This is a genomic window from Peptoniphilus rhinitidis 1-13, assembly GCF_000246925.1.
In the GTDB taxonomy this organism is placed as follows: domain Bacteria; phylum Bacillota; class Clostridia; order Tissierellales; family Peptoniphilaceae; genus Peptoniphilus_A; species Peptoniphilus_A lacydonensis.
In genome coordinates this window covers 1-115,343 of sequence record NZ_BAEW01000001.1, presented here as the reverse complement: position 1 = coordinate 115,343, position 115,343 = coordinate 1, and the positions used below count along the sequence as shown (strand labels likewise).

The 115,343-nt window shown below is 29.2% G+C and carries 106 protein-coding genes, 3 tRNA genes and 3 pseudogenes (1 of these 112 running past the window's edge); 21 read left to right on the top strand and 91 right to left on the bottom strand.

Annotation, left to right across the window (positions count from 1 at the left end; translation table 11 throughout):
* Both RH95_RS00555 and RH95_RS00550 read right to left on the bottom strand, forming a co-directional pair.
* On the bottom strand, nt 1-742 hold the 5' portion of the coding sequence (locus RH95_RS00555) for a YkvI family membrane protein (RefSeq protein ID WP_010242225.1). It extends 488 nt beyond the left edge of the window; 742 of the gene's 1,230 nt are visible here — the first part of the coding sequence; its start codon is at nt 740-742; its stop codon lies off the left edge, out of view.
* A gap of 120 nt (nt 743-862) precedes the next feature.
* Nucleotides 863-2,140, bottom strand: coding sequence for a bifunctional folylpolyglutamate synthase/dihydrofolate synthase (locus RH95_RS00550; RefSeq protein WP_010242223.1), 1,278 nt, complete (start codon nt 2,138-2,140; stop codon nt 863-865).
* A 121-nt stretch (nt 2,141-2,261) separates the two neighbouring features.
* On the opposite strand from RH95_RS00550, the gene brnQ reads away from it, so the two are divergent.
* The gene (gene brnQ / locus RH95_RS00545; RefSeq protein WP_010242222.1) at nt 2,262-3,560 is read left to right on the top strand and encodes a branched-chain amino acid transport system II carrier protein; all 1,299 of its coding nucleotides are present in this window, start codon (nt 2,262-2,264) and stop codon (nt 3,558-3,560) included.
* Nucleotides 3,561-3,618: 58 nt separating this feature from the next.
* Here the strand turns inward: brnQ and radA are convergent, their stop codons facing one another.
* The 6 genes from radA to fusA form a co-directional block, all read right to left on the bottom strand.
* Complete coding sequence (gene radA / locus RH95_RS00540; RefSeq protein ID WP_010242220.1) at nt 3,619-4,980, bottom strand: DNA repair protein RadA; 1,362 nt, start codon at nt 4,978-4,980, stop codon at nt 3,619-3,621.
* Nucleotides 4,949-7,417, bottom strand: a complete 2,469-nt coding sequence (locus RH95_RS00535) for an ATP-dependent Clp protease ATP-binding subunit (RefSeq protein WP_010242218.1) — start codon at nt 7,415-7,417, stop codon at nt 4,949-4,951. The genes radA and RH95_RS00535 overlap by 32 nt, the downstream gene beginning before the upstream one ends.
* Nucleotides 7,414-8,394, bottom strand: a complete 981-nt coding sequence (locus tag RH95_RS00530; protein ID WP_010242217.1) for an ATP--guanido phosphotransferase — start codon at nt 8,392-8,394, stop codon at nt 7,414-7,416. Before RH95_RS00530 ends, RH95_RS00535 begins: the two co-directional genes overlap by 4 nt.
* Complete coding sequence (locus tag RH95_RS00525; protein ID WP_010242216.1) at nt 8,387-8,893, bottom strand: UvrB/UvrC motif-containing protein; 507 nt, start codon at nt 8,891-8,893, stop codon at nt 8,387-8,389. Before RH95_RS00525 ends, RH95_RS00530 begins: the two co-directional genes overlap by 8 nt.
* 11 nt (nt 8,894-8,904) lie before the next feature.
* Nucleotides 8,905-9,357, bottom strand: coding sequence for a CtsR family transcriptional regulator (locus RH95_RS00520; protein ID WP_010242215.1), 453 nt, complete (start codon nt 9,355-9,357; stop codon nt 8,905-8,907).
* 281 nt (nt 9,358-9,638) lie between these two features.
* The gene (gene fusA, locus RH95_RS00515; RefSeq protein WP_010242214.1) at nt 9,639-11,699 is read right to left on the bottom strand and encodes an elongation factor G; all 2,061 of its coding nucleotides are present in this window, start codon (nt 11,697-11,699) and stop codon (nt 9,639-9,641) included.
* A gap of 148 nt (nt 11,700-11,847) precedes the next feature.
* On the opposite strand from fusA, the gene RH95_RS00510 reads away from it, so the two are divergent.
* Nucleotides 11,848-12,492, top strand: a complete 645-nt coding sequence (locus RH95_RS00510; protein ID WP_010242212.1) for a DUF655 domain-containing protein — start codon at nt 11,848-11,850, stop codon at nt 12,490-12,492.
* A 79-nt stretch (nt 12,493-12,571) separates the two neighbouring features.
* Here RH95_RS00510 and RH95_RS00505 read toward each other — a convergent pair whose 3' ends face one another.
* From RH95_RS00505 to RH95_RS09270, 40 genes and pseudogenes are all read right to left on the bottom strand, one after another.
* Complete coding sequence (locus RH95_RS00505; RefSeq protein WP_010242211.1) at nt 12,572-12,907, bottom strand: hypothetical protein; 336 nt, start codon at nt 12,905-12,907, stop codon at nt 12,572-12,574.
* Between the two features lie 12 nt (nt 12,908-12,919).
* Entirely contained in the window at nt 12,920-14,353 is a 1,434-nt protein-coding gene (locus RH95_RS00500; protein ID WP_391527700.1) for a hypothetical protein, read from the bottom strand.
* Nucleotides 14,337-15,758 carry a sensor histidine kinase gene (locus tag RH95_RS00495; protein WP_010242204.1) on the bottom strand — a complete coding sequence of 474 codons (1,422 nt, stop codon included), beginning with the start codon at nt 15,756-15,758 and terminating at the stop codon, nt 14,337-14,339. Before RH95_RS00495 ends, RH95_RS00500 begins: the two co-directional genes overlap by 17 nt.
* Before the next feature lie 13 nt (nt 15,759-15,771).
* Complete coding sequence (locus RH95_RS00490) at nt 15,772-16,455, bottom strand: response regulator transcription factor (RefSeq protein ID WP_010242202.1); 684 nt, start codon at nt 16,453-16,455, stop codon at nt 15,772-15,774.
* A 66-nt stretch (nt 16,456-16,521) separates the two neighbouring features.
* Nucleotides 16,522-17,967 (bottom strand): IMP dehydrogenase, encoded by a 1,446-nt coding sequence (gene guaB, locus RH95_RS00485; protein WP_010242200.1) that lies wholly within the window; start codon nt 17,965-17,967, stop codon nt 16,522-16,524.
* A 27-nt stretch (nt 17,968-17,994) separates the two neighbouring features.
* Complete coding sequence (locus RH95_RS00480) at nt 17,995-18,936, bottom strand: CdaR family protein (RefSeq protein ID WP_010242197.1); 942 nt, start codon at nt 18,934-18,936, stop codon at nt 17,995-17,997.
* Nucleotides 18,917-19,747 (bottom strand): diadenylate cyclase CdaA, encoded by an 831-nt coding sequence (cdaA, locus tag RH95_RS00475; RefSeq protein ID WP_010242195.1) that lies wholly within the window; start codon nt 19,745-19,747, stop codon nt 18,917-18,919. Before cdaA ends, RH95_RS00480 begins: the two co-directional genes overlap by 20 nt.
* A gap of 1 nt (nt 19,748) precedes the next feature.
* Complete coding sequence (locus RH95_RS00470) at nt 19,749-20,309, bottom strand: DUF5317 domain-containing protein (RefSeq protein ID WP_010242193.1); 561 nt, start codon at nt 20,307-20,309, stop codon at nt 19,749-19,751.
* A 114-nt stretch (nt 20,310-20,423) separates the two neighbouring features.
* A pseudogene (locus tag RH95_RS00465) lies at nt 20,424-22,540 on the bottom strand (bifunctional 4-hydroxy-3-methylbut-2-enyl diphosphate reductase/30S ribosomal protein S1).
* Nucleotides 22,525-23,112 (bottom strand): lysophospholipid acyltransferase family protein, encoded by a 588-nt coding sequence (locus tag RH95_RS00460; RefSeq protein WP_010242186.1) that lies wholly within the window; start codon nt 23,110-23,112, stop codon nt 22,525-22,527. Before RH95_RS00460 ends, RH95_RS00465 begins: the two are co-directional and overlap by 16 nt.
* A 6-nt stretch (nt 23,113-23,118) precedes the next feature.
* On the bottom strand, nt 23,119-23,739 hold the full coding sequence (cmk, locus tag RH95_RS00455; protein ID WP_010242184.1) for a (d)CMP kinase: 621 nt from the start codon (nt 23,737-23,739) through the stop codon (nt 23,119-23,121).
* An 84-nt stretch (nt 23,740-23,823) separates the two neighbouring features.
* On the bottom strand, nt 23,824-25,014 hold the full coding sequence (locus tag RH95_RS00450) for a BaiN/RdsA family NAD(P)/FAD-dependent oxidoreductase (protein WP_010242181.1): 1,191 nt from the start codon (nt 25,012-25,014) through the stop codon (nt 23,824-23,826).
* Nucleotides 25,015-25,018: 4 nt separating this feature from the next.
* Nucleotides 25,019-25,564, bottom strand: coding sequence for a tRNA 5-(aminomethyl)-2-thiouridylate-methyltransferase MnmM (mnmM, locus tag RH95_RS00445; RefSeq protein ID WP_010242178.1), 546 nt, complete (start codon nt 25,562-25,564; stop codon nt 25,019-25,021).
* Nucleotides 25,561-26,268: a pseudouridine synthase gene (locus tag RH95_RS00440; RefSeq protein WP_010242176.1), complete on the bottom strand. Its 708-nt coding sequence runs from the start codon at nt 26,266-26,268 to the stop codon at nt 25,561-25,563. Before RH95_RS00440 ends, mnmM begins: the two co-directional genes overlap by 4 nt.
* On the bottom strand, nt 26,265-26,810 hold the full coding sequence (gene scpB, locus RH95_RS00435; RefSeq protein ID WP_010242174.1) for an SMC-Scp complex subunit ScpB: 546 nt from the start codon (nt 26,808-26,810) through the stop codon (nt 26,265-26,267). The genes RH95_RS00440 and scpB overlap by 4 nt, the downstream gene beginning before the upstream one ends.
* Complete coding sequence (locus tag RH95_RS00430) at nt 26,761-27,507, bottom strand: segregation and condensation protein A (protein WP_010242172.1); 747 nt, start codon at nt 27,505-27,507, stop codon at nt 26,761-26,763. The genes scpB and RH95_RS00430 overlap by 50 nt, the downstream gene beginning before the upstream one ends.
* On the bottom strand, nt 27,486-28,118 hold the full coding sequence (locus RH95_RS00425; protein ID WP_010242170.1) for a site-2 protease family protein: 633 nt from the start codon (nt 28,116-28,118) through the stop codon (nt 27,486-27,488). Before RH95_RS00425 ends, RH95_RS00430 begins: the two co-directional genes overlap by 22 nt.
* A 1-nt stretch (nt 28,119) precedes the next feature.
* Nucleotides 28,120-29,421, bottom strand: a complete 1,302-nt coding sequence (locus tag RH95_RS00420) for a pyrimidine-nucleoside phosphorylase (protein ID WP_010242169.1) — start codon at nt 29,419-29,421, stop codon at nt 28,120-28,122.
* Entirely contained in the window at nt 29,418-30,221 is an 804-nt protein-coding gene (locus tag RH95_RS00415) for a purine-nucleoside phosphorylase (RefSeq protein WP_010242168.1), read from the bottom strand. Before RH95_RS00415 ends, RH95_RS00420 begins: the two co-directional genes overlap by 4 nt.
* The gene (locus tag RH95_RS00410) at nt 30,214-30,759 is read right to left on the bottom strand and encodes an NUDIX hydrolase (protein ID WP_010242167.1); all 546 of its coding nucleotides are present in this window, start codon (nt 30,757-30,759) and stop codon (nt 30,214-30,216) included. The genes RH95_RS00415 and RH95_RS00410 overlap by 8 nt, the downstream gene beginning before the upstream one ends.
* The gene (gene recN / locus RH95_RS00405; RefSeq protein ID WP_010242166.1) at nt 30,760-32,421 is read right to left on the bottom strand and encodes a DNA repair protein RecN; all 1,662 of its coding nucleotides are present in this window, start codon (nt 32,419-32,421) and stop codon (nt 30,760-30,762) included.
* A gap of 7 nt (nt 32,422-32,428) precedes the next feature.
* Nucleotides 32,429-33,229 carry a TlyA family RNA methyltransferase gene (locus tag RH95_RS00400; RefSeq protein WP_010242165.1) on the bottom strand — a complete coding sequence of 267 codons (801 nt, stop codon included), beginning with the start codon at nt 33,227-33,229 and terminating at the stop codon, nt 32,429-32,431.
* Nucleotides 33,229-34,086 carry a polyprenyl synthetase family protein gene (locus RH95_RS00395; RefSeq protein ID WP_010242164.1) on the bottom strand — a complete coding sequence of 286 codons (858 nt, stop codon included), beginning with the start codon at nt 34,084-34,086 and terminating at the stop codon, nt 33,229-33,231. Before RH95_RS00395 ends, RH95_RS00400 begins: the two co-directional genes overlap by 1 nt.
* A complete protein-coding gene (xseB, locus tag RH95_RS00390) occupies nt 34,070-34,294 on the bottom strand; it encodes an exodeoxyribonuclease VII small subunit (RefSeq protein ID WP_010242163.1) in 225 nt (74 codons plus the stop codon). Before xseB ends, RH95_RS00395 begins: the two co-directional genes overlap by 17 nt.
* On the bottom strand, nt 34,295-35,746 hold the full coding sequence (gene xseA / locus RH95_RS00385) for an exodeoxyribonuclease VII large subunit (RefSeq protein WP_010242161.1): 1,452 nt from the start codon (nt 35,744-35,746) through the stop codon (nt 34,295-34,297).
* Between the two features lies 1 nt (nt 35,747).
* Nucleotides 35,748-36,146 carry a transcription antitermination factor NusB gene (gene nusB / locus RH95_RS00380; RefSeq protein ID WP_010242159.1) on the bottom strand — a complete coding sequence of 133 codons (399 nt, stop codon included), beginning with the start codon at nt 36,144-36,146 and terminating at the stop codon, nt 35,748-35,750.
* Entirely contained in the window at nt 36,143-36,529 is a 387-nt protein-coding gene (locus tag RH95_RS00375) for an Asp23/Gls24 family envelope stress response protein (RefSeq protein ID WP_010242157.1), read from the bottom strand. The genes nusB and RH95_RS00375 overlap by 4 nt, the downstream gene beginning before the upstream one ends.
* Nucleotides 36,530-36,803: 274 nt before the next feature.
* Complete coding sequence (locus RH95_RS09730) at nt 36,804-37,172, bottom strand: transposase (RefSeq protein WP_010242155.1); 369 nt, start codon at nt 37,170-37,172, stop codon at nt 36,804-36,806.
* A gap of 775 nt (nt 37,173-37,947) precedes the next feature.
* A complete protein-coding gene (locus RH95_RS00360) occupies nt 37,948-38,664 on the bottom strand; it encodes a hypothetical protein (protein ID WP_010242151.1) in 717 nt (238 codons plus the stop codon).
* A gap of 530 nt (nt 38,665-39,194) precedes the next feature.
* A complete protein-coding gene (truA, locus tag RH95_RS00355; RefSeq protein ID WP_010242149.1) occupies nt 39,195-39,926 on the bottom strand; it encodes a tRNA pseudouridine(38-40) synthase TruA in 732 nt (243 codons plus the stop codon).
* Nucleotides 39,923-40,720, bottom strand: a complete 798-nt coding sequence (locus tag RH95_RS00350; RefSeq protein ID WP_010242146.1) for an energy-coupling factor transporter transmembrane component T family protein — start codon at nt 40,718-40,720, stop codon at nt 39,923-39,925. Before RH95_RS00350 ends, truA begins: the two co-directional genes overlap by 4 nt.
* Nucleotides 40,713-41,579, bottom strand: coding sequence for an energy-coupling factor transporter ATPase (locus RH95_RS00345; RefSeq protein ID WP_010242143.1), 867 nt, complete (start codon nt 41,577-41,579; stop codon nt 40,713-40,715). Before RH95_RS00345 ends, RH95_RS00350 begins: the two co-directional genes overlap by 8 nt.
* Nucleotides 41,570-42,394, bottom strand: a complete 825-nt coding sequence (locus RH95_RS00340; protein ID WP_010242141.1) for an energy-coupling factor transporter ATPase — start codon at nt 42,392-42,394, stop codon at nt 41,570-41,572. Before RH95_RS00340 ends, RH95_RS00345 begins: the two co-directional genes overlap by 10 nt.
* A gap of 55 nt (nt 42,395-42,449) precedes the next feature.
* A complete protein-coding gene (locus tag RH95_RS00335; protein WP_026038543.1) occupies nt 42,450-43,052 on the bottom strand; it encodes a DNA-3-methyladenine glycosylase in 603 nt (200 codons plus the stop codon).
* Nucleotides 43,039-43,422, bottom strand: coding sequence for a YkvA family protein (locus RH95_RS00330; protein ID WP_010242136.1), 384 nt, complete (start codon nt 43,420-43,422; stop codon nt 43,039-43,041). Before RH95_RS00330 ends, RH95_RS00335 begins: the two co-directional genes overlap by 14 nt.
* Nucleotides 43,423-43,472: 50 nt before the next feature.
* Nucleotides 43,473-44,102, bottom strand: a complete 630-nt coding sequence (gene pyrE / locus RH95_RS00325; protein ID WP_010242135.1) for an orotate phosphoribosyltransferase — start codon at nt 44,100-44,102, stop codon at nt 43,473-43,475.
* Nucleotides 44,102-44,806 carry an orotidine-5'-phosphate decarboxylase gene (gene pyrF / locus RH95_RS00320; RefSeq protein WP_010242133.1) on the bottom strand — a complete coding sequence of 235 codons (705 nt, stop codon included), beginning with the start codon at nt 44,804-44,806 and terminating at the stop codon, nt 44,102-44,104. The genes pyrE and pyrF overlap by 1 nt, the downstream gene beginning before the upstream one ends.
* A gap of 7 nt (nt 44,807-44,813) precedes the next feature.
* Nucleotides 44,814-45,929, bottom strand: a complete 1,116-nt coding sequence (gene prfB, locus RH95_RS00315; RefSeq protein WP_010242132.1) for a peptide chain release factor 2 — start codon at nt 45,927-45,929, stop codon at nt 44,814-44,816.
* Between the two features lie 198 nt (nt 45,930-46,127).
* Entirely contained in the window at nt 46,128-47,369 is a 1,242-nt protein-coding gene (locus RH95_RS00310) for an FprA family A-type flavoprotein (protein WP_010242131.1), read from the bottom strand.
* Between the two features lie 11 nt (nt 47,370-47,380).
* Nucleotides 47,381-49,318: an acyl-CoA dehydrogenase family protein gene (locus RH95_RS09270; protein WP_010242129.1), complete on the bottom strand. Its 1,938-nt coding sequence runs from the start codon at nt 49,316-49,318 to the stop codon at nt 47,381-47,383.
* A gap of 310 nt (nt 49,319-49,628) precedes the next feature.
* Between RH95_RS09270 and RH95_RS00300 the strand changes: the two genes are divergently transcribed.
* Nucleotides 49,629-50,210, top strand: coding sequence for a nitroreductase family protein (locus tag RH95_RS00300; protein WP_010242128.1), 582 nt, complete (start codon nt 49,629-49,631; stop codon nt 50,208-50,210).
* The gene (locus RH95_RS00295) at nt 50,210-51,229 is read left to right on the top strand and encodes a PTS sugar transporter subunit IIC (protein ID WP_010242127.1); all 1,020 of its coding nucleotides are present in this window, start codon (nt 50,210-50,212) and stop codon (nt 51,227-51,229) included. Before RH95_RS00300 ends, RH95_RS00295 begins: the two co-directional genes overlap by 1 nt.
* A 412-nt stretch (nt 51,230-51,641) precedes the next feature.
* Here RH95_RS00295 and RH95_RS00290 read toward each other — a convergent pair whose 3' ends face one another.
* The 4 genes from RH95_RS00290 to RH95_RS00275 form a co-directional block, all read right to left on the bottom strand.
* Complete coding sequence (locus RH95_RS00290) at nt 51,642-51,908, bottom strand: GNAT family N-acetyltransferase (protein ID WP_010242125.1); 267 nt, start codon at nt 51,906-51,908, stop codon at nt 51,642-51,644.
* A gap of 76 nt (nt 51,909-51,984) precedes the next feature.
* Nucleotides 51,985-54,411: a phage tail tape measure protein gene (locus tag RH95_RS00285; protein ID WP_010242123.1), complete on the bottom strand. Its 2,427-nt coding sequence runs from the start codon at nt 54,409-54,411 to the stop codon at nt 51,985-51,987.
* A 14-nt stretch (nt 54,412-54,425) separates the two neighbouring features.
* A complete protein-coding gene (locus RH95_RS00280; RefSeq protein ID WP_010242122.1) occupies nt 54,426-56,480 on the bottom strand; it encodes an efflux RND transporter permease subunit in 2,055 nt (684 codons plus the stop codon).
* Nucleotides 56,477-57,076 (bottom strand): TetR/AcrR family transcriptional regulator, encoded by a 600-nt coding sequence (locus RH95_RS00275; protein ID WP_010242120.1) that lies wholly within the window; start codon nt 57,074-57,076, stop codon nt 56,477-56,479. Before RH95_RS00275 ends, RH95_RS00280 begins: the two co-directional genes overlap by 4 nt.
* Nucleotides 57,077-57,384: 308 nt before the next feature.
* Here RH95_RS00275 and RH95_RS00270 point away from each other — a divergent pair, with 308 nt between their 5' ends.
* Nucleotides 57,385-58,251, top strand: coding sequence for a DUF4300 family protein (locus tag RH95_RS00270; RefSeq protein ID WP_010242117.1), 867 nt, complete (start codon nt 57,385-57,387; stop codon nt 58,249-58,251).
* A gap of 120 nt (nt 58,252-58,371) precedes the next feature.
* On the opposite strand, the gene RH95_RS00265 is transcribed toward RH95_RS00270, so the two are convergent.
* From RH95_RS00265 to RH95_RS00210, 12 genes are all read right to left on the bottom strand, one after another.
* Nucleotides 58,372-59,118 (bottom strand): gamma-glutamyl-gamma-aminobutyrate hydrolase family protein, encoded by a 747-nt coding sequence (locus RH95_RS00265; RefSeq protein ID WP_010242115.1) that lies wholly within the window; start codon nt 59,116-59,118, stop codon nt 58,372-58,374.
* Between the two features lie 88 nt (nt 59,119-59,206).
* Nucleotides 59,207-59,869, bottom strand: a complete 663-nt coding sequence (locus RH95_RS00260) for a YoaK family protein (RefSeq protein WP_036742934.1) — start codon at nt 59,867-59,869, stop codon at nt 59,207-59,209.
* 92 nt (nt 59,870-59,961) lie between these two features.
* On the bottom strand, nt 59,962-61,206 hold the full coding sequence (gene purD / locus RH95_RS00255) for a phosphoribosylamine--glycine ligase (RefSeq protein ID WP_010242110.1): 1,245 nt from the start codon (nt 61,204-61,206) through the stop codon (nt 59,962-59,964).
* Nucleotides 61,207-61,214: 8 nt separating this feature from the next.
* Nucleotides 61,215-62,726, bottom strand: coding sequence for a bifunctional phosphoribosylaminoimidazolecarboxamide formyltransferase/IMP cyclohydrolase (purH, locus tag RH95_RS00250; protein ID WP_010242107.1), 1,512 nt, complete (start codon nt 62,724-62,726; stop codon nt 61,215-61,217).
* Between the two features lies 1 nt (nt 62,727).
* A complete protein-coding gene (purN, locus tag RH95_RS00245) occupies nt 62,728-63,330 on the bottom strand; it encodes a phosphoribosylglycinamide formyltransferase (protein ID WP_010242106.1) in 603 nt (200 codons plus the stop codon).
* Complete coding sequence (gene purM, locus RH95_RS00240) at nt 63,314-64,345, bottom strand: phosphoribosylformylglycinamidine cyclo-ligase (RefSeq protein ID WP_010242105.1); 1,032 nt, start codon at nt 64,343-64,345, stop codon at nt 63,314-63,316. The genes purN and purM overlap by 17 nt, the downstream gene beginning before the upstream one ends.
* 11 nt (nt 64,346-64,356) lie before the next feature.
* Entirely contained in the window at nt 64,357-64,833 is a 477-nt protein-coding gene (gene purE, locus RH95_RS00235) for a 5-(carboxyamino)imidazole ribonucleotide mutase (RefSeq protein WP_010242103.1), read from the bottom strand.
* Nucleotides 64,834-64,842: 9 nt separating this feature from the next.
* A complete protein-coding gene (locus tag RH95_RS00230; RefSeq protein ID WP_010242101.1) occupies nt 64,843-65,523 on the bottom strand; it encodes a phosphoribosylaminoimidazolesuccinocarboxamide synthase in 681 nt (226 codons plus the stop codon).
* A gap of 461 nt (nt 65,524-65,984) precedes the next feature.
* Entirely contained in the window at nt 65,985-67,217 is a 1,233-nt protein-coding gene (locus RH95_RS00225) for a CAMP factor family pore-forming toxin (RefSeq protein WP_010242100.1), read from the bottom strand.
* A gap of 182 nt (nt 67,218-67,399) precedes the next feature.
* Complete coding sequence (ppk1, locus tag RH95_RS00220) at nt 67,400-69,541, bottom strand: polyphosphate kinase 1 (RefSeq protein WP_010242099.1); 2,142 nt, start codon at nt 69,539-69,541, stop codon at nt 67,400-67,402.
* A complete protein-coding gene (locus tag RH95_RS00215; protein WP_010242097.1) occupies nt 69,519-70,436 on the bottom strand; it encodes a Ppx/GppA phosphatase family protein in 918 nt (305 codons plus the stop codon). Before RH95_RS00215 ends, ppk1 begins: the two co-directional genes overlap by 23 nt.
* Before the next feature lie 173 nt (nt 70,437-70,609).
* The gene (locus RH95_RS00210; protein WP_010242094.1) at nt 70,610-73,501 is read right to left on the bottom strand and encodes an insulinase family protein; all 2,892 of its coding nucleotides are present in this window, start codon (nt 73,499-73,501) and stop codon (nt 70,610-70,612) included.
* Between the two features lie 115 nt (nt 73,502-73,616).
* On the opposite strand from RH95_RS00210, the gene RH95_RS00205 reads away from it, so the two are divergent.
* A complete protein-coding gene (locus tag RH95_RS00205; RefSeq protein WP_010242092.1) occupies nt 73,617-75,155 on the top strand; it encodes an oleate hydratase in 1,539 nt (512 codons plus the stop codon).
* Between the two features lie 43 nt (nt 75,156-75,198).
* Here RH95_RS00205 and tsaD read toward each other — a convergent pair whose 3' ends face one another.
* The 7 genes from tsaD to RH95_RS00170 form a co-directional block, all read right to left on the bottom strand.
* Nucleotides 75,199-76,197 carry a tRNA (adenosine(37)-N6)-threonylcarbamoyltransferase complex transferase subunit TsaD gene (gene tsaD, locus RH95_RS00200; RefSeq protein WP_010242090.1) on the bottom strand — a complete coding sequence of 333 codons (999 nt, stop codon included), beginning with the start codon at nt 76,195-76,197 and terminating at the stop codon, nt 75,199-75,201.
* A gap of 4 nt (nt 76,198-76,201) precedes the next feature.
* Entirely contained in the window at nt 76,202-76,636 is a 435-nt protein-coding gene (gene rimI, locus RH95_RS00195) for a ribosomal protein S18-alanine N-acetyltransferase (protein WP_010242088.1), read from the bottom strand.
* Nucleotides 76,608-77,282 (bottom strand): tRNA (adenosine(37)-N6)-threonylcarbamoyltransferase complex dimerization subunit type 1 TsaB, encoded by a 675-nt coding sequence (tsaB, locus tag RH95_RS00190; protein ID WP_010242086.1) that lies wholly within the window; start codon nt 77,280-77,282, stop codon nt 76,608-76,610. The genes rimI and tsaB overlap by 29 nt, the downstream gene beginning before the upstream one ends.
* Entirely contained in the window at nt 77,263-77,721 is a 459-nt protein-coding gene (gene tsaE, locus RH95_RS00185; protein WP_010242084.1) for a tRNA (adenosine(37)-N6)-threonylcarbamoyltransferase complex ATPase subunit type 1 TsaE, read from the bottom strand. The genes tsaB and tsaE overlap by 20 nt, the downstream gene beginning before the upstream one ends.
* Nucleotides 77,705-78,238, bottom strand: coding sequence for a nitroreductase family protein (locus RH95_RS00180; RefSeq protein WP_010242082.1), 534 nt, complete (start codon nt 78,236-78,238; stop codon nt 77,705-77,707). The genes tsaE and RH95_RS00180 overlap by 17 nt, the downstream gene beginning before the upstream one ends.
* 81 nt (nt 78,239-78,319) lie before the next feature.
* Nucleotides 78,320-80,563 carry a DUF3160 domain-containing protein gene (locus tag RH95_RS00175; RefSeq protein WP_010242078.1) on the bottom strand — a complete coding sequence of 748 codons (2,244 nt, stop codon included), beginning with the start codon at nt 80,561-80,563 and terminating at the stop codon, nt 78,320-78,322.
* Entirely contained in the window at nt 80,554-81,096 is a 543-nt protein-coding gene (locus RH95_RS00170) for a hypothetical protein (protein WP_010242074.1), read from the bottom strand. Before RH95_RS00170 ends, RH95_RS00175 begins: the two co-directional genes overlap by 10 nt.
* A gap of 154 nt (nt 81,097-81,250) precedes the next feature.
* Between RH95_RS00170 and RH95_RS00165 the strand changes: the two genes are divergently transcribed.
* Complete coding sequence (locus tag RH95_RS00165) at nt 81,251-81,823, top strand: xanthine phosphoribosyltransferase (RefSeq protein ID WP_010242070.1); 573 nt, start codon at nt 81,251-81,253, stop codon at nt 81,821-81,823.
* 51 nt (nt 81,824-81,874) lie between these two features.
* On the opposite strand, the gene RH95_RS00160 is transcribed toward RH95_RS00165, so the two are convergent.
* Genes RH95_RS00160 through RH95_RS00140 form a run of 5 tightly spaced genes read right to left on the bottom strand, consistent with a single transcriptional unit; the run spans nt 81,875 to nt 87,652 of the window.
* Nucleotides 81,875-82,996 (bottom strand): toxic anion resistance protein, encoded by a 1,122-nt coding sequence (locus RH95_RS00160; protein WP_010242068.1) that lies wholly within the window; start codon nt 82,994-82,996, stop codon nt 81,875-81,877.
* A gap of 2 nt (nt 82,997-82,998) precedes the next feature.
* The gene (locus tag RH95_RS00155; protein ID WP_010242067.1) at nt 82,999-84,132 is read right to left on the bottom strand and encodes a 5-bromo-4-chloroindolyl phosphate hydrolysis family protein; all 1,134 of its coding nucleotides are present in this window, start codon (nt 84,130-84,132) and stop codon (nt 82,999-83,001) included.
* An 8-nt stretch (nt 84,133-84,140) separates the two neighbouring features.
* Complete coding sequence (locus RH95_RS00150; RefSeq protein WP_010242064.1) at nt 84,141-84,974, bottom strand: DegV family protein; 834 nt, start codon at nt 84,972-84,974, stop codon at nt 84,141-84,143.
* Between the two features lie 4 nt (nt 84,975-84,978).
* Complete coding sequence (gene glmM / locus RH95_RS00145) at nt 84,979-86,325, bottom strand: phosphoglucosamine mutase (protein ID WP_010242061.1); 1,347 nt, start codon at nt 86,323-86,325, stop codon at nt 84,979-84,981.
* 4 nt (nt 86,326-86,329) lie between these two features.
* Complete coding sequence (locus RH95_RS00140) at nt 86,330-87,652, bottom strand: CCA tRNA nucleotidyltransferase (RefSeq protein ID WP_010242059.1); 1,323 nt, start codon at nt 87,650-87,652, stop codon at nt 86,330-86,332.
* A gap of 100 nt (nt 87,653-87,752) precedes the next feature.
* Between RH95_RS00140 and RH95_RS00135 the strand changes: the two genes are divergently transcribed.
* Together RH95_RS00135 and RH95_RS00130 are read left to right on the top strand one after the other, a co-directional pair.
* Nucleotides 87,753-88,259: a hypothetical protein gene (locus RH95_RS00135; RefSeq protein WP_010242057.1), complete on the top strand. Its 507-nt coding sequence runs from the start codon at nt 87,753-87,755 to the stop codon at nt 88,257-88,259.
* An 11-nt stretch (nt 88,260-88,270) separates the two neighbouring features.
* The gene (locus tag RH95_RS00130; RefSeq protein WP_010242054.1) at nt 88,271-89,209 is read left to right on the top strand and encodes a copper amine oxidase N-terminal domain-containing protein; all 939 of its coding nucleotides are present in this window, start codon (nt 88,271-88,273) and stop codon (nt 89,207-89,209) included.
* Between the two features lie 50 nt (nt 89,210-89,259).
* On the opposite strand, the gene RH95_RS00125 is transcribed toward RH95_RS00130, so the two are convergent.
* The 3 genes from RH95_RS00125 to RH95_RS00115 all read right to left on the bottom strand — a co-directional run bounded on the left by RH95_RS00125 (nt 89,260) and on the right by RH95_RS00115 (nt 96,359).
* Nucleotides 89,260-93,537 (bottom strand): 2-hydroxyacyl-CoA dehydratase, encoded by a 4,278-nt coding sequence (locus tag RH95_RS00125; protein ID WP_010242052.1) that lies wholly within the window; start codon nt 93,535-93,537, stop codon nt 89,260-89,262.
* A 318-nt stretch (nt 93,538-93,855) separates the two neighbouring features.
* Nucleotides 93,856-94,026: a 4Fe-4S ferredoxin gene (gene fdxA, locus RH95_RS00120; RefSeq protein ID WP_010242051.1), complete on the bottom strand. Its 171-nt coding sequence runs from the start codon at nt 94,024-94,026 to the stop codon at nt 93,856-93,858.
* 266 nt (nt 94,027-94,292) lie between these two features.
* Nucleotides 94,293-96,359 carry a heavy metal translocating P-type ATPase gene (locus tag RH95_RS00115; RefSeq protein WP_010242048.1) on the bottom strand — a complete coding sequence of 689 codons (2,067 nt, stop codon included), beginning with the start codon at nt 96,357-96,359 and terminating at the stop codon, nt 94,293-94,295.
* 235 nt (nt 96,360-96,594) lie between these two features.
* Between RH95_RS00115 and RH95_RS00110 the strand changes: the two genes are divergently transcribed.
* The 3 genes from RH95_RS00110 (at nt 96,595) to RH95_RS00100 (ending at nt 96,853) form a co-directional block, all read left to right on the top strand.
* A tRNA-Ser gene (locus RH95_RS00110) sits at nt 96,595-96,686 on the top strand.
* A 7-nt stretch (nt 96,687-96,693) separates the two neighbouring features.
* A tRNA-Ile gene (locus RH95_RS00105) sits at nt 96,694-96,770 on the top strand.
* Nucleotides 96,771-96,777: 7 nt separating this feature from the next.
* Nucleotides 96,778-96,853, top strand: a tRNA-Phe gene (locus RH95_RS00100).
* A gap of 70 nt (nt 96,854-96,923) precedes the next feature.
* Here RH95_RS00100 and RH95_RS00095 read toward each other — a convergent pair.
* Nucleotides 96,924-97,448 (bottom strand): cysteine hydrolase family protein, encoded by a 525-nt coding sequence (locus tag RH95_RS00095; RefSeq protein ID WP_010242046.1) that lies wholly within the window; start codon nt 97,446-97,448, stop codon nt 96,924-96,926.
* Between the two features lie 80 nt (nt 97,449-97,528).
* Between RH95_RS00095 and RH95_RS09725 the strand changes: the two genes are divergently transcribed.
* From RH95_RS09725 to RH95_RS00085, 3 genes and pseudogenes are all read left to right on the top strand, one after another.
* Nucleotides 97,529-97,768, top strand: coding sequence for a PDDEXK family nuclease (locus tag RH95_RS09725; RefSeq protein ID WP_010242044.1), 240 nt, complete (start codon nt 97,529-97,531; stop codon nt 97,766-97,768).
* 15 nt (nt 97,769-97,783) lie between these two features.
* Nucleotides 97,784-98,245 (top strand): annotated as a pseudogene (locus RH95_RS09720) (DNA/RNA nuclease SfsA); the annotation flags it as partial.
* On the top strand, nt 98,218-98,721 hold the full coding sequence (locus RH95_RS00085; RefSeq protein WP_010242042.1) for a GNAT family N-acetyltransferase: 504 nt from the start codon (nt 98,218-98,220) through the stop codon (nt 98,719-98,721). The pseudogene RH95_RS09720 and the gene RH95_RS00085, both read left to right, overlap by 28 nt.
* A gap of 119 nt (nt 98,722-98,840) precedes the next feature.
* On the opposite strand, the gene mgtE is transcribed toward RH95_RS00085, so the two are convergent.
* Nucleotides 98,841-100,178 carry a magnesium transporter gene (mgtE, locus tag RH95_RS00080; RefSeq protein ID WP_010242041.1) on the bottom strand — a complete coding sequence of 446 codons (1,338 nt, stop codon included), beginning with the start codon at nt 100,176-100,178 and terminating at the stop codon, nt 98,841-98,843.
* The gene (locus RH95_RS00075) at nt 100,165-102,021 is read right to left on the bottom strand and encodes an ATP-dependent helicase (RefSeq protein ID WP_010242040.1); all 1,857 of its coding nucleotides are present in this window, start codon (nt 102,019-102,021) and stop codon (nt 100,165-100,167) included. The genes mgtE and RH95_RS00075 overlap by 14 nt, the downstream gene beginning before the upstream one ends.
* Nucleotides 102,022-102,131: 110 nt before the next feature.
* Between RH95_RS00075 and RH95_RS00070 the strand changes: the two genes are divergently transcribed.
* Entirely contained in the window at nt 102,132-102,926 is a 795-nt protein-coding gene (locus RH95_RS00070) for a nitroreductase family protein (RefSeq protein ID WP_010242039.1), read from the top strand.
* A 398-nt stretch (nt 102,927-103,324) separates the two neighbouring features.
* Here RH95_RS00070 and RH95_RS09940 read toward each other — a convergent pair.
* From RH95_RS09940 to RH95_RS00060, 3 genes and pseudogenes are all read right to left on the bottom strand, one after another.
* Nucleotides 103,325-103,464: pseudogene (locus RH95_RS09940) on the bottom strand (IS256 family transposase); the annotation flags it as partial.
* 5 nt (nt 103,465-103,469) lie between these two features.
* Nucleotides 103,470-104,510 (bottom strand): s-methyl-5-thioribose-1-phosphate isomerase, encoded by a 1,041-nt coding sequence (locus tag RH95_RS00065; protein WP_010242038.1) that lies wholly within the window; start codon nt 104,508-104,510, stop codon nt 103,470-103,472.
* A 1-nt stretch (nt 104,511) separates the two neighbouring features.
* Nucleotides 104,512-105,342 (bottom strand): purine-nucleoside phosphorylase, encoded by an 831-nt coding sequence (locus tag RH95_RS00060; protein WP_010242036.1) that lies wholly within the window; start codon nt 105,340-105,342, stop codon nt 104,512-104,514.
* Between the two features lie 102 nt (nt 105,343-105,444).
* Here RH95_RS00060 and RH95_RS00055 point away from each other — a divergent pair, with 102 nt between their 5' ends.
* A complete protein-coding gene (locus RH95_RS00055; RefSeq protein WP_010242034.1) occupies nt 105,445-106,032 on the top strand; it encodes a class II aldolase/adducin family protein in 588 nt (195 codons plus the stop codon).
* A 99-nt stretch (nt 106,033-106,131) separates the two neighbouring features.
* Here RH95_RS00055 and phaC read toward each other — a convergent pair whose 3' ends face one another.
* The 5 genes from phaC to RH95_RS00030 form a co-directional block, all read right to left on the bottom strand.
* A complete protein-coding gene (gene phaC, locus RH95_RS00050; protein WP_010242031.1) occupies nt 106,132-107,202 on the bottom strand; it encodes a class III poly(R)-hydroxyalkanoic acid synthase subunit PhaC in 1,071 nt (356 codons plus the stop codon).
* Between the two features lie 15 nt (nt 107,203-107,217).
* Nucleotides 107,218-108,279 (bottom strand): poly(R)-hydroxyalkanoic acid synthase subunit PhaE, encoded by a 1,062-nt coding sequence (locus tag RH95_RS00045; protein WP_010242029.1) that lies wholly within the window; start codon nt 108,277-108,279, stop codon nt 107,218-107,220.
* 119 nt (nt 108,280-108,398) lie between these two features.
* Nucleotides 108,399-109,064 (bottom strand): hypothetical protein, encoded by a 666-nt coding sequence (locus RH95_RS00040; protein WP_010242025.1) that lies wholly within the window; start codon nt 109,062-109,064, stop codon nt 108,399-108,401.
* Nucleotides 109,065-109,322: 258 nt separating this feature from the next.
* Complete coding sequence (locus RH95_RS00035; RefSeq protein ID WP_010242022.1) at nt 109,323-109,910, bottom strand: DUF3793 family protein; 588 nt, start codon at nt 109,908-109,910, stop codon at nt 109,323-109,325.
* An 8-nt stretch (nt 109,911-109,918) separates the two neighbouring features.
* A complete protein-coding gene (locus tag RH95_RS00030) occupies nt 109,919-110,347 on the bottom strand; it encodes a flavodoxin (RefSeq protein WP_010242020.1) in 429 nt (142 codons plus the stop codon).
* Between the two features lie 243 nt (nt 110,348-110,590).
* Here RH95_RS00030 and gltS point away from each other — a divergent pair, with 243 nt between their 5' ends.
* A complete protein-coding gene (gltS, locus tag RH95_RS00025; RefSeq protein WP_010242018.1) occupies nt 110,591-111,820 on the top strand; it encodes a sodium/glutamate symporter in 1,230 nt (409 codons plus the stop codon).
* Nucleotides 111,821-111,927: 107 nt separating this feature from the next.
* On the opposite strand, the gene RH95_RS00020 is transcribed toward gltS, so the two are convergent.
* Nucleotides 111,928-113,133 (bottom strand): dicarboxylate/amino acid:cation symporter, encoded by a 1,206-nt coding sequence (locus tag RH95_RS00020; RefSeq protein WP_010242016.1) that lies wholly within the window; start codon nt 113,131-113,133, stop codon nt 111,928-111,930.
* Between the two features lie 376 nt (nt 113,134-113,509).
* Between RH95_RS00020 and amaP the strand changes: the two genes are divergently transcribed.
* From amaP to RH95_RS00005, 3 genes are read left to right on the top strand one after another with little or no spacing between them, the layout of a single operon-like run.
* The gene (gene amaP, locus RH95_RS00015; RefSeq protein WP_010242013.1) at nt 113,510-114,058 is read left to right on the top strand and encodes an alkaline shock response membrane anchor protein AmaP; all 549 of its coding nucleotides are present in this window, start codon (nt 113,510-113,512) and stop codon (nt 114,056-114,058) included.
* 9 nt (nt 114,059-114,067) lie between these two features.
* Nucleotides 114,068-114,403, top strand: a complete 336-nt coding sequence (locus tag RH95_RS00010; RefSeq protein WP_010242011.1) for a DUF2273 domain-containing protein — start codon at nt 114,068-114,070, stop codon at nt 114,401-114,403.
* A gap of 28 nt (nt 114,404-114,431) precedes the next feature.
* Nucleotides 114,432-115,013, top strand: a complete 582-nt coding sequence (locus RH95_RS00005) for an Asp23/Gls24 family envelope stress response protein (RefSeq protein ID WP_010242008.1) — start codon at nt 114,432-114,434, stop codon at nt 115,011-115,013.
* Nucleotides 115,014-115,343 lie beyond the last annotated feature (330 nt).

Here is a 115,343-nt window from a genome sequence, read left to right as displayed (position 1 = left end):
CATCTTTTACGTCGTTAATTGAAAGAAAAAGTGTAATTCCAACAAGTCCAGTTAGGATTGATACTAAAGCACCGCCTAACATTCCTCCAACTCTTGCTTGAGAGGAATCTGTTTTGCTACCGCCTAATACAAATGCCATAGAAACGCTGCTTATCATGCAAAGTCCAAAGTAATTTATAGTAGATAATACTACATTTGGAAGTGGTGAACTTACACTTTTACATATAGCATCTAAATTTTCAAAATTTGGATTCGAATTTACAATTGTAAAAATCGCACCAATTAATGTGAATACTAATACTAATGGAGTGAAAGATCCAATGACTTTAGTCACTTTATCGAAATCAAGCATACCAACTACAATAATTAAAATTGTACATATTAATGAACCTACCCATGGCTCTAATCCAAATTGTTGATTAAGATTTGAACCTGCTCCTGCAAGCATTACAAATCCCATTAAAAAGCAATTTAGAATTAGTGAAAAATCCATAAACTTTGTAAATGATTTTCTAGAAACTTCTTCTAGTACATCAATATGACTTTTTGCTATAAAATGACTTCCAAGTTGCAAAATAATTCCACCAACAAATATGTGAAGTATGGCAATGCCAACTAATCCAAAAAATCCTGACTTTCCAAAAGATGTAAAATACTGCATAATTTCTTGGCCACTGGCTAGTCCTGCTCCTGTTAGAACTCCTACATAGGCAAATATTATGCTAATTGTTTTTTTATTCATGAATTCTCCTTAATTTTTCATTTGCATTTAACTTAACTTTTACATATTATCACAAATTTAATATTTTACAAACTTTTGTCAATTTTAAAGCAATATAATAAACATACTTATATTTTTAAGCTAATTTATTTCATCCAAAATTATTTTTCTTATGTCTTTTATCAAATAAAGTGAACCACACCAAAGAATTAAATCTCCTTTTTCTGCAATTTCAAAAGTTTTTTTCACTGCCTCTCCTCTATTTTTAATAGCAAATACTTCTTTATCTGAAATCTTTTCAAATTCACTATAAAGAGATTCTACATCTGTAAATCTTTCATTATCTATCTCTGTCAGAACTATTTTATCTGCAATATTCTCAACTTTCTTTAATATATTCAAATGGTCCTTATCTTTTAAAAGACTAAATCCTAAAATTAACTTATTGTACTTAAACTTTTTTATATTTTCTACCAATTTTTCAATTGAATCTAAATTATGCGAGCCATCAATAACAATTAGTGGGTTTTTTGAAAGACATTCGATTCTACCTAAATTTTTTGCTTTTTTTATACCCAATTTTATTTTTTCATCATTTAAATTATATTTTTCTTTTAATGAATCTAGAACCATTAAAGCAAGAGATGCATTGTAAACTTGATGCTCTCCAACTAAACTTATTTCTACATTTTTATAATCTCTAAAGTTAAATTTACTTCCAAACTCATCAGAACTTAAAATTTCAATTTCATTTTCTTTGAATTCATTAAAAATAGAATTTTTTTCTCTACATATTTTTTGAAGTTCTTCCTTTGCTTTCTGATCTTGGGGGTAACTAAACACATTTGAATTTTCTTTTATTATTCCCCCCTTCTCGCGGGCAATTTTTCCAACTGTATCTCCTAATATGTTTGCATGATCAAGAGAAATATGAGCAAAAACTGGAATTGATTTTTTCATTACATTAGTGGCATCAACTCTACCGCCCATTCCAACTTCCATTATAGCAAAATCAACGTCTTTTCTTACAAAATAAATATATGCAATTGTAGTTAGTATTTCAAATCCACTTACAAAAATTTTTTTCTTATCTAATAATTCAACTTTTTCTTTTACTTCCTCTGCTATTTTTGCAAAATCCTTCTCTGAAATTTCTTCACCATTTATTTCTATTTCTTCACAAATATTTGTAATATAAGGAGATGTAAATTTACCAACTTTATAATCATTTTCTTTTAAAGAAGATGATATAAAACTTGCAACTGAACCCTTCCCATTAGTTCCTGTTATGTGAATAATATTTAATTTATCTTGAGGTTTTTGAAAAAATTTCAAAAGTGTCCTAATATTATCAGTAGTAAATTCACCAAGAGGTATATTTCTGTTTTCTAACCAATCAACTAATTTCTTGTAATCCATTAATACCTTCCTTTCATTATAAAAATATTATCAAAATTTTTAATAGTAATCAATATTTTAGTGTGTCAAATTCTCTTTAAATGTGGTAGAATGTTAAAAATAACTAAATGGAGGTAAAAAGATGAACAAAGAAATTCGTGCGAAAGATTTATTTGTAATTGGCTTTGCACTTTTTGCAATGTTTTTTGGAGCCGGCAATTTAATCTTTCCACCTTACTTAGGTTTAATATCAGGTCACCAATGGTGGGTTGGATTTTTGGGATTTACAATAACAGATGCAGGTCTTGGACTTCTAGCAATTATTGCTCTTTCTAAATATGATGGTAATTTAAATGCCTTGGCATCAAGAATCAATAAAACTTTTGCAATTATTATTTCAACTGCTATTATTTTATGTATTGGACCTTTTTTGGCAACACCAAGAACTGCTGCTACTACTTATGAAGTTGGAATCCTTCCAATTTTTGGAGAATCTGTTAATAGATATTTATTTTCTGTAATATTTTTTATCGTAGTTTTTCTTTTAAGTATTAGGTCAAGTAAAGTAGTTGACATCATTGGCACATTTTTGACTCCATCTTTACTTATTTGCATGATAATACTTATCATAAAAGGAATTATAAGTCCAATAGGAAAAATTTCTGAAACTTCAATGATAGATAATGTTTTGCAAAGAGGTATCACTGATGGATATCAAACTATGGATGCTTTAGCTGGATGCATGTTTGCACTTGTAGTTATAAATGCTGTAAAAACAAGAAATTATTCTTCACAAAAAACGGAAATAAAAGCAACTATACTATCTGGTATAATTGCTGCTGTGTTTTTAGCACTTATTTACGGAGGACTTCTATACTTAGGTGCACAAACTTCTACACTTGGAATTTATGATGTGAGTACTGATAAAACTAGTCTTCTTGTAGACATCACGAATACAACTTTAGGTGGCGTTGGTGTTTATATTTTAGGAATTATAACTGCTCTTGCATGCCTTACAACTGCAATTGGATTAATATCTGCTACCGGAAATTTCTTCCACGATTTAAGTAAAGGAAAAATTTCCTATGAGGCTGTTGTAATTATCTGTTCAATTGTATCTTGTATAATTTCTATGCTTGGAGTTAACCAAATTATAAATATATCCGCTCCAATACTTGAAGTTCTCTATCCTTGTACTATGACAATTGTGCTTTTAGGATTATTCAATGAAAAAATAAAAGATGATATAGTTTTTAAAATCCCTTCATTAGTTTCACTAATTTTTGGTTTTTTATTTGTACTTCAAGAAAAGGAACTTCTTGGAAAATTTGGTCAAACTTTAGAATCTTTTCCACTTCAACAATTTGGATTAGGATGGGTTTTCCCAATGCTAATTGGGCTCTTAGTTTCAATAATTATAGCCAAATCTAAAGAACTTTAATAATTTTAATAAAAAAGATCTGTTATAGTTTTTTTTCTACAACAGATCTTTTTTTAGCTTAAAAAATCTTTTGAATTAATTCAGAAATATTTGATACTTGTATAATTTGTAAATTTTTATAATTTTCTTTTTTTACATTTGCATATTTAGAAATATAAGCTTTTCTAAAACCCATTCTCTCAGCTTCTCTAAGTCTAATATCTAGAGCTGGAATATTTTTAAGTTCTCCTGTAAGGCCAACGTCTGCAACAAAAACTGTGTTAGACTCAACTGGCTTATTAAAAGTTGATGATACAATAGATACCATTACAGATAAATTTGATGCTTGTTCTTTTAATTTTATTCCACCTGTGGATTTAACTACAATATTCTTATCTAAGAATTTAATTCCTGCTCTTTCTTCTAAAATCGAAACTAAAGTATTCAAATGTTCTCGTCTTATACATTCAGAAATTCTAGATGGATATGGCAAAAAAGTTTTTGATGCCAAAGCCTCAGTTTCAAGTATAATTGGTCTTGTTCCCTCTCTTATCACTGAAAGTGATGACCCTGCAACTTGTTCATTTGTTGCTCTTTTTGTCATAAAATATTCAGAAGGATTGTCAATTGAAATCATTCCTTTTTCTGTCATAGAAAAAAATCCAATTTCTCCAGTAGAACCATATCTATTCTTTGTAGCCATAAGAGATCTCAAATCTTCTGAAGAATCCCCTTCAATTAATAAGACTGTATCCACTAAATGTTCTAGACTTCTAACTCCAGCAAGTTCATCTTGTTTTGTCATTTGTCCCACTAAAAAAACCATCCTAGGTTTATCTATATTTTTTGCAACTTCAGTCATCTTATAAGCACATTCCATAGTTTGAGTTGGTGTACCAGGCCTTTGGGAAAACTCATCGAGAGTAAATGTTTGTATTGAATCAATAATTATAAACTGAGGGTCAATCTTTTCAACTTGATCTAACACTGAATTTAGAGAATTTACAGAATAAACCCAAATATTATCTGAAAGTTTATTCAAAATTCTTTCAGCTCGCATTTTTATTTGAGTTTCAGACTCTTCTCCAGAGGCATAAAGCACTCTTATTCCCTTCTCTGCAAGATCATTTGCAACTTGCATAAGTAAAGTTGATTTACCTGATCCAGGCTTTGCAGTCAAAATACTAACAGAATCATGGACAATTCCACCGCCCATGACTCTATTAAACTCCTCAATACTTGTTACAACTCTTTCATCTGAAGAAGACTTAACAGACTTTAATTTAAGAGCATCTTTTTTTATTTTTTTATTTCTAACTGAATCTTTCTCATCTTCTTTTTCTTCTAGGGTATTCCAAGAATTACAGTTTGGGCATTTGCCAAAAAATCCTTGTGAAATATATCCGCATTTACTGCACTGATACACTATTTTCTTTTTCATTTTTAGATTTTTTATTCCTCTTTACTTTATTTATCTGAATTTTTTTGTACTTGACATCTACTGATATTTCATCGCCTGATTTTATATTTCCCTCTAAATATTCATCAGCAACCTTATCTTCAATTAATTTTGTAATAGTCCTTTTAAGTGGTCTTGCTCCAAATACTTTATCATAACCTTCTTCAACTAAGAAATTAATTAATTTATTTGTATAACTTGATTTAATTCCCATTTCAGATAATCTTACATTTAAATCTATAAGCATATTATTAACAATTTCTTTTATTTCAGTCTTTTCTAAAGTTTTAAATATTACTACATCGTCAACTCTATTTAAAAATTCTGGTCTAAACTTTTCCTTTAAAGACTCATTTATAATATTTTTCATATTCTCAAATTCACTTTTCTTTTCAGATGAATCAGAAGTAGAAAAACCGAGCACTGAATTTTTAGCAAGTAAATTTGCACCAGCATTAGAAGTCATAATTATAACCGTATCTTTAAAACTAACTGTCCTGCCCTTTGAATCAGTAAGTCTTCCTTCGTCTAAAATTTGCAAAAGTATGTTGAAAATATCTGGATGAGCTTTTTCAATCTCATCAAGTAATATTACTGAATAAGGATTAGTTCTCACTGCTTCAGTTAATTCTCCACCCTCATCATATCCAACATATCCAGGAGGAGATCCAACAAGTCTTGATACCGTAAACTTTTCCATATATTCAGACATATCAAATCTGATCATATTTTCTTCCCTTCCAAATAAATTTTTAGCAAGACTTTTTGCCAAGAAAGTTTTACCCACACCTGTTGGCCCAACAAAAATAAAAGAGCCAATTGGTTTATTTGGATCTTTAAGTCCAATTCTTGAACGTTTAATTGCTTTAGCAAGAGTTTTTACAGCATCATCTTGTCCCTTTACATCTTCTAAAAGTTTTTTGTCCAAATCTCTTAACTTTTCTGTTTCTTCTTCAGTCATATCTGTAACTGGAACTTTTGACCACTCTGAAACAATATTTGCAATGAGATCAGGTGTAACTTCCTTTTTAGATTCTTTTTCTTTAAACTTTTCTATTTCTTCTTTATATTTTTCTTCAACTTTTCTTTGCTCATCTCTTAAATTAGCAGCAAGTTCATAATCTTGATTTTTTACAGCTTCTGATTTTTTATTTTCAATTTCTTGAAGTTCTTCTCTAAACTCATCTTCAAATTCTGGAACTTTAAAAGATTCAATTTTTAATTTAGAACTTGCTTCATCAATTAAATCAATAGCTTTATCAGGTAAAAATCTATCATTTAAATATCTATCAGAATATTTTACAGCAGCTTCTATAGTTTCCTTTGGTATAATAACATGATGATGCTCTTCATATATATCCTTTAGCCCTTCTAAAATTTTTATAGAATCAGATACACTTGGCTCATCTACCATAATTGGCATAAGTCTTCTTTCAAAGGCAGTATCCTTTTCAATTTTTTGTCTATATTCAGAAATTGTTGTGGCACCAATGACTTGTAAAATTGACTTAGTTAGCATTGGCTTTAAAATATTTGAAGCATCCAAAGAACCTTCTGCTGAACCTGCCCCAATAATAACGTGCATTTCATCAATAAATAAAATTATATTTTTATTTTTGCTGGCTTCATTTGTTACATTCTTAAGTCTTTCTTCAAAATCTCCTCTATATTTTGAACCTGCAATAAGAGCAGAAATATCTAAAGTTAAAATAACTTTATTTTTCATAACTTCTGGAACATTTCCTGCCACAATTTCTGCAGCAAGTCCTTCTGCTATGGCAGTCTTACCAACACCAGGTTCTCCAATTAAAACAGGATTATTTTTAGTTCTCCTAGATAAAACTTGAATAATTCTTTTTATCTCTTTATCTCTACCTATGACTGGATCAATTTTTCCTTCTTCAGCTTTTTTGTTTAGATTCGTAGTATATTTTTCAAGTTCTTCAGAAGAAAATCCTAAATCCTCTTCATAATCATCATAATCTTCCATATTATTTAAAATATCATTTTCAAGACTCATTATATCTATACCAAGTCTTTTTAAAACTAATATAGCAACACCTTGTCCTTCACGCAAAATTCCAAGCAAAAGATGTTCTGTTGAAACTGTAACTTCTCCCAAATCCTTTGAAATGTCAAATGCTAATTCAAATATTCTCTTAGTTCTAGGCGTATATGCTATACTTGAAACAACAGGACCTTGACCACTACTAACTATATCAAGAGTCGCTTCCTTTGCCTTTTTATAATCAATTCCCAACTTTGAAAGTATATGAGCTCCATTGTCAGTCCCTTCTCTGATAATTCCAAGAAGGATGTGCTCAGACCCTATATATGAATGTTTTTGCTCTCTTGCCTCCTGTTGTGCAAATAAAATAGCTTTTTGGGACTTCTCACTAAATCTACCAAACATACTCATTTGAAAACCTCCTTCATGAGAGCTCTCGATTTATTTGCCCTTAAAATATCTCTAGACTTCAGGTCTAAAATCGAGCCTCTCTCAATTTGCAAATGTCCATTTCTAAGTTTCATAATCTCATCATAAAAATCAAAATCTTTCTTTGATTTTAATATTGAAAGCTCAATTCCAAGATTAATCATACTCATGGACTGCATCATCTCTTCTTCCGATAAAACTCTTGCATTTGCAAGAACTCCAAAGGATCTATTTACCATATCCTCAAGAGTAATAATATGATCTAAATAAAGTTTTTTCCTATTTTCCATTTCAACATCTGAAATTTCTTTTGTTATAACTTTTAATTTTTCTATATAAGACTTTTCTTCTTCTCCAAAAGTGGATTCAAAAGACAAAGTATAGATACTTGCCAAGGCTCTATTAGAACTATCTCTATAAGAACCTAAAACATATCCAAGTCTTGAAAGTCCTCTTGCCATTTCATTTATTCCAAAATAATTTATTGCCGGCAAATACATTATAGTAATTGGTTTAAATCCAGTGCCAGAATTTAAGACGTTTGAACTTAAATACCCAAAATTTGAATCAAAAGAAAAATCAATATCATCTTCTAGTTCAGATTCCAAATCATCAATTTCTTTATACAAATCATCAATAGAATCAGTCCTCGAAAATTTAGAAATTTCAATATGTTCCTCAGAATTAACTAAAATATCAGGAAAATCTTCTTTTTCATAGAATCCAATATTCTTACCATCAACAAAATTTTTACTAAATCTTCCTTCTTCAATATATTCTAATTTTTTTAGCGAAGATGCACTTTCTATTTCAGTTTTTTTATATCCTTGTTTTTGAATAATAGGATCTAAAAAATCCAAGTTTCCTTTTAATTCATCCTCATTCATCTTATTAACAAACTTCTTGCCATGTATATTTCTGTATAACTTTATCTTGTTTCCTAAAATAATTTTAGACACTTACATCTTCCTTTAATTTTTTTATTTCATCTCTTAACTCTGCAGCTTTTTCATACTCTTCCAAATTAATTGCAAGTTCTAGTTTAGATTTTAAATCATCTAACTTTCTGTTGTAAATTATATAAGATTCTGCATTCTTAGGTATCTTTCCTCTATATCTAAAATCTATATTAATTGTTTTTAAATATTTCTTTATTTCTTCGCCAAAAGATTCATAGCACTTTGGGCATCCTAAAGTTCCAGTATTTTTCAATTCTGAAAATTTAGTTCCACAAAATTCACAAGCTATATCTTCTTCATCATAATAATTGGCAGTAAACTTAAATATATTTTTAAGAGCATTTTCTAGTTGTGGAATAATATTCTTATACCCTTGAAACTCCTTTTTTAATTTCTCTTCAGCGCAAACCTCGCATAGATGCACCTCTTCAATTTCATTATCATTTATCTTTGTATAAGAAATAACTGATTCTCTCTCTTTACAATTGTCACATAACATAAAAATTCCTCCTAACTGAAAATAACAAGCAGCATATTTTTTAACAAATCTGCTCTAATCTTATTTTTATTTTCACATTGACTAAGTGCTCTATCTGAAAGTGCAACTTTCATAAGCTCAAATTCTTTCTCAGTCACTTTCTTAAGTCTTAAAAGCTCTTTCAAAAGGTCATCAGAATTATTTTTTGTAATTGAATCGCCTATAAAATTTAAAAAAGTATCTAAAGTGTCATCATCATCTTCAAATTTTACTTTTACTATTCTAATATATCCACCCCCACCTCGCCTGGACTCAACATAATATCCCTTTAAAGGTGTAAATCTAGTAGTTAAAACATAATTTATCTGTGAGGGAGCACAATTAAAATGATCTGAAATTTTCGATCTCTGTATCTCAACTACTCCACCAGATTCAAAAATAAGTTCATTTAAAAAATCTTCAATGGAGTTAGAAAGTTTTGCCATAGTACCATTCCTTTGACTATCTTTGTCTTTTACTTTATAAAAGTTTGACTATCTTTTACTAATTACAGTTTAATATAAATCACCCTTTTTGTAAAGTATTTAGTTTCTAAGTTTGCGCAAGTGAATCTTTCAATCAAAAAACAAAATATTAATAATAAGTTAATCCTATTTATATAATAAATGATACAATAATTTTAAAACTCAAAATTAAAAATATTTAAAAATTTAAAAGTAATTATAAAAAAGACTGAGCTATGCCCAGTCGAAAAATTTATTTAAATTTATTTTTCTGATTTTCTTTCTTCAACAATCTTTTCTGCAATATTTTGTGGAACATCTTCATACCTTACAAATTCCATACTAAATGTTCCTCTACCTTGAGTAAGAGATCTAAGGTCAATGGAATAAGTGAAAAGTTCTGCTTGTGGTGCTTCGGCAATTAAAACTTGTGTGCCATCATTTTGTTGATCCATTCCAAGAATTCTGCCACGTCTTTTGTTCATATCACCCATTACATCTCCGAGATATGCTTCAGGAATAGTTACTTCAACTTTCATTATTGGTTCAAGTAAAACAGGATTTGCTTCTTGCATTCCCTTTTTGAAAGCTAAATTTGCAGCAAGTTTAAAACTCATCTCATTGGAATCTACATCGTGATAAGATCCATCGTATAAAACTGCCTTAAAATTAGTCACAGGATATCCTGCGAGCACTCCTTTTTCTTTAGATTCTATAATTCCCTTCTCTACTGCAGGAAAATAATTTTTAGGAACTGCTCCACCAAATACTTCTTCGTCAAATTCGAAATCTTTTTCAGATGGTTCAAATCTAATCCAAACATCTCCATATTGACCTGCACCGCCTGATTGTTTCTTATGTTTTCCCTGTACACTTGCTGTCTTTCTAATTGTTTCTCTATAAGGAATTATAAATGGAACAATTTCTACTTCAACTCCATAAGTGTTCTTTAATTTTTCAAGAATTACATCAAGTTGAACTTTTCCTTGTCCACCAATTGTCATTTGTTTAGTTTCTGAATTTCTTTCTATTGAAAATGTTGGATCTTCTTCAGCAATTTTTTTAAGTGATTGAGATAATTTTTCTTCATCACCCTTAGTCTTAGGTTCAATTGCGTAATATAAAACTGGAGTAGAATATTTTAATTTTTTATACTCAACTATATGATTTTTGTCGCATAAAGTATCTCCTGTAATTGTCCTTACAAGTTTAGTTGTAGCACCAATATCTCCAGCGTGAATCTCATCTATTTCAATTTGTTCTTTACCTCTCATTCCATAAAGACCGCCAAGTTTTTCACTTTCTTCTGAATTTACATTATATATAGGTGTATCTTTCTTTAAAATGCCAGATATAACTTTAAATATTGAAATTTTTCCAAGGAATGGATCAGAAATAGTTTTAAATACTACTGCTGCAAGAGGATCTTTTTCAGAAACTTTTCTTTCTTCTCCATCTTTATATCTAAATCCTAAATGCGCACGAGTATCATCTGGTGATGGCATATAGTTTACAATTGTATTTAATAAAATATCAATGCCAATTCCCTTTTCACCACTTCCAACAAGTAGAGGAACTGCATCACCTTCAAGAAGAGCAGTTGTAACTCCTCTCAAAAGATCTTCTCTTGTAAATTTTTCTCCAGAAAAATATTTTTCCATTAAAACTTCATCAGATCCTGCAACAACTTCTGCAATTTCCTCATACATCCTTTCAGTTGCCTTTACTTGATCATGATTTAATTCTGTTTCTTGCGGAGCTGAATCGACATATTTATAACCTTTTTGAAAAATAACATCAGTTACGCCTACAAAATTTTCTCCTTCACCAATTGGAACAGAAAAAGGAATTACTTTTTTACCAAAAGCAGCTTCAAGTTCATCCATTAACTTTCTAAAGTTGACATTTTCACCATCAATTTTATTTATAAAAATAATTCTTGGAAGTCCAATTTTTTCTGTATACTTCCAAGTTCTTTCAGTACCGACTTCAATTCCCTTTGTTGCATCTATAACCATTATTGCTGCTTCACTTGCTCTTAATGCACCATGAGCTTCTCCAACAAAATCTAGAAATCCTGGAGTATCTATTACATTAACTTTGTAATTTCTCCATTCAATAGGAATTATTGATGTTCCAATTGATGTTCCTCTTTCCTTTTCTTCTTTTGAAAAGTCTGAAACTGTATTCTTATTAGAAACATTTCCAAGTTTTTTAGTTGCTCCACTCTGGAATAACATAGCCTCAGTTAGGTTAGTCTTTCCAGAGCCAGAATGCCCCACAAGAGCAAGATTTCTTACCTTATCTGTTGTATAAACTTTCATTGTTCTCCTCCTAATATGTAAATTTTTTGAAATCGTTTCTATAAATAAATTATAACACAGATTTTACTATTTGAAAACTGTGTAAAAATATCAATTTAGGGTATTAAACTTTTGAAATTATTATTTATTAAATAGAAGTGTGATATAAATGAATTTTAAATTTTTTAAAAAAGATAATATTGTTTACATAATTATTATTGTTTTATTTTTAATAATTGGATATCAATATTACGAAAATAAAAACTATGAGAAATCAGAATTTCTAGATATTAATACTGCTGAATTGTCTTCTAATAAAATTAAAAGTAAAAATTCTAATGAAGTTCTAATTGGAAAAGAAGAAGAAGAAAATAAGGAAATAATAATTCATATTTCTGGTGCAGTAAAAAATCCTGGCATATTAAAAATGGACTCTTCTAAAAGAATAGTAGATGCAGTCGAACTTGCTGGAGGAGCAACTAACGATGCAGACCTAGATAGAGTTAATCTTGCTGCTAAACTTCACGACGAAGAAAAAGTTTATATACCAAAAGTTGGAGAAGAAAATAGTAATAATTTAGTACCAACAACGTCAAGTGTGAATTCAAATCATAATGGCACAGAAAAAATAAACATTAACAGTGCCGATTCATCAGAACTTCAAAAGATTCCTGGAATTGGCGAAAAAACTGCCCAAAAAATTATAGATTATAGATCTAACAATCCTTTTTCATCAATAGAGGATATTAAAAATATTGATGGCATTGGAGATAAAAAATTTGAATCTATGAAAGAATATATCTCTATATACTAAATTTATCTTACTTTTAAACTCAAGATATTAAATAAAAAAGAAGCACAAAGTGCCTCTTAAAAATTAAATAATCTTGAGTTTATTTTTTTCTATTATTTTTTGGATATCTATTTTTGTCTGAACTTGCAACTCCAATAATAAGAGCAAAAATAAGTGATACAAGACCAGATGAAACCCCAACTACAAAAACTATAATATTATCAAGACTACCTGGATCGAAAAGTTTATTTATCACCATAAATAGAGAAATTATCCCTACAAATACTAGAGCAAGTCCTGGTAAATACTTAATAAACTTTAAATCTTTTGCTGCAAAATTTACTATAAATGTTAGAAAAATTCCTATTAAAATTGCACCAACAGTTAGGAGCAAATAAGTTGAATTTTCCATCACTATTTCCATAATTTTATTCATTCTACACCTCGTTTATTTAGATGACAATTCTTTTTGCCAAATATTTGAATAGCGACCTGTCGCCCATTCTGTCATAATAGTTGAAGCTTCATTTCCAATTTCTCTTTCAAAAATTGGTTTAGGTAAAATTTTGTTGTCCTCTATATTATATATTCTAATGAAATTATTTTCCAATGTTATTAAAAAATTACTGTCAGGAGATACAAATCCATCTTTGATATTTGATTTAAAATTTTTAATATCTGACATGGGAATATTTATCTCATTGTATTTATTAACTTCATATGGTAGAACTAAATTTAAATCAAAATCGTTAAATTTATTATTTTCTAAATTTACTCTACCTTTTAATTTCCAAAATCCATTGTTTCTATAAATACCAACATTATAGGGATCTTTCTTTAAAGCTTCAATTTTTTTGCCTTCATGTTCTAGAGTTTCTTCATTTAAAAAGTCCATATAACTTAATGGCTTGTTATCTTCTAAATTATCTACCCTATAAATTCTAAGATTTCTTTCATTTGTATCCCTATTTAAGCTTTCTATATTGATAAAATTATTAGTAATAAAATTTATTGTCTTTAAAGTATTATCTTCTTTTAATTCTTCAGTATCTTCTTTTACAATATCTAAATCCTTATTTTTTACTTTGGAATTATTAAAATCTTTTACTATAACTCTATCGGAAGTTTCATCACCTTTAGATTCTCTTTGAACGCTTATCTCCGAAAATCTATCTTTTCTTGGCAAAATTATATTGTTCATTTCATACACATTTTCCAATTTTAAATCAGAAAATTTTATATATAGAGTTTTGTAATTCCAATTTGGTACAGTTAAATCATTTCTAATTTTAAAGCCAATTAAAAATCCTTTATCGCCAGTGTAATCAAATAAATTTCCCCTAGATAATACATCGTCTTTTTTTGAAAGAATATAATTATTAATTTCATCATTTTTTATCTTATTATCAACAAGTTTAATCTCAAGCATTATTCCATTGTCAAATAAAAGAGCTGTATTATCACTTGTCTTTATAACTTCATAATACACATCGCCATTTAAATTTGAATCATATATATATGTCGTATATACATTTCCATCTTCTATACCCAAATTTTTGTAATCTATATTAAATTTTTTGTATAAATATTCTGAGAGCTTTACATATTTAGTCTTATAACTTACATCTTCAATATAATCATTCGCAAGAAGAACCTTATCATTACTAAAATACAAGTCTTCTCCTATTATATCTTTAAATAAAAAATTGTCTTGATTGATTTTTTTATTGTAAATAAATTTTGTAATTGTCCACTTTCCATAAAGAGAAGGTTGCCCTACCTCTGGTCTTTCAATATTAGTCCCTTGAGGGGTTAAAAAAGAGCAGCCTGTCAAAAAAATAATTAAAATTAAAACTATAATTTTTTTATTCAACTTTTTCACCCTCTCCCTTAGGAATTTCTATTGGTATTGAAACTTTTACAGTAGTCCCTATTTTTTCCTCAGAAAATATTTCTAGACTTCCATTGTGAAGTTTAGTTATTTCATCGCTAATAGAAAGACCAATACCACTGTGGCTCTTGGAATGCTTTCCCTTATAAAATTTTTCTTTTACATGAGCAATTTCTTCTTTTGTCATTCCCATTCCATTGTCAGAAACTAACATGATGACATTTTGATCTTCGCAATACATTTGAAATTTAACCCATCCCTTATCTGATGTGAACTTTATAGCATTATCCAATAAATTTATTAAAAGTTGTTTTATTCTGTTTTCATCAGCATACAAAAGTACAACCTCTTCTGGAAATTCAGTTATAAATTCAATATTATTTGACTTTGCCCGAGGTTTCATCTGTTTTGAAATATCTATACATGTTTGTGAAATGTCAAAAACATCTTTGTCTAAAGTTATTCTTCCAGAAATATATCTAGAGAAATCCAACAATTCTTCAACCATTTTTGCAAGTCTATCTACTTCATTTTCAATTATATTTAGTCCATCTTCGATTAAATCCTTTTCATCATCTTTTGCATCTTTTAAAACAACGGCCCAACCTTTTATTGATGTCAAAGGAGTTCTAAGTTCATGTGAGATAGATGAAATAAAATCATTTTTTATCCTATCTTTATTAATTATTTCATCACTCATAGCATTTAAAGTTTCTGCCAACTCTCCAATTTCGTCATCTCTATAAATTTTTGCCTTTTCTTCATAATTTCCTTTTAACATCTTTTTAGCTACCTCAGTAAGTTCCAAAATTGGTTTTACTATTGATTTAGAAATTAAAAGAGATACCATTGCAGTTATAAATGCAACAAATAAAGTAAAAATAAGAAGAGTTATAACAGTTTTTAAAATAGCTTTATTTGCTTTTTCCATTGAAGAAATAAATCTAAGGTACCCAACATTTTCTCCTTTATTATTTTTTATAGGACCAGTAACTGCCATTATAGACTCTCCAGTTTGAGAATCTTCACCACGCCAAGTCTTTATCTCACCCTTCTCTGCTGCTAAAATATCTGACGTATTGATTTCATTTGGTGATACTCTTCCAATAGAATCTAAAAGAATTACTCCATCATTATCTAAAATTTGGACTTCTGCATTTGTGTTGGAAAAAAATATATCACTGTCTTCGTAGATTAAATCTTCAATTGATTTATCAGAATAATCTCTTCTATAAATTTCTAGAGATAATTCCATTCGAGAAATAAGTTCCTTAGAAATATTATTGTAATAATAATAACTAAAAACAAAGAGCAAAAATATATCTATAATTGAAATTGTAATTAAAATAACTATTAAAAAGCTTTTAACTAGCCTTTTCCCAATTTTATTTTTCAATTATAGACACCTCTTATTTCCATCTATATCCTGTTCCCCAAACTGTTTCAATATAATCTGGCTTTGCTGTATTACCTTCTATTTTTGATCTGAGTCTTCTAATATTTACATCAACTATTTTCGAATCCCCCAAGAACTCATCGCCCCAAACAAGTTTTAAAATTTCATCTCTTGTCATTGCTTTGCCTGGATTAGTCATAAAAATTTTTATTATTTGATACTCTGTTGGTGTTAGTTCAAGTTCTTCATTATCTTTATAAAATTTCCTTGAATAAGAATCAATTTTAAAAGGTGGATCTATTATTAGATTTCCTTCTTTTTCTTCTTCCGGTTCAAGTCTTCTCTCGATTGATTTTATTCTAAGCGTAAGCTCTGTTGGATTAAAAGGTTTTGTAAGATAATCATCTGTTCCATATTGTAAACCCATTATCTTGTCATAATCTTCTGCTTTAGCAGTAAGCATTATAATTCCAAGAGATGGAAACTCTCCTCTTAAAGCTTTGCAAACTTCAAAACCATCAATTCCAGGAAGCATTATGTCTAAAACTACAATATCAGGTTTTTCACTTCTTGCAATATCTATTCCTTCTTCTCCACTTCCAGCTTCAAAAATTATGTATCCTTCTCTTTCTAAATTTATTTTTACAAATTTTCTTATCGATTCTTCATCTTCAACTAGTAACACTTTAGTTTTCAAAATATCACCTCTCAATGTTAATTATAAATAAAATCCACTTCAAATTCAATTGAAGTGGATTTATCATTAATAATAATTTGGAGCTTCTCTTGTAATTGTTATATTGTGAGGATGTGACTCTGTAAGTGAGGCTTGAGTAATCTTAACATATTTTGCAGTAGCTCTTAATGTTTCTAAATCCTTGGACCCAAGATAACCCATAGCGGATTTTACTCCTCCAACAAGTTGGAATACAATGTCCCCAACAAAACCTTTATATGGCACCCTACCTTCTACTCCTTCAGGTACATATTTAGTAGTTCCACTTTGGAAATATCTATCAGATGAACCTGCACTCATAGCACCAAGAGAACCCATTCCTCTATACGCCTTAAATCTTCTTCCTTCAACAAAAATTTCTTCTCCAGGAGATTCATCAGTTCCTGCAAAAAGTGAGCCCATCATAACAACATTTCCTCCAGCTGCAAGTGCCTTTGCAACATCACCAGAGAATTTAATGCCCCCGTCTGCAATAATTGGCACTCCATATTTTTGAGCAGCTCTATAAGCTTCCATAATTGCAGTAATTTGTGGAACACCAATACCTGTTACAACTCTTGTAGTACAAATTGAACCAGGTCCAATACCAATTTTTACACAATCAGCACCAGCCTTAATTAAATCTTCTGTGCCTTCATAAGTTGCAACATTTCCTGCAATCAATTGAATATCAGGAAAAGCATCTTTAATATTTTTTATTGTATTTAGAACATTTTTTGATTGACCATGTGCTGTATCAATTACAAAAACATCAGCCTTTGCCTTTACAAGAGCTTCGATCCTATCAAGTACATCCTTTGTTGCACCAACTGCTGCTCCAGCAAGAAGTCTTCCAGAATTATCTCTAGCAGAATTAGGATACTGTTCATGTTTTTCAATATCTTTAATTGTAATAAGACCTTTTAATACATTATCTCTATCTACTAATGGCAGTTTTTCTATTTTATATCTTTTCAAAATTTTAAGAGCTTCATCGAGGGAAATATCAGGAGAACCTGTTATTAATTTTTCAGAAGTCATTACTTCACTTATTCTCTTAGAAAGATCAGTTTCAAACCTAATATCTCTATTAGTTATAATACCTTCTAAAACTCCCTTTTCAGTTACCACAGGAACACCGCTAATTCTATATCTTTCCATGAGTTCTGAAGCATCCTTAATTGAGTGATCTTTAGTTAAGGAAAATGGATCAGTGATAACTCCATGTTCTGATCTTTTAACTCTATCAACCTCAAGAGCCTGATCTTCTATGGACATATTCTTGTGAATAATACCAATACCACCTTCCCTAGCCATAGCTATTGACATTCTGTGCTCTGTAACTGTATCCATGCCTGCAGACATTAAAGGTATGTTTAACTTAATCTTTTCTGTTAAATTTGTAGACAAATCAACTTCGTTAGGCAAAATTTCTGATTTTGCTGGCACAAGTAAAATATCATCAAATGTTAATCCTTCTCCAAAAAATTCCATATTACCTCCTGATTTTTAAATACACTATTATTCATTAGTTCTTTCTTTTTCTTTTAACTTAAAAATTGTATTTTCATCGACTAATGTAACCCTATCTGGCAAATTTAATTTAACTTCATATACACCACTTTTTATATTGTTGAAATTAATAGGCTTAGTTTCAATAAAGTCTATAGATTCAATCACATCAGAATTTCCTCTAATTGTAACAGAAGATGGCTCAATTGAAAAGTCATTTGGCACAATATTTTCTATTGTTTTTTCATTATATACTACCTTAATAGGAACAGTCTTGCTTTTTAAAATTGGAATATTTACTTTTATATTGCTAGGATCTATTTTAACGCCCTGAACAACCTTCCCATCATCATCATATGCTAAAACTTCAACATCTAAAGTAGAAGACTCTGTAATATCGGAAATATCAATATGAGATTCAACATTACTTATCTTGTTCAAAATTGTACTTGGTCCTGAAACACTAACATTAAAATCTCTATCAATATCCCCCACAGATAACCCTTTTAAAGGTTTATTTTTTATAATTACATTTGCTTTCATATCCTCTTTAATTAATTTATCAATTCTAAAGGGAATTCTTCTAGGTGAAGTATTAGTAACAGTTATACCTAAATCCACATAAGAAACATTTACAGGTACAGAATGCTCTCCTTCTTTAAGTCTACTTAAATCAACTTTTGCCACAATACCATCTTTAGTCACATTTCTCATATAAGAATTATATCCTTGAAGCTTTACATCAACTGTTGCTTCCTTTGGCGATATAACCACTAAATTATTTTCTTTTAAATCAGAAAGACCTTCATAAGTAACTTCAACATTTTTAAAATTAGTTGAAGTAATAAAATTTGCTTCTTCTTTTACATATGACCACAATATAATTGCAAAAATAAGAGATGTAATTTTCATAATGATATTTTTATCATCTTTAAAATTTATCTTTTTCATTTTTACCTCCAAATTTTTTCAAAATTTGTTTCTCTTTATATTCTGGACTATATATTTCAAGGAGTTTTGCTTCAAGAGTTTCTATATCTAAATATCTAGAAAGCACTCCATTTTCAGCAGTCGATATTGTTCCATTTTCTTCTGAAACCATTATACTTAAAGAATCTGCTCTTTCAGAAATTCCAATACCTGCTCTATGTCTAGTTCCAAGTTCCTTAGATATTTTTTGATTATCTGATAAAGGTAAGAAACAAGCCGCTGCTTTTATTTTAGATCCTTTAATTACAACGGCACCATCGTGAAGTGGGGTGTTTGGTATAAAAATATTTATAAGAAGTCCACTGCTTACATTTCCATTTATTTCTGTTCCAGTTTCAATTATTTCATTTAATCCAACTTCATTTTCAATAATGATAAGTGCACCTATTTTTTGTCTAGCAAGAGATGCCACAGCAGAAATAATTTCCTCAACTGTTTCAGGAACATTTTCTTTATTTTGATTAAAACTATTTTTAATATTTGATGTGAGTCCTAAATATTGAAGTCCTCTTCTAATTTCAGGTTGAAACAAAACAATTATAGCTACAATGCCGTCATTTATAAAACGGGCAAAAATCCAATTAACCGTATAAAGTTGAAAGAATTGAGAAATTTTTATAAATAATAAAATTAAAAGTATTCCCTTAAAAACTTGTTCTGCTCTAGTATTTCTTATTAACTTTAAAATGTAATAAATTAAAACTGTAACTATTAGTATGTCAACAACATCTCTAAAATTTATAACATTAAGTAAATTCCCAAAATTTTCCAATCTATGCACCTCTCTTCTTTGCTATAATTATAACTCCCCAAATTAATCCCAACGATATAATAATATCACCAATACTTACAACTGTTGAACTTCCTATTAACTTATAGAAAGGAATAATATCTGATAAAAAATAAAATTTAGGATTTTCAAAAATTCCATGACTTAAACTTTTATTATTTAATAAAATATAAATTACTCTTTTATTTTGTGTCTTAATAAGAGCATTTAAACTCACAGGCATTTTTCCATTTGCTATAACAGGAATTATGTTTAAAAATGTTCCAACACCACTTAATAAAAGACCCTTATTATAGAAATTAGATAAAAAAGAAACCCCAATAAGAGAAATAGAAACAATATGGAAAATCATAAAATTTTTTATAAAAAAATCTGTAATCTTTCCAAAATCTTTTTCTGTTATAAAATTTATAAATAACATTAAAAAAATTCCAAGAAAAGCCCAAAATATATTATTAAACTTAAAATTTATTAAATTATTTAAATTTTTATCTTTTATAAAAAATAAAATAATTGCAGCAATAATGCCTGTTTCCAAAATCATTTTACCACCATAATTTATAATATCACAAATAATTTACATTGACATTAAAATTATAAAATTGTAATAAAAAAAGATCCAAACCTAAGTCTGAATCTTTTCCTATTTAATTTTTAATTATTCTTCTGTATCTTCTTCAGATTCTTCTTTTTCTTCGCTATATGAAATTTCTTTTTCATCTGCGATAATTTCAGAATCTAAATTTGCATCAGAAAAATTAAGTCCTAGCATTTCTCCAATAGTCATGTTAAAGTCATCTTGTTTAGGTTCTTCGATTCTCTTTTCTCTTTTTGGAGCTTTTCTTTCTCTTCTAGGTTTTCTTTCTTTTGGTTTAGATTCTTCTTTTTCTTTTTCTTCAGGTTCAATAAGAGCCTTTATAGAAAGAGAAATCTTTTGGTTTTCTTCATCAATATCAGTTACTTTAACTGTAACTTCTTCGCCAATAGAAAGTTTATCTTGTGGTTTTTCAACATGTTCTCTTGAAATTTGAGAAACGTGAAGAAGACCATCTACACCTTGTTCAAGTCTTACAAAAGCACCAAAGTCAAGAAGATTTACAACTTTACCTTTAACAACATCTCCAACTTTAACTTCTTTAGTAAATACATCCCATGGTTTTTCCATAGTTTGTTTTAGTCCAAGTGCAATTCTGTTTTTTCTTTATCAACATTAAGAACTTGTACATTAACTACATCTCCAGGTGATACTACATCTTGTGGATGTTTTACTCTATTCCAAGAAAGTTCAGAAATGTGGATAAGGCCATCTACGCCTCCAACATCTACAAACGCACCAAAATTAGTAAGTCTTTGTACAGTTCCTTCAATTACATCTCCTTCGTGAAGATTTTCATATACTTCATCACGTACTCTATCTAACTCTTCTTGAAGTACATTTTTTCTTGAAAGAACAATTCTTTTCTTTCTTTTATCAAAATCAATTATTTCAGTTTCAAATTCTTCACCAATGAATTTGCTCAAATCTTTTTGGAATCTAACAGAAACATGAGAAGCTGGAATAAAAGCATTTAACCCATTGTAATCTGCAGTAAGCCCACCTTTAACTTGATTTTTAACAGTTACAGTTACAGTTATATTTTCTTTGTTGTTATAAAGTTCTTCAACTTCATCCCAAACTTTCATATCTGCAACTCTCTTTGTTGAAAGGACTACATTGCCATCTCCATCATCCATCTTTAGAACATAAACTTCAATTTCTTGTCCTTGTTCATAAAGATCTTGAGGATTTACATCAGGTCCTCCTGCAAGTTCATCTTTTGAAATGATACCATCTGATCTATATCCAAGATTCACCATTACCTCTGAATCAGTTATATATAAAACTTCTCCAGTTACTACTTCGCCCTTTCTAATTCTTTTAAAAGAATTATCAATGGCTTCCATCATCTCACCTTTGTCAAAATTTTCCATCCTACTAACAGCCTCCTTGATTACCGAATCCGGTGTGGATGCTCCGGCGGTAATACCTATTTTATTAAATTTTTTAAATATATTTAAATCAATATCATTGATTGACTCAATTAAAAATACATTTTTACAATTTAATTTTGCAATTTCTGCAAGCTTTTTTGTATTAGAACTTTTTTTTCCACCAAGTACAATTATGGCGTCAACTTTTTTTGATAAATTTCTAACACTTTCTTGTCTTTTGAAAGTTGCATTACATATAGTATTATAAACTAAAACTTCATCTTTGGAAATATCTTTTATAACATTTATTGCATTTTCAAAAAAATCTACATTGCTTGTAGTTTGTGAAACCACTACAATTTTTCCATCTGGAATCTTAATATCTTTTAAGCTAGATATTATTGTCGCAGAATCATTGCATCTGGAATTAATTCCTATTACTTCAGGGTGTCTATTATTCCCAATAATTACTATATTATAACCTTTTTCGTAAAAATTATCTACTATATTATAAATATTTTCAACTTTCGGACATACACAATTTATAATTTCATTATTTCTTTTTTTTAAATCATCTAAAATATTTTTGTGAACTCCATGGCTCCTTATTATAACTTTAGAATTTTCAATATTTGTGTCATCAATTTCTTCTACACCTTTTCTTTGTAATTCATCTACAACAAATTCATTGTGTACCAAATCTCCATAAGAGTAAACGCCTTTATCTGCATTATCAAAAGCCATCTTTACGGCTCTTTTCACTCCACCACAAAATCCATATACATCAGCTACAATAATTTCCATTTTACTTCTTCACCATATACTATTCTCATAACATCTTGAGAGATGTTTTCTAGATCTTCATTTGAATATTTTATTTCTTTATTTATCTTTACAGGTTCTCTAAAATAGATTTTATTCTTTCTAAATAATTTATAGTTACCTTCAATAAAAACAGGTAAAATCTCTGAATCAGTTTTTTGTGCAATAAGTGCCACTCCTGATTTTACTCTATTATAATCAATTTCTTTAACTCTTGCTGCCTCTGGAAATATTCCAAGAACTTTTTCACTTTTTAAAATTCTAAGAGCTTTTTTCACTGCCTTCAAGTCATTATTTCCTCTGTCAACTGGAAATGTTCCAAGTTTTGTGAAAAATGCGGCAGATAACTTATTGTTAAAAAGTTCTTTTTTTGCCATCCAACAAATTTGTCTTTCAAAAACAGCGGATATTGCAACGGGATCTAAATTGCTTTTATGATTTGCACATATTATAAGTCTTTTCTTTTCAGCAGGTATATTTTCTTCTCCAATAACTTCAATTCTATAAAAAATTTTCACAAAGACGCTAACAATAACTTTTACAAAATTATACAATATAAATCACCTTTTTATATAACTTAAAATTTTATCAATTGTTTCTTCAGCATCCATATTAGTGCTGTCAATTAATATAGCATCGTCCATCTTTATAAGTGGAGAGTTTTCTCTGTGACTATCGTTATAATCTCTTTTTTTGAGATCTTCTAATATTTCATCAAAATTATCTTTTCCACTATCAATCTGTTTAAATCTTCTCATGGCACGAGTCTTAACATCAGCTGTCAAAAAAAATTTATATTCTGCATCAGGAAGAACTACTGAACCTATATCTCTTCCTTCCATAACCACATCTTCTTCCTTTGCAATTTCTCTTTGCATCTTAACTAAATAATCTCTTATAATCTTTTTCTTTGAAAACTCTGACGTCTTGTTGGATATTTCATTTTCTCTAATCTTTTCCGAAACATCCTCTCCATCTAAATAAACTTTATCATCTTTAAAACTTACCTCTGTTTTTTTTAAAACATCTTCAAAATCTTTTTCATTAATATTTAAGAGTTTAAGAGTAATTGCACGATACATTGCACCAGTATCTACATATAGAATCTCAAGTCTATTTGCAACTTCTCTTGCCAAAGAACTCTTGCCTGATCCTGCTGGACCATCTATTGCAATTTTCATTTTTTACCTCCAAAAAAAATCACTACCATCGTAGTGATTAGTATAATTATATTTTAATTTCTCTAATAAGTAAAGCTAAAGGAATTACAAATTAATCCCACAATTATATCCTGTAGAGTTTGCAATTTGAATATTAAAGCCACCTGTAAGTGCATCAACATCTAATACTTCGCCAATAAAATACAATCCAGAAACTTTTTTGGATTCCATTGTCTTTGGATCAATTTCATCTATACTAACTCCACCACTAGTTATTATTGCCCTATTTATATCATCCAAAGAATCAAATAAAAGTTTAAAATTTTTAATACTCTTAATTAAAATATCTCTTTCCTCTTTTGTAATTTGATTTACTTTTTTATCTCCCCTAATATTAGCATAATTTAAAATATAAAAGATTAAATCTTGTGGAAGAAGTAATTTCAAAACATTTTCTATATTTTTATTTTGATTATTATTAAAATCTCTAAGAATCCTGTTGTCAAGTTTTTCATAAGTCAAAGCTGGCTTTAAATCAAGATACATTTGAAAATCGCTTAATCTATTAATTTTACTAGACGTAGTTAAAACAATTGGTCCGCTAATTCCTTTATGAGTAAAAATCATTTCACCAAATTCACTTGAAATTATTTTTTTATTTTTCATAATCTTTAATTCTACATTTTTTAAGCTTAATCCTGCTAACTCAAAATTATTTAAAAGATTTATCCCTATAAGTCCAGGCTTTAAATCAATAACTTTGTGCCCAAAATTTCTAGCAAATTTATATCCATCTCCTGTTGAACCTGTTAACTTATAAGAAATACCACCAGTTGCAATTACTACTTTATCAAACTTATCTTTATCATTTAAAATAAAAAAGTTTCCTTCCTTTTTTATACTTTTTATTTCTGTATTGAGTTTTATATTTACATTATTTTCCCTAAGCTTTTTTTCATAAATTTTTATAACATCAGAAGATTTGTCGCTCTTGGGAAAAACTCTGTTTCCCCTTTCTACCTTTAGTCTAAGACCCTCTTCTTCAAAATAATAATAAGTCATAAAAGGTGAAAAAGTGTAAATTGATGAATACATAAAACTTTTATTTCCTACTACATTTTTTAAGACTTCGTTTTCATCAGTATAATTTGTGAGATTACATCTACCCTTACCTGTTATAAAAAGTTTTTTCCCTAGTTTTTCATTTTTTTCAAATAAAAATACTTCATGATTCTCTGCTGCCTTTATAGCACACATCATGCCAGCAGGTCCTGCTCCAATTATTGCAATTCTCATTTTTTCACCTTTTTTCGATTAAATAAACTATTGGCGGGTTGTGCTTTTGATTGTAAAATTCTCTTTTTTCAACTCTAAAAATTCTTTGATCAAGCTCTTTTAAAAATTCATCCACAGCAACTCTTTCTTCAAAAGAATTTTCATGGCCCAAATAGGACACCACAATAATAATTCCGCCTTTATTTAAAATTTTTGTAGATTTTTCTAGCGAAATAATCGTAGATTCTTTTAAAGTAGTAATTTTTTTATCAGAACCTGGAAGAAAACCCAAGTTGTAAATAATTAAATCTGCTGCACCAATTTTATCTATATGTTCGTGACTTTCTAAAAAAAGTTTATAATTATTAAAATCCTTTAATAAAACCCTCGTCTTTTCTATTGCATCTTCTTGAACATCAAATCCATAGACAAAACCATTCTCACCTACAACTTTTAAAAGTTTTAAAGTATCGTTTCCTTTTCCAATTGTAGCATCTACTGCAACTTTACCTAAAAAATTATGAGATAGCACTTCATCTACTATCTCAAAATATTTTTCTTTAACAATCATTTTAATCCCTTTAAATATTTTATCTCTTTCTCACTCAGATATCTATAATTTCCAACATCAAGATTTAAAAGTTCAATCTCTCCCATAGAAATCCTCTTTAGTTTCTTTACTTTGTGACCTATATAGTCAAACATTCTCTTGATTTGATGATTTTGACCTTCAAAAATTTCAATTTCTATAATAGAATCTTGTTTAAAACTTTTTAGGATTTTTACATTTGCAGGAGAAGTTTTTAAATCTCTAATATCAAGACCTTCTCTTAAAATTGAAAGTTCTCTTGCATTAGGAGTTCCCTCTACTGTGGCGATATACTTTTTACCAATTTTATATTTTGGATGCATCAAAATATTGGCAAGTTCTCCATCATTAGTTAAAAATACTAAACCAGTAGTATCAATATCAAGTCTTCCAACTGGATAAACTCTATAATCATCAGGAACAAGATCTGTAACAGTTTTTCTATCTTTTTCATCACTAGCACTTGTTACAACTCCTATTGGCTTATTTAAAATAATATAAATTTTTTTATTTTCAAGAGTTAGCCTTTTTCCATTTAAATAAACTCTATCTACATTGGGATCAATTTTTGTACCAAGCTCTGTAACAATTTTATCATTTACCTTTACTAAACCAGATTTTATAAACTCTTCACACTTTCTTCTAGATGCAGCTCCACAGTGAGCCATATATTTCTGTAATCTCAATTAGATTCCTCCTCTAATCCTTTTAAATCAGGCAACTCCTCTAAACTTTTCATTCCAAATTTTTGCAAAAATTTATCTGTGGTACTGTACAAATTTGGATGGCCGATTCTATCTAATTTCCCAGAAACTTCAATTAAATTAAAATCAAGAAGTCCCTTTATTGTACTATCACAATTTACCCCTCTTAATTCCTCAACTTCTATTTTCGTTACAGGCTGTTTGTATGCAATTATAGAAAGAGTTTCAAGAGCCGGTTTAGATAAATTTTTTTCATTTTTTTCTTTAATTAAATTTTTTAGATAGGGTTCATTTTCCTGTTTAGTTCCTATTTGAAATTTTCCATCAATTTCTCTAAGTCGAAGACCTGATGTATCACATTTATAATTTTCTTTCATTTCTAAAAGAATTTCTCTAGTATAGTCTTTTTTAAGTTCAAGAGTATTTGCAATATCTTCTAAGCTTATAGGATCTCCCCAAATAAAAAGTATGGATTCAATTATTGATTTTAACCTGTTCTTGTCCATTGTATTTTCGTTTTTCAATTAATATATCACCAAAATTATCCCTTTGATTTGCAATTACAAATTCATTTTTAATAAGTTCAAGCATTCCCAAAAAATAAGTTATAACATCTACCTTATATACAATATCTATCAATAATTCACTAAATTTTAGCTTTTCATTTTTAATAATTTCTTGCTTTATTTTTCTAGAGGCATCTTCAACTTTAAAGTATTCTCTATCAATATCTACTATTTCCTTATCTTTATACTTTTTTAAAATATTAAAAAAGGCTAGAGAAAGTTTATCCACACTAGATTCCTTCAAAAAATCCATTTCATTCATAGAAAATATTTCTGTTTTTAACTTGTAAAAAGATTTTGACTCATAATCCTCTTGAATTTTTAAAATTTCAGAGGCTTCTTTATATTTTTTATACTCCAACAAACTTTCTACTAAATCTTTTCTAGGATCCTCTTCGTCTTTATCTTCATTACTTAATTTTTTTGTTTTAGGTAGAAGCATCTTTGATTTTATCTCAAGAAGAGTTGACGCCATCAATATAAAATCTGAAGTTAAAGTTAAATTTAACTTTTTCATATTTTCGATATATCTTAAAAATTCTTCAGTAATAGTAAAAATTGGAATATCATATATATCTATCTCGTTTTCTTTAATTAAATCTAAAAGAAGATCCATAGGACCTTCATAAGTTTTTAAAACAATATTGTATTCCATAATTTAATTCCCAAAGAAAAAATCCAATTTATAATATTTACAATTATTGGTTCTATAAATTTATTTACTGCACCAGAAAAAATCATAATGACAAGTACAAAATAAAAGTATTTCTCGTATTTATAAAATTTCATTTCTAAGCTTTCTGGCAAAAGTGTAGCCAAAACTTTTGAACCATCAAGAGGAGGTAATGGCACGAGATTAAACACTCCAAGCATCACATTATACCAGAAAATTGAAGAAAATAATGATATTAGATTTGAAGATTTATATTCTAAATAAACTAAAATAATTCCTGAGATAATTCCCAGTATAAAATTTGTAAAAACTCCTGCAAGAGATACTAAAAGAGAATCTACTTTTCTATTTCCTTTAAATCTATTAGGATTAATTGGGACAGCTTTAGCCCACCCAAATTTAAAAATAATCATAGAAATTAAACCCACAGGGTCAATATGATTTAGTGGGTTTAAACTAAGTCTTCCATCGTCTTTTGCAGTTGTATCTCCACACAAATAGGCAACATAACCATGAGCAATTTCATGTGGTATAATCGCTATTAAAAGTGCAACTATATTAATTGCAATTGATGCAATATCTAAATTATTCATCTCAATCAATCTCTTCTATAATTAATTTATAATCTTGCCTTTTATCGGAAAAAGAATAAGCTTTTGTAATCTTTTCTATTACACCTTCTACTTCATTTTCTTTTTCAGTGTAGATTGTGGCAATTTTTTCTCCCTTTTCTACAAAATCTCCAACTTTTTTGTGCAGATAAACTCCTGCATTTAAATCCAAGACATCATCTTTTTTATGTCTGCCTGCACCTAAATCTCTTGAAGCTATTCCTATTTCAATTGCCTCAATTGATTTCACATAACCAGATTCTTTTGAATAAATATCTTTTATTATGCTCGACCTTTTAAACTTATTTGTATCATCTATATAGGTCGCATCTCCACCTTGTAGAGTTACCATTTCTTTAAATTTTTCTATTGCAGAACCATCTCTAATTTTTTCTTCTAAAATAGACATGGCTTCTTTTTCACTGCTTACCATATTTTCCATTATCATAAATTTTGATGCAATTTTAAATGAAATTTCTTTTAAATGCCTTGAACCATTTCCCTTTAAAACATTTATAGCTTCTATCACTTCAAGACTATTACCCACAGCATCTCCAAGAGGTTCGTTCATACTCGTTATCATAGCTTTGGTTTTTCTTCCAAATTTTTTCCCAAGGCTTACCATTAACTTTGAAAGATTAACTGCAGACTCTACATCTTTCATAAAAGCACCGTTTCCAACTTTTACATCAAGAACTAAGGCATCTGTTCCAAGTGCTATTTTTTTTGAAAGAATGGAAGATGCAATTAAGCTAACATTATCTACTGTTGCAGTTGCATCTCTAAGTGAATACAAAAGTTTATCAGCTGGAACAATATTTTCACTTTGACCTATAACCGCAATATTGGATTTGTTTAGAATTTTAATAAAATTTTCGCTATCTATATTTATATTAAATCCTGGAATGGATTCAAGTTTGTCAAGGGTTCCTCCTGTGTGACCAAGTCCTCGTCCACTCATTTTGGCAAATATAAATCCAACAGATGCGAGAAGAGGTCCCAATATAAGTGTAACTGTATCACCAACTCCACCAGTTGAATGTTTATCAACTTTTATACCTGAAACCTCTGATAAATCAATTACATTTCCTGATTTAATCATAGCCCTTGTAAGATAATAAGTTTCATCTAAATTTAATTTATTAAAATAAATGGCCATCAAAAACGCAGAAACTTGATAGTCTGGAATCTTTCCATTTACATAATTTTTTATAAAATAATTTATTTCTTCTTCTGTTAAGATTCTATTTTCTTTTTTCTTTTGTATGATATCTAAAAATTTCATACAATCTCCTCAATTATTTTATCTAATAGTTCCTTAAATTTTTCAGAAACTTCTTTCCCAACTTCCATAACTTCTTTATGGTCAAGTGGCTTGTCCAAAATTCCTGTTGCCATATTTGTCATTGTAGAAATGCCTAGAATCTTAAGACCTCTGTGCCTTGCAGCAATTACTTCTGGAACTGTACTCATACCAACAGCATCAGCACCAAGCACGCCTGCCATTCTAACTTCTGCTGCAGTTTCATAACTTGGTCCTGTAAAATACATATAGACACCTTCTCTAATATTAATATTTAATTTTTTTGCACTTTTCTTTGCAACTTCAATTAAATCTCTGTCATATAAATTTGTCATGTCTAAAAATCTTGGACCAAGATTGTCATCATTTGGACCTATAAGTGGATTTTTACCCATTAAATTTATATGATCAGTTATTACCATAAGATCTGCTGGGTTAAAATCTTTATTAACAGCACCAGCTGCATTTGTTACAATTAAAGTTTTTATTCCAAGAGAAGCCATTACATTTATTGGGTAAACGACATCAGAAATATCATATCCTTCGTAATAATGAATTCTACCTTTCATTATACAAATATTTTTAGAATGAATTTTCCCAAAAACTAATTTCCCATCATGACCTTTTACAGTTGAAACTGGAAAGCCTGGAATATCTTTGTAATAAATTTCAATTTGGTCTTCTACTGAATCCGCAAAATCTCCTAAGCCCGACCCTAGAATAATTCCAATCTCAGGCGTATCTTTTATTTTTTCCTTAATATAATTTATTGATTTATCCATTTTTTCTCCTAAAACTATTGTAATATAAAATCCCAGCAACTGATTTTGAATCAATAATTTCTCCAAGACTAATTAACTTTATAGCTTCATCAAATTTTATTTTTTCAACTGAAAGATTTTCAAATTCATCTAAATCTTGTTCACCCAAAATTAAATCTTCAGCATAAAAAATAAATATTTTTTCATTTGTAAAACCTGGAGAAGAATAAGTTTCCAATAAATATTCTGATTTCTTTGCGTCAAAACCAGTTTCTTCTTTCAATTCACGAAGAGCTGCTTTTTGAGGTTCCTCTCCAAAATCAATCATACCTGCTGGAATTTCGTAAATTTCTTTGTCTATAGCTTTTCTATATTGCTTAATCAAAATAATTTCATCATCTTGAGTTATTGCAACAATCCCAACAGAAGAAGTCCTTTCTACAATTTCTCTTTTTGTGTACTTCTGACCTTCCATCTCAACTGTATCAACTCTAAGTTTTAGAACTTTTCCATCAAAAATTTTTGTCGACTTCATAGTTCTCTCTTCATAATTTTGCATTTAATCACCAATCATTTCTTTTGCTGTTTCTATTGCAACTTCGCTTAAATTCATTCCACCAATTAATCTTGCCACTTCTTCTACTCTCTTATCATAGCTTAATTTATCTATTGTAGATATTGTACTATTGTTTACAAAATCTTTTTTTATTGCAAAGTGAGTATCCGCAAGTGCCACAATTTGTGGCAAGTGAGAAATTACTATTACTTGCCTATCTTTTGCCAGTTCTTTTATCTTGTTACCAACAATTTGTGCCGTCTTTCCACTTATACCTGTATCAATTTCATCAAAAACAAGAGTTGGAATATTATCTTTTTCTGCAATAATACTCTTAAAACCAAGCATTATTCTGCTCATTTCACCACCAGATGCAACCTTTGCTAAGGGCATTAAATCTTGGCCGAGGTTTGGAGCAATTAAAAATTCTATACTGTCTACTCCATTTGCACTAAGACTTTTTTCATTTATTTCTATTTTAAATTTTGCATCTCTTATATTTAAATTATTTATTTCATCTTCTACTCTTTTTTCCAAAATTTTCGCAGTGGCTTTTCTATTTTTACTAATTTTTCTAGCAATTGTCAAAGCTTCTTCTTCTAGCGATTTAATCTTTCCAGAAAGTTTATTTAAATTATCCTCATAATTCTTTAAAAAAGAAAGTCTATTACTTATATCTTCGTAAAAAGAATTAATTTTAGAAACATTATTTCCATATTTTAACTTTAAGTTATTTACTAAATCAATTCTCTCTTTTAAATAAACGAGTTTCTCCTCGTCTACTTCAGAAGAGTTAATATATCTATCTAAATCAGAGGCAATATCAGAAAGTCTGAATCTTATATCTTCTAAATCTTCTTCTTTTTCTTTTAAATCCTTATTGTATTTTGTAACATCTACAATATTTGCTATAATTTTATCTAAAATATCTTCCACAGAGTTATTTTCATATCCCTCATTGATAAGAGATTTAGATTCAGATAATTTTATTATTGTGTCTGTCATATTATTTAAAATATTAAAATCATCATAAAGTTCTTCATTGTCATAATCACTTAAACCAGCATCTTCAATTTCATTAATTTGATATTCTAAAAGATCTATTTCTCTATCTTTATTTTTTTCAAGCATAGATTTTTCTTCATATTCTTTTTTTAAGTCATTAATATTGGAAACAATCTCTTTTAATTTTAAAATAAGAATTTTGTGATCCCTTCCAGAAAAATCATCAATTAAGTTCATCTGATTTTTATTGTTCATAAGTGCAGTTGACTCGTGTTGTGCAAAAATATCTATCAAATGAGTGGAAATTTTTGATAAAATTTGAGATGTAACAGTCCTATTGTTTATCCTAGTTATGGAAGGCCCCTTTTCTTTAATTTCTTTGGATATTATAATTAAATCTCCCGTTTCAATTCCATATTCTTTGAGAAATTCTTTAGTTTCTTCATCGTATGAACTAAATACTGCCTCTATAAAGGCTCTGTCCTTTCCTTTTTTTATTACATCTTTGTTAACTCTTTGACCGAGAACAAGTCCAAGAGAATCTATGATAATTGACTTACCAGAACCAGTTTCACCTGTCAGAACATTTAAACCACTTTCAAACTCAATCTTCATATTTTCAATTATTGCAAAATTTTCTATATTTAACTCCAAAAGCATATTTCACCTATTCACTTAAATTTTTATAAGTATTTTCTACAATTTTCTTAGAATCAAAATTACTTGAAACTCTACTTTCCTTTGATAAATAAATTAAAAACTCAATATTTCCACTTGTTCCCTTTATAGGAGAATTTGTTATTGCGATAATATTAAAATTTAAATCTCTTGCAAGATTTATTATTTTATCTATAACTTCAATATGTACTTTTTCATCTCTAACAATACCGCCCTTTCCAACTTTTCCCTTGCCAGCTTCAAATTGTGGTTTTATTAGTGCAACAATTTTTCCTTCCCTACTTAAAATCTCTTTGGCAACAGGAAGAACAAGTTCAAGAGAAATAAAAGAAACGTCAATAGAAATAAAATCCACATCTTCTAAAATTAAATCGGTATCAAAATACCTAATATTCGTTCTTTCAAGAGATACAACTCTATCATCAGTCCTCAATTTATAATCAAGTTGATTATATCCAACATCAATGGCATAAACTTTTTTTGCTCCATATTTTAGCATACACTCAGTAAATCCACCAGTAGAAGCACCAATGTCGACACAAACAGAATCTCTCAAATCAATATCATAATCTTTTATCATTTTTTCAAGCTTGTGCCCGCCTCTTGAAACAAAAGTATTTTCAATTCCCTTTATATAAATTTTTACATCTTCTTTTAATTGTTCCCCTGGCTTTGCAACTCGATTAGTTCCAATAAAAACTTTTCCTTCCATTATAAGTCTTTTGGCTTTTTCTCTAGAATCTATTAAACCTTTTTCAACTAACAATACATCTGCTCTTTTTTTTGCCATTAATTGCTCCTATTTATTAATTTTGCAACAAAATTTTTTAGTAAATTTTCTTTTAATAAAAGACTATCAATTGTTTCATACCCCGAATTTGTAAGTTCAATAATTTCTTCTCTAAGTTCATCTTTATTTTTAAACATCAACATATTGACTTCACCACTATCTGGGTCTTTATCTTCATCTAAAAGATCATCCTCAAGTTGATATGCAACACCAATAGATTCAGCAAACTTGGAAAGTTTTGTTATAACATCGGCTGGTGCTTTGGCAATTATCGCACCAGAAACAACAGACGCTTTTATTAAATCTGCTGTCTTTAACTTATACATTGATTCGCAGATTTCCTCGCTATAACAAGACACATCAAAATCTATATCAATAGCTTGTCCACCAATCATTCCTCCAACTCCAGTTGCATTATAAATATATTTCATTGCCTTAACTGCAAATTTTAAATCTTCAGGATCTTCAATAGTTTCAATATGTCTTAGTAAAACTTCCATGGACATATTCAAAAGACCATCTCCTGCTAAAATTGCAATTCCTTCAGAATAAACCTTGTGATTAGTTGGCTTTCCTCTTCTAAAATTATCATCGTCCATAGCTGGAAGGTCATCATGGATGAGTGAATAAGTGTGTATCATCTCAATTGCAGCAGCAAAGGGAAGAACTTTTTTTATATCCTCATCAGAAAATTCACAAAACGTTATTAGGCATAAAAGAGGTCTAATTCTCTTTCCCCCAGAAAATAATGAATACTTCATAGAATCAATAACCTTTCTTTGTGCACTATCTGTATACTCAAGAAGGGAACTCAAATAGGCATTGAATTTTTCTAATAAACTATCTATATTTTCCATCTTTATCGTCCTCTAAAAAATCAGAATTTTCTTCTGCAATAGTTTTTATCTTGCCTTCATAAGCCTTCAAAGTTTTATTTAAATATTTATAAAGCTCAATTCCCTCTTCATATTTTTTTATGGAATCTTCCAGACTAATGTCCTTAGACTCAAGTTCCCTTATAATTTTTTCAAGCTCTCTAAAAGAACTTTCATAATCTTTATCCATCTAATCCCTCATTTTCACATCAAAAATCTTAGATTTTATATTTCCATCTTTTAATCTTAAGGAAATAATATCCCCAATATTTACATCTTTAATGGATTCTAATTTCTTTCCATCATGTGTAATTATCTCAATCTTATTTATTTTATCAAAAGCAGAGCCTAATCTTATATTTAAATATTCTAATTTTCTTTTTTCCAACAAAATTTTATTTTTCAAATCATAAGACTCTAAAAATTTACCAAATTTATTAAGATTTGAAACTTTTTCATCAATAAATAAATTAAAATAATAGTTTAAAAATTTATTTTGAAGGTCTAAATTATTAAAATATCTATCTAATTTTCTATTTGAATTTAATTCAATATTTTTAAGTCTATATCCAAAACTATCCAATTCTCTAGATTTATTTAATTTAAAATTTGTCAGATAAAACTTACTTTTGCTTAAATAACTTCTATTATCTTCCAAAATTTTTTTCATAGAATTGTTTAACAAATTTTCATAATAAATAAGTTCACGAGTCATAGAATTAATTTTATAAACTTGATTTTTAATGGAAATACTTTTGTAGAGATTAAATAATTTTAGTTTTTCCAAATCAACTTTTCTCTCGATTAAATTATTTAATGAGTTTTTCTTATTTAAAAGCTCCCCAAAAATCTCATCTTCACTTGTTGTAGCAAGTTCAGCTGCATTAGTCGGTGTCGCCGCTCTAAGATCACTTACAAAATCACAAATAGTGTAATCAATTTCATGCCCAACAGCAGAAATAATTGGAATATTAGAATTAAAAATTTCTCTTGCAAGACTTTCGTCATTAAAAACAAAGAGATCCTCAAAACTACCTCCACCTCTTGCAATAATAATGGTGTCAACATTTTGGGACTCATTAAAATATTTTATACCCTTAATTAAATTTTCACTTGCCATATTACCTTGCACAAAGCTTGGAAATACATAAATATCACAAATTCTATTTCTCTTTCTAAAAAGATTAATGACATCCTTTATAGCAGCACCACTTGTCGATGTAATAAGTCCAATTGAACCAGGAAACTTTTTGATTTTCTTTTTATGGGAAAGATCAAAAAGGCCTTCCCTTTCAAGTTCATCTTTTAGATCTAAAAACTTTTGATACAAATTTCCCTTTCCATCAAGTTCAATTTCACTGACATATAGAAAAATTCTGCCACTTCTATCATAATAAGTAACAGTTCCCTTTGCCATGATACTTGCCCCATCAAATAGTTTTACATTGACATCTTTAGCACTTATCATGGCATCAATTCTTGAAAAATTATCCTTTAACGAAAAATAAATATTTCCATTAGAATGAATATTTAAATTAGTAACTTCACCAGTTATACTAATATCTCTTAAAATATAATCCATGGAAACTAGCTTTTTGATGTAATTATTTAATTCACTTACATTAAAAGCATTGCTCTTCAAATCAAAAACTCCTGTAAATACTTCCTAAAATCCCATTTATAAACTTGGGAGAATCATCAGATCCATAAATTCTCGCAATCTCAACAGCTTCATTAATAGAAACTTCAGGAGGTATATCATCTTTATATAAAAACTCATAGACGGCAATGCGCAGAATCTGTCTATCAACTTTAGCAAGCCTTTGAATAGTCCATCCCTTTAAATTCTTTTCAATAGTACTATCAACTACATCCATTTTGTCCAAAATATCAGGGACAACTCTATTTATATAATCGACTTCATCTCCTAGAAATAAATTATTTTCCATAAATAAATTTAGACTTTCAATAGAAAAGTCATCATTTATATCCATAGAGAATAAAGCTTGCATAGCGCCTATTCTTGCTTTCTTTCTGCTCATTTCACAATCGTCTTTTCAGAATCTTTTACAGCAATTCCACTTATATGAACATTTACTTCTACAACATCAAAATCAGTCATATTTTCAATAGCTTCCTTGACTTGTTCTTGAACTTTTTCAGAAACTTCTACAATTTTAATTCCATACTCAATAGTAATATAAACATCTACAATAGTTTCTTTTTCGCCAATATTAACCTTCACACCTCTAGCAAAATTTTTTGTATTTAAAATATCACTCATTTGAGATTTAAAATTAGTAGAAACTTTTACAACACCGTCAACACTTTCAGCTGCAACAGAAGCAACTGTAGCGATAACATCTTCAGAAATTTTTACCTTTCCTTCAGCTTCATTACCATTAACAAGATATTTATTATCCACTGTTCCACCTCCAAATTAACTAAAATAATTATACCAAAAACCATTTATATTATCAATTTATTGGATTTTCGCAAAATCCTAAAGTCTTTGAAATAAAAAATAATTTAAAGATTGCAAAATAAATTTTTAAAATAATTTTTACTGCAAAACCTGCCAATAAAAGTCAAGCTTAACCTGAAATTAATTTTAGGTTATTTGATTCTTTGAGTAATTAAATTAGTGCATGGCAAACAAACCGAACGTAATCAACTTATCTTTAATGCTTTTCTAAATGTTATGCTACTTTTAATTCTCTATTCTTAATTTTTAACTTCATGACTCTTGTATAGTATACTCTTAGGAATTTGTTTAATCCTGCAAATGTGCAAACTTTTTTCGTTTTTCCTTCTCTTTCTTTTTTTATCATGTACTTATATATTTCGTTTTCTTCGTCCTTCGCACTCATCATACATTTCATTGCCTGGTAGCCTACATTTCTTAGCATTGAGTTTCCTCTTTTGGTTATTTTTATCTGATCTGCTTTAAAGTTTCCTGATTCATAGGGTGTGGAGTCTATTCCTACAAAGGATATTAGAATTTTTTTGTTTTTAAATTTTGATAGGTTTCCAAATTCTGCTACTATTGGTACTGCTAGTTTGCTCAATATGCCTAAGAATTTTTTTACTTTTTTGATATTCTTCTAAGGTCTCGGATATTTCTATCATTCGTGTTAAAATTCTATTTAGAATCCGATTTATTTGTTTTATCAGTTCTATTCCTTCTCTGATATTCGTTTGTCATTTTTACTTCTTCTTTTAATTTTTCTAGTTTCTCTAAAAATTCCTTTACTTTGGTTTTATTTAGATATATATCAAAGGGCCTCCAAATTATTTTACTTTCTTATTCTAATGCACAGGCTGTAAACTTTTCTTTTGATATGTCTATACATATTGATATTATATTTTTCCTTCTTTCTTTTTATTTTGTAGTTTCTACCTGAACCATTACACTCTTTTTTAGCTCGTGACACGGACATTTTGTCCAACCTACTTAACCGAATATGAATAACGAAGACATAGTCGACAGCTTTTATCATGGATATTTTAACCTTAAAACAGACTTATCTTACTACTACTTCTTCATTATACAAAAATAGTGTAAGATAGGAATCATTTCCTATCTTACACTATTTTGGGTACTAAAAAGCACCTACCATTTTGTAATATAGTTGTCGAAATTCATTATTTAACTTTTTAATTTTTTAATAACCAATAATCCAATTAGAACAGTTAACCAATAACAAACCTCAGCTAAAAATATCATTAATAACATTTCTTTTGTATGAGTCTTATTTATATCATATTTCAAAAAATAAAAAACACCCATAATAAAAAGTCCAATGATATTATACATTAAGGCTCTTAAGAGCGCATTTTTCATTAATGATATCCCCTTTTACTCCAATGTAAACTCGTAATATATTCTCCGTCAGTGGTATAAAAATCTCCATAGAATCTTGTGTAATGTTTTCCTGTTCTATAAGGACTTGAATATACATCTACACTTGCTCGAACATTCAATGGCATAATACTACCTGCCCCTAGTAATCCAGCAGAAGTAGCTGCCGCTACAAATTCCCCCCCAAGCGAAATCCCGACCTCAGGGGCTATTGCAAAGACTCCAGCTAATATAGATCCTACTACAAGAGCTGTAGCTTTTTTCCCAGTTAGATTTATCGTATATTCTTCGTGTCTTAAAAATTTCCCACGATCATTGGAATAAGTAACAAATACATCATGTGTCTCTTCATCAGATTCTGTTAGTTCTAAAATTTGATCAAACCTATAGCTTTCTGAGTTTATAAGCTCTTGATCTGAATTCCTATTTTCAAAGTAAACAATACCAACTGATCTATCGACAGTTGTAATCTGAGTTTCTATTAATACTCCTTCATCAGTAAAAAAATTAGAAGTAGTTTTGATTTTATCTCCTCTAGATATCAAATCTTCTTCAACTTTATATTTTTTTCCATTTTCTACAAAAGTTGCCTCACTATGTTTAACATAATCTGAATACTCAGAGGCTTGAGCATAGCATGGAGACAAAATTGTAGCTACCATTACAAATGACATCAATAAACTTACTATTTTTTTCATTCAACTCTCCTTTCTTTTTTGTTGGTATTGGTTATCAATTTCATTCTAATGCTTCAAGCATTTATTTGTCAATATCTCTCTAAAATTTATCAAAGTCTTCTTGTGTTGCTACTTCCTTGTATTTATATTCATCATTATTTTTTTCTGTAAACATATCATTTACAATGCCAATCGTTAGAAGTTATAAATCAAAAACAAAAAGACCAAGTTCTACTGCCCTTAAAAGGAATAAGGGCGTAGTCATTGGTCTTTCTTTTTTTTAGGAACTTCTTCCGACTTTATGCTAAGCCCCCATAATTCAATTAGCTGAGATAAAATTTGGTAAATTGAAAAAGTAGAGAAATTATCTAACCATTCTTCTGGACTATAAGGGCGATTTCTAAATCTCTGTCATATCCCAATTGCTTGAAATAGTATAGTATTCAATTCCATCTGCGTAAAAGCTTTCTGGCTCTCCGTTTGTATCTAATTGAAATTGAAACAGCACCCCCAATATTTGAGGCATAGAGCCATAAAAAAAGCTCGAAGACTTAATATTTTACATCTACTAGATATAAACCACAAGCTGGGGCTGTTGGTCCTGCTGCTTTTCTATTTTTTTCCTCCAAGGCCTTTCTCATGTATTCAATTTCTCTTTGGCCTCGTCCTATTTCCAATGTTGTTCCTGCAACTATACGAATCATATTTTTTAGAAAACTTTTACCAACGAAATCAATGTATAAAAATTTTCCATCTTCTATTACATCAATACTATTTATCGTTCTTATTGAATCCTTTACTATTGCTCCCTTTCCCATAAATGAATTAAAATCGTGTTCACCTATTAAATAGTTTAGGGCTTCTTGCATTCTTTTTGGGTCAACTTCATATGGATATTCGTAGGCTCTATTGTATAAAAGGGAATTTCTATATCTTGATCTATAAATTACATAGCGATATTTTTTTGATTTTGCATCATATCTTGCGTGGAAGTCATCTGTTACATATTTTGCATCAACCACTGATACATCTTCTGGCAAATTAAAATTAATAACCTTTGGGAGATTTCCTATGTCAATTGTTGTATCAGAATAAAAATTTGCATACTGACCTAGTGCGTGAACTCCTTTGTCTGTTCTTCCTGCATAAAAAACTTTTACCTCTTCTTTTAACGTTTTTTTTAATGCTTTATTTAGTTCTCCTTCAACTGTTCTTTCATCTGGTTGAATTTGAAATCCATGAAATTTTGTACCATCGTAAGTTATTTTTATAAGTATATTCATATTTTTGAAATTATTATTACTATAGCAAAGAAAATTAAATTTCCAACAAAAATTACTACATCTTTTTTTACAATTTTTGTTGTGTTCATTTTCGTCCTTCCATCTCCACCTCTGTAACATCTTGCTTCCATTGCTGTTGCAAGTTCTTCTGCTCTTCTAAAAGAGTTTATAAAAAGTGGAACTAAAAGAGGTACTAAGTTTCTAGCACGCTTTGCTATATTTCCAGATTCAAAATCTGCTCCTCTCGCCATTTGTGCCTTCATTATCTTATCTGTTTCTTCAATAAGTGTTGGAATAAACCTAAGTGCAATTGTCATCATCATAGCTATTTCATGACTAGGCACTCCAATTTTTCTAAATGGCTTTAAAAGTGATTCTATTCCATCTGTAAGTTCAATTGGTGATGTTGTGTAAGTTAAAAGGCTTGTGCCTAAAACTAAAAGAACTAATCTTATTCCCATAAATACTGCTAAATCTATTCCTGCCTGAGAAATTTTTAAAAAACCTATAGTATATTTCACTTCTCCCGGTGTAAAAAATAAGTTTATTATAAATGTGACAAGAATTATCCATCTAAGAGGCTTTAATCCTCTAAGGACAAGTCCAACTGGTAGTTTTGCTACTTTTATTATTAAAAGTAAATAAATAACAATGGGAACATACATAAAAACTGAATGTACAAAAAACAATGATGCTATAAATAGAATCATTGTAAGCATTTTTAACTTTGGATCATATTTATGTACAAGTGTATCTCCTGGAAAATACTGTCCTATTGTAATATCTTTAAACATGAGAAACACCTCTCAAATACTTTTCCAAAGATTCTTTTGCTTCTTCTACTGTTATTGCATCTTCATTTATGTCAAGTCCCTTTTTCTTTAATGTCCTCATAAGTGAAGTTATTTGTGGGATACCAAGTCCTACTGAAAGAAGTTTATCCTCATTTCTAAAAATTTCTCTCGGATTTGAATCTAAAAATAATTTTCCTTTATCCATAACTATAATTCTTTCTGCAATCTTTGCCACATCTTCCATAGAATGGGAAACTAAAATTACAGTTATTTTTCTCTTCTCGTGAATACTTTTTATTTCACTTAATATTTCGTCACGACCTCTTGGATCAAGTCCTGCAGTTGGCTCATCAAGTATTAAAACTTTAGGTTCCATTGCTAGCACTCCTGCAATGGCAACTCTTCTCTTTAGCCCTCCTGATAAGTCAAAGGGAGATTTGTCTTTATATATTTCATAATCTAGACCAACTGAATCCATAGAATTTTTTACTCTTTTTAAGACTTCCTCTTCACTTAATTCTAAATTATTTGGTCCAAAGGCAATATCTTTTTCAATTGTTTCTTCAAACAATTGATATTCTGGATATTGAAATACAAGGCCAATTTTTTTTCTGAGTTCTGTCAAATTTGTTCCAGATTTGTCAATTTTCTTACCATCTATTATTATTTCTCCAGAACTTGGTTTTAATAGACCATTTAAATGCTGTATAAAAGTAGATTTGCCTGAACCTGTGTGACCTATAAGACCAATAAATTCGTTTTCTTCTATTTTTAAATTTAAATTATCAATTGCTCTTTTTTCAAAAGGCATACCTTCACTATAAATATGCGTCAAATTGTTAATCTCTATTAGCGACATATTTCTTTCACCATTTCTTCAATATTTAAAACTTCTGTTGAAATTTCAAAACCATCTTTTTTAAGTTCATTTGCAAGTTCCGTTACCTGTGGAACGTCAAGACCTAATTTTTTTATTTCATCCACATGAGAAAAAACTTCTCTAGGTTTTCCTGATAGTACAATATCTCCATCTTCCATTACAACTACCCTATCACTTATTGCAGCTTCTTCCATATAATGAGTTATCAAAATTATTGTCTTATGCTCTTCTCTATTTAATTTTATAAGAGTATCAATTACTTCACGTCTTCCACTTGGATCTAACATTGCAGTTGGCTCATCAAGTATTATATATTTTGGACTCATCGCAAGAATTCCTGCTATGGCAACTCTTTGTTTTTGTCCCCCAGAAAGAAGATGTGGTGCATTTCTTTTATAATCACTCATTCCAACATCTAAAAGAGCTTTGTCCACCCTCTTTCTAATTTCTGAGGGATCTATACCTAAATTTTCTGGTCCAAAAGCAACTTCATCTTCAACAACTGTTGCAACTAGTTGATTGTCAGGATTTTGAAAAACCATTCCTGCAGTTCTTCTTATATCCCAAATGCTCTCTTCATTTTTTGTGTTCATTCCATCTACTAAAATGTCACCTTCGCCTGGCTCTAAAAGTCCATTTATAAGTTTTGCAAGAGTGGACTTACCAGATCCATTGTGTCCAAGAAGAGCAATAAACTCACCTTCATAAATTTCTAAATCTATATTTTTTAAAATTTGCTTTGCATTTTCATCTTCATAATCATATTTAAAAGACAAATTTCTTATGCTAATCATCTTATCACCTGTTACATTAACCTATTATAAATCATAAGTTAACTAAAATCTATACTTATTTTTTAGATACAAATTTATTATCTCCTATATAAAATCTAAGAGGAAGTTCTGCATCTTCTCCTGCATAATCTATTCCTACTCTTTTATCCACAACAATTTTCTTTGGAACTTCAAAATCTTCAATATACAAATAATCTTTAGATAGAACTTTTCCATTTAAGTTTCTGTCAATTGCCATTCCCATTGTAAGTTTCCCAGGACCATTTGTAAGATTTTTCTTTTGATAATTTGAAAGATCTTCGTAATTTCTGTTAAACCTATTATTTGCAAATTTATCTAAATTATCAATAGGTTCAACTGCTCTTATAAGTACTGCTTCAGGTTCTTTTTCAGTCCTTGTCACTATATTTAAAAGATTATACATTCCATAAATTAAATATACATAGATGTAACCGCCGTCTTTATACAAAATTTCATTTCTTTTTGTAATATTGCCACCATAACTATGACAAGCCTTATCATCTAAGCCTAAATAAGCCTCAGTTTCAACTATTTTTGCACAGAAAAAATTACCAGAAATATTTCTGATAATTTTTTTCCCTAGCAAATTTTTTGCAACATCTGATGTATCTTTTTTAAAAAAATCACTTTTCAGCATTTCTTCTCCACTCATCATATTTTCCCAATTGTTTATCCAACTTCTTCACAATAAATTTAAGGACACTTAAATCATCAATAAATCCAAAAAATAAAATATAATCTGGTATTATATCTGCTGGGTTAAGAAGATAAAGTAAACCTGCAATTATCATTATAATGTCGGCTTTTTTTACATCTCTATAATTTCCTCTCATATAGTCTGTTAAAAGTCCAAACATAAGCTTCAGTTCACGAGAAATCTTTTTAAATAATTCTATTTTATCAGTCTTCTCAATTGATTGTTGAACAACTCTGTTAAATCTGTTTTTGTCTTTATAAACCTCATTAGCGTAAGGAATCATCCTTTTTAGAATTTTATAATAATTCAAAAACTCTCCCCCTAATTTAAATTACAATTCTTCTTTACCCAAAATTGTATTTAAACATTCATCCAACTTGCGTCCTTTGGATTTTCTCTAAATAACTTTAATTTTTCTATTTCATTTTTTTTAATATATTCCATTTCATGGGCAACTTCAATAAGCTCGTCAAAGTTTGTAAGAGATTCGTTAGAAAACCCTGCTTCTTTAAAACTATCATAAGCTTTTTTCATGTTATATGTGAAAATACTTATTATTCCAAGAACTTCATACCCTTCATCTTGCAATGCTTTTGCTGCTTCAATTGATGATCCCCCAGTTGAAAATAAATCTTCAATTACAACAACTTTTGCCCCAGATATTTTTGCTCCTTCAATTTTATTTTGTTTACCATGATCCTTATTAGAACTTCTAACAAACCCCATTGGAAGAGATAATTTGTCTGCAATTATTGCTGCATGAGGAATACCAGCCGTTGCTGTTCCCATAATATATTCTGCCTCAGAAAATTTTTTCTTAATTAAATTGACAAGACTATCTTCTACAAAATTTCTTTCTTTTGGGTAAGATAAAATAAGTCTGTTATCACAATATATTGGAGATTTTATCCCTGAAGCCCAAGTATATGGATCTTCTGGTGAAAGAGTTACAGCCTTTAATTCTAATAAAATTTTTGCAATTTCTTTCATTATTTACCTCCTAAAAATTCTCTTTTTATTTCCTTGTATTCTTTTAAAGGGTCTTCTGCCTTAGTAATAGGTCTTCCCACAACAATATAATCCGAACCTAAATCTCTCGCTTCGCTTGGCGTTACAACTCTCTTTTGATCGTCATTATTTTTAACTTTTCTAATTCCAGGAGTTACAGTAATAAAATCTTCACCAAGCTTTTCTTTTATCTTTGGCACTTCAAGTGCAGAACATACAATTCCTGATAAATTTGCATCTTGTGCAAGTTTTGCATAAGAAAAAACAACATCTTCCAATGATTTATCTTTATTTATTTGAAGTTCATCATACATGGTTTCTTCATCTGTTGAAGTTAACATTGTAACTCCAAGAGTTATCATCTCAGGCTTTTCTCTACTAACTATTTCACTTGCTTCACTTAACATTTTCTTGCCACCAGCACTATGAAAATTAATCATATCAACATCAAGTGAAATCAACGAATTTGTTGCTCCCTTACAAGTATTTGGAATATCGTGAATTTTAAGATCTAAAAATATCTTGTGCCCAAGTTTTTTTATCTCTCTTACAATACTGGGACCTTCTTTATAAAAAAGTTCCATTCCAATTTTTACATAAACACTTTCGCCTTCAAACTTTTTCAAGAAATCTAGTGCTATCTTTCCGCTTGGAAAATCAAGTGCAATTATTACATCCTTTGCCATTTTTACCTCAACTTTCTCCAGTTGCCTTATCTTGTAAATAGGCATTTATAAACACATCTAAATCTCCATCCATTACCTTTTCCACATCTCCAACATCTATATTTGTCCTATGATCTTTTACCATTGTGTAAGGTTGGAATACATAAGATCTAATTTGCGAACCCCATGCAATTTGTGAATAATTTCCTTGAAGATCTTCGATTTTTTCTTTTTTTTCCTCTTCAGCAAGGGCAATTAATTTTGCCTTTAACATATTCATTGCTTTTTCTCTATTTTGAATCTGGCTTCTTTCATTTTGACATTGAACTACAATCCCCGTTGGTATATGTGTAATTCTAACAGCCGAATCTGTTGTATTTACGTGTTGCCCACCTGCTCCAGAAGATCTATAAGTATCTATCTTTAGTTCTTCTTCTTTTATTTCAACATCTGTGTCATCGTCAAGCTCTGGAAAAACATCAACTGATGAAAAAGATGTGTGCCTTCTCTTATTTGAATCGAACGGAGAAATTCTTACAAGTCTGTGTACACCCTTTTCGCCCTTTAAATAACCATAGGCATTATCTCCAGAAATCTTAAGCGTAACAGACTTTATTCCTGCTTCATCTTCCTTTAGAATATCTAGAGTCTCGATTTTAAATCCCTTATTTTCTGCATACCTAGAATACATTCTTAAAAGCATGCTTGCCCAGTCTTGCGCTTCAGTTCCACCTGCACCTGCATGAATAGATAAAATTGCATTATGAGAATCATATTCTCCATTTAAAAGTGTATTTAATTTAAACTCAGTAGTTTTCTTTTCGATCTCTTCTACTAAATTTCTAAAATCATCATATGAAGAATAATCTTCTTCTATTTCCATAAGTTCTATTAAATCTTCTGCATCAGTAATTAGTTTATTAAGTTCATCATATTGATCTATCTTTTTTTGATATGAATTTGTTTCATTTATAATTTTTTGGGCACTGTCGTTATCATCCCAAAAACCTGGTTCCATTTGTTTTTTATTCAACTCTACAACTTTATCCTTAAGAGAACTTATCTCCAGTGAATCTCCCAAAGCTAATGTAGTATTTTTGGAATTTTCCAGACGCTCTTTATCTAAATAGATATTTTGCTCCATAAAAATCCTCCTTTGTTTTGCTTATTTTAGTATAACACAGTTGTTATTCATGTTCTAATATAATTTTTTGTAAAGAAAATTTATTTTGAAATTAAATAAATTCTTCTAAATTGCAACAATAAATCTAAAAATTTTTATAAAAAAATTCGGTCATATCAAAAGATACAACCGAATTTAACATCCACAATAAATTTTTTATTATTTGTCCTCAGATTTTTCTTTAACTTCTCTAATTTTTTCCATAGACTCAATAATTGAATCAGCAAGAGCTTCCATATCATTTTCATTAGCCTTGTTAAGTGAAGAATTAAGAGTTACTCTTTCTCCTAAAACGTCAAACATTTTAAGATTTTCGTCAATATATTCTTCAATCTTATCTCCAACTGTACAAGCCCAAGTTCCATTTTCAATAATACCAACAGTTCTATTTTGAACATTTAAAGCTTCAAGATCCATCAAAAAATTCTTCATTACTGGATAAATACCTAAATTATAAGTTACTGATGCAATTACAATGTGAGAATACTTAAATGTATCGGAAATTAGGTAAGACATGTGAGTATTACTTACATCGTGAACTACTACATTAGTCATTCCCTTGTCACAAAGTCTTGATGCAAGAGCTTGTGCAGCACGTTCAGTATTTCCATACATTGATGCATAAACAATCATTACGCCTTCTTCTTCTGGTTCATATCTTGACCATTTATCATATTTATCAATAAACCATCCAAGATTTTCTCTCCATACTGGTCCGTGAAGTGGACATATATATTTAATATCAACAGTTGAAGCTTTTCTTAAAATATCTTGTACGAATGGACCATATTTTCCTACAATATTAGTCAAATATCTTCTTGCACTATCTAGCCAATCTCTTTCAAAATCAACTTCGTCAGCAAAAAGTTTGCCATCTAGAGTTCCGAAAGTGCCAAATGCATCAGCAGCAAATAAAACTCCATCAGTTGTATCAAAACTTACAAGAACTTCTGGCCAGTGAACCATAGGTGCTTCTAAAAATACAAATTCGTGTTTCCCAAAGGATATAGTATCTCCTTCTGCAACTATAATTTGTTGTTCTTCGCTTACATGGAATCCATATTGATTCATGAATTCAAAGCCCTGTTCACTTGCAATTATTTTAACATCAGGGTATCTCAATGTTATCTCATCAATGGCAGCAGCATGGTCTGGTTCCAAGTGGTGAATTACTAAATAATCAAGGTCTTCACCATCAAGAACTTCAGAAACATTTTCTAAATAGTCTTTTACGATTGACCAGTCAACTGTATCAAATAAAACATTCTTTTCGTCTTTCAATAAATATGAATTATAAGTTACTCCCTCAGGAATAGGAAATATATTTTCAAATAATTCTAGTCTATGATCATTGCCACCAACATAGTAAAGATCATCTGTAACTTTTCTAACAGTATACATTATATCCTCCTTTATTTTCTATCAGCAGGGAAATCAGCTTCAATAAAGTTTTGTTTTTCTTCTTGACATTCTGGGCAAGTCCAATCATCTGGTAATTTTTCAAAATCAGTGCCAGGATCAATTTCGCCTTCTGGATCTCCATAGTTTGGATCATATTCGTATCCGCATCCTGGACATACCATAACTTTATAGTTTGGGGCTAATTTTCTAGGTTTAGATCTTCTTACTTTTTTCATTGGAGGTGCTGGTTCTTTTTCTCCAGTTCCAAATGCTTCTGCAAGTAGTGGCATAATTTCAAACATATCTCCAACTATTCCGTAATCGCAATTTTTAAATATAGGTGCACCAGCATTTTTATTTATTGCAACAATAGTTGATGCGTTCTTAATACCTTTCAAATGTTGATTTGCGCCTGAAATACCACAAGCAATATACAAGTTTCCGTTGAACTTTTGTCCAGACATACCAACATATCTTTCAAGAGGTACTAATTTCATTGTTTCAGCAACAGGTCTTGAACTACCTAATGCAGCACCAGCAGCATGAGCAAGATCTCTTGCAATATCCATGTTTTCTTCTCCGCCGATTCCTTTACCAACTGAAACTACTCTTTCTGCATCATAAATAGGAGTATCTATATCAATTCCTACTGAAAAGTCGTATCCGTCTTTTTTTAAATTTTTAACTAAAATATCAACAGCTTCTTCTGCTGTGTCAGCTTTAATTATTTCTCTTTTTCTATCTCCAGTTATGGGTCCTGACTTTTTATCTATTACAGCAGCTTTACCTTTTTTCTTAGGAGCTTTTCCAATAAGATTACTTGCAACAACAACTCTTTGAATTTCAGAAGTACCTTCATATATAGTTGTAATCTTAGCATCTCTGAAAAATCTTTCTACATCCATACCCTTTAGATATCCATTACCGCCATGGATTTGAAGAGCTTCGTTAACAACCCACATTGCAACTTCAGATGCAACAGTTTTTGCCATTGCAGCTTCCATTGAGTAATTTTCATGATTTTGTTTCATTTCAGCAGCAGAATAAACCATAAGTCTTGCGGCTCTAATTTTTGTAGCCATATCTGCAATCTTAAATGCAACAGCTTGTTGTTGAGCAATAGGTCTTCCAAATTGAATTCTTTCTTTTGCATAAGCAAGAGCAGCTTCATAAGCACCTTGTGCAATACCTAATGCTTGAGATGCTATACCAATTCTACCGCCATCAAGTGTTTGCATTGCAATTCTAAAACCTTGACCTTCTTTCCCAAGTAAATTTTCTTTAGGAACTTTTACATTGTTAAATTGAAGTTCAGCAGTAGTTGAAGATCTAATACCTAATTTGTCATAGTGATCTCCAAATGTAAATCCATCCCAACCTTTTTCTACAATGAAAGCAGAAATTCCATGAGTACCGATTCCTGGTGTAGTAACTGCATATACAACATAAGTATCTGCAGCAGGAGCATTTGTAATAAATATTTTATTACCATTTAAAATATAATAGTCACCATCAAGAACAGCAGTTGTTTCAGTTCCTCCAGCATCAGAACCTGCATTAGGTTCAGTAAGTCCAAAAGCACCAAGTTTCTTTCCTTGAGCAAGAGGTCTTAGATATTTTTCTTTTTGTTCTTTTGTACCAAAAGCTTGAATTGGATAAGATCCTAATGATGTATGTGCTGATAAAACAACGCCAACACCTGCATCTACTCTTGATAATTCTTCAACAGCAATTGCATAAGAAATAACGTCTTTACCTGCTCCACCTTCTTCTTCAGGATAAGGAAGCCCCATCCAACCATTTTCGCCAATTTTCTTAATGATTTCTTCTGGAAATTCATTGTTTTGATCAAGACCAAAAGATAATGGCTTAATCTCTGCTTCTGCAAATTCTCTCACAGCCTTACGAAGAGCTTCATGTTCAGCAGTAGTCTTATACATATTTGACATATTTTCCTCCTTTTTAATTAAAAATAATTACAAATATTTTCCATCGCAATAATGAAATATTAAATATACACCAAGGTGGTATACAATATCTAAAGTATACAACAACTTCTCTAAAGTGTCAAAACATTTTCATTAAAACAAAATAATTTTTTAAATTTTTTGCTCTTTAAATTATTATTTTCTTAACTAAGTTACTTATACCCATTTTTAAAAAAAATAATATATCTTATTAAATATTGTAAAATATTATTTTTATTATACAATATTAACAAATGAAAAATTGTACTTTGTATTTATGAATGGAGGTATTATGGAAGTTAAGAATTTATTAAATTGGCGAAGAAGTTACAGAAAATTTGACGAGTCTAAAAAAATTTCCAAAAAAGATAAAGACGAAATTTTAGATTCAATCAAATTTGCATCTTGTGCAAACAATAGACAGACCCTAAGATTTATTTCTGTGGAAAGTGAAGAAAAAGTTTTAGAAATTTTTGAAAATACAAAATGGGCTGCTTCCCTTTCCAATGAAATTGGCCGCCCTAAGATTGGTGAAAGACCAGTTTATTTTATTGCAGTTTTAACAAATGAAGATAAAAAATTGAAATTTAACGGAATTGATGAAGGTCTTGTTATATCAAATTTAACTTTAATAGCTGCAGAGAAAGGCATTGGTTCGTGCATAATTGGAAGTGTTAATGATAATAAAATGCGTAAAATCTTAAATTATGAAAATAACTTTTCTTGCGAAGTAGTCATCGCTTTTGGATATCCAAAAATTAAATCTACAATAAAAGAAATAAATACTAAAGAAGATCAATCTTATTATTTAGATGAAGACAAAAATTATATAGTTCCAAAATATAAAGTCGAAGACATAGTAAGGAGAATGTAGTGACAAAAGAAAGCTTTAACGAAAAATTAAAAAAGAAATCAAAGTTATATTTTATTGATGCTCTAGGTGCAATGGCTTTTGGTCTTTTTGCAACCTTATTAGTTGGAACAATTTTAAATACAATTGGAAAAACTTTTAATATTTCCTTTTTATCTGAGGTATTGTGGCCTCTTGCTCAAAAAGCTACGGGGCCAGCCATAGCTGTTGCAATAGCAAGCTCAATGTCTGCTCCAAGTCTTGTAGTTTATGCATCAACAGTAGTTGGGATCGCTGGTAATGAACTTGGTGGACCTATGGGAGTTTATATAGCTACAATTTTTGCAGTTGAATTTGGAAAACTCGTTAGTAAAAAGACAAAAATAGATATAATTGTAACTCCTGTAGTCACAGTTTTAGTTGGCGTTTTTATTGCAAATTTTGTTGGTCCTTATATAAGTGCCTTTATGAATTTCCTCGGCTTAATTATTATGAATGCAACAGAAAAAGCACCTTTCTTTATGGGAATAATTGTATCTGTAATCGTTGGAATAGTTTTGACACTACCAATATCATCTGCAGCACTGTGTATGATGCTATCACTTTCATCACTTGCAGGTGGAGCTGCAACTATTGGCTGTTGTTGTCAAATGATTGGATTTGCAGTTATGTCATATAGAGATAACAAAATGGAAGGTTTAGTTGCACAAGGTTTAGGAACAAGTATGCTTCAAATGCCAAATATTGTTAGAAAACCAATAATTATTTTGCCACCTATTATTTCTTCTGCGATATTAGGACCTGTTTCAACTATTATTTTTAAACTTGAAAATACTCCTTTAGGCTCTGGTATGGGAACAAGTGGACTTGTTGGTCAAATTTCTACTTTTACAGCAATGCCTCAAGTTCCTTTCACAAAACTTTTAGGAATAGTAATTTTAATGCATATTATTTTGCCAGCTATCTTAACTTTTTCAATCTATGAAATTTTTTATAGAAAAGGTCTTATTCAAGATGGTGACATGAAACTTTACTTTAATTAATTTTATTTATTGATTTTAAAAAAGACGAGGATTTTTATTTTCCTCGCCTTTTTTACTTTGATATTTTGAAATGTCCCTATTTCATTAATTTTATAGTTTTCAGCCTGCTCTAAAACCATGTTAAGCACTTCTTCGCTCCATTAAGGAAGATATCCCTCTTTTTCAACCAAGGTTTTGACTTTATCATATTCCTTGAATCTCATTAAGTTCTGCTATTTCTAATAGTTTTATAAGAAATTAATTTAAAATCTAACTCTTAAAATTTACATTAACTATTTTTAAAGCTAAGGGACAAAGCGAAAAGCCACTTACAAATAATCCGCCTTGTTTATAGGGGAAATTGACATTTAAAAATCGGCACAAAGGATAATACCCTTCATGTCGATTAAATTTTAAGGAAATAAATTCCTAATTATGCTCTAAGATCGTCAAACTTACTTGACGCAATTTTCTTTTCTACATAGGAGCAAGTTGCCTTAATTTTTTTATTGTTATCTCTTGCATCAGAAACAAGTTTATCTACAAGTTCTCCTGCAAGACCTTGTCCACCATACTCAGGTTTTACAATTGTGTGAAGTGCATCGATAATATCACCTTTATTTTCATATTGTAATATCCCTTTATAGTCTTCTTCGCTCTCTCCTATATAATAACAATTCTTTCCTTTTTTTACTTCCATTAATTGTAACCTCCTATCTTAATCTTTTTTATATTTTACCCAATTAAGATAGAATATTACATTTTTCATAGCTTAATTATTTTATTTTTTCAATAATTCTATACTTAGTGTCAAAACCTTCACTTGTACCTGTGAAAGAAGATTCTTCTTTAGCTAAATCAGACATAGTGTCCACAATTTCTTTGAATTCTGGAAGTTCTTCTGTCTTTTCATCAAGTTCATCTATACCTTTTTGTTTAAATTCTGCTAATTTTTCAGCAAAAGTCTTCATGTTAGAATCTATTAAATCCCCACCATCTTTTAATTCTACTGTTCCAGAATTTAATTCTTCAATTCCATCATTCAGCTTTCTAATTCCATCTCTCATAGGAGCAACACCTTCAGTTTTTAATCTTGGAAAATCTTTAAAAAGTTGTGACTTATCTCTAAATTCTAAAAGACCTTCAGATAAATCTGATGCTCCAGAATTTAATTTTGATGAATTTGAATCAAGTTCTTCTATTGCATCTGTAAACTTATTTACACCTTCTTCACTTTTTTCAGTTCCTTCTCTTAGTTTTGATGATCCGTCTTTTAATTTTCCAGTTGCATCATCAAGTTTAACTAAAGAATCTGAAAGTTTCATTAATTGTGAAGTATCCATTTTTGATGCTGCTTCTGACATTGCCTTTTCAAGAGAATTATAGATTTGATTTGAACCATTGTATAATTGTTCTGATCCTTGTTGTAATTGTTCAAGTCCACCAGGAAGTTGTGACATACCAGCGTTTATCTTTTCTGAATTTGTAGCTAATTTATTCATTCCTGCTTTTAACTCATCAAGTTGTCCTAATTGTTCAGAAATTCCACTTAATCCCTTTAATACTTGAAGTTGTGCTCCTACTTTTTGAGTTTTTGCTCCAATATTTTGTGCATCAGCTCCTAAATCTCCAGCAGAATCTTGTAAAACAGCTATGGCTTGTCTAACTAATTCATTGTCTGCTACTCCAGATTCTTGAAGCATTTTAATTGCTTGTCCAATATCTCTAGTTGATGCTGCAACTGATTGTGCACTTTGACCAATACTTTGAAGATCTCCTTCTACGTTAATATTTTCAAGTCCAGATAAATCTGGTTTTTTAATTTGTTGAACTTGTGCATTCATTTTTTGCATTCCGTCATTAAACTGATCTTCTCCTGCTGCAAGTTTACTTGCACTTTCATAAGCTTTTGTAGCACCATCATTTAATTTACTTGCTCCAGCAGATAGCTTGCCTATTCCTTCTTTTAATTCAAGCATTTTTGCCAAAGCTTGTTCCTTTAATTCGTCAATCTTACTTAATTTACTAGAACCTTCTCTAAGTTGAGCTGTTGCATCTTTTAATTTCCCTAGACCATCGTCAAGTTCAGCTGAACCATCTTTTAGTTTTTTTGCTCCATCTCTCATTTCGCCAGTTTTTTCGTTCATTTTTCCAACAGCTTCGGTGTAATCACTGATTCCAGAAGTTAACTTACTTCCACCTTCATACATTTCTTGTGCCGCTCCTGGAACTGGTTCAACCTTGTCTATTACTTCATCTAATTTATCTTCAAATTCGCCAGATTTGTCATAAAGTTCTTCTGAACCATCTTGTAACTTTTCTGTTCCATCACTAAGTTCTATAATCCCATCGTTTAATTCGTGTTGAGCATCAGAAAGTTTTACAGAAGCATCTACTAATTTTTCTGAATTGTCTTCCAATTCTCTAATTCCATCACGCATAGTATCAATTTTTTCTAAATCAGCTTCATTTTGGAAAAGTTCATTTGAAACTACTGAATAAGCTTCAATTGGTTCATAATCTTTTATATCCATTTCAATTATTACTTCATTTCTGAAATCTTCCATTTGTCTATCTTCTAGAATACTTTCAAAGTTTTCTTTAAGACCTGGAGTTAGCACTGAAGTTACAACTTCATTCTTACCATCTTTTGCAATTTTTGCATCATCTGATTCAATGTTTGATACATTTTCTTGTGGGAAAGACATTGCTGTTACAACAGTATAAGGTGCGTAAACTTTTGTATTTTTTCCGCTAATCTTTTTTATCACATATTTATTATTTTGTGCTGATAGTACAACTTTTAAATGCCCTGATTTCCCTTTAAGCTTACTGTTTTCTGTCTTTTTACCATCAAGATAATATTCAATTTTTACATCTACAGGTATATCTGCGTCACTTTTACCTTGATAATAAATATCTTTGACATTTTCATCCCAATAAATATATCCATTATTATTCTTTAATTTCTCATCTGTCTTTAAATTTTTAATATGTTTTAGATTTGTCTTGTCCTTACCCTTTATATTCTCTTCAGAATTTAGCCAAACAGAAACAGTCTTATCTTTAATATTTTCATCTTCTTTTAAAACATAAACTGTTTCACTTTTGTTTACTACATTTCCCGCAGCAAAAGCTGTATTAGTTAAAATCATTGAAGATAAAACAATCGATATTACTTTTTTCTCCATTTTTTTATTCATTTCTTATTCTCCTTTTAATCTAAACCTTTAGTAGTTTTCCTTACAAATGGAAAACTTATTGATATTATGGCTGGAAGCAAAAATATAATTACAGACATACTTATAATCGCTCCTCTAGCCAAGAAAATACAAATAGTAGATACAATTTCCATTTTTGAATATATACCTACACCAATAGTCGCTGCCATAAATGATAAGGCAGAAGTTACAATAGACTTTGAAGTTTCTTTTACAGAAACTCTTATTGATTGATCTACATCTTTTGTTTCTTTATATTCTAATAAAAATCTATCAGTCATTAATATTGAGTAGTCAATAGTTGACCCTAGCTGGATAACTCCAATTATTATAGATGTAATAAAAGGAATTGTGTGATTTAAATAGAATGGTATTCCCATATTAATTTGTATTGCAAGCTCAATTGCTGCTATCAACACAACTGGTATCCCAAAAGATTTAAATACAATTGCAATTATTAAAAATACAACTGAAATTGAAATTATATTTACAACTTTAAAGTCTCTATCTGAAATAACTGTAAGGTCATCAGTCAATACAGCTTCACCAGTTAAATATCCATTTTTGTCATATTTATTTACAACTTTTTTCAAAGTGTTTACTTGTTTTTTTACTTCAGGCGATGCAGTTTGGTATTTTGAATTCGCCATTATCATTTGATAACCGCCCTTTGAAAAATTATCTTGAACTTTATCCGGCAAGAATTCTGATGGAAAAGTAAATCCAGTCAACGAACTTACACTAAGAACTGAATTAATTCCATCAGTTCCCTTTACATCGTTAATCAACCCATCTAAATCAGAATTAGATAAATCATCTTTTACAACAATAAAATGAGTACTTGCCATGTCATAATCTTTTTTCATTTTATTTAAAGCTACAATTGAATCTAAGTCTTGTGGAAGAGATCTATCCAAATTGTAATAAAGTTTAGTATTTATTGAACCATACATAGATGGTAAAAATAACACAAGAAAAATTGTAAATAGTTTCTTTTTATTTTTTACAGTAAATTCAGCAACTTTATCAAATTCAGGAAGCAACACTCTGTGATTATATTTATTTACTAGCTTTTCAACAACCAAAAGCATTGCTGGAAGTACAGTTATAGTTGCAATAAGTCCTATTAAAACTCCCTTACTCATTACAAGACCAATATCCTTACCAAGTCCAAGTCTCATTGCTATAAGAACAATAAAACCTGCAAAAGTTGTAAGTGATGATGCAAACAAAGAAGATATTGTCTTTTGAACTGCAACATCCATAGCATCATACTTATTATCAAAATTTTTCTTTTCATCAACATATTTATGATACAAAAATATTGAGTAGTCCATGGTTACAGCAAGCTGTAATACAGCCGCTATTGCTTTTGTAATGTAAGAGATTTCTCCCAGAAATACATTCGTCCCAAAATTATATAAAACTGCATAACCAATTGTCAAAAGAAAAACAAATGGAACTATTGTAGATTCATTCGTAATAGATAAAACAATAAGACCAAGTACAACAGCAAGGACAACATAAATTGGAGTTTCCTCGTCTATTAAATCTTTTGTGTCTTTTACAAGTGAAGAAATACCACTTAAATATTTTGGTTTTGAACCAATATCTCTTATTTTATCAATAGCATTCATAGTAGTTAGTGAAGAAGAAGATTCACTAAATTTTACTATCATAAGGGTAGAACCATCTGCATAAAAAATATCTTTTATTTCATCTGGTAAAAATTCACTTGGAATCATATCTCCAACAGTAGATGATTTTGAAATTACATCTTCAACACCATCAATCTCTAGAATTTTTTCTCTCAGAACTTCTGCATCATGATCCGACCCCTCTAAAATAAGCATCCCTGTCGCTGCATTCTTAAATTCTTCATCAAGAATTTGTTGCCCTTGAGTTGACTTTAAATCATTTGGTAAGTAGGACAAAATATCATAATTTACTCCCGTTAGTTTATACCCTATTATTGATGGAAAAAGTAGAAAAGTCATTACAAGTAAAACAAATTTAGGTCTATGTGATATAAATTTTGTAAATTTTTTCATGGTTGCACTCTTCCTATTATCTTTTCCACAATTTTATAAAGAACTGGTTTCATTTCGTCTATTGTCAAAACAGAATCATCCATAAGTGCTGATTCACAGGTTGAAAGAACAATGTGAATAGTTAAAGACAAAATAAATAATCTCTCTGAATTAGAAAGCTTAATTGGAAATAAATTAGAATACCTATTTAGCACAAAATCAAGTGTCGTTTCAGCTTCCCTAAATCTGTCGTCATTTTCAATTTTTGCATATAATGCCCAATTTAAATCCTTAGAAATAAGTCTAAGTTCTAAGGGATCATTTACCAAGTAATCAATTATATAATTTATAAAAGAAATATATTTATCCTCTAAATCCTCTCCAGTACATTTGCTATTAGCTTTATAAAATAAATCTGTCATTATATCTAAAACTATTTTTTCTTCAAGATCCTTTTTATCTCTAAAATATAAATAAAAAGTCCCTAATCCAAAATCAGTCTTGTTCATAATATCTCTAATAGAGGTCCCTTCTATACCTTTATCTCTAAAGGAAGAAAGAGCTGCCTCAGTAATTTTTTCTTCTTTTTCCTTTTTTCTTTCCTCAGATTTTAACATAAAACCTCCATCTAATTCTTAATTGAACAACGTTCACTTTCGAACAAATGATATGATACCCCTTTTTTAATTAAAGTTCAACTCTTTTTTGTTTTTTATTTCAACAAAAATTTTACATAAAACAAAGTCCAAAATCTTATAATCTCATCTTATTATTTATCTATAAATTTAAAACTTTTCCTACTAATTAATTAATAATAAACTTTTTATATGTGATTTTTTACATAAATCTCTAATATTTATTTTTTACAAAAATTATGTATTATTGTATAATTTAACTTAATATTTTTTATAAAATTGGAGGAAAAATGAAAAGAAAAATTATAATTCTTTTAGCTTGTCTTGCTATTTTAGTTTCGGGATGTGCTAAAAATAATTTACAAAATAAATATACTAAGAGTTCTATTAATAAAGAAAGTATTAAAAAAATAAACGAGCCACTCTATTCTAATTTAAATGACAAGGATTGTATTTCATTTGTAAAAAAATCTATTGAAAACAATTTAAATAGTAAAAATGCCGAAACTTTTACAAAACTTGTACAAGATTACAACAAATCAATACCAAAAGATTTACTCAGTGGAAAATTTAATAAAAATTCATTTGATGAAAAAAATTCTGGAGAAATCATGGATCTAAGATATAAAACAAAGCACATCTATCCTGACACAAATTGTAGAATAAATTCATTTTTACTTTTAAAAGATGATATGAAATTTAATTCAAACACAAAAGTTGATGATTATATGCTATTTATGGATGAAGATTCCATAAAAACTTCAAATTTATTTGACGACGATGAGTTTAATAACTTTAAAAAATTATTTTCAAGGGTTGAAACAAAAAATAGCAAAGATCCAAAAGTCCAAGGAGAAATTATGTCTTCTTATTTATCAAATTTCACTTTCCCGGAAAAAGCAAAAATGATTTCTCTAGTACTTCACGACAACTTAGATGGCGATTATCTTTTTATCGGCCATGTTGGAGTTCTTCTAAATATAGATGAAGGCTATCTCTTCTTGGAAAAAATTTCTTTTGAAGAACCCTATCAAGCTATAAAATTCTCTGACAAAGAATCTTGTTGCAAATACCTAAAAGAAAAATATAATGACTATACAGACCCTGAAGTTGCTCATCCTTTTATAATGGAAAATAATGAGTATATAGATATTTAACTTACAGAGCTTCTTATATTATAATTTCACAAGTTTTAAAACAAAAAATCTGACAAATAACTAATATCAATATTTGATACTTAAAGCAAATATCAAAACTAGTCTAAGTCAGATTAAAAACTAATTAAACTTTTTACAATTCATCACAAAATCAATGAATAAATTTTTGCAAGCTTCATCAATATCATACATAATTTCAGGATGCCACTGAACTCCAATAATATTATAGTTATCGTCAATACTTTCCACAGCCTCAATTATATTATCTGAGGATTTAGCAGATACTTTAAGTCCATCTCCAACATTTCCAATTGCTTGATGATGAATGGAATTTACAAAAATATTTTTCTTTTTTACAATTTCTCTTAACTGAGAATCTTCCACTATATCAACGCTATGAACTGCTTTATATCTTGGGATTTTATTTTGTTTGTGCTCAATTTTAGAATTTATATTTAATATTAAAGTCCCACCAAAGTAAGCATTAATTATCTGGGTTCCCCTACAAATACCAAGAACAGGAATACTCCTTTTCTTAAAAACATAATCTAAAATATCAAGTTCTTGATCATCTCTTCTACAAGTAAGTGAACCTGTAAACTCATCGGCACATTGTCTGCATATAACAGGATTAATATCATTCCCACCAGAAAGAACAACTCCATCTAGCTTATCCATAATAAAATACGTATCTTCGCTAGAATTTGGCGTAGGTAAAATTACTGCAATTCCACCTGACTTATTAATTGCATTAGCATAATCTCTAGTAATAAAATTATAAATTTTCCGTCTGTTCTCTTTTTCTTTTATTGTGATATCTTTTTCGTCAGCTTTGTAACCAGCTGTGATTCCTATAACAGGTTTCAAAAAAAATCTCCCCTTACATCATTTAAAAATATGTACTTAATAGTATACAACATATTTTCAAATAAACAAGTTACATGACTTCTTTATCTTAATAACCTCTTTCTTCAAAAAACAATATTACAAAGGAAACTATAAGTAAAATTGTCGCTATAAGTATAGATTTTAAACCAACTAGTTCTGAGGTAATATAACCTAGTGCTGCACCCATTCCAAATATAAATATAACTGTATAATATTTTTTTGCATTTTCTAAATAATCTTTATTCTTTGTTATATGATACTTTGAAAGATTTTCTGTGGCACTCCTAAGATTTCCTATGCACATTGTAGTAGCAAAGTTAAGACCATAAATTTTTTTAAATGCATACACTTGCATTGCACAAGAAAAAGATAACAGAGCGTTGGCAAGGTCATTTAAGTTTTCTGGTATAATTGATACTATAATCATTATAATAACCTCTAAGGCTATTATATATTGCCTCCAATGTAAGACTCTCTTATCTATGGCATCTTCAAATCTTACGGCTATATACACACCAAGTGCAAAAGAAATAACAGGTATTAAATAAGAAAGTGCTGTTCTAAAATCAAGATCAACTACATTTTTAAATAAAAGTACAATGTTCCCCGTCTGAGCATTTGCAAAAACTTTTCCCCTCATTAAATAAGAATAAGCATCTTGAAATCCGCCCGCAATTGTAATAAATACTAAAACTAAAAAAGTTTCGTGTAAATTTTCATAAGATTTCATCTTCAATTTAATCACCTCTTTATAGTTTAATACAAAAGTAATTTTTTACAAGAAAAAAGGCAGGTTTCCCTACCAATTTAAATTATTTTATTTTATTTTATTCCAATATCTTTTCTAAAATATGCTTTATCAAATTTTATTTTTTCTACATTTTTGTAAGCTTTTTCTCTTGCTTCTTTCAAGTCATTGCCAAGAGCTGTTACAGATAAAACTCTTCCACCATTTGTATAAATTGCATCAGTCTTTTTAGTTCCATTGTGAAATACTATTATATCTTTTTCTATATCATTTAATCCTGTGATTTCCTTTCCTTTTTCGTAGGATTCTGGATATCCTCCAGAGCACATAATTACTGTAAGACAAGTTTCTTTTTTCCATTTTATATCTTCTTTTTTAAGTTTTCCATCAATTGTCCTGTTTAAAATTTCAAAAAGATCACAGTCAAGCCTTGGCATTAACACTTCTGTTTCTGGATCACCAAAGCGCACATTAAATTCTAAAACTTTTGGCTTATCTTTTTCTATCATAAATCCAATAAATAAAATTCCTGAATAACTTAGTTTTTCAGAATCAAGGCCATTTTCAATTTGTCTATAAATTTTTTCAAGATTTTTTTCAAGCTCCTTGCTTGCTTCTACTGGAGAATAAGTTCCCACTCCACCAGTGTTTGACCCCTTATCTCCGTCATAAATTTGCTTGTGATCCTTTGCTCTTTCAAGTGGAAATAATTTGTTATTTGAAACAAGACATAGTACAGAGGCTTCTTCTCCACGCAAAAATTCTTCGACTACAACAGTACTGCCTTCTTCTCCAAAAATTTTATCTTTAAAGATTTTACTTAGTGCATTTTCTGCTTCCTCTTTATTTTCACAAATAGTTACACCTTTTCCAAGGCAAAGCCCATCTGCTTTTACCACTAGAGGATAATCAAAATTTAAAATTCCTTTCATTGCATCTTCATAATTTTCAAAACTTTCATATTTGGCAGTTGGGATAGAATATTTTTCCAAAAATTTCTTTGTAAATTCCTTTGACTTTTCAAATCTTGCACATTCTTTATTTGGTCCAAAAATTTTAAGTCCCTTTTTATTAAATGCATCAACAATTCCCATGCAAAGAGGATCTTCTGGCCCAACAACTGTGAGGTCTATTTTTTTATCTTCTGCAAATTTTAAAAGTTCATCAATATTTTTTGGATCAATATCTAAATTCTCACAAAAACTTTCTGTGCCACCGTTTCCCTTTGCTACATAGACTTCATCAACATCTTGACTTTCTTTTAGTTTCCATGCAAGTGCGTGTTCACGTCCACCATTTCCAATTACAAGTACTTTCATTTGTCCTCCTAGTGTCTAAAATGTCTTACATTAGTAAATACAAGACATATATTATGCTCATTAGCATAATCAATTACTTCACTATCTTTTACAGATCCACCTGGTTGTGCTATCACTTCTATGCCAGCTTTACTTAGAAGTTCAATCGTATCTCTGAAGAAAAAACCATCTGATGCAAGAACTGCACCTTTTGCTTTTTCTCCTGCTCCTTCAATTGATTCTTCCACTGCCCAAGATCTTTTTGTTTCTCCTTGGCCTAAAGCTAAAGTTCCACCATTCTTTGAAATAACAACAGAATTAGAAAAAGTAGATTTGCAACAAGTAAACGCAAATTTCAATTCTTCAAGTTCCTTTTCAGTTGGCTTTCTGTTTGAAACAAAGGAAATATTTTCTTCATTCCAAACTATATCATCAGAATTTTGGACTATAATTCCATTTAGAACTTGTTTAAATTTTTTACCATTTTTATAGAGCCTTTTAAATTCAGGAATTTCTATAAGTCTAATATTTTTCTTTCTCGAAAGAATCTCAAAGGCCTCTTTAGAAAATTTAGGTGCAACAATAATTTCTAAAAATATTTTTGAAAGAAGATTTGCTGTATTATCATCAACTTCACGATTAAGAGCAATTATTCCACCAAAAATTGATTCATCATCGCACTCATAAGCCTTTATAAAAGCTTCCTCTAAAGTTTCACCTGTTCCAATCCCACAAGGATTTGTATGTTTTATTGCAACAGCGGCAGGTTTTTCAAAGTTTATAACTGCATTTAAAGCAGAATACATATCATTTAAATTATTATAAGAAATTTGCTTTCCATGTAAAACATTATAATTAATTTTATCTGGATAATAAGAATCTTCGTAAAAGGCAGCCTTTTGGTGAGGGTTTTCTCCATATCTCAATTTTTCTGAAAGCTCATAACTCTTATTTATATATTTAGGAAATTCTTCTGGCATTCTCTTTAGAAAATAATTTGAGATTAAAGAATCGTAATGTGCTGTATAAGAAAAAGCTTTTTTTGCAAGATATTCTCTGTATTCTAAATTGTCGCCATCTAAATTATTAAGTACACCTTTATAATCCCTTGGATCAGTTACAATAAAAACATCTTTATAATTTTTTGCAGCTGCTCTAATCATTGAAGGTCCACCTATGTCAATATTTTCTATCATTGTTTCATGATTAGAATCTTCTAATAATTTTTCTTCAAAGGGATATAGATTATTTACAACCATGTCGATTGGTATGATTCCTTCATCCTTTAAAGTTTCCATATGTTCTTTTATGTCACGTCTTGCAAGAATTCCTCCATGAATTTTAGGATTTAATGTTTTTACTCTTCCATCTAAAATTTCTGGAAATCCTGTCACGCTGTCAACAGATATTACATCAATGCCCGCTTCTTTTAATTTTTTAAAAGTACCGCCAGTAGAAATTATTTCCCAATTTTTATTAATAAGTTCTTTTGCAAATTCGACAATTCCATCCTTATCAAAAACCGAAATAAGTGCTCTCATATTAACCCCCAATCATAACTTTTCCATCAACAACTTTAAGTTTATCTTCACAAAAATATTTCACAGACTCAACTAAAATTTCATGTTCAAGTTTTAAAACCTTTTGTTGAAGTTCCTCTGGATTTTCATTTTTAACTTCTGTAATTTTTTGCATAATAATAGGACCTTCATCTGCACCTTCATTTACAAAATGAGTTGTGGCACCAGTGTATCTAACACCTTTTTTGATGACGTCCTCATGAACCTTTATACCATAAAATCCCTTTCCACAAAAAGAAGGAATTAATGATGGATGTATATTTATTATTTTATTTTCATAAATTTTTGTAAGCTTTTCCGGCAAAATTTTTAAATATCCAGCAAGAACAATTAAATCAATTTCATTTTCTTTTAAAGATTTAATAAGAAGGTCGTCATCATTTATGACAACGGCCTTTAAATCATTATTTTCTGCCCTAACAAGTCCATAGGCATTCTTTTTATTTGAAATGACAATTTTTATATTTCCATTAATATAATTATTTTTAGTATTATCTATAATGGCTTGAAGATTTGTTCCACCACCTGAAATTAAAACTGCAATATTTTTAGAAGTTAAGCTCAATTTTATCTTCTCCAGACACAACTTTTCCAATTTCATAAAGTTTTACATCGCTATTTTCAAAGAAATCATGAACTTTTTCTTTATCTTTTTCTGAAACTACAAAAGTAAAACCAACACCCATATTAAAGGTAGAGTACATATCTTCGTCTTTTAAGTCAGCCCACTTCTTTAAAAGTTTAAAAATTTCAGGAGTTTCAATAACAGAGGCATCAATTTTTGCACAAAGTCCATCTGGTATCATTCGTGGAATATTTTCATAAAATCCTCCACCGGTTATATGACTCATGCCCTTTATATCAATTTTTTTTAGAAGTTCAATGATTTCCTTTACATAAATCTTTGTTGGCTTTAAAAGTTCTTCTCCAAGAGTACAATCAAGTTCATCAAATTTTTCACTTAATTGAAAATCACAATGGTCAAACACAATTTTTCTAACAAGAGAATAACCATTAGAGTGGATGCCATTTGATGAAAGCCCAAAAATAATATCTCCTTCATTAATACTGGATCCATCAATAATTTTATCTCTGTCAACAACGCCGACACAAAATCCAGCAAGGTCGTATTGTTCTTCTTGATAAACTCCAGGCATTTCTGCAGTTTCTCCGCCAATAAGTGAAGCAGAAGACTCTATGCATCCTTCGGCAACGCCCTTTACAATTTCTTCCATTTTTTCAGGAACAAGTTTACCAGTTGCAATATAATCTAAAAAGAAAAGTGGTCTCGCACCTTGACACAAAATATCATTGACACACATTGCAACGCAGTCGATACCAATAGTGTCGTGTTTATCAAGCTTATGTGCTAAAATAACTTTTGTTCCAACACCATCAGTTCCACTTACAAGAACAGGATTGTCAATTTCACTTAAATCTAAATTAAAAAGGCCTGAAAACCCGCCAAGAGATGACAATACATCTTTTGACTGAGTTCTAGAAACAATACTTTTTATTAACTCAACTTCTTTTTGACCTGCATCAACATCTACGCCTGCATCTTTATAATTAATTGCCATTTGCACTCCTTCTACCTTTCATAAACATAATCGGTGTTTGCAATTTTTTCTGACATATCAGATCTAAATTTCTTTAATTTTTCTCTAAGATTATCATCTTTAATAGCCAGAATTTCAGCAGCTAAAATTGCTGCATTTTCTCCGCCATTAATTGCAACAGTTGCAACTGGAACTCCACTTGGCATTTGAACTGTTGAAAGAAGTGCATCGAGTCCATCAAGAGTTGAACTCTTAACAGGAACACCTATTACAGGTCTAGTAGTAAGAGCGGCAATTACACCACCAAGATGTGCAGCTTTTCCTGCAATAGAAATGAACACTTCACTTTCATTTTCAGCGTTTTTAACATAATCTTGCAACTGATTTAAGGCTCTATGAGCAGAAATTACTTTGGCTTCGTAATCAATTCCAAATTCCATTAATTTTGCAACAATTTTATCTGCAATTTCTCTATCAGAAATTGACCCCATTATAATTGATACTCTCATTTTTACTCCTTATATGTCTAAATACTTTGAAACTTCAAGTGGCTCTACATATTTTCCATCTTTATAAGCTCTCATATTTCCACCACTTACTTCGTCAATTAAAACAATTTCATCTGAACCTTCAAGTCTACCATATTCAAATTTAATATCGTAAAGATCAAGTCCATTTTCGGCTAAAATATCTTTAACAATATTTGCAATTTTTCTATTCATTTCTACAATCTTGTCATATTCTTCTGGTTTTAAAATATTTAAAGCAACAAGACCTTCTTTAGTGATAAGTGGATCCTCTCTGTCGTCATCTTTTAAAGTTATTTCAGTATATTCAGGAAGATCAGCACCTTCTTCAATATAAAGACCATATCTTCTATAAAAAGAACCAACAGCTTTAAATCTTGTAATAACTTCAAGACCTTTTCCGAAAACTTTTGCTCTTTTAACTTCCATTAAATTATTATCAACATCTGAGGAAATATAATGAGTGTTAATCCCAGCTTCATTAATTTTTTCAAAGAAAAATTTTGTAACTTTTAAGCACTCTTTCCCCGCACCTTCAATACTACCAGCTACTTGGTTTCCACCAGTATCAAAAACTCCGTCAGTTCCTGTCATGTCATCCTTAAATTGTAAATAACATCTTCCATCTTCTTCTAAAACATTCTTAGTTTTTCCTTGGTAAATAGTCTTCATAATTCCTCCAGTAAAATTAAATAAAGCCCAAAGAGGCAGATTTCGTAAAACCTACCCCTCTGGGCTTTTTTCCCTAAGGTGTGATACTAAAAAAAGTATCCGTACCGCTCGGTCCTTGGCAAAGCCCGGATCCCTAGGCACACTTTCACTCAAAATGAGCTCTCATACAATTAAATCTTAACAATTAACACTTTGATTGTCAAGATTATCTATTTAAATATTTAATAGCAATTAAAAATTATTTTGAAGTTCCTATAATTAAAATTAATATTAAATTATAAATTATTTATTGTTAATAACAATTATTTTATAGAGTTTTATTTTAAAATTCTAATTCTAAAAATTTTCAAATATTCCAAAAAAACTCTGAGATTTCATAAATCCCAGAGTCTTAATATAAATATTATTTAGTTTTATATTATAAAGAATATATTTTTACAAATAACTTTTTATCTATAAAATTATTCAACAACTTCTACTAAAGCTTCTTCTACTTCATCAGCTGGTTGTTCAACTTCATTATTATTATCTTCAACTGGAGTAGTTTCATCTTGAGCTGCTGAGTCTTCTTCCGGAACAACTGGAGTTTCAGGTTCAACTGCTGGGTCTTCTTCTGGAACAACTGGAGTTTCAGGTTCAACTGCTGGATTTTCTTCTGGAACTACATTTATAGCTTCTCTTGCAATATTTGTAGCTTCTACAATTGCTTTGTCAGCTTCTTGAACTTCATTTACAGTTGATCTATTATTCTTTAAAACTCTTTCAGCACTAGATATAGCTTTACTTAATTCTTTTATAACTGAAGAATCAACTTTTCCTTTTAGTTCTTTGCGTACATTCTTAGCAATCTTAATATCTTTTTCTAATTCAACTTTTGTACTCTTACTTGCTATTCTTTCTCCTTCAGGAATAGAATTATAAGCTTCTTCAATTTTAGCATTAAGTTCATCTGCTGCTTCTGCTACTTCTTTTACAGTAGCTTTATTATTTCTTTTTACATCTTCAGCTTTTTTAATAGCCATGTCAACTTCTGCCAACATAGTAGCATCTAACTTATTACGTAATTCTTTATTTCTTGCTCTTTTTGCATCATTAATTGCTTTATTTAATTTTTCTAAATTATAGTGTGTTCTAACTGAGTCTTCTGTTTGTTTTGGAACTGCTCTGGCTCTATCTAAAGCTGCTGTCAAATCGCTTGATGCTTTCTTTAGTTCGTCTGCTGTTTCAAATGGATCAACAGCTTTTACTACAGCACGTGTTACTGCAAAACCTATAATTACATGTGCTTGTTGTTGACTGTCTGAAAGTTCAGTTGCATCTGCTGTAATTGTTTCAGCAATATTTATTAATAAGTCAATTCTTGGAATAACTTTAGCCCTTAATTCAGCTATATTTCCTACACCTTTTTCAAGACCTTCAACAATTTTACTAATAGCTTTATAGGCTTCTTTTAATTCCTTTAACCAACCTAGTTCTTGACCAGTTAAATCACCAATCTTTTCAATTCCATCAATCAAATCACCCAAATAATCTAATTTGGAATTTGCTTCATTTAATGCTGCTTCATTTGTTTGGGCATAAATAGCTGTATTTGGAACAGAATAAGTTCCTGATGCAGCATACACCATTGGCATTGCTGCATTTGATAATAATGTTACTGCCAATACTCCAACTAATTTGTTTTTTCCTTTCATAAATAATTACCCCCTGTTATTTAATTTACTTTTTAAATAAACTAACCGCAGTAAAATGATTTCATAATTTATCTAGATTTTATATTACTACTATCATTTACTACGACTTTAGTATAAATCCTCTTTCTTATAATGTAAATAAATTTCTGCAAACTCTTTCTTTTAGTTAATTTAATTACCCGTTAATCTCTATTATTTTTTAGAAAACCAAATATTTTTTCCAAGAAGGACTTCTTCTGTTTACTATTTGTTTTTTCAATATTATTTTTATTGTTATCTCCCTTCTTCATTCTATTCTTTCTAGCTTCTGCCTCTTCTATAAAATACTTTTGAGAGGCTAATCTATCATTATCTATACTAATCTTTTCATATTCTCCAGAACTGTTCATAGTTCTAGCTCCAACATTGTCTTTCAATTGAATTTCTAAATAATTTAAAATTCTATTTTTTATTTTCTCATCCAATATTGGCGTTGCAATCTCCACTCTATTTTCAGTATTTCTAGTCATAAGATCTGCCGAAGAAATATATATTACTGAGTCTTCTTTTCCAAAAACATATACTCGTGGATGTTCCAAAAATCTTCCAACAATAGATCTAATTCTTATGTTCTCACTTTGATTTTTTATTTCAGGCAACATGCAGGAAATTCCTCTTATAATTAAATCTATTTTTACGCCTTTTTGTGATGCTTCTACAAATTTATCTATAAAATCTTTATCTGTAAGAGAATTAAATTTGCAAAGAATATATCCTTTCTCTCCTTTTTCAATTTCTCTTTCAACAAGATGCATTAAACCAGTTTTAAGAGATGTAGGAGATTGCAAAAGGTGCATATATTTCCCGTTTAAATTTCCAAGGGACATATTTTTGAAAAAATCTGTTGCATCTAGTCCAATCTCTGGATTAGCTGTCATAAGAGCAAAATCTGTATATTGCTTTGCAGTTGATTCGTTGTAATTTCCCGTTCCAATTTGTGTTATATAATTTAAATTTTCTGTCTTAGGATTTCTAAAAGTTATTAGACAAATCTTTGAGTGAGTTTTATATTTATTAAATCCATAAATAATATTGCAACCTTCTTCATACAATATATTTGCATAATTTATATTTGATTCTTCATCAAATCTTGCCTTAAGTTCAACAAAAACTGTAACTTCTTTTCCATTTTGGGCTGCTTGTGTCAAATATCTTACCACTTTTGAATTTGTTGCAAGTCTATAAATAGTAATTTTTATAGATTTACAGTTTGGATCATTAGAAGCCTCTTTTAGAAGTTCTAGAAAAGTATCCATGCTGTCATAAGGATAAGATAAAAGCCTATCCTTTTGTCTAATATCTTCTATTACACTTCTTGTGAAATCTGCTGGATTATATTGAATTAAATCATCAAAAAGAAGTTTTTTCTTCATCGCATTTGGTATATCATCAATTAATTCAAAAACGTATTTCATATTTAATGGAGATTCTATTGGAAAATAAGCATCTTCTCTTAATTCAGTTTTTTCAAGCAGAAATTTAAGAGAAGATTTTGAAAGCTTTCCTTGAGATTCAAGTCTTACAACATTTAATCTCTTTCTCTTTTTCAATATGCTTTTCATATATTCTCTATAATCATCAAATTCTTCCCAAGTATCTCTATCATCAACAAAGTCTGCATTTCTTGTAACTTTTATTATATTTTTTGATAAAACTTTATAATCTTTAAAAATTTGATCGATTTGATTTAAAATAATCTCTTCAATCAAAATATATTCCACATTTTCTCCTGGTAAAAGTAAATACTTTGGATATGTATTTCTAACAGGAACTATTCCAAATACCTTTTCTTTATTTTTTTCTAGTTGAGCAAAAGCATACAGTTTTGTGTTTTCTAAAAATGGAAAAGGATGATTTAAATCCACAATTTGCGGTGAAACTAATTGATCAATTCTTTTCATATAAAAATCTTCTACAAATTTTTTTTGTTCCAAATTTAAATCCGAATATTTTAATTCTTTTATATTTGATTTTTCTAAATCCTTTGAAACTTTCTCAAAAATTTCATCTTTTTCCTTATACATTTGTGGAAGAGTTTTTAAAATTGCAGAAATTTGTTCCTCTGCATTCATTCCAGTCTTATTATCTATTACTTCTTTTTTTAACAAAGAAAGATCATATAAAGACCCAACTCTCACCATAAAAAATTCATCTAAATTTGAAACAAAAATACTGACAAATTTTAATTTTTCAAGATCTGGGACACTTTCTTCTGTCGCTTCTAACAAAACTCTTTCATTAAATCTCAGCCAAGAGAGTTCTCTATTTTGAAAATATGATTTCATTATTACCATCCAATACTTTATAAATTAAATAACCTTCCCTAAGTCCATTCGAAGAAACTTGTATTTCATACATTCCAAATTTCTCCATAACTGTCCTTAAAATTATAATTCCAGGAACTATTGTATGAATTCTCGCAGGATTTGTCCTTATAATTGACCTAATAGCTTCTGTATTTCTATCTTTTATGAGATCCAAAAGTTTATAAACATCATCTAGGGTAAAATTTTTTTCGTCTTCACCCCAAAGATCTCCAATAACTTTCCCAGTAGTTCTTATAGTTCCGCCTATCCCTATTAATTTATCTGCTTTTTGTGAAAATGAATAGGACTTAATTTCACGTTTAATAGATTTTTCTATTGAACGAATTTCTTTTTTCTTTGGCAAAATCGTGCTTACATTTTCCCCAAAAAGTAGAAGTGAGCCTGTCTTTAAATTTATAAAATCAGAGGGCCCATCTTCTTCAAAATAAACAATTTCTGTACTGGCACCTCCTATATCAATAGTTATACCTTCTTTGATGTCTATTTCACTTCTAATGCCAATATTTCCAAGAAAAGCTTCTTCAACTTGTTCTAAAACATCAATTTTTATTCCCAAACTTTTTTGTACTTCTTCTAAAACTTCTTCTGTATTATCTAAATTTCTAAGAGAAGCCGTTGCAAAGGGCGTGAAAGAATCCACACTTAATTCTTCTACAATATTTTTAATACTAGATAAAGTTTTTATAAGTTTTTTTATTCCCTTTCTTGAAAGCTCGCCATCATGAACATAAGTAATAAGACCTGCTGTGTACTTTTTGTTTAAAATTTTTTTAAAACTTCTGCTACTTTCTTCTACATCAAAAACGATTAATCTAATTGTGTTTGATCCTATATCTACTATTGCATTTCTCATAATTTTCCTCATATTAATCGTAAACTTAAATTGTAAATTTTTTGTAAAATTTTTACTTATAATTTGTAATTTTTCTTCTATATTATTTGTATCCTGTACTGCTCTTTATATTCTATTTTATTAAAAAAGTCAACTGTCCTTTGACAACTGACTTTTTTTAATAATTTTTAATTTTATCTCAAACTTTTTATTTCTTTAAAAAGATCCTTGCCATCTCTAATTATATTTTCACTTCCGAAAGCTGCAATATAATTCTTTTCCATTGCTTTTTTAAATATTTCTCCATAAGAGTTTAGTTTTTCAATTCTTGTGTTTAATGCCTCTTTTTTAAATTTTTCAAGGTCATCTTTTTTCAAGCCCGTTATATATCTTGAAAGATTGACGTCACCAATTTGTCCTGGTGATAATAGTGGATCAAAAGCATTCATTGATCCAATAATAAAACCTTTTAAATCTTCATTTGAAATTTTCAGATTTTCAACAAATTCACCAATGTTGTCGTAAACTCTCGCTGTATTTTTTAAATTTGGATCTCTATAAGAATATGTTGCCATTTCTCCAGTGCGCGCAATTGTTATTCCTGCACCATAAGCCCCGCCCTTTGCTCTTATCTCATTGTGAAGATAATAGGAATTTAAAATATTTGCAAGAACTGTTAAATCTCCTGAATAATTTAGTCCAAGCTCTCTTAAATTATATCCTTTAGAAACATATACAACATTAGAAGTTGTATATAGTCCTTCATTCTTGTTTGTATTTTCAAATTCATATTTTGGTTTAACCAGTTCATTGTTTTTTAATTCGTTAATATAATTTTCTAATTCATCTTTAATATTATTTAGATCAGAAATATTTCCTGATGTTGAAATAATCAGATTATCTTTTGTAAATAGCTTTTCATAAATATTTTCAGCAGAATTTTTAAAACTTTCCCATCTTTCTTCAAAATTTTCTGTAAGATCTTTCATATATTGATAATAATAAAGCCCGCCAATATGTGACTCAAGATCTGACACTTCTGAATAATATGATTTTAAAATTGACACAATAAATTGGTGTCCATTTTGAAGCATTGTCGATTCAATTCTTGATCTTAGTATGTTCAAAACTTCTTTAACTCTATTTTTTGAATCAACTACTGAATTAGTTATGATTTCTTTTACTATTTCAAGACCTCTACCAACATTTTCTGCAGTTGACTTCATCTTTACATTCATTCTAAGAGAATATTTCTCTGGATTCTTTGAGTCAACATAAACTGTTGGAGTAATAGTTATTCCACCAGTTGATTTGTAAATTTCATTATTTAACTTTTCATAAGAATAATTCTTTGTATCAATTAAGCCAATTAATGAAAGAAGAATCGACATTGTTTCAAGTTCTTCTTTTTTTATAAATGAAATGTCATGTGATATTGTAGTGTAGACAATCCTATTTGTGTCTTGATTTGATTTTAAATAAACTACATCTCCTATTTTATCTTCTTCAAAAGGATAATCGGTAACTTTCTTTTCTATATCAGATAGCTTAAGGGAAGGAATTGTGTCCTTATCTTTTATTGTGTCTTCTTCTGTTTGGTACCTATCAAGATCAATACTTTTCTTTATTATTTCTCTTTTTTCTTCATTAGACATTTTTTCTTTTAATTCTAAAAGTTCTTCTTTTAGTTTTTTGTCTTGTTTTTCATTTTTATTTAGTTCTGGAGTTGCAGACAAAATAACAGAATAATTATTATTAATTAACTTTTCTTTAATATAGTTTTCCACAAAATTGTCATTTATTTTTTCTTTTACTTCATTTAAAATGTCGTTGTAATAAAGTGCATCTAAAGGCGACTTATCATAGAGCCAAGAATTTAATGCCCTTATATAATAGACTACTGCTTTTTGTGTGCCTCCACCTTCTCTAAAAATAAATTCAAATTTATTTAAAGTGGCTTCTAAAAGATCTCTATCTATTCCATTTTTCACCAAATCATTTAAAGTTTCATTTAAAATTTCCAAAAACTCATCTTTTTTATTAGCATCAGTATTTTTCAAAATTATTGACAAGTCTAGAGGCAATGAAGAAGAAATTTCTGAATAAACATCTTCCGCAAGACCAGATTTTAAAATAGCTTTTTTTAAAGGAGCACCTTCAGCATCTATTAAAAGTTCAGCCAAGAAATCTCTCATAAATACATCTAATTTAGAATTTGCATAACCAATTGTCCATCCTTTTGCAAGATAATCAATTTTTTCTTTCATTTCTTCCTTCGAAGCAGAGAAAGTCATATGAACTTCCTTAGTTTCTTTTAATTCTTCATTTAAAATAATTTCAGAATTAATTTCCTCTTTTTCAAAGCTTGAAAGATAATTATTGTCTATAAAATCAAGAACCTTTTCCATATCTTGATTTCCATAAATATAAATATAAGAATTAGATGGATGATAGTACTTTTTGTGATAATCTTTAAACTCTTCATAGCTAAGGCTTGGAATAAGTTTTGGATCCCCACCAGAATCAACTCCATAAGTAGAGTTTTCGTGAAGAGAAAAACTCATGCCATCTGCAACAATATTTTCTGAAGAAGAATAAGCTCCTTTCATTTCATTGTAAACAACACCATTATATTTTAATTCATCATCTTCACTTTTTAAATCGTAATGCCATCCTTCTTGTAAAAATATTTTTTCTTCCTCATAAATTCTTGGATAGAAAACTGCATCGAGATATACATCCATTAGATTATAAAAATCCTTTTCATTTCTACTTGCCACAGGATAAATTGTCTTGTCAGGAAAAGTCATTGCATTTAAAAAAGTTTGAAGAGATGACTTAATTAAATCCATAAAAGGTTCTTTTGTCCTAAATTTTCTAGAACCAGATAGCACACAATGTTCAACAATATGACACACTCCGTTGCCTTTTTCTGGCGGCGTTCTAAATCCAATTCCAAAAGCTTTATTTTCATCGTTATTTGAAAGGGTAAGAACTCTTGCGCCAGTTTTTATATGAGTATAAACTTTACAATTTGACGCAACTTCATCTATATATTTTTCTTCGATTAATTTATATTTTTCCACAAAAATACCTCCCTCTAAAAATTTATTTCTCCTCCTATTATACTTATAAAAAAACAATTTAACAAACTTTAATTTATGAAGTAAAAATTGGGTAAAAACATTATGAGGTGAGGTTATGTCAAAAAAAGATGACATTAAAAAAATGGCACTTGCAGCTGCCACAATTTCTGCTGCGTTTTTTGCTGCAAAAAAAGTTTCAAAAGATGAAGAAGTAAAAATTTTGTTACCAAATCGAGATGAAAATACAAAAGCCTTTTTACTTGGTGATGGATTTGGAAATTTATCTCTTGCCTTTGCTTTAATTAATCATGCAAATTTAGATCCTTCTAATATAAACATCTATACAAAATATTTCAATGAGTTCACAGAAATAGAAGATTCAGAAAATACTTATCCAACCTTTGACAATAGATTTTCAAAATTTAATTTTCAAAATACTTTAGAAATGCTAAAAAATATTTTAAGTAAAGAAGAACTAAAGGAAATTTATAAGAAAATAGAAAAAAAAGAAAAACCTGTACTCTTAAATTTATCTGGAGAAATTTATCCCAAATTGACAAAAATAGATGAAGAAAGTAAAAAGAAAATATATAAACTCTTACTGCATCCAATTGACTTTTCAAAAGATGAAAAAAAAGATAAAGAAACTATTGAAAAATATTTTTTATTTACTGACTTTTTAAATACAAATTTATACTACTACTTGGCTTCTTTATACAATTTAAAATCTACTAGCCCAATATCAGAATTTAAAGAAGCTTTAATTGATTTTATCGGATCTGAATATTATTTTGATCTTGATACAGATAAAATTTATAAAAAAGTAAAAAACTATTTAAAAGATTTAGGGGTTAATTTTTATGAAAACTATAAATTTGTGAATTTTAATGCAAAAGAAAACTATGTTGAGAATTTAATTTTTGAAAAAGATAACCAAGTAGAAGATATTTATACTGATGTCAAAGACATTATTTCAATTGAATCTCCATCTTATCTTGATAATTTATACATTGGCAATTTAAAAGAGTTCCCTAAAAATATTTTAAATACTTATTTTTCTAAAGAAATATATAATGAATCTAAAAATATTTATAGAGAAATTGAAGGAAGAACTTTTGATAAATCAATTATTTATGTTAGACTTGACTTTTCTGATGCTTCTTTTGTAAATAATTTAAAGAAAGACTTAAAAGATAAAGATTTCTTTATTTTTAAAGTAAAATCAGGAATTTCTGTGAAAGTTAAAGATAATCATGTATTTCTTAAAATTTTAGATCCAAATAAAAATTCAATATTTGTTGGAGATAATTTTAAATCAATGAGTGGCGACGACTTTTTCTTCGAAATTATAAAATTATTTAATTTAGAAAATTATTATGGAAAACTCCGATTTAATTTAGAAAATGTCAGCATATCTATACTAGAAGATTACAAAAAAAATCCAAAAGAAATTTACAACAAAAATATAAATGGAATCTCAAATTTATTCTTTATTTCTTCAAAAAGTCCTGAATTTGGAGAAAATTACTCTGTGGAAAAATTAGTTTCTCAGGGTATAAAAAATGCCCACGAAATTATGGGCATAGATCATTTAGAAGTCTTTGAAAAAAATATTTCAAAAATTGAGATATTAAAATTTATAAATAATTTATAAAATAAAGTTCTTACTCTCTTTACCTTAAATGGCAAAGAGAGTTTTATTTTAATCCTAAATTTGGATTTGCAAAATTTTCTTTTTCCACTTTACCAGAAATATAATTATAATAAGCAGCAGACGCAATCATTGCTGCGTTGTCTGTACATAACTTTAAATCAGGATAAAATATTTTAATATTCTCTTTTTTCCCTTTTTCAACAAAAGCTTCTCTTATTCTTGAATTTGCTGAAACTCCTCCAGATAAAACAACTTTATCTAATTTTTTTTCCTTTGCAAGTCTAAAAGTTTTTTCTAATAGAACATCTACAACTGCCTCTTGAAATGACTTGCATACATCTTCTACAACTATTTCTTCACCACGAAGTTTAGAACTGTTTAAATAATTTAACACAGCCGTCTTTAAACCGCTAAAAGAAAAATTATAGTTTTCGTCTTTTATCATAACTCTTGGAAATTCTATTGTTTCTTTTCCTTCTTTTGCAAGTTTATCTATTACAGGCCCGCCTGGATAAGGAAGACCCAAAGACCTAGCAACTTTATCAAAAGCTTCTCCCACTGCATCATCAACAGTTCTTCCATAAAGAGTAAAATCGATATAATCTTTTACTTCAATTAAATAAGTGTGTCCTCCAGAAATAATTAAGCCAACAAAAGGTGGCTCTAAATCTCTTGAAGAAATATAATTTGCACAAACGTGCCCCTCAATATGATTTACTCCAACAAAGGGTTTGTTTTCTGCAAGAGCGAGAGCCTTTCCTGCACTTAATCCAACTAAAAGAGCTCCAATAAGTCCGGGTCCCTTTGTAGCTGCAATCAAATCTATATTATCTAAATCTACATCAGCTTCATCAAGACCTTCTTTTAAAACTGTATTAATAGCTTCTACGTGCTGCCTTGATGCAATTTCTGGTACAACTCCTCCAAATTTTTTATGCGTATCAATTTGCGATGCAATTACATTAGAAAGAACTTCTCTGCCATTTTCTACAACTGCAACAGAAGTTTCATCACAAGATGATTCGAATGCCAAAACTTTCATCTAATCACTCCCTCCACATTATGTAAGCATCTTGGTCAATGCCATAATAATTTTTTCTATCTCCAACTATTTTAAATCCATATTTTCTATACAAATTAATTGCAATTTCATTTTTTTTATTTACTTCAAGAGTCATTTTAAAATTTTCATTGTCTGCAATTTTTGTCACCACATCAAACAAATCATTAGAAATTTTCCGGCCACGAAAATCACTTCTCACTGCAACATTTGCAATGTGCATTTCATCAAAAATTTTCATATAGCCAATATATGCTGCAATAATTCCATCAATTTCTGCTACATAAACGTCTGAAAGTTCATCATCTACAATTTGCATCTTGATTGATTTTTTAGACCATGGTTCATCAAATGTGTCTACTTCAATTTTATAAATTGCATTCACATCTTTTTCAGTTGCTTTTCTTATTATCTTTTCCATATTGTGCTTCTGCCTGAGAAATTTTTAAATAATTTGGAACTAAATTAAAAATATCATCGCCACCATTTTTCTTATAATTAATTAGTCCAAGTTTTGCAATATTTGTGCCCTTAATATTTAAATTTTTAGAAAGTTTTGCATTTTTGATTTCATGAAAAAATTTCTTTCCGTCAATCCCTGTAATACAAATACTCTCATATTTATTTAATTCTCTTTTCAAATCTTCAAAATTTACTATATTATCTTCAAATAAAACTTCAGGTTCTTCATCATTTTTTATAATTGATGCGTAAACATTTCCTCTTCTTGCATCAACTATTGTTGCAACAACTCCTGCATCTGACATACCATTTGCAATAAGAGATGAAACTCCAATTACTTCCTTTTTTAATGCAAAGGCCATAACTTTTGCAATTGTAATTCCAATTCTAAGCCCTGTAAAAGAACCTGGTCCGATTCCTACTGCAATTAAATCAATTTCTTCTATATTGAATTCAAATTTTTCAAATATTTCTTCTATCATATCTGTAACAGATTCTGAATGGGAAACTCGTCCTGTCAAATTATATTCAGCAAGAACTTCATCGTCATCAATAAGTCCAATAGCCGTAGTCTTTGTTGAAGTATCAATCCCCAAAACTTTCATTTAACTTCTCCTTAAGTTTTTCAAATCTATCGCCAATAAAATTAATTTCAAGTTCACGTGTATTTTCTTTTAGCGAAATATTTATCTCAATATATTCTTCTGGAAGTGCATCTCTTATTTTTTCTGCCCACTCAACAATTGTAACTCCATCAGAGTAAAAATACTCATCAAATCCCAAGTAATCCACATCTAACTTTTCATCTAGTCTATATGTGTCAATATGATATAAATTTATCTTCCCATAATACTCATTTACAATTGAAAAAGTTGGGCTAGTTACATAATCTTCTATTCCTAATCCCTTTGAAATACTTTTTGTAAGAGTGGTCTTTCCTGCCCCCAAATCTCCATTTAGACAAAGGACATCTCCAGGATTTAAATTTTCGCCCAAGAACTTTCCAAATTCTTTAGTTTCCTCTAAATTATTTAACTTTATCATGCAAGTCCTCAAATACATTTTCAGAATATTCAAAGGGAATTTTATCTGATTTTTCTTCTGCAGGATGGCCAATTCCTATTACACATTCCACGTTAAACTTTTTTTCTAAATCAAAAAATTTGTGCAAAAATTCCTGTGAACTTATTCCACTTTCATGCTTAGCATCAACTACATTTGCCCAAGTAGCTCCAAGATCTAAATCACTTGCTGCGAGTAAAATAAAAGTTGCAGCAATAGACGCATCTTGATGATTTGTATTTGGTGCAATTTCACTATCTGTCACAACAGCAATTGCCACATCTGCATGAGCAAGAAATTTTGCTCCACTTTCTTTATAATCAGATAATTTATTAAGTCTTTTTTTATCTCTAACGACAATATATCTAACTGGATTCCTATTTTTTGCCGTAGGTGCGTGAAGTGCAATAGTTAAGATTTCTTTTAAATCTTCATCACTTACCCTCTCATCAGTAAATTTTCTAATACTTCTTCTCTTTTCAACTAATTCTAAAAGCATATTATCACCTCAAAATATTATAACATATGTTAATTTTAAATTTGAAATTTTACAATAAAAAGAGGGACTTACCCTCTTTAACTATTCTTTATACATCTCTTCCTCATAATCTAAATCATTCACAGAATATTCTATTTCTTCTTTTTCTTCAGTCACAATATCCTTGTACCACTTTGGAAAATCAGTTTCTTCATCATAAATCATTTTTTGCCACTCTTCATCAGTTAGCCTTTCCTTATTTAAAAATTCATAATAAGAAAAAGTTGCCCCTCTGCCCATATAAAGTTTTCCCTCGTGAGGATAGATGACAAAAATTTCCATTGGCTTTCCTGTTCCTATATGAGAAATTTCTCCTTCTGGAAGTCCTACATTATTTTTTACAACTCTCATAAGATCAACTACAACTGGCATTCTCCTATCTGTTGAATTTTCTATTTCATACCAATTAGAAATCTCAAATTCATCAGTTGACTCTACAAAATCCACCATAAGTCTTTCCATTTCTCCACCAATATAAAATAAATCTAAAATTTCATCTTCTGTAAGAGGTTCATTTTGAAGTTCTTTTATAGAAATATCTCTTAACTTCACAACCATGTTTTGAAAATTATTTATCTTTTCTTCGTACTTTTCATTTAACATCTCACGATTTTTTAAATTCACTTTTGTAAATTCAAGTAGCCAGTTTAACTTTTCATAAAGTTCAACATTAGGTTCAACATAAGATTTTGGAATTTCTCTATTTTCATCTCCACCCATTTCTGCCACAATTGCCTTACCATAAAGAAGCGTATCGTGTTTTAATTCTGCAAAAGAACCTAGCGCAGATACTAAGTCCTTTTTCTCCCAAGCATCATTACGCATAAACATTGGATATCCCTTGTCAAATTCTTGATTATAGGACTCTAACATCCACAACCATCCTCTATACATATTCTTTTGCCAATCTAAATCATTCATTTTTTTCACATAAGAAATATTTTCTTCTGTTCTTTCTTCATACTTATCCCAGTGAGAATTATAAGGATCTTCCTTTTGAATTTCTCTAGCTTTTTCGTTGCCAAAAGCAGTCATAAGGTCAAGCCCTGTATAAATTGGTCTATCTGATGGCTTTGATTCACTTGAAATATCAATAACATTTTGCAAAAGGACATTATCCATCACAGCTCTTTGTGGCATAAATCTAAATGACTTTCCAAGAAAACCTGCAATCTTTGGATCAGGATATCCCTTCAAAACTTCATAAGCCATATTCAAATTTTCTTTTTCGTCTAATTTATTTATGTCTACATCTTTACCATAAATTCCATAAAGTGTTCTTGCATATTCTCTAATTGAAAGATCATCAGCATTTTCGACTAAAAAATCAATTGGTTCGACTAAATCTTCCCAAGTTCTTAAAATTTCTGGATTCTTATAAACAGAATGTGTAAGCATTAAACTTTGCAAAATTGCTTCTTCATTTACTTCGCCATCTTTTTCAATAAAAAGTCCAAGTTGACCCAAGTACATTGTCCCCTTAAAATATTTTTTTAAATTTTCATCTCTAGTGTAGTGACCTCGCGGAATTAATTGTGAATAATCAAGTTCTTTGTTACTTATAACACTTTCAGAAATATTTTTATTCTCTACATTTTTTAATTCCTCTTCTACTAAAGTTCTCGCTTTTTCAGGAATATTTTCAGGTTCTTCTCCAAGTAGTTTAAGGTCCGTAGCTACAAGAGCAATATTTTTTAACTCTATCGCTTTCAATTTTTCATTATTAATTTCATTATAAAGTTTTATATTTTCTGCAAGTAAATTTTTATTTAACTCAATTGCCTTTGGATAAAGTTCTTCTTTTTCCAAATTTCTCAAAAATCCATCGTAAAAAATATGAAAAATGTGAGTTACAGAATCTGTCGTAACAAAATTAGGTATATATTTATACTCATTGTCCTCGTAAATTTGGTGAATTTGATCAAATCGATAATCCCATCCATCATCACTATAAATAACATATTCTGAATTTCTTGGCTTTGTAATTACAAAGAAATTTTTCCTTAACATTTCTTTTTGCCTATCTGTAAAATCTCCAAAATTATTAATATTTTCCACATTTGAAAAATCGTCTGCAACTTTATAATCAGAAACCTTTGGTGAAAATTCAGAAACTTTATAATCAATATAAGTTGTTTTATTCTCCATCTCATCTAAAAATTTCGTGTCTTGTAGTTCAATTTTTGCAGTATCTTTCTCCAATTCTTTTTTTTCACTTTTATTACAAGATGTTAAAATTAAAAGCGTTAAAATAGAAAAAATTATAAGTTTTTTATTTACTTCCATTTTATTTCATCTCCTTCTAAAAATAATTCATATCTTTTACCAGCAATCTCAATTTGTTTTTCTTTATCCAAGAACTTAGGCTTATTTTTTAAATTTTTACTTCCATAATTTCTTTCAAATGAAAAATTTGACCAATCATAAACTCCAAATAAATAATTTCCATCTATATTTTTTTCAATGGCAATTATCTCGTCAAAAGTATCGCCGTCAATATCACAAAGATTAAAATCTTCTATTGGATTATAAAGTCTTGATATCCTAAACTTTGGCTTAAGTATCTTGTTTTTTAAATCTATATTGTATAGAAAACATCTTTTTGCATACTCTTGGTGGAATGGAGTCTTTTTATAAACACCAATAGCTAACTCTTTTTCACCTCCATCAACATTACAAAAATCAATTTTCCAAGGTTTAATATCTTTTACATCAATAAAAAATTCTTCGCCATCATTATTTATTTTTAATTCACTTCCATACCTGCCATCAATAGAAATAATTTCAGCAGAAATATTTTCTACACTTGAACTGTCCAAAACTTTCTCTCCTGTGCATGATGTCAAAAAAATAAGTAAAAATATTATGTACTTCATATCTTTATTATAACATAGTAAAATTTTGTTTTATGAATAATATTCTTCAACTTGATTAGTTTTTGTAAATATCTTAAAATAAATTACGAGGTGTAAAATGAAATTATTAGAAGATAGAATTATTAAGGATGGAAGAATTTTAGATGGAAATATTGTAAAAGTAGATTCTTTTTTAAATCACCAATTAGACATAGAACTTTTAGATAAACTTGCTGAAGAGATGGCAATTCATTTTAAAGATAAAAAAATAAATAAAATACTTACAATTGAAGCAAGTGGAATTGCTCTTGCAACTGTTGCTTCAAAACACTTTGACAATGCAAAAGTTGTATTTTGTAAAAAACAAAAAACCCTAAACATTGGAGATGATATCTACGAATCAAAAGTAGAATCTTTTACAACAAAGAAAAATTATACTATCACAGTTTCAAAAAGATTTTTATCAGAAGAAGATAATATTCTTATAATTGATGACTTTCTTGCAGAAGGAAATGCACTAAAGGGTTTAATTGACGTTGCAAATCAATCAGGATCAAAAATCTCAGGAATATCTGTTGCAATAGAAAAAGGCTTCCAAGATGGTGGCAAAATTATTAGAGATATGGGTTACGACCTTCTTTCTCTTGCAATTATAGATTCAATATCAGATGGAGAAATAAAATTTGGATAAAATAAAAATAAGCCGAGAACTTTTATATTCTCGACCTTTTTCATTAAAATTTTATTTATTAGCAATTTCAACTAATGAAGATTTTAAATTTTCTTCAATTTTTCTAAGTTCAATTGATGCTTCTTCACGTTTTTTGTGCCCATCTATTTGAATTTCTCTAACTTCATTTAGAGCAGATATAAGTTGTTCATTCGTATGTTTTATTGTATCAATATCAACTATTCCCCTCTCAGAAAGTTTTGCAGTATCAACAGTAGTTTGCTTTAATGTTTCTGCATTTTTTCTAAGAAGTTTGTTTGTCAAATCTGTTACTTCCTTTGTAGTTCTTGCCGCCTCTTTTGAATGATTTGCTCCAAGTGCAATCACCATTTGAGATTTCCAAAGTGGAATAGTGTTTACAATTGTTGACTGAATTTTTTCAACCATTACAGTATCTGAAGATTGTACCATTCTTATTTGTGGTGCCATTTGAATTGAAATCATTCTAGTTAAGTCTAAATCGTGCAACTTCTTTTCAAATCTATTTATCATATTCACATAATCATTGGCACGCTGTGCATCAATTGGTAAATTTGTTTCTCCTGCCTTTTCTTGCAATCTTGGAAGTTCCACATTTGTTGCTTCTTCTAACTTTTTTTTGCCCGCTAAAATATACATACTGAGTTCTTTGTAATAAGATTCATTTAATTCATACATCTGATCAAGCATAGCAATATCTTTCATAAGAGTCACTTGATGATCTTCCAAAGTTTTTATTATATTATTTACATTTTTTTCTGCACTGTCATATTTTGTCTTTACAGAAGTCATACTATTAAACTGTTTTTTAAAAAATCCAACAAGCTTTTTGTCTTCTTCATCAATATCAAAACTCTTTAACTCATTTACAACTCCAGAAAGTAAATCTCCAACTTCACCAAGATCTTTTGTCTTTACTGTTTCAAGAGTTCTTTCTGAAAAATTAGATATCTTTCTTTGTGCTCCAACGCCATACTGAAGTATAATATTAGAATTTGTTATGTCAATAGATTTTGCAAAATCATCAACTTGTTTTTCTTCTTCTGGTGTCAACTTGACTTTATCATCATTAATGACCTCATAAACTTCTTTTGAATCTTTATCTTTTAAATCATCAAAATCATCTGTAAGAGATAATTTTATTTCTCTATCCATTTTTATCCCCCAATTTTAAATTCATCTTCATCTAAAAGTCCTTCTTGTCTTAACATTGATTTTAACACACTCATATCACTTGATATATCCATAATTTTTTCTTCATAAAGATTGTCTAAAATTTTTAGAAAAGCATCATTTACAGTATCCATTGTATTTTCTATTTCTAATAAAGAAGACTTAACAGACTCTGTCGGTTTTTCACTTATTTTTATATAAGAGTTTGCAAGTTTTACTGTTGTTGGCAAATAATAATTTATAGCTTTACTTAAGTCTTTTGCAGTGTTTGGATTTTCCCTTAGAAGTTCAAAAATCTTTCCAACTATTTGTAAAAGTTCTTTTATCTTCTCTTCCATTGGACCAGAAACTTTAGTTGCAATTTCTGTAAGCTCTGTAACTTCTTTTTTTACTTTCTCTGCAAGTTCATCAGCAAGCTCTATATTGTTTTTATCTTCAATTTCTTGATATCTTTCCTTTGGATCTTTTAACATTTCTTCTTTATAAAGTTTATAAGTCTTTGAATCTAAAATGAAAAGTTCTCCATTTTCAACAATCCTTGCTTGTCTATAATAATCTTTGTCAATCATATTTAAAAGATCTGATATTGTAAAATCAATTGGCTTTGCAGCTATGGCAGCAAGATCTGCAACGGGAATCACAGTATTATTTCCAATTTCACGATTGTATTTTCTAAATCTAATAATCTGATCCTTGCTTTTTTTTATTCTATAATTTCCATAAAAAGAAACAATAAGTGCAGGAATTATCCAAAAAATTAAAGCTGGTAAATCTTCTCTTATTGAACCATAAGTATCAAACATATCCATTAGAAACCAAAAAAGAGCAATAAGATGACATACTATAGAGGTTTTAGCAAGAGATCCTAAGTGCTTAACTCTCTTTACAGTTTTTGGATTTTGGTTTATTATTCTATCGTCATTTTGCACACTATAAGGAAGATTGTGTTGAACTTTATTTTTATTTACAAATCTTTTAATTGAATCCTTTGTGACATTTATAGCATTATCAATACTCTCTCCAATAATATCTCCAATTTCTTTAAAATTTTCTTCTCTAAAGGCGTCATCTATTTTTTCATCAAATTTATCTTCAATTTTTCTATTACCTTTACTCATACTTCACCTCAAAAAGCTATTACAATACCTCCTATATCTGCATAACCAGAAGAAAGACCATTAGTATGCCTTATATGAACTTTAACATCGTCATATAATTCTTCTATTTTTTCCTTTAAATTTTCAGCACGCTCTTTATTCTTCACATAAGAAATTGTCACAAGATTAGATGCACCAACTTTGCACTCTGTTTCAATTGCTTTAATCATTTTATCTAGAGATTTTTTTACTCCACGATTTATTTCAAATAATTCTATCTCTCCATTATTTGAAATCATAATAGGCCTTATATTTAAAACATTTGCAATGAGTCCTGCTGTCTTTTTAATTCTCCCATTCTTAATAAGGTTTTTCATACTTTCTAGTACAAACATAGTTGTTTCATTTTCAACTTCTCTATCTATTAAAGATACAGTTTTTTCAAAGTCATTATCCTTTACAAAATTTAACAATTTTAAAACAATTCGAGTATGTCCAGCGGAAGCTGATTTAGAATCTATTACATGAATTTTTATATCGTCATATTTTTCTCTTGCCTCTTTCTCGGCTATTTTAGCAGAATTATAAGATCCTGAAAGTTTTCCAGAAATTGTCACAATATAAATATCTTTATCTATACTTTTTTCTATAATATTTAAATAATCAAAAGGTCCAGGACAAGCTGTTTTTATTGGCTTTTCTGTCTTTTCCATATTAATTAAATACTCACTTAAATTTAAACTTTCATCATCAATATAATCTTTATCATCAATAGATATTTTAAAGGGCACATATTCAATCCCCAAATCCTTTATCTCTTCTTTTGTTAGATCACAACTTGTGTCTGATATTATTTTATACATTCAATTATACTCCCAGTTTGTCTTCGATAACTTCTACTAATTTTTCTGCATCTTCAATTAGCTTTTCCTTATTTTCACCTTCAATCATGACACGCACAAGTGCTTCCGTACCAGAAGGTCTTATTACAACTCTACCACTTCCATTATAATTGTCATCAACATTTTTTATTGCATCTACAATTTCAGAAAATTCATTATATTTATTTTTGAGATCATCTCGAACTTTTGCATTTCTTAAAACTTGAGGGTAATCTCTCATAAGTTCATTAAGTTGTGAAAGTTTATTTCCACTTTTTTTCATTATTTCCAAAAGATGTATGCCAGTTGCAAGTCCATCTCCCGTAGTGTTGTAGTCAAGGAAAATAACATGACCAGATTGCTCTGCGCCAATTACATAATTATTTTGTAGCATATTTTCTAGTATATATCTATCTCCAACTTTTGTTTCCACAAAATCTACATCAATACTTTCCAAATATTTTTTAAGTCCCATATTAGACATTACAGTTCCAACAACTGCATTATTTTTTAATTTATTATCTCTCTTTAAATATGTGGAACAAATTGCTAAAATGTGATCTCCATCAACTATATTTCCTTTCTCGTCTACTGCAATAATCCTGTCAGCATCACCATCAAAACTCATTCCAATATCTGACTTTTCACTTTTTACGAGTTCTTCAATTAAATTAGGATTAGTTGAGCCACAATTGTCATTAATATTTTTCCCATTGGGCTTGTCATTTATTATCTTAACTTCTGCACCATAAGATTCTAAAACTTCTTTAGCAATATGTGACTGAGCACCGTTCCCTGCATCAACAGCAATTTTCAATCCATCAAATTTTTCTTCTGACAAAGTTTTTAGATAATCTACATATTTTTTTGTAAATTGGGAAGATCTATTAATTTTACCTATATCTTCCCCAGTCACATCTTTATAAATCTTCGTGCCTGAAAGAACTTTTTCTTCTATATCATCCTCAACAGAATCATCTAGCTTTAAACCATCACTTGAGAAAAATTTAATCCCATTGTATTCAAAAGGATTGTGTGATGCAGAAATAGAAACTCCACACAAGTAATCTCCAGTTCTTGTAAGATAAGCAACTCCTGGAGTTGGAATAACGCCAGCAATATCAACATCTAGACCAATACTCATAAATCCAGCTACAAGAGCTGATTCAATTAAATCACCTGATAGTCTTGTATCTCTTCCCACTAAAACTTTTCCACTTTTATTTTTTGCAAGCACAAAGGCTGCAGCTCTTCCAATATCATAGCATAAATTTGGAGTTAGCTTTTTATTTGCAATCCCACGAACTCCATCAGTTCCAAATAATCTTGTCATTATATCACCTGTAATTATTTTCTATATATTTCATTAAGTATTCTCTATTGTTTTTACTCGGATCATCAAGAACTAAACCCTCTAAATCAGATAAAATTTCTCCAATAATCCGTCCTTCTTTAAATCCCATTGACTTTATAATGTTTCCATCAATATCCAAAAACTTTTTAGTTTTCATCTCTTTTTCTTCTAATAATTTTTTTACCCTATTTTTTCTATTTATAATAAAAGACGCATCTCGATCTGTTCTTGTACATTTACAATCTGCAATCAAAAGATCGTAGAGGTCCTCTACATTTTCTCTACCAACTCTTTTTATCTGTCTTCGCAAAGCTTTATCGGACATTTCGCTGTGTACCTTCATATGATCTAAAATTAAAATTCTAACTTTATCAATTATTTTATTAGAAACTCTATATCTTTTTAATATTTCAGCAACTACATCTGCTCCTAAAATTTCATGACCATAAAAATGTCCTCTGCCATCATCCCCAATAGTAAGAGTATCAACTTTTGATATGTCATGAAAAAGTGCAGCCAGCCTAAGTGTTAAATCAGGCTTTACTTCATCCATTACGCATAAAAGATGATCAAATAAAGTTTTATCGTGAAAAGGGCTAAACTGATTGAACCCAACTGTTCTTTTAAGTTCTGGAAAAATCACATCTAATACCCCAGTTTCTTCCATAATTAAAAGATAACTTGATGGTCTGTCAGATGTAATCATTTTAGAAAATTCTTCAAAAATTCTTTCAGGAGAAATTTTTTTCAAAAGTTCTCTTTCAGTACTAATTGCATCAAAAAGTTCTTCGTCAATGTAAAAATCCAGCCTTCCAGCAAAACGTATTGCCCTCATTATCCTTATTGCATCTTCACGAATCCTTTTTATAGGATCTCCCACTGCTCTTATAGTTTTTTTCCTTAAATCATCTTTACCACCAAAGGGATCATAAACTTTTCCACTTTCATCAATTGCCATAGCATTAATAGTGAAATCTCTTCTCTTTAAATCCTCAGTGAGATTGTCAGAAAATATTACACTTTCTGGTTTTCTAAAATTTAAATATTTTCCATCTATTCTAAAAGTTGTAATTTCATAAAGTTTTTTATTTATTAAAACGCCAACTGTACCATATTTTTCCCCAATTAAAATATTTTTAAAATCTCTAAAAACTTCTTTTATTTCCTCAGGTTTTGCTGAAGTTGTTATATCGTAATCCTCAGGTTCTACCCCAATAAATTTATCTCTTACACATCCTCCAACTATATATGCTTCAAATCCCTTTTCTTTTAATTTTTTCAAAATAAATAGTACATCTTTTGGCATTCTATCACCCTTCTTATTATATCATATTGAATTTAATTTAAAATTATATAATTCTCATTTAAGTTATTTATGATATAATTAACTAAAAATGGAGGTAATTATGAAAAAAAATTTTATTATTTTAATATCTTTATTTTTAGTGCTAGGTCTTGTTGGCTGTGGCAATAAAAATTCTAAAAATCAGAAGACAGAAGACACAAAAGTTTCTACAACAAATAAAAAAGAAAAAGACACAATGACCACTTCTAATTTTGACAAGGAAGAACTTGACGAATTAATTAAAAATTCTGATTATATATCAAGAATCAGAATTCAAACTTCCACTGCTGAAGGAATGAACACATCTTTTCTAATAGATTATAAAGGTGACCTTTCAAAAATTGTAATTGATATCCCAAAAACTTTAAGTCCAAATAGTGAATATATAATTTTTTATAGAGATGATGAAAATGGAGAAGTTACTCCAACTACTAGAGATGGATCTTTTATAGAAATACAAGGAGATAAGGACAGCAACCTAGCCTATGTAGAAAAGGTTTTTAATTTAAATACTCACAATAATTTAGATGGTGACAGTATTCTTAAAGAAAATAATAAAGATAAATAATGGAGGTAATTATGAGAAAATTTAAATCAATTTTATTTTCGCTAATTTTATTAGCTTTTTTAAGCACAAACGTATTCGCAAACAAAACGCCTACAATCGAATATAATGGAAAAATTATAAAATCAGATGTATCACCCTTTATTGAAAACGACAGGACTCTTGTTCCGATAAGGTTCATATCCGAAACTTTGGGATACAAAGTTTTATGGGATAATGACTCTAGAAAAGTTACTATTTCTGGAAATGATGTAAATATCGAATTAAAAATAGATTCAAAAAATGCAAAAGTTAATGAAAAAGAAGTAGAACTTGATGCTCCAGCTTTGATTAAAAATGAGAGAACTTTCGTCCCTCTAAGATTTGTTGCAGAAAATTTAAAAGCCGATGTTAAGTGGGACAAGGATAACTTTAAAGTAATAATAAATAATCTTTCTTCCAACTTAAATTTAAATGTTGAAGAAGAAAAATATGTACAAGATGTTAAAATTTTGCAAAACAGTTTAAATAAGTCCATGTCAAATTTAAAAACTAGCTTTTTTGAAAATGCATCCAATCTTTCTGACGATGAATTAAATGCTTCTTACGAAAAAGCAAATGCTGAAATTAATTCAACAGTAGATAAAATTAAAAATTTAAATGTACCTCAAAAATTTAAAAGTTCTCACGAATATACTTTAAAAGCAAGTGAAAAAGCTTTAGAAGTTTTACCAGAATTTAAAGAAACTATTATGTATAAAGATGAAGAAGCTGCAAAAAAACTTATAAAAGATTTAACTGATTTTCAAGTCCAAATTGAAGAAGCAAAAGATTCCTTTGAATGTGCAATGAATGGTAAAGACTATAAAGCACAAAAAGACATAGCAGTTTACAATGATGAAAAAAAGAAACAAGACAAAACAGAAAATTTAATGCAAGATGAAACTTTGAAAAATATCTTCAAAAGAATTTAATTTTATAATAATTTACACATAAAAAATCCCCTCTAAGTGAGGGGGATTTTTTAATTTTTTACACTTGCAGCTTTCTTTAAATATCCTTTTTCGTACTTACTATTTCCTTCTTCCATATTCTTCCTTGCTTGTGAAAGCATAAGCTTTATTCTATTAAATTGGTTTACCTCTGATGCCGATGCATCATAATCAATTGGAATTATATTTGCTTTTTCATAAGAGTTTCTAAGTGCTTTTATAACTCCCTTTCCTGTAATATGATTTGGAAGACATCCAAAAGGCTGTACACAGATAATATTTTCTACGCCTGACTCAATTAATTCAACCATTTCACCAGTTAATAGCCAACCTTCTCCATATTGATTTCCAAGATCTACATACTTCTTTGCATAATCTATTATCTCTTCAATTTTTTCTGGTGCGTCAAATCTTGTTGGTTCAAGTGCTTCTCTTATATATTTTCTATAAGATTCAACATAATAAATTCCCATTTCACATATAAATGCAGTAAGTTTTGATTTTGAAAGTTCTTCAGACTTTGCTCTTGCATTTTTAAATGAATACATCATAAAGTCAGTGAAATCAGGAATTACAACTTCTGCACCTTCTTTTTCAAGAAGATCTGCCACATAATTATTTGCTGCAGGGTCATACTTAACTAAAATTTCTCCAACTATTCCAACTTTCGGTTTCTTTTCATTAGTTATTTCAAGTCTATTAAATTCAGAAACCATTTTATTTACATTGTCTATAAATGATTTCTTGCTATAATTTAAATTTTCTGAAGTAACTATGTCAATCCATCTATCTCGCAGTATATTTGAAGATCCTTTTATAACTTCATAAGGTCTTGTAGCTTGTGTAAGTTTCATAATTAAATCTGCATAGAGCATGCCTTGTACCATTTTCTTGCCCATTCTCGCAAGTTGTTTTTTTTCAAATTCAAATCCACTATGTTTTTCAATTTGTTGGAAGGAAAGTCCTATAACTGGAACATGACCATAACCAGCATCCTTTAAAGCTTTTCTAATAAATCCCACATAATTTGAAGCTCTACAAGCTCCTCCAGTTTGACTCATTAAAAGTGCCAAGTGGTCAGTGTCATATTCTCCAGATTTTACAGCATCTATAAATTGACCTACAACAAATATCGAAGGATAACAAGCATCATTATTTACATATTTTAGTCCTTCATTTACAACTTTATGCCCAGAATCCTTTAATACTTCTACATTTATTCCTTCTTGCCTCATTATTGGCTCAAAAACACTAAAATGAAGTGGTGCCATCTGTGGCATAAGAATAGTATAATTTTCTTTCATTTCCTTAGTAAACATTACTGGATCATCATCTAGTAATCCTTCTAATTCTGCATCAATTTTTTCAAATTCTCTTTTTTCTGCTGCTTCGATTAAAGATCTTATTCTAATTTTTACTGAACCTAAATTTGAAACCTCATCAATTTTTAAAACAGTATATATTTTATTATATGCTTCTAAAATATGTTGCACTTGATCTGTCGTTACGGCATCTATACCACAACCAAAGGAATTTAATTGAACAAGTTCCAAATTCTCATGTTCTCCAACAAATTTTGCTGCTCTATAGAGTCTTGAATGATAATTCCATTGGTCTAAAACTCTAAGTCTTGAATCAATCTCTACATTTCTTGCAATTGCATCCTCTGAAATAACTGCAAGTCCTAGACTATTTATAAGTTCAGGTATTCCATGATTTATTTCTGGATCTATGTGATATGGTCTACCAGACAAAACTATTGCCCTTTGGTTCTTATTCTTTACTTCTTCTAAAATTCTATTCCCTTCATTTAAAACATCAAGTCTATATCTATCTTGTTCTTCATAAGCCCTTCTAACTGCTTTTTTTACTTCATTTGATGGAATAAAATCAAATACATTAGATAATCTTTTTTCCAGTTTTTTTCTATTATCAAAGGAAATAAAAGGATTCATAAATTTTACTTTTCCATCTATTATGTCATCCACATTATTTTTTATAACTTCAGAATATCCTGCCACTACGGGACAATTTAGAGTATTGTCTGCATTTTTAAATTGCTTTTCTTCATAAAAAACCGCAGGATAAAATATAAAGTCAATTCCCTTTTCTATTAAGTCTTCTATATGTCCATGAGTAATTTTTGCAGGATAACAAGCTGTTTCACTTGTAATTGTTTCAATTCCCTTTTCATAAACCTCTCTTGATGATTTCCCAGAAAGTACAACAGAGTATCCAAGTTCTGTTAAAAAGGTATGCCAGAAAGGATAGTTTTCATAAATATTTAGAACTCTTGGTATGCCAACTACTCCACGCTTAGCTTCTTTCTCTGGAAGAGATTTATAATCAAATACTCTTTCATATTTGTAGCGATACATATTTGAGAGCTCATCTTCTTTACTCTTTACGTGTCCTGCTCCCTTTTCACATCTATTTCCTGTGATATATCTCTTTCCATTTGGAAACACATTTACAGATAGTGCACAATTATTTGTGCATTGTCTACAATTTGTTGAGATTGATTTATACTCAAAGTTTTCTAACTCTTTTTCAGATATTATACTTGACTTGCCACTTGATTTTTCTTTAGCTATAAGTGCCATTCCAAGTGCTCCCATTAGCCCTGCAATGTCTGGTCTTGTAACTTCAACATCTGTTAAATTTTCAAAAGCCCTTAAAACTGCATCTGATAAAAAAGTTCCTCCTTGCACAACTATATGATTTCCAAGTTCCTTAGGATCTCTTACCTTTATTACCTTTTGAATTGCATTTCTAATTACAGAATATGCAAGTCCTGCAGATATATCTGGAACAGATGCTCCTTCTTTTTGTGCTTGTTTCACATTTGAATTCATAAAAACTGTACAACGAGAACCCAAGTCAACAGGCGCTCTAGATTTTGTAGCTTCATTTGCAAATTCTTTTGCACTCATATTAACTGAACGAGCAAAGGTTTCAAGAAAAGATCCACATCCTGCTGAACAAGCTTCATTTAATAAAATAGACTCAATTACTCCATCCCTTATTTTCATGGATTTCATATCCTGTCCGCCAATATCTAAAATAAAATCAACTTCAGGATCGAAATATTTAGCAGCAGTAAAATGAGCTATGGTTTCAACTTCTCCAAAATCTAAATTAAGAGCAGCCTTTAAAAATTCTTCTCCATACCCTGTTGTGCCACAACCTGCAAAATAAGATTTTGAATTTTTCTCTTTATAAATTTCTTTTAAATTTTCAATTGCAATATCTAGAGGATTTCCTTTATTTGATCCATAAAAACTATATAGAATTTCATTTTTATCAGTAATTGCAACAAGTTTTGACGTAGTAGAGCCTGAATCAATCCCAAGATAAATTGGTCCTTCATAATCTTTTAAATCAACTTTTTTAAGTGATTTTGTTTTATGTTTTTCTCTAAAAAAATTAACTTCTTCATCACTTTTAAAAAGAGGAGGCATCACATCATTTTCTTTTATATTTATATCTTTCTTTGCATTTACTCTTTTAAATAATTCCACAAAAGAAATAGGTTTAGAATCAAAACTTGAAAGTGCAGCTCCAAGTGCAACAAAAATTTGTGAATTTTCTGGAGCAATTATCTCATCTTCACCTAAGTCTAGTGTTTCAACAAATCTTTCTTTGAGCATTGGCAAAAAGTGTAGGGGTCCTCCTAGAAATGCAACCTTACCTCTTATAGGTCTTCCACATGCAAGATTTGAAATTGTCTGATTTACAACTGATTGAAACACAGAAACAGCAATATCTGATTTGCTGGCACCTTGATTTATTAGAGCTTGTACATCTGTCTTTGCAAACACTCCGCATCTAGATGCAATAGGATAAAGTTTTTCATATCCCTTTGCCATTTCATTTAATCCTGAAGCATCTGTTTGTAAAAGAGAAGCCATTTGATCAATAAAAGCTCCTGTCCCTCCAGCACAAATACTATTCATTCTCTGTTCAACAGACCCTCTTAAATATGTTATCTTAGAATCTTCTCCTCCAAGTTCAATTGCCACATCAGTTTGAGGTATGAAGCATGATATTGCTTCTCTTCCTGCAACAACTTCTTGAATAAAATCTATATCTAAAAATTGGTGAACAGAGAGTCCACCGCTTCCTGTTACATTTACTGTAACTGTATCATATTTAAAATCATCATAAACTTCATTTATAACATCTCTTACAGTTTTTCTTACATCAGAAAAATGTCTTCTATAAGTTTGATACAAAATATTTAATTTTTCATCTAAGATTACAAGTTTTACCGTAGTAGAACCTACATCTAATCCCATATGAATTAGCATACTTTTCTTTCCCCTTTCAAAAATAAAAGCCTACTGTATGTTTTAAATTAAAAAATAAAAAATTATTTAAAAGTTAAATATCTAATAAAATTAAATTTATTCTTAGTTAATTTATCTTGTCGTGGAAGTTAATTATCACACTTCACAACTATTTATTCAATACCTTTTTAAATTTATATTTGATTTTTATTAAATAGCTCTTAACTTTTTCTTAACATTTGCATTATCATTATAAACTATTTTTATGTTCTTATTATGATAAGAATAAAAATTGGCATAAAAAAAAGATAGGCCCATACCTATCTTCTTCTAAACTAATTAGTCTTCTGGATTTGGAGCTCCAACTGGGCAAACAGCTGAACAGCTACCGCAATCTATACATTGATCTTGATCAATTTCATAGATATCTCCTTCAGAAATACAGCCAACTGGACATTCAGGTTGACATGCACCACAAGCGATGCAAGAATCGTTAATTACATATGCCATTTTATTTACCTCCATAAAAATATACCAAAATTTATGAATTTTTATATTCATATCTTCTTTTGTTATATTAACATAATAATTTTAATTTTTCAATAATTATTATAATTTTTTTATGATAAAATTTTTATAACTTTAGTTTAAATAAACTAATACTTGTATTTTTACACACTTTTTCAATGTTTTTTATATTATAAATCTAATAAAATCACTAAAAATCTCTGTATACTATTTATTAAAAGTAATAAATCGCAGTTTTTTACTGTGCTTTATTTGCTTCTAAATACCCTAAGAGAATTCAATATACATATTAAGGCAACACCTACATCAGCAAAGACTGCAAGAGGCATTGAAACATAACCTATTGCACCAAGGACAAGAACTAAAACTTTTACACCCAAAGCTATAAAAATATTTTGATATGCAATTTTTTTTACTCTCTTTGCAATATCAATTGCTGTAACTACAGAGGAAATTTCATTTCTTAATAACACAATATCTGAAGATTCAATTGCAATATCAGATCCACTTGCCATGCTTATACCTAGATAGGCACTTGCAAGTGAAGGTGCATCATTTGTTCCATCACCAACAAAAGCAAGTTTCTTATCCTCTTCTATTTTTTTTATTTCTTTTACCTTGTCTTCTGGAAGGAGTGAACCCTTAAAATAATCTATGCCAGCTTCTTTTGCAACTTCCGCAACTACATTTTCTTTGTCACCGGAAAACATATAAGTTTTAATATTTCTATTGTGAAGATCAGCTATACTATCTTTTACTCCCTCTTTTATTTCATCTTTTAATTTAATTATACCTAAAATTTCTTTTTCATTTGTATTTGCAACAAAAACATCGATACAATTTGAATTGGACTTCCTATCCAATTTCAAATTAAAATCATCCATTAATTTCTTATTTCCAACTAAATAATTTACCCCATCAATATCAAATTCAATTCCTTTTCCACCTATATTATTAAGATGCATAGGAATTTTTTTTGTTTTATGACTTCTCGCAATAGCTTTCCCTAGTGGATGAGTAGAGTACATCTCTCCAGCAGATGCAATTTCTAAAATTTTATTTTTGTCCTCTTTTATTGCTTCAACTTCTGCAATAGAAAACTCACCCTTAGTCACTGTTCCTGTTTTATCAAAAGCAATTGAATCAATATCTGTAAGTGCCTCAATAGAATTTCCACCCTTTACAAATATAGATTTTTTGGAAAGAGAACCAATTCCTGCAAATATTGTCAGTGGAACTGAAATAGCAAGAGCACATGGACAAGATATTACTAAAAATATAGACGCTCTATAAATTGCATTCTTAAAAGTAAAATCTTTTAAAAAAATCAAAACTATAAATAAAACAACTGCAAGTAAAATTACAATTGGTGTATAAATTTTAGCAAAACGAGTGATAAATTTTTCAACTTTTGCTTTATTGGTGCTAGCGTCTTTAACCATATCAATTATATTTGCAATAGTTCCTTCTTTATATTCTTTTGTGACTTCAACTTCAAGAGAAGAATCTAAATTTACAAATCCAGAAGTTATTTCATCTCCAACTTCTAGAGAAATTGGAGCAAATTCTCCAGAAATATTTGATGTGTCCACATTTGATACCCCTTTTATAATTTTTCCATCTAAAGGTACTTTTTCTCCTGGTTTAATAATTATCCTTTCTCCAACAGAAACATTTATTGGATCAACTTTAATAATCTCCCCATCCTTTAATAAATTGGCAAAATCGGGCTTTAATTTTAAAGCTTCCTCAATAGACTTTTTTGAAGAATCTACTGCTTTGTCTTGAATAATTTCTCCAACAGTATAAAATAGCATCACAGCAACAGCTTCTTTATATTCACCAGATACAATGGCTGCAATTGAAGCAATTGTCATAAGAAATCTTTCATCCATAAAATTTCTCTTTATAATTTTGGTAACAGAAGATTTTACAACATCAAATCCAATTATTATGTATAAAACAATATAAAAAACAAAAGTATATTTCTCACTTATATTTACAAAGTTTAAAATTATTAGAGTTATAAGAACAAAAATAGATTTATATATAGAATAATCTTCTTCCTCTTCTTCATGTTCATCTAGTTCTTTTTTGTCTTCTATCACAATGACTCCCGGTTCAATGGAATCTACAACTTTTTGTATTTCTTTTTTTAACTCATCTAAATTTCTATCAGATTCAAAAACTAGCTCATCATTAAAAAAATTATATCTCAAATTTTTTAAATAATTTTTTTCAGACAAATTTTTTTCAATTTTTGAAGCACAATTTGCACAATTTAGTCCCTTCAAATGAAAAGTATATTTATTCATAAAACACCTTGCTTCCTATTTAGTTTAATTGTTGTTCATGTATTCATTATACATCGTTTGTTTTCTGTGTCAATAGAAAATATTTTTCTCTTTATTTTCTTATTAATTTATGAGATAATACTTGGAACGTAGAAAATATAAAAATTTTTTAAATTTCTTGTAAAAATTAGTTGACAAATTTAAAAAATTCCTTTAGAATAGTTAAAGTAAGTTGCTAAAGAGTGACCTTCAATTTGGAGAAATACTCAAGTGGCTGAAGAGGCTCCCCTGCTAAGGGAGTAGGTCCCGATTAGGGTCGCGAGGGTTCAAATCCCTCTTTCTCCGCCAATGGTGAGGGCCTTTAGCTCAGTTGGTTAGAGCGCCCGGCTCATAACCGGTAGGTCCCGGGTTCAAGTCCCTGAAGGCCCACCATTTACCTGCCCAGATAGCTCAGTCGGTAGAGCAGAGGACTGAAAATCCTCGTGTCGCTGGTTCGATTCCGGCTCTGGGCACCATAAAAGAGAGCATCAAATGATACTCTCTTTTTTAATCCCTTTTTTACTTAAAAAGGATAATTTTAATATTTTAGATAATTTTTATATGACAAGATTCCAAAACGTCAAGTGCTGATTGTTTTTTCTCATCTGTCAAACCCTCTGTCAAATCTTTATATAAGTAAATATTTTTTTCTGGCAAGAATCCTTTTACCATTAAAATATTTGAAACTACACAAATATCTGCAACAAGACCAAGAAAATAAATATTATCTATATTTTCTTTTTCATCCAATTCTTTTAAATATTTTCCAAGCTCAACTGAAGCAAAAGTATTCTTTTCTATCTTCTTTGCACCTTTAAAAGATCTTGTATTCTGTAATTTCTTTGCAATCTCATGTCCTTCTGTTCCCTTTATACAATGCTCTATTGGAAGATTTTTTCCTTCATTTGTTTTTAAATAATCTTTCCCATGAGTGTCCAAAGTGTAAATTATTTTTCCATTAAATTCATTTACCTTATCCACTACTCTATCTAAAAGAATATCTCCATCTTTACTTTTAAGTGATCCACTTACAAAATCATTTTGCATATCTACTACAACTAAAATGTCCATATTATTTCCTCCCCTTTTCAATATGATATAACAAATTTTACATAATTTAAAGTTGAATGTATAATGTTTCAGGGTGAATTATGAAATACAATAGCGTCTTAAAAGCAGAATTTTTATACAGAAAAAATAGATTTATCTCAATTTGCAAAAAAGGTTTTAAAATTTTAACAGTATACGTACCAAATACTGGCAGATGCAAAGAGCTTTTGACAAAAGGTGTCACAGTTTTTGTTACTTATAACGACAATCCAAATAGGAAAACTTCATACACTCTTATTGCTGTAATTAAAGGCGATAAAATTATAAATATAGATTCTTAAGCCCCAAATGAAGTTGTTTATGAGGCTCTTTTAAAAAATAAAATTGACCTTGGATTTAAGCCTGATTTTATAAAAAGAGAATTTACTCATGGAGATTCACGCTTTGATTTTTATATTGAAGGTGAAAATAAAAAAGCATTAATGGAAGTAAAGGGTGTTACACTTGAAGATGATGGTATTGTTGCCTTTCCTGATGCTCCTACAAAAAGGGGACTAAAACATATAAATGGACTTATAAATTCCAGAGATAACTACCTTACTTACATTTTATTTTTAATTCAAATTAAAGACGTGAAATTTTTTACACCAAATTATTTCACAGACATAAATTTTTCAAAAAGTCTTTTAAAGGCAAAGGAATGCGGAGTAAAAATTCTTGCTTACGATTCTTATGTCACAAGAAATTTAATTGAGATTGGTGAAAATGTGCCAGTTGTTTTGGAGGAAACATGGAATTTAGACTCGCAAAAGAAATAGATAAAGAAAAAATAGAAAAAATTTATGAAGATGGATCAGAAAAATTAAAATCTCTTAGGATAGACCAGTGGCAAGGTGAAGACAAACCAAATCTAAATAATTTTTCTAATTTAATAAAAAATAAAAATATTTATGTGCTAGAGGACAACGGAAAAATTGTGAGCACTGTTATAATCTATAAATTTGACTATGATTACGAAAATAATTTAGATAGTAGTTGGACTTCAAATGGATCTTATGTAGCACTCCACAGAATTGGAACTCTTTCAGCTGAATGTGAAAAGGGCTACGGAAGAAAAATAATTGAATTTGCAGAAAAGTTTGCAAGGGAAAATAATTTTAATTCTGTTCGTATTGACACACATAGAAAAAATATAAAAATGCAAAACCTTTTAAAAAATCTACATTATAAATATGTTGGATTAGTATACCTCAATGGGAAAAATGAAAGACTTGCCTTTGAAAAATTAATTTAAAGAAATTATATAATTTCAAAACTAGAATTTTGTAAAAATCATCAATTATTAATTAGATAAAATTTATAGAAAATTACACACCTTTAAAAAGGTGTGATTTTTTTCTGTAAATTTTAATTTTAAATTAATTTTGGTAAAAAAATTGTAGCAAGACCTAAAAATATAAAAAATCCAAAAACGTCTGTAAAAGTCGTTAGAAAAATTGACGATGCAATTGCCGGATCCACCTTTAATTTATCTAAAATTAAAGGAATTAAAAATCCCATTGAGCAAGCAATTATCATATTTAATATCATCGCCAAAAATAAAATTAAACCGAGATAAATATTTTTATGCCAAAAAACAAAAACTGTTGCCGCCAAAATTCCTATTATTGCTCCTTCAAAAAGTCCCAAAAATATTTCCTTAAAAACTAATTTATAATCTTCCTTTAGCGACAATTCTCCTCTGGCAAGAGATGTTAAAATTATGGAAAGAGTTTGAGATCCTGCGTTTCCTCCCATTCCTGTTACAATTGGCATTGCAGCAGAAAGCACAACAACTTGTGAAATTGTCGATTCAAAACTTTTTACCACTGATGACGCTAAAAAAGCTGTAAGCAAATTTACTATAAGCCAAGGTATTCTACTTTTAAAAGAATCAACCCAATTTGAGTCGTATTCTTCGTCTGCATTTACACCATGCATCTGCAAAATATCTTCATTGTGTTCTTGATCTATAACTGCAATAATATCTTCTGATGTTATTACTCCTAATATCGCCATATTATTATTTACAACAGGCAGTATATCTAGCTCATATTTGCTAAACAAGTTTGCTGCAACTTCTTGATCATCTGTTCCGAAAACATAAAAATCCACTTCTTCTAAAATATCTTTTAGTACTGTCTTTGCACTAGAAACTAAGAGATCTCTTAATGTGACAATTCCCCTAAGTCTGTGATAATTATCTGTAACAAAAATTTCATCAATTATTTCTGTTTCAGGAGAAATTGTTCTAATTTTTTTTATTGCTTCTTCTGCCGTAAGATTTTCACGAAGAGAAATAAAATTTGTAGTCATTATACCGCCAGCAGATTCTTCATCAAAAGAAAGAATCATCTTTAATATGTTTTGGTCGGCACTTTTCATTAGAGATAAAATTGACTTTCTCCTTACAGTTGAAAGAACTCCCAATAAATCCGCAACTATTGAATGCTCCATATGAGTAAAAATTTCTATTAGTTCATCATTGGTAAAAAAACTCATTATCTTGGCATCTAATTCTTCTTCTGAAGATTCTAAAAGAAGTGCCAAGTTTTCATGTGTAATATTTTTTACAAGTATTCTTAATTCATCCTCTTCTAAATCTTCTGATTCTATGCCAAGATCCACAGGATGATATTCTTCAAAAAGATTATTTAAAAGATTTTTATCTTGAACACTTATTATTTTTTTCATTTCTTCAATTAGTTCCATTTTTTTCACCTGCCAAAGTTTCTAAATCAGATACAAAAGATGAAAGTTCATTTTTCATTCCATTTGTGTAGTTAGAATACATAAGATAAAGTTCTCTTTTTGCTCTTGTCATTGCCACATAAAAAAGTCTTCTCTCTTCTTCAAAAAGACCTTTATCTTCACTTAAAGAATCAATGCTTGAACTAGAAGGGAGTCTACCTTCATAGAGGTCTACAACAAAAACTTTTGAAAATTCAAGTCCTTTTGCAGAGTGAATTGTCGAAAAAGTGAGTTTTGCATTTGAATCTTTAGGTTTTAATAAATCATATTCAAGTGATTTTAATCTTCCAATAAAAAGTTCTAAGGATTTTGTACTTTTCGCAATTAATTTCAAATAATATAAATATTCATTTAAAGTTTCTACTGTTTCCATAAATCTCTTTGCATTTTCTCTAAGATAATTCCCATAGCCCATTTCTTTGTCTATATAATCAATAGCTTCATACACGTCTACTCTTGAAATTTTTTTAAATCCAGTTAAAAGTTTATTTATATTTTTATTATAATAATTTGGAAGATCTGGATAATCTTTTAAAATATTAAAAATATTTTTTCCTCTGTGTTTTTTCAAGTACTCAATATGTCTTTTTGATATATATCCATCTAGTTTAAAATAAAACTTCTCATACAAATCTATATTTGAAAGATCCTTAGAAAAATTTAAAATATCTAAAATATCCTTTGTAATAAAATGAGAGAAAAATTTCGTTTTTTTATCTTTTATATTAAAATTATAATTTTTCCTTTCAAAGTATTCCACAAGTCCAATGCTAGATAGATTGTTTCTATATAAAACTGCTACATCTTCGTCACCTTTTGAAATTTCTTTCTCTATAAAAGTGTACTGGTCTTTTGGATCCTTTACCTTTATAATACTCACAGGTTTATTAAATGGATTGTCTGTTACAACAGTTTTATCAAATCTCTTTTCATTTTGTGCAATAAATATATTTGCAATATTTACAATATTTCTTGTAGATCTAAAATTTTCTTCCATGTAAAAAGTTACAATATTGGGATATTCCTCTTGTAATTTAAAAAGTTCTTCGGTATTTGCACCTCTAAAACCATAAATAGACTGATCGTCATCAGCAACAACAAATAAGTTGTCCTTCGGTTTGGCAAGATATTTTAAAACTTGAAACTGACTTTTACTAGTATCTTGCCCCTCATCAAGTTGAATAAATTTAAATCTATTTCTGTATTTATTCCTAATTGCTACATCATTTTTTAAAATTTCATAGGACATATTTATCATGTCATCAAAATCAATTAAACTTTTATCTCTTTTAAACTTCTCATAGCTTTCATAAAATTTTACAAAATTGTCTGTATCGCATCTTTTACTTTTTGCAAAGGAATTTGGACTTATCATCATATTCTTACAATAGCCAACTTCAGAAATTGCAGTTTCAACTCTCTCCTCTGTTGGATAAATTTTATTGACATCTCTATAAATATCTCTAAGAATTTCATATTTCTTTTTCATATTAGAATCAATTAAACTTAAACTTTTACCTGCCTTTTTAGAATAATCTCTTACAATAGAATAGCAAAAAGCGTGAATTGTAGAAAAATGAACATTCCTATCATCACCCATACTCCTATAACGCATTTCAATATCTAGAGCCTGTGCCTTAGAAAAAGTAATAGTTAAAATACTTTTTGGATCAACACCACACTCTATTAATTTTTTTGTTCTATGTAAGATCATAGTTGTCTTCCCTGCACCTGGAACTGCAAGAACAATTGCCGGCCCTTCAAAATGTTTTACAGCTTTTAATTGACTTGATGTTAAATTCAAAATATCCCTCCAATTTTAGTTTAAACTATTTCACAATTATTTTAAATCTATTTTTTTAGTTTTGCCAATGTGATATAATTTAATATATAACTGGTTTAGGGGGTATTAATATGTTAATGACAAATTTTTTACAAAAAAGAAAATCTGTCAGAAATTTTAAAAATGACATCGTACCAAGAGATGTCTTGGAAAATATAAAATTACTTATGGACGAATTGGATAGAGAAGAAAGCGATATAAGTTTTTCACTTTACGAAAATGGAAAAATCGTAGCAGAGGGGCTAAAAGGAAAAGCAGGCTATGCAGGTGTAATGATCGAAGCCCCTCATTATATAGCACTTGATATATCTGATGATAAACCACTTAATATATTAAAAGGTGGATATTGTCTTGAAAAACTAAATACAAAAATTGTCGATCTCGATTTAGATACTTGTTGGATCACAGTAGATGAAGTTGATGAGGCAACAAAAAAATCTATTTTTGGAGAAAATGGAACAAAGATAAATTATTTAATTGCATTTGGATATGGACAAAAGAAAAAACTTTTTGACCCAGAAGTAACAAGTTCAAGACTTGATGTAAATGAAATTGTATTTTCTGAAAATTTAGGCGAACCAATTTCAATAGAAACTTTAGAAAATTATGGAATATTTGATGTATTCTCATCAGTTAGATACGCACCAAGCCACAAAAACTTTCAACCTTGGAGATTCGTTTTGAAAGGAACAGATGTAGAAGCTTATATGGTAAAATCTGATGAAGATGATAGATCACTTATTGACATGGGTGTTGTATTATTTTACATGGAAGAAATGTTAAAAACTATTGGCATAAATAAGAAATGGACAATTGATCTAAAAGATGCAGGAAAATATTATTATATAGGTTCTTTCACATTATAAATTATATCAATATATTAAAAAGGGTAGTGTTGCAGAATAGTTTAATTAGGATATGTTAAAAGGTATGTAAAAAGTTTTGTGTATCAGCTCCTCCCGATAGGTTGTGAGCTGATATTTTTTTTAATTTTTTTAATATACTTTTATTACTATATTCTGAGAGTTCAGATATTTGTAATCTAATTTTGGCACAATTAAACTAGAAGGCCAAGATTCTTCTAAAAATCTCTCTTCTTGCCTAATTGTATATCTTAAAAATTTGAAGATTTCTGTCAAGAGCTGATCCTTAGATCAGGGCTATGCCTTTACTCTTGATTGAAAAATTCAAATTTTTATTATGCTAATGGCAAAATTTAGATTCTGCCTTCAAAAAATATTGATAGTTGTGATAATATTTGATCCTATCCTCTTATTCTACTTGTACATTTAATTGAAGCATCTACCATCGCTAGATGCAAGCTTTTTTGTAGGACGTAGTCGCTTGGAAATATTGTTTTGTTTTTGTTACTTTTCTAAGTTGTCTATTAAAATTTTCCAAAGAACCTTTTAATAATAACTTGTGTGTTCTATATCTAAATAATTTTTAAGTTCTCTTGGTTTATAGATTCCCTTATCTGTTACAAAACCTGTTATAAGTTCTGGTGGGGTTATATCAAAGGAAGGATAAATTGCCTTAACTCCTTTTGCTGTGTGATTTCCTAAAACAAGAGATGGATCTCTAAGTTCAATTACTATATCATCTCTACCCTTCTTTTCTCCGTCTGGCATACCTGTAACATAGTAAGGAACATTGAACTCACGAGCAACAATTGCAATTTGATGTGTTCCTACTTTATTTGCAACATGACCATCAACTGTAATCGTATCTGTTGCAGATGTAAATACATCTATCCCTATATTTTCCATTGTGTAAGCCACCATATTGTCAGTTATAATTGTGGTGTCAAAACCCATTTCACTTATACAAGTTGCAGTTAATCTTGCACCTTGATAGTATGGCCTTGTTTCCGCACAATAAAATTTTACATCTTTATTTTGTTCTTTTAAAGTCCTAGTTATTGTTCCTATTATAGTTTCTCCAAAACATTGAGTTAAAACTTTCCCACCATCAGGTATAACTTCGCAAAGATTTTTTGCGACTTCATCCATTGCACTATATCTTCTGTTTAAAGATTCAATTGCTTCTTCAAAAACTTTTTCTACGACATCTTCTCCATTTTCAATTGCCTTTTTTGCCGCTTTTATTGAACCTTTAGTAACTTTTTTTAGTCTTGTTGATGTAGTTGGTCTTGCAGTTGAAATTGTATTGGCAGCTTTTTCTAAGAATTTAATTAAATCTTCATCACTCAAATCTCTAGCTTCATAGGCAGCAAGAGCCATTCCCATCCCAGCAGCAGTATAAGGCCCTGCTGACTGTGTGACCATATCTGTTATTGCCCTTGCAACTTCCTTGTGAGTTTTACAAATTTCAAATCTAACTTCTTTCGGATAGACTCTTCTATCCAAAATTTTTACTTCTCCATTTTCATACCATGCAACGTTTTCATATTTAAGCATAAAAGGCATGTCATAATCTTGTCTTTTCATTTTAATTATCTAACTCCTTTACTATTTCTATTATCAAATTTTTTAATTTTGGCGAAACTTCTCTTGTAACATCTTCAACTTCACTCCCATCCATATTTTCAATTCTATCAGAAGAATAATTTGTAGCAACAGACATTGCAATAACTTTCATATTACAATGAGCTGCTGTCAAAGTTTCTGTTATAGTTGACATCCCAACTAAATCTCCGCCTAATGTCCTAATTGCTCTAATTTCTGATGGCGATTCAAAAAAAGGTCCTACTGTAAAAAAGTAAACTCCCTCTTTTAATTCAAATCCCAATTTTATTGCAGATTTTTTTGCCAAATCTCGAAATTCTTTATCATACAATTTGTCAATTGGATAAAATCTTTCTCCAAATTCATTTAAATTATTCCCCCTAGTTGGACTTGCCCCTGCAAAATTTATGTGGTCTATTATTAAACAAATATCTCCTGGATAAAAATTATAATTGACAGCACCAGCTGCATTTGTAAGTATTAATTTTGAAACTCCAAGGAGTTTTAAAACATAAACTGGCATTGCAAGTTCATTGAAATCATATCCTTCATAATAATGAAATCTTTTAGTCATACAAATTACATACTTACCGGACAATTTCCCAAAAATAAATTTTCCACCATTGTCACTAACAGTAGAAATTAAAAAATTTGGCACATCCTTATAATTAATTTCTATTTTGTCTTCAATTTCATCTAAAAGTTTTTCAAGCCCTGTGCCTAGTATAATTGCTATATCTGGTTTTATCTTTATCTTATTTAATATAAAATCCGCACTTTCTTTATAACTTTCAAATATTTTTTCTTTTAGCATATTTACCTCTCAAATTAATTTATATTTTTAGTCTAACACAGGATAATCAATTGTCAATTAAATGAAAAATATGATAAATTATATTATATTGCGAGGTGTAAAATGAATTATAGAAAACTTTTAGTTGATTATGGTAAAAAACTTTTAGATAAAAATTTGGTGGCTGGCACAAGTGGAAATTTAAGCATAAGAGGAGAAGATGAAAATACCTTTTATATAACCCCCAGTGGAATTGACTATTTAGAAATAACCGAAAAAGATATTGTAAGAATAAATTCTAAAGGAGAATCCCTCGATAAATTTAGAAAACCTTCATCTGAATGGAGAATGCACATTGAAATTTACAAAAATTATCCCAATTACAATGCCGTAGTTCACACACATTCAACTATTGCAACAGCTTTTTCAGTTTCAAGAAAAAAAATTCCACTTATTTTGATTGAGATGAAACCTTTTTTAGGAGGAGAAATAAATGTAGCACCTTTTCATGAAGCAGGTTCAAAAGAACTTGCAGAATCTATTATTCCTTTCCTAAAAAATTCAAATTCTTGCTTGATGGCAAATCACGGTGTAGTTTCTTGTGGTAAGGATTTAGAAAGTGCCTTCCTTTCTGCAGAGTATGTTGAGGATGCTGCAAAAATTTATTATTACTCTTTAAATATTGGGAATCCAAAAATTATTTCAGATTAAACAATTGGCATATAAATTTAACAAATTTAGTTTTAATCAAATACAGCAAAAAACCGAGCAAATTAAATATGCCCGGCTTTTTTATTTGATAGTTTTATATTATTTTGATTTTTCTGTCAAAAATTCATTTATCTTTGGTGCGACTTCTCTTTGACTTCTGCCGGATACAAATAATCCAATGTGACCAGTTTCTACTTCAACTAATTCAACATCATCAGTTCCAACAGCTTGTGGGATTGGTCTAGTTGCATTAGGAGGAACTTGATTATCTTTCGTTCCTAAAATTGCAAGTACTGGACATTTAACATCTTTCAAATCGACTCTCTTGCCGTCTAAATAAAATTCTCCTTTAATCAAACTATTTTTGTGGTACATTTCTTCTTGGAATTCTTCATAAGCTCTACCTACTTGATCTGGAGAATCAAAAATCCAATGTTCCATTCTAAGAAAATTTGCAAGTTTATTTGGATCATCAAGTTGGTCTATTACTCCCACATATTTATCCATCATAAGGTCTATTGGTTTCAAGAAAACAAAACCTGAATTCATAAATTCTCCTGGCACGTTTCCAAAAGCCTTAACCATATTATCTGGGTTTAAATATTTTCCCCACTTAAATAAAAGCCCATCATCAGTTGAAAAATCAATTGGAGTTACAAGAGATACATAGGAATTTACTTTTTCCCCATGTAGTGCAGTGTAAATAAAGGAGAAAGTACCCCCTTGGCAAATTCCAATAAGATTTATTTTTTCTAAGTTGTGTTTTTGTCTAATTATCTCAACACAATCATCAATATATCCGTTAATATAATCTTCTAGTCCAAGATATTTATCATCCATTGTCGGATATCCCCAATCTATTATATAAATATCTTGTCCGCCTTCTAGTAAACTTTTTATAAGAGATCTATCTTCTTGTAAGTCCATCATATATTGTTTATTTACAAGAGCATAAACTATTAATGTTGGAATTTTATTTGGATCTTTTACTTTAGGCTCATAGTGATAAAGTTTCATCTTATCTTCGTGAAAGATAAGTTCCTTTGGCGTTGAATCATATCCACTGTAATCTACATTCATTAAAGTGTCTACACCTTTAACAAGTTTTTCATATGAATCAACCATATCGGACATTGATTTTACATAATCTATTCCTAATACACTTTTCAAATTAATAACCTCCTACTATTTATTATCCCTTTTATCTTCTTCGTATTCTTTATCTCTAATGTATCTCTTCAATTCTCTAACTTCTTTTTTTAAATCATAAACACTTTTGTAAAGAGAATCCATATCTGAATTTGTTGGAATTGGAATCCATTTTAACGATTCTTCCACAACTTGGTCTAAATTAATTTTTAAAACCATTAGAGAATCTACAAAGTTTCCTAAAAATTCAGCAAATTCATCAGAAAAGAATAATTTATCAAATTCATTAGAAGTTGTAGTCTTCCAAAAATCATAAAACTCTTCAAAAGTCTTAGGAGATTCTCCTTCTTTAATAAGTTCAAAACTTTTCTTTACAACATCTTCAGTAGATTCAACAATTAGATTGGAAATCATCATACTTAATTCTGAATAATTTCCCATAAAAGTTATTAACTTATCTATAGTTCTCATGTGCATTTCATAAGTGTTTCTGTCAATTCCAAATTGAGGAGAATTTAACATTTTTCCAAAAGTTTCTTCATAACTCTTTTTCCAAATTTTAAAAAATTCTTGGAATTCCTTAGGATCTTGGAATGCCCCTTTCATAATTGAATCTAATAAGTCCACAGAATTATCCATCCAAGGGCCATAAACTGTAGTAAGCATATTTTTATAACTTTCAGATGCACCCATGCATTGTTTAATTAAATTTTGAAGATCACTTGGAATGTAAGGGAATAAATAATTATTAATGTATTGCAAAGACCCTTCTTTATACTGTTTCATAATTCTTTCAAAATTTTCCTTATTAGGTTCTATTGCTTCATCATAAATATTCTTATAAAGCTCATAAATACTATAATAAATCTTAGAAGTGTCCTTTATTTTTTTTGCAATTTCACTAGGCCCACCATGAAAATTAAAAAAATCTGCAGTTCCATACTCATCAAAAATACTATTCACACCTTTGAAATATTCTGCATTAAAAGGATTGAAATCTCCACCACCAAAAGTTTTTGCATAATCCTTCCACATATTCATCATTTTCTTTTGTGAATCCATATACTCATCAAAAAAGTTATATCTGTTATTATCCAAAATTTTTCCTCCTCTTTATATAAACACTAAAAATCTCATAATCTACTTATATTATACCCCTAAAAGAAATATTATTAACAATTTATAATCTTATTTCTTTTTCATACTAAATTAATTTACTATTTTACCTCAGCTTCTTTAAATAAAATATTTCCATCTCCATCTACTGATACACCATAGAAATTTTCAGAAATAGCTTTTTTAATTCTTTCTAAATCTTCACAAGAAATTATTTTTTCTCTCCCTGTAAAATTAAATTGAATATCTTCTGACTTTAGTATTATAAACCTATCGTAACCTTCTTCTGAAAATTCGTCTGGATATTTTTTCTCAAGAGAAACAATTTTATATCCAGAAACTAAAGTATTTTTGTAAGAATAATAATTATTTGGAGATACAGTACCTATCTTATTTGTAAATTTTGAGCCTTCATACTTTTCTCCAATTCTTTCTCTAGTAATATTTTGAAGATTTCTGCCTCTATAATCTTTTAGAACAACGACAGTATCATTTACTAAAACTGTATTATGATCTACATAAAAATTAAACTTGGAAACATAATCTTCATCTTCATGTGGCACCTTTATGCTTCTATATGCAACAAGTTTATTGTCATCATAAACCCCAATGAAAGCACCACCATTATCTATTACATCTTCTAAGTATTCTTTAGAATCATGTGAAAAAATTTCTTTATTTTCAATTCCCTCGTAAACTTCAGTTGTGAGATTATATATTTCATCAATATTTTCTTTATCTAAAAATTTAAAAACTAAATTATCCATAAGTACCTCTATCATATTCTATAATTTTCTTACTTAAATATATTTTTTGTAAAAAATTTGTACATTTTTATTTCTTTAGTGTGTTAACACAAATAAAATGTTTTTTTATATTTTACCTTAAACAAAGTAAATAATCTACTTTATTTATAAAACTTAGAAATATTTTAGTCTTATAAATTTATATATTCTCAAACTTCTATATTTTAAATTCACAAAAAAATCTACTTTCTTAAAACAAAAGACTGCCCAAAAGCAGTCTTAAACGTAAATACCTTCTACAATTTTTTTCATCTCTATAACTTTAACTTCGTCAAACCTCTTGAAAGCTTCTATTGAACTTTTATCATTGTTAAAACATTTCCAATATCCAGTGCATTTACAAATTTTTTTGTCCCTATATTTAAAGTCAATCACATCTTTAAGTGGATAACCCAAAAAAATTCCAATTTCATCGGGACAAGTTTCTGTAAACCTACTTTCTAAAAAATAAAGATAATCTTCTACAGATCTACATTCTTCATATCCTTCAGAATTTAAAAATTCAATAATTTTCTGTTGTTTAAGTTTTTTCTCAAGTCTTTTTTTCTTAAAGAAATAAACTAATACAGAATCTTCTAAAATTCTTAATTCATAAAAATCAATGTCTAAAACATCTTTTAATAAAAATTTATTCTCCATCCAACTATCTCTTAGATTTCTCTCTCCATTTTTTAAATTCATCATAGTTCCAAGCTTTAAATCGCTTAAAGTTGGAGCAATTGTAGATTTTATTAAAGCCAGTAGATATTCAAAATCCTTAAAATTTTCAATATAACTTAAAAATTCAATGAAAACACTTTTGTACATCTTTAATATTAAGCTCTTGCTAAATCTTTTCCAAGAGCTTCACATTCATCAATTGCATCTTCATCGGGATTATCATAAGCAGCAAATCCATCTGCAATTAATTTCGCTCCAGTTCCTTCAACTTCTTCTTGCCAAGTTTTCATCCATTCACCATCAGCCCATTCATATGAACCAAATAGTACAACATTTTTTCCAGAAAGAAGTGGATTTACTTTATCCATAAAGGGTCTCATTTCTGTTTCTTCTAATTCTTCTGCTCCCATAGCAGGGCAACCAAAGGCAATATTATCTACATCTTTTACATCTTCTTCAGTGGCATTTCCTACTGGAATTAGTTTTACTTCAGCACCTTCACCTTCTGCTCCTCTAACTATTGCTTCTGCCATTCTTTCTGTGTTTCCTGTTCCTGACCAATAAATTACATTTACTTTACTCATAATATCTCCTCCTAATTTTTTTTGAAATTATTTATCATTTAAATATATTGTATTAAACTTTACGAAATATATTTATAAAAATTTATAATAATTATTTAAAAAATTTAAAATAAATTTTAATCATTTTCTATTTTTCATAATCTAATGCGATAAAATTATAGTTGCAATATGAACATATCTAATGATATTATTTAATTCGAAAGATAATATGCAATAATAATAAATTTCAAAAAGGAGGATTCTATGGAATTTGTGAGAGAAAATGGTATCTTAACAATTAATTTAGATTCTATTTTAACTTTAGCCTTAGCTGTAATTGTGCTACTTGTTGGCTATGGAGTAAAAAATAAATCAGAGTTTCTTAGAAAATATTGTATTCCCGCACCAGTAGTCGGTGGATTGATATTTATGTTTATTACATTTATAGGATATAAAACAAATTCGTTTAACTTTGCTTATGAAAATATTTTTCAATCTACGTTTATGTTGGCTTTTTTTACAACAGTAGGACTTGGTGCAAATTTAAAAATTTTAAAATCAGGTGGTAAACTATTAATTATCTATTGGCTACTATGTGGTCTATTATCACTTATCCAAAATACAATTGGTGTTGGAGTTGCAAAAGCAGTTAATCTCGAACCAGCTTATGGAATGCTTGCATCTTCAATTTCAATGATTGGTGGACACAGTGCAGCAATGAGTTATGGAAACACTTTTGCCAAAATGGGCTATGAACAAGCTCCAGTAGTTGGTGCAGCAGCAGCAACATTTGGACTTATCTTTGGTGTATTAATAGGTGGCCCCCTTGGAAGAAGACTAATAGTTAAAAATGATTTAAAACCTGATAACGATGATTTCGATTTATCTGCTCTTGATAATTTATTTAAAGAAGAAAAAATTGAACTTACTAATCTAGATGTCATTAAAAACGTTTCAGCAATAATTATATGTATGGCACTAGGCACTTTAGTTTCAAAACAAATTGGAAAAGCTATCAATATGGACTTTCCTGATTATGTTGGGGCAATGTTTGTTGCCGTTATTCTTAGAAATATAAATGAAAAAGCAAACTTTTATAAATTTAGTGCACACTCAGTAGACGGAATTGGGGATGTAATGTTAAATCTTTACTTAGCTCTTGCCCTTATGACATTAAAACTATGGGAATTACAAGACCTAATGGGAGGAGTACTAATCGTTCTAATTTGTCAAGTAGTATTTATGCTTTTTTATACTTACTTTATTGTATTTAAAGTCCTTGGCAAGAATTACGACGCTGCTGTAATGTGTTCAGGATTATGTGGTCATGGACTTGGTGCAACACCATCTGCAATTGTAAATATGACTGCTATTAACGAAGAATATGGAATGAGTAGAAAGGCTATGATGATTGTTCCAATAGTTGGTGCATTCTTAGTGGATATTATCTACCAACCTATTGTTCTCACATTTATTAAAACATTTGTAAAATAAAAATTTATTGCATTTTATCTTATACAACTTAATAATTTCAAAAGACCAAAACTTTTCATTAAGCTTTGGTCTTTTTTTATAATTATATTATGAAATTTAAACTCTTTTTAATTTTGAGCTACTTTTACTTCAGGATTATCCCCTCTTCCAGGGACTTTTTTAAATATTCCTGTCACCATAAGTGCTATTGCACCATCTGTTGTAACATTACAAGCTGTTCCAAAACTATCTTGTAGTGCAAATATAGATAACATAAGAGCAGTTCCTGTATCATTAAAACCAAGCACAGATGTTATAAGACCAAGGGACGCCACAACAGTTCCTCCAGGAACTCCAGGTGCTGCTATTGCAAAAATTCCAAGTAATAAAATAAACGCAATCATATTTGCAGTTTCTGGAAGTTTACCAGTTAATATTTGCGAAACTGTCATTACAAAAAATACTTCTGTTAAAACTGAACCGCAAAGATGTGTATTAGAACAAAGCGGAATCGCAAAATCTCTAATTTTTGGATCAAGTGTCTTAGATTTTCTTGCACACTTTAATGCCACTGAAAGAGTTGCTGCAGATGACATTGTTCCAACTGCTGTCAAATATGCTGGAACATAATGTCGAAAAACTTCTTTTGGATTTGTCTTTGAAACTGCTCCTGCAATTGAATACATAAGAGTCATCCAAATAAAATGTCCAATAATTACTATTACAATTACTTTTAAGAAAACTGGAAGTTCATTTACTATTACTCCTTCATATGATAATCCTGCAAATGTAGTAGCGATATAAACGGGAAGTATTTTTATTACAACATTATTTACTATAAATAAAATTATTTTATTTAATTCTAAAAGCAAATTCTCCCAAGTATTTGATTCTGTAACTATAACTGCAATACCAAATAAAATTGAAGTTACAAGTGCTGTCATAACTGGCATAATTGGATCTATTGAAAGATTAAATATAGATTCTGGAATGGAATTGCCACCTCCAACATTTGAAGCAATATTTAAATTAGGAATAATTGCTTTTCCCGCTAAAAAACTCATAGTAGCTGCACCAACAGAAGAAGCGTAACAAATTATAAGTGTAACACCTAAAACTTTTCCTGCATTTTCTTTTAATGATACAATTGCTGGAGTTATAAATCCTAAAATAATTAATGGAACTATGTAACCTATTAAACTTCCAATTACTCTTTTTATAGAATCAATTATCCTTATTGCAGTAACATTTGAGATATTTCCAACAATAATTCCAATAATAATTCCAAGTATTAATTTAAATACTAAAGAGTTAAAAAATTTCTTTTTTTTCATTTCATCCTCCTAATGATTATTTTAAAAATCAACCTAGATTTTATTAATATTTTACCACCTCATAAATATAAAAGCATTAAAATAATAAATTTTCATCACTTCATTTAAAAAAATATATTTTTTTGTAAATTTTTTATAAATAATTTTTTTGAACATTGTTCATATACTACAAAATACTTTTCTCTATTTTTCAACACTTTTATCAATTATTAAAATTATTTCTTTTTTATAAAATACATTTTTTTATTTTATATTTAACAAATTTTTAAAAATTTTCACTTTTTATGTGTAAAATAAAGTTTCTAGGATATATATATTTATGCAAGCAGTTTAATTAATAATTTAATTAAATTAATCATTAAAAGGAGGAATGAGATTGAAGAGATGGCGAAAATGGGTTAATGTTATTTTTGCTATCGCCCTACTACTTGCTATATTTTGTTCATATTTCTTGATGTTTGACTATGGTAAGGTAACAAATACACTAGCTGGTTATTATGGACAAGGATGGTTTTTCTATTTCTTGACTATTGTATCAATTTTAGGTGCATTATTTGCTTTATTCATTTTTATTCAAGCTATTGCTCTTCCTACAATTAATAATTATTTAATTGATAAAGATGATTCTGGCGAAATGCTTATAACATCTAAAGCCATTGAAAATAATGTGCTAACAACTGTAAATAAGTATCCCGGAGTCAAAAACTCAAGTGCAATTGTTAAAGTGAACAATGGAAAAAAAGCCCATAAGATAAATACTAAAGTGACTTGTGGCGTATATGAAGGCGAAGATTTAAATTCCCTTGGTAATACAATTAAAGAAGATGTAGCTAATAATCTAGAAACTTTCACTGGTTATCCTGTTGATAAAGTGGATGTTAAATTTTACGACATCAAGAAAGATTCTAATAAGAGAGTGGTTTAGGAGGTTCATATGATTAATAATTATGGAAATTTTCCGGATTATCAAAATAATTATGAAAACTCAAATAAAAACCCTGAAAATAAAAAAATAGTTGTAGTCGAAAAGAAAAAAGAAAGAGAAGTTTCTACTTTAAAAAATAAATTTAAAAACTTCACTAGATTACACTGGAATGAGTTTAAGTACACTATATTTGGACTAATCATTTCAATATTATTTTTGACAATAGGTTTTTTTAGAACACTTTTAATTATAATCTTTTATTTAATTGGCAACATTTATGGCAAGTACAAAGATGGTGATCCGAAAGCATTATTTTTGTTAGAAAAAATTTTTAAAAACTATTAACTAAAATTAACTAAAAAGGAGAAATATTATGGCAAACGAAGCTAAATACAATGAAATTGCAGGCGTAAACAAAAAAGAACAAGAAAAAATTGAAAAAGAACAAGAAAAAAGAGAAAAGGAACAAGAAAGAGCCCAAAAAAGAGAAAACTTTGTAGACAACTTACAAGACAACTTCAAAGATAATTTCAAAGACGAAGAAGGACAAGCTCATGAATCAAAACTTACTTTTGAAGATTCTGTTATTGAAAAAATAGCAGCAATTGCTTGTCACGAAGTTCCTGGCGTTCTAGATATGAAAGGTGGATTCTTCTCTGGAATTTCTGAACAATTTGGCGGATATAGCTTAACTAAAGGTATTTCTGCAGATGTTGGAGAAAAAGAAGCTGCAATTGATGCTTCAATTATTCTAGAATATGGTCATTCTGCTCCAAAAGTTTTTGAAGAATTAAAAAGAAATATTGCTCAATCTGTTGGACAAATGACTGGTCTTAAAGTTGTTGAAGTTAACGTAAAAGTTGATGATGTAATGACTAGAAAAGAATTTGAACTTAAAAAAAGAAATGACAAAAATGAAGCTCCACACTATGAACAAGGACCTTCATTAAGATAATTATTTCAATAAATATAAATTTTATATAATTTTTTTAGAAGCTCGCATGCGGGCTTCTTTTTATAGTTTATAATAATTAAGCTGTGAAATAGTTTGTGTATGAACAAGGTGCTGTTGCAAAATAAAACAAAAAAACGGCTCGCATATGCAAAAGCCGTTTTTTTGTTTTTGATAAAATTAAGGTATGAACAATTCATTAATTTATCAAAATAAGCTTACCTTAAATCGTTCAACTTTGCAACTAAGTTTAAACTTTACCTCACAAACTTGCTTTGATGATGACGGAAAAGTTGGTTTAATACAAGATTTAGTGTAAAGGATGGATTTAAA

Bases quoted from the DNA above. Each gene is read 5' to 3' on its own strand.
- RH95_RS00010 (WP_010242011.1), top strand. From the start codon at position 114,068: ATGATTAATAATTATGGAAATTTTCCGGATTATCAAAATAATTATGAA.
- tsaE (WP_010242084.1), bottom strand. From the start codon at position 77,721: ATGATAAAGTTAAATAATTTAGAGGAAACTAAAGAATTTGGAAAGTTC.
- RH95_RS00335 (WP_026038543.1), bottom strand. From the start codon at position 43,052: ATGCTGAAAAGTGATTTTTTTAAAAAAGATACATCAGATGTTGCAAAA.
- RH95_RS00230 (WP_010242101.1), bottom strand. From the start codon at position 65,523: ATGAAGACTATTTACCAAGGAAAAACTAAGAATGTTTTAGAAGAAGAT.
- RH95_RS09270 (WP_010242129.1), bottom strand. From the start codon at position 49,318: ATGTCAAATATGTATAAGACTACTGCTGAACATGAAGCTCTTCGTAAG.
- RH95_RS00505 (WP_010242211.1), bottom strand. From the start codon at position 12,907: ATGAATAAAATTATGGAAATAGTGATGGAAAATTCAACTTATTTGCTC.
- RH95_RS00310 (WP_010242131.1), bottom strand. From the start codon at position 47,369: ATGTATACTGTTAGAAAAGTTACAGATGATCTTTACTATGTTGGTGGC.
- RH95_RS00345 (WP_010242143.1), bottom strand. From the start codon at position 41,579: ATGTCGCTAATAGAGATTAACAATTTGACGCATATTTATAGTGAAGGT.
- xseB (WP_010242163.1), bottom strand. From the start codon at position 34,294: ATGGATAAAGATTATGAAAGTTCTTTTAGAGAGCTTGAAAAAATTATA.
- RH95_RS00030 (WP_010242020.1), bottom strand. From the start codon at position 110,347: ATGAGTAAAGTAAATGTAATTTATTGGTCAGGAACAGGAAACACAGAA.
- RH95_RS00525 (WP_010242216.1), bottom strand. From the start codon at position 8,893: ATGTTATGTGACAATTGTAAAGAGAGAGAATCAGTTATTTCTTATACA.
- RH95_RS00005 (WP_010242008.1), top strand. From the start codon at position 114,432: ATGGCAAACGAAGCTAAATACAATGAAATTGCAGGCGTAAACAAAAAA.
- RH95_RS00550 (WP_010242223.1), bottom strand. From the start codon at position 2,140: ATGGATTACAAGAAATTAGTTGATTGGTTAGAAAACAGAAATATACCT.
- RH95_RS00160 (WP_010242068.1), bottom strand. From the start codon at position 82,996: ATGGATAGAGAAATAAAATTATCTCTTACAGATGATTTTGATGATTTA.
- RH95_RS00215 (WP_010242097.1), bottom strand. From the start codon at position 70,436: ATGAGAAATGCAATAGTAGATATAGGATCAAACACAATTAGATTAATC.
- RH95_RS00040 (WP_010242025.1), bottom strand. From the start codon at position 109,064: ATGGATAATTTAGTTTTTAAATTTTTAGATAAAGAAAATATTGATGAA.
- RH95_RS00125 (WP_010242052.1), bottom strand. From the start codon at position 93,537: ATGCTAATTCATATGGGATTAGATGTAGGTTCTACTACGGTAAAACTT.
- pyrE (WP_010242135.1), bottom strand. From the start codon at position 44,102: ATGAAAGAAATTGCAAAAATTTTATTAGAATTAAAGGCTGTAACTCTT.
- cmk (WP_010242184.1), bottom strand. From the start codon at position 23,739: ATGAAAATTGCAATAGATGGTCCAGCAGGATCAGGCAAGAGTTCTTTG.
- RH95_RS00095 (WP_010242046.1), bottom strand. From the start codon at position 97,448: ATGGACATTTTAGTTGTAGTAGATATGCAAAATGATTTTGTAAGTGGA.
- mgtE (WP_010242041.1), bottom strand. From the start codon at position 100,178: ATGGAACTAATTGAAGAAATGAAAAAAATAATAAGTGTTCAAGATAAA.
- brnQ (WP_010242222.1), top strand. From the start codon at position 2,262: ATGAACAAAGAAATTCGTGCGAAAGATTTATTTGTAATTGGCTTTGCA.
- RH95_RS00060 (WP_010242036.1), bottom strand. From the start codon at position 105,342: ATGCTAAAAGAAAAAATATTTGAAAGTTATAAAGAAAGTGCGGATTTT.
- RH95_RS00360 (WP_010242151.1), bottom strand. From the start codon at position 38,664: ATGAAAAAAATAGTAAGTTTATTGATGTCATTTGTAATGGTAGCTACA.
- RH95_RS00180 (WP_010242082.1), bottom strand. From the start codon at position 78,238: ATGCTTTTAGAATTAGTTGAAAAGAGAAGAAGTATTAGAAAATTTACT.
- RH95_RS00115 (WP_010242048.1), bottom strand. From the start codon at position 96,359: ATGAATAAATATACTTTTCATTTGAAGGGACTAAATTGTGCAAATTGT.
- RH95_RS00175 (WP_010242078.1), bottom strand. From the start codon at position 80,563: ATGGAAGTAAATAAAAAACTTATAATTTTTTCTATTTTAACGCTTTTA.
- truA (WP_010242149.1), bottom strand. From the start codon at position 39,926: ATGAATATACTTATAAAAATAACTTACGATGGTACAAAATTTCATGGA.
- purE (WP_010242103.1), bottom strand. From the start codon at position 64,833: ATGAGAGTATCAATTATAATGGGGTCAATTTCTGATAGAGAAATTGCA.
- RH95_RS00410 (WP_010242167.1), bottom strand. From the start codon at position 30,759: ATGCAAAATTATGAAGAGAGAACTATGAAGTCGACAAAAATTTTTGAT.
- RH95_RS00260 (WP_036742934.1), bottom strand. From the start codon at position 59,869: ATGAAATCTTATGAAAATTTACACGAAACTTTTTTAGTTTTAGTATTT.
- RH95_RS00350 (WP_010242146.1), bottom strand. From the start codon at position 40,720: ATGTTTAAAGATATTACAATAGGACAGTATTTTCCAGGAGATACACTT.
- RH95_RS00205 (WP_010242092.1), top strand. From the start codon at position 73,617: ATGTCAAAAAAAGATGACATTAAAAAAATGGCACTTGCAGCTGCCACA.
- RH95_RS00285 (WP_010242123.1), bottom strand. From the start codon at position 54,411: ATGAATAAAAAAATGGAGAAAAAAGTAATATCGATTGTTTTATCTTCA.
- purD (WP_010242110.1), bottom strand. From the start codon at position 61,206: ATGAAAGTACTTGTAATTGGAAATGGTGGACGTGAACACGCACTTGCA.
- prfB (WP_010242132.1), bottom strand. From the start codon at position 45,929: ATGGAGCAAAATATCTATTTAGATAAAGAGCGTCTGGAAAATTCCAAA.
- tsaB (WP_010242086.1), bottom strand. From the start codon at position 77,282: ATGAAAGTTTTGGGGATTGATACTTCAACAAAGACTACGGCTATTGGA.
- RH95_RS00155 (WP_010242067.1), bottom strand. From the start codon at position 84,132: ATGAGTAAAGGTAATAGAAAAATTGAAGATAAATTTGATGAAAAAATA.
- RH95_RS00280 (WP_010242122.1), bottom strand. From the start codon at position 56,480: ATGAAAAAATTTACAAAATTTATATCACATAGACCTAAATTTGTTTTA.
- RH95_RS00535 (WP_010242218.1), bottom strand. From the start codon at position 7,417: ATGAGTATGTTTGGTAGATTTAGTGAGAAGTCCCAAAAAGCTATTTTA.
- RH95_RS00520 (WP_010242215.1), bottom strand. From the start codon at position 9,357: ATGGCAAAACTTTCTAACTCCATTGAAGATTTTTTAAATGAACTTATT.
- RH95_RS00510 (WP_010242212.1), top strand. From the start codon at position 11,848: ATGAATTTTAAATTTTTTAAAAAAGATAATATTGTTTACATAATTATT.
- rimI (WP_010242088.1), bottom strand. From the start codon at position 76,636: ATGGAAAAGATAATAAGAAAAGCAACTGAAAAAGATGTGAATGCAATT.
- guaB (WP_010242200.1), bottom strand. From the start codon at position 17,967: ATGGAATTTTTTGGAGAAGGATTAACATTTGATGATATTTTACTTGTG.
- purH (WP_010242107.1), bottom strand. From the start codon at position 62,726: ATGAGAGCACTTATTTCGGTTTTTGATAAGGATGGAATTGTCGAATTT.
- RH95_RS00275 (WP_010242120.1), bottom strand. From the start codon at position 57,076: ATGTTAAAATCTGAGGAAAGAAAAAAGGAAAAAGAAGAAAAAATTACT.
- RH95_RS00150 (WP_010242064.1), bottom strand. From the start codon at position 84,974: ATGTATAAAATAATATCAGACACAAGTTGTGATCTAACAAAAGAAGAG.
- RH95_RS00415 (WP_010242168.1), bottom strand. From the start codon at position 30,221: ATGGATAAATCAATAAATTATATTAAGGAAAAAATAAAAGATACGCCT.
- RH95_RS00340 (WP_010242141.1), bottom strand. From the start codon at position 42,394: ATGATTAGCATAAGAAATTTGTCTTTTAAATATGATTATGAAGATGAA.
- RH95_RS09725 (WP_010242044.1), top strand. From the start codon at position 97,529: ATGAAATACAATAGCGTCTTAAAAGCAGAATTTTTATACAGAAAAAAT.
- gltS (WP_010242018.1), top strand. From the start codon at position 110,591: ATGGAATTTGTGAGAGAAAATGGTATCTTAACAATTAATTTAGATTCT.
- RH95_RS00425 (WP_010242170.1), bottom strand. From the start codon at position 28,118: ATGAATAATTTAGATATTGCATCAATTGCAATTAATATAGTTGCACTT.
- RH95_RS00470 (WP_010242193.1), bottom strand. From the start codon at position 20,309: ATGATTTTGGAAACAGGCATTATTGCTGCAATTATTTTATTTTTTATA.
- RH95_RS00480 (WP_010242197.1), bottom strand. From the start codon at position 18,936: ATGAAAAAGATAAATTTTAAAGATGATAAAAATATCATTATGAAAATT.
- mnmM (WP_010242178.1), bottom strand. From the start codon at position 25,564: ATGATTGTTAAAGAAAAATATTTTGAGATAGTAGATGAAGTGCTATCT.
- RH95_RS00165 (WP_010242070.1), top strand. From the start codon at position 81,251: ATGAAATTATTAGAAGATAGAATTATTAAGGATGGAAGAATTTTAGAT.
- RH95_RS00070 (WP_010242039.1), top strand. From the start codon at position 102,132: ATGTTAATGACAAATTTTTTACAAAAAAGAAAATCTGTCAGAAATTTT.
- RH95_RS00450 (WP_010242181.1), bottom strand. From the start codon at position 25,014: ATGAGAATTGCAATAATTGGAGCAGGACCTGCTGGCATGATGTGTGCT.
- purM (WP_010242105.1), bottom strand. From the start codon at position 64,345: ATGGCAATTAATTATAAAGATGCAGGCGTAGATGTTGATGCAGGTCAA.
- RH95_RS00290 (WP_010242125.1), bottom strand. From the start codon at position 51,908: ATGGAAGTAAAAAAAGGAAAGAATTGTTATTATATAGGAGAGAGCGAA.
- RH95_RS00020 (WP_010242016.1), bottom strand. From the start codon at position 113,133: ATGAAAAAAAAGAAATTTTTTAACTCTTTAGTATTTAAATTAATACTT.
- RH95_RS00430 (WP_010242172.1), bottom strand. From the start codon at position 27,507: ATGGAATACAATATTGTTTTAAAAACTTATGAAGGTCCTATGGATCTT.
- RH95_RS00395 (WP_010242164.1), bottom strand. From the start codon at position 34,086: ATGGAAAATATAGATAGTTTATTAGAAAAATTCAATGCCTATTTGAGT.
- RH95_RS00300 (WP_010242128.1), top strand. From the start codon at position 49,629: ATGGAAGTTAAGAATTTATTAAATTGGCGAAGAAGTTACAGAAAATTT.
- RH95_RS00400 (WP_010242165.1), bottom strand. From the start codon at position 33,229: ATGGCAAAAAAAAGAGCAGATGTATTGTTAGTTGAAAAAGGTTTAATA.
- ppk1 (WP_010242099.1), bottom strand. From the start codon at position 69,541: ATGAAATCATATTTTCAAAATAGAGAACTCTCTTGGCTGAGATTTAAT.
- radA (WP_010242220.1), bottom strand. From the start codon at position 4,980: ATGAAAAAGAAAATAGTGTATCAGTGCAGTAAATGCGGATATATTTCA.
- RH95_RS00035 (WP_010242022.1), bottom strand. From the start codon at position 109,910: ATGTACAAAAGTGTTTTCATTGAATTTTTAAGTTATATTGAAAATTTT.
- RH95_RS00135 (WP_010242057.1), top strand. From the start codon at position 87,753: ATGAAAAAAAATTTTATTATTTTAATATCTTTATTTTTAGTGCTAGGT.
- nusB (WP_010242159.1), bottom strand. From the start codon at position 36,146: ATGAGCAGAAAGAAAGCAAGAATAGGCGCTATGCAAGCTTTATTCTCT.
- fusA (WP_010242214.1), bottom strand. From the start codon at position 11,699: ATGAAAGTTTATACAACAGATAAGGTAAGAAATCTTGCTCTTGTGGGG.
- tsaD (WP_010242090.1), bottom strand. From the start codon at position 76,197: ATGAAAGTTTTGGCATTCGAATCATCTTGTGATGAAACTTCTGTTGCA.
- pyrF (WP_010242133.1), bottom strand. From the start codon at position 44,806: ATGGCAAAGGATGTAATAATTGCACTTGATTTTCCAAGCGGAAAGATA.
- fdxA (WP_010242051.1), bottom strand. From the start codon at position 94,026: ATGGCATATGTAATTAACGATTCTTGCATCGCTTGTGGTGCATGTCAA.
- glmM (WP_010242061.1), bottom strand. From the start codon at position 86,325: ATGACAAGATTATTTGGAACTGATGGAGTTCGTGGGATTGCAAATAAA.
- recN (WP_010242166.1), bottom strand. From the start codon at position 32,421: ATGCTTTTGGAGTTAAATATAGAAAATTTTGCAATAATTGAAAATATG.
- RH95_RS00055 (WP_010242034.1), top strand. From the start codon at position 105,445: ATGAATTATAGAAAACTTTTAGTTGATTATGGTAAAAAACTTTTAGAT.
- RH95_RS00140 (WP_010242059.1), bottom strand. From the start codon at position 87,652: ATGCCAAAAGATGTACTATTTATTTTGAAAAAATTAAAAGAAAAGGGA.
- RH95_RS00225 (WP_010242100.1), bottom strand. From the start codon at position 67,217: ATGAAAGGAAAAAACAAATTAGTTGGAGTATTGGCAGTAACATTATTA.
- RH95_RS00085 (WP_010242042.1), top strand. From the start codon at position 98,218: ATGGAATTTAGACTCGCAAAAGAAATAGATAAAGAAAAAATAGAAAAA.
- RH95_RS00130 (WP_010242054.1), top strand. From the start codon at position 88,271: ATGAGAAAATTTAAATCAATTTTATTTTCGCTAATTTTATTAGCTTTT.
- RH95_RS00270 (WP_010242117.1), top strand. From the start codon at position 57,385: ATGAAAAGAAAAATTATAATTCTTTTAGCTTGTCTTGCTATTTTAGTT.
- RH95_RS00420 (WP_010242169.1), bottom strand. From the start codon at position 29,421: ATGAAATTTTTAGATATCATACAAAAGAAAAAAGAAAATAGAATCTTA.
- RH95_RS00065 (WP_010242038.1), bottom strand. From the start codon at position 104,510: ATGAAAAGACAAGATTATGACATGCCTTTTATGCTTAAATATGAAAAC.